66 protein-coding genes and 1 tRNA gene are annotated in these 83,349 nt (G+C 56.7%); 44 read left to right on the plus strand and 23 right to left on the minus strand.

Features of this window, described 5'->3' with window-relative positions; translation table 11 throughout:
• The first annotated feature begins 234 nt into the window (after window positions 1–234).
• Window positions 235–888 (plus strand): carbonic anhydrase, encoded by a 654-nt coding sequence (locus Q0J85_RS04465; protein WP_294478573.1) that lies wholly within the window; start codon window positions 235–237, stop codon window positions 886–888.
• 10 nt (window positions 889–898) lie between these two features.
• On the opposite strand, the gene Q0J85_RS04470 is transcribed toward Q0J85_RS04465, so the two are convergent.
• A complete protein-coding gene (locus Q0J85_RS04470) occupies window positions 899–2,155 on the minus strand; it encodes a hypothetical protein (RefSeq protein WP_294478577.1) in 1,257 nt (418 codons plus the stop codon).
• Window positions 2,156–2,369: 214 nt separating this feature from the next.
• Here Q0J85_RS04470 and Q0J85_RS04475 point away from each other — a divergent pair, with 214 nt between their 5' ends.
• Window positions 2,370–4,289, plus strand: a complete 1,920-nt coding sequence (locus Q0J85_RS04475) for a hypothetical protein (protein WP_294478579.1) — start codon at window positions 2,370–2,372, stop codon at window positions 4,287–4,289.
• Here Q0J85_RS04475 and Q0J85_RS04480 read toward each other — a convergent pair.
• The gene (locus Q0J85_RS04480; protein ID WP_294478581.1) at window positions 4,268–6,091 is read right to left on the minus strand and encodes a hypothetical protein; all 1,824 of its coding nucleotides are present in this window, start codon (window positions 6,089–6,091) and stop codon (window positions 4,268–4,270) included. The genes Q0J85_RS04475 and Q0J85_RS04480 overlap by 22 nt on opposite strands.
• A gap of 233 nt (window positions 6,092–6,324) precedes the next feature.
• On the opposite strand from Q0J85_RS04480, the gene Q0J85_RS04485 reads away from it, so the two are divergent.
• The 4 genes from Q0J85_RS04485 (at window position 6,325) to Q0J85_RS04500 (ending at window position 10,029) form a co-directional block, all read left to right on the plus strand.
• On the plus strand, window positions 6,325–7,209 hold the full coding sequence (locus tag Q0J85_RS04485; RefSeq protein WP_294478582.1) for a helix-turn-helix domain-containing protein: 885 nt from the start codon (window positions 6,325–6,327) through the stop codon (window positions 7,207–7,209).
• A 129-nt stretch (window positions 7,210–7,338) separates the two neighbouring features.
• Entirely contained in the window at window positions 7,339–7,797 is a 459-nt protein-coding gene (locus Q0J85_RS04490) for a MarR family transcriptional regulator (RefSeq protein ID WP_294478584.1), read from the plus strand.
• Entirely contained in the window at window positions 7,791–9,254 is a 1,464-nt protein-coding gene (locus Q0J85_RS04495) for an MATE family efflux transporter (protein ID WP_294478587.1), read from the plus strand. Before Q0J85_RS04490 ends, Q0J85_RS04495 begins: the two co-directional genes overlap by 7 nt.
• A gap of 28 nt (window positions 9,255–9,282) precedes the next feature.
• The gene (locus Q0J85_RS04500; RefSeq protein WP_294478589.1) at window positions 9,283–10,029 is read left to right on the plus strand and encodes an NAD-dependent protein deacylase; all 747 of its coding nucleotides are present in this window, start codon (window positions 9,283–9,285) and stop codon (window positions 10,027–10,029) included.
• Between the two features lie 14 nt (window positions 10,030–10,043).
• Here the strand turns inward: Q0J85_RS04500 and Q0J85_RS04505 are convergent, their stop codons facing one another.
• The 5 genes from Q0J85_RS04505 to Q0J85_RS04525 all read right to left on the minus strand — a co-directional run bounded on the left by Q0J85_RS04505 (window position 10,044) and on the right by Q0J85_RS04525 (window position 18,591).
• Entirely contained in the window at window positions 10,044–11,387 is a 1,344-nt protein-coding gene (locus Q0J85_RS04505) for a mechanosensitive ion channel family protein (protein ID WP_294478592.1), read from the minus strand.
• A gap of 101 nt (window positions 11,388–11,488) precedes the next feature.
• On the minus strand, window positions 11,489–14,536 hold the full coding sequence (locus Q0J85_RS04510) for a beta-galactosidase (protein WP_294478594.1): 3,048 nt from the start codon (window positions 14,534–14,536) through the stop codon (window positions 11,489–11,491).
• 12 nt (window positions 14,537–14,548) lie between these two features.
• Window positions 14,549–16,744, minus strand: a complete 2,196-nt coding sequence (locus Q0J85_RS04515) for a hypothetical protein (protein ID WP_294478599.1) — start codon at window positions 16,742–16,744, stop codon at window positions 14,549–14,551.
• 39 nt (window positions 16,745–16,783) lie between these two features.
• The gene (locus Q0J85_RS04520) at window positions 16,784–17,542 is read right to left on the minus strand and encodes a type II secretion system protein (protein WP_294478601.1); all 759 of its coding nucleotides are present in this window, start codon (window positions 17,540–17,542) and stop codon (window positions 16,784–16,786) included.
• Window positions 17,539–18,591 carry a LacI family DNA-binding transcriptional regulator gene (locus tag Q0J85_RS04525; protein ID WP_294478604.1) on the minus strand — a complete coding sequence of 351 codons (1,053 nt, stop codon included), beginning with the start codon at window positions 18,589–18,591 and terminating at the stop codon, window positions 17,539–17,541. Before Q0J85_RS04525 ends, Q0J85_RS04520 begins: the two co-directional genes overlap by 4 nt.
• Here Q0J85_RS04525 and Q0J85_RS04530 point away from each other — a divergent pair.
• From Q0J85_RS04530 to Q0J85_RS04550, 5 genes are all read left to right on the plus strand, one after another.
• Complete coding sequence (locus Q0J85_RS04530) at window positions 18,560–18,916, plus strand: hypothetical protein (RefSeq protein ID WP_294478606.1); 357 nt, start codon at window positions 18,560–18,562, stop codon at window positions 18,914–18,916. The genes Q0J85_RS04525 and Q0J85_RS04530 overlap by 32 nt on opposite strands.
• A 51-nt stretch (window positions 18,917–18,967) precedes the next feature.
• Window positions 18,968–19,300, plus strand: a complete 333-nt coding sequence (locus Q0J85_RS04535; protein WP_294478609.1) for a hypothetical protein — start codon at window positions 18,968–18,970, stop codon at window positions 19,298–19,300.
• A gap of 245 nt (window positions 19,301–19,545) precedes the next feature.
• On the plus strand, window positions 19,546–20,526 hold the full coding sequence (locus tag Q0J85_RS04540; RefSeq protein WP_294478612.1) for an SDR family oxidoreductase: 981 nt from the start codon (window positions 19,546–19,548) through the stop codon (window positions 20,524–20,526).
• Between the two features lie 189 nt (window positions 20,527–20,715).
• Entirely contained in the window at window positions 20,716–22,302 is a 1,587-nt protein-coding gene (locus Q0J85_RS04545; protein ID WP_294478614.1) for an NERD domain-containing protein, read from the plus strand.
• A 48-nt stretch (window positions 22,303–22,350) separates the two neighbouring features.
• Entirely contained in the window at window positions 22,351–22,587 is a 237-nt protein-coding gene (locus tag Q0J85_RS04550; RefSeq protein WP_294478616.1) for a hypothetical protein, read from the plus strand.
• Between the two features lie 300 nt (window positions 22,588–22,887).
• On the opposite strand, the gene Q0J85_RS04555 is transcribed toward Q0J85_RS04550, so the two are convergent.
• From Q0J85_RS04555 to Q0J85_RS04570, 4 genes are all read right to left on the minus strand, one after another.
• A tRNA-Ser gene (locus Q0J85_RS04555) sits at window positions 22,888–22,975 on the minus strand.
• 70 nt (window positions 22,976–23,045) lie between these two features.
• On the minus strand, window positions 23,046–23,669 hold the full coding sequence (pgsA, locus tag Q0J85_RS04560) for a CDP-diacylglycerol--glycerol-3-phosphate 3-phosphatidyltransferase (RefSeq protein WP_294478618.1): 624 nt from the start codon (window positions 23,667–23,669) through the stop codon (window positions 23,046–23,048).
• Between the two features lie 30 nt (window positions 23,670–23,699).
• Window positions 23,700–25,055, minus strand: coding sequence for a 30S ribosomal protein S12 methylthiotransferase RimO (gene rimO / locus Q0J85_RS04565; protein WP_294478620.1), 1,356 nt, complete (start codon window positions 25,053–25,055; stop codon window positions 23,700–23,702).
• The gene (locus Q0J85_RS04570) at window positions 25,052–25,906 is read right to left on the minus strand and encodes an inositol monophosphatase family protein (protein ID WP_294478624.1); all 855 of its coding nucleotides are present in this window, start codon (window positions 25,904–25,906) and stop codon (window positions 25,052–25,054) included. Before Q0J85_RS04570 ends, rimO begins: the two co-directional genes overlap by 4 nt.
• A 240-nt stretch (window positions 25,907–26,146) precedes the next feature.
• On the opposite strand from Q0J85_RS04570, the gene Q0J85_RS04575 reads away from it, so the two are divergent.
• Entirely contained in the window at window positions 26,147–28,096 is a 1,950-nt protein-coding gene (locus Q0J85_RS04575) for a sialate O-acetylesterase (protein WP_294478627.1), read from the plus strand.
• Window positions 28,097–28,387: 291 nt separating this feature from the next.
• Window positions 28,388–28,630, plus strand: a complete 243-nt coding sequence (locus Q0J85_RS04580; RefSeq protein WP_294478629.1) for a hypothetical protein — start codon at window positions 28,388–28,390, stop codon at window positions 28,628–28,630.
• Window positions 28,631–28,702: 72 nt separating this feature from the next.
• On the opposite strand, the gene Q0J85_RS04585 is transcribed toward Q0J85_RS04580, so the two are convergent.
• A complete protein-coding gene (locus tag Q0J85_RS04585) occupies window positions 28,703–29,233 on the minus strand; it encodes an epoxyqueuosine reductase QueH (RefSeq protein WP_294478632.1) in 531 nt (176 codons plus the stop codon).
• A gap of 69 nt (window positions 29,234–29,302) precedes the next feature.
• Here Q0J85_RS04585 and Q0J85_RS04590 point away from each other — a divergent pair, with 69 nt between their 5' ends.
• From Q0J85_RS04590 to Q0J85_RS04640, 11 genes are all read left to right on the plus strand, one after another.
• Window positions 29,303–30,529 (plus strand): ABC transporter permease, encoded by a 1,227-nt coding sequence (locus tag Q0J85_RS04590; RefSeq protein ID WP_294478633.1) that lies wholly within the window; start codon window positions 29,303–29,305, stop codon window positions 30,527–30,529.
• A 7-nt stretch (window positions 30,530–30,536) separates the two neighbouring features.
• Entirely contained in the window at window positions 30,537–31,751 is a 1,215-nt protein-coding gene (locus tag Q0J85_RS04595) for a chromate transporter (protein WP_294478634.1), read from the plus strand.
• 79 nt (window positions 31,752–31,830) lie between these two features.
• Window positions 31,831–34,083 (plus strand): U32 family peptidase, encoded by a 2,253-nt coding sequence (locus Q0J85_RS04600; RefSeq protein WP_294478635.1) that lies wholly within the window; start codon window positions 31,831–31,833, stop codon window positions 34,081–34,083.
• Window positions 34,084–34,113: 30 nt separating this feature from the next.
• The gene (locus Q0J85_RS04605) at window positions 34,114–35,049 is read left to right on the plus strand and encodes a MoxR family ATPase (protein WP_294478637.1); all 936 of its coding nucleotides are present in this window, start codon (window positions 34,114–34,116) and stop codon (window positions 35,047–35,049) included.
• A 32-nt stretch (window positions 35,050–35,081) separates the two neighbouring features.
• The gene (locus Q0J85_RS04610) at window positions 35,082–35,309 is read left to right on the plus strand and encodes a ferredoxin family protein (RefSeq protein ID WP_294478639.1); all 228 of its coding nucleotides are present in this window, start codon (window positions 35,082–35,084) and stop codon (window positions 35,307–35,309) included.
• Between the two features lie 5 nt (window positions 35,310–35,314).
• On the plus strand, window positions 35,315–36,379 hold the full coding sequence (gene vorB, locus Q0J85_RS04615; protein ID WP_294478641.1) for a 3-methyl-2-oxobutanoate dehydrogenase subunit VorB: 1,065 nt from the start codon (window positions 35,315–35,317) through the stop codon (window positions 36,377–36,379).
• 4 nt (window positions 36,380–36,383) lie between these two features.
• On the plus strand, window positions 36,384–37,862 hold the full coding sequence (locus Q0J85_RS04620; RefSeq protein ID WP_294478643.1) for a 2-oxoacid:acceptor oxidoreductase family protein: 1,479 nt from the start codon (window positions 36,384–36,386) through the stop codon (window positions 37,860–37,862).
• Window positions 37,863–37,898: 36 nt separating this feature from the next.
• A complete protein-coding gene (locus tag Q0J85_RS04625; protein WP_294478646.1) occupies window positions 37,899–38,228 on the plus strand; it encodes a hypothetical protein in 330 nt (109 codons plus the stop codon).
• A 24-nt stretch (window positions 38,229–38,252) separates the two neighbouring features.
• Window positions 38,253–38,582: a hypothetical protein gene (locus Q0J85_RS04630; protein WP_294478651.1), complete on the plus strand. Its 330-nt coding sequence runs from the start codon at window positions 38,253–38,255 to the stop codon at window positions 38,580–38,582.
• Between the two features lie 4 nt (window positions 38,583–38,586).
• On the plus strand, window positions 38,587–38,925 hold the full coding sequence (locus Q0J85_RS04635) for a hypothetical protein (RefSeq protein WP_294478653.1): 339 nt from the start codon (window positions 38,587–38,589) through the stop codon (window positions 38,923–38,925).
• Between the two features lie 89 nt (window positions 38,926–39,014).
• A complete protein-coding gene (locus tag Q0J85_RS04640) occupies window positions 39,015–40,088 on the plus strand; it encodes a Gfo/Idh/MocA family oxidoreductase (RefSeq protein ID WP_294478655.1) in 1,074 nt (357 codons plus the stop codon).
• A 248-nt stretch (window positions 40,089–40,336) separates the two neighbouring features.
• Here the strand turns inward: Q0J85_RS04640 and Q0J85_RS04645 are convergent, their stop codons facing one another.
• The 9 genes from Q0J85_RS04645 to Q0J85_RS04685 all read right to left on the minus strand — a co-directional run bounded on the left by Q0J85_RS04645 (window position 40,337) and on the right by Q0J85_RS04685 (window position 55,190).
• The gene (locus tag Q0J85_RS04645; protein ID WP_294478656.1) at window positions 40,337–42,664 is read right to left on the minus strand and encodes a hypothetical protein; all 2,328 of its coding nucleotides are present in this window, start codon (window positions 42,662–42,664) and stop codon (window positions 40,337–40,339) included.
• 366 nt (window positions 42,665–43,030) lie between these two features.
• Entirely contained in the window at window positions 43,031–43,861 is an 831-nt protein-coding gene (locus Q0J85_RS04650; protein WP_294478659.1) for a carbohydrate ABC transporter permease, read from the minus strand.
• Between the two features lie 10 nt (window positions 43,862–43,871).
• Window positions 43,872–44,774, minus strand: a complete 903-nt coding sequence (locus Q0J85_RS04655) for a carbohydrate ABC transporter permease (protein ID WP_294478661.1) — start codon at window positions 44,772–44,774, stop codon at window positions 43,872–43,874.
• On the minus strand, window positions 44,764–46,440 hold the full coding sequence (locus tag Q0J85_RS04660) for an ABC transporter substrate-binding protein (protein WP_294478662.1): 1,677 nt from the start codon (window positions 46,438–46,440) through the stop codon (window positions 44,764–44,766). The genes Q0J85_RS04655 and Q0J85_RS04660 overlap by 11 nt, the downstream gene beginning before the upstream one ends.
• Complete coding sequence (locus tag Q0J85_RS04665; RefSeq protein WP_294478665.1) at window positions 46,437–47,261, minus strand: hypothetical protein; 825 nt, start codon at window positions 47,259–47,261, stop codon at window positions 46,437–46,439. Before Q0J85_RS04665 ends, Q0J85_RS04660 begins: the two co-directional genes overlap by 4 nt.
• A 182-nt stretch (window positions 47,262–47,443) precedes the next feature.
• Window positions 47,444–49,672: a transglutaminase family protein gene (locus tag Q0J85_RS04670; RefSeq protein WP_294478668.1), complete on the minus strand. Its 2,229-nt coding sequence runs from the start codon at window positions 49,670–49,672 to the stop codon at window positions 47,444–47,446.
• Window positions 49,673–49,674: 2 nt separating this feature from the next.
• Window positions 49,675–51,015 carry a DUF58 domain-containing protein gene (locus Q0J85_RS04675; RefSeq protein WP_294478672.1) on the minus strand — a complete coding sequence of 447 codons (1,341 nt, stop codon included), beginning with the start codon at window positions 51,013–51,015 and terminating at the stop codon, window positions 49,675–49,677.
• Complete coding sequence (locus Q0J85_RS04680; protein WP_294478677.1) at window positions 51,016–54,315, minus strand: YdbH domain-containing protein; 3,300 nt, start codon at window positions 54,313–54,315, stop codon at window positions 51,016–51,018. It abuts the gene before it with no gap.
• Complete coding sequence (locus tag Q0J85_RS04685; RefSeq protein ID WP_294478680.1) at window positions 54,312–55,190, minus strand: hypothetical protein; 879 nt, start codon at window positions 55,188–55,190, stop codon at window positions 54,312–54,314. The genes Q0J85_RS04680 and Q0J85_RS04685 overlap by 4 nt, the downstream gene beginning before the upstream one ends.
• A 302-nt stretch (window positions 55,191–55,492) precedes the next feature.
• Between Q0J85_RS04685 and Q0J85_RS04690 the strand changes: the two genes are divergently transcribed.
• The 10 genes from Q0J85_RS04690 (at window position 55,493) to Q0J85_RS04735 (ending at window position 66,464) form a co-directional block, all read left to right on the plus strand.
• Window positions 55,493–56,149, plus strand: coding sequence for a hypothetical protein (locus Q0J85_RS04690; protein ID WP_294478682.1), 657 nt, complete (start codon window positions 55,493–55,495; stop codon window positions 56,147–56,149).
• An 11-nt stretch (window positions 56,150–56,160) separates the two neighbouring features.
• On the plus strand, window positions 56,161–57,126 hold the full coding sequence (locus tag Q0J85_RS04695) for an ABC transporter permease (protein ID WP_294478684.1): 966 nt from the start codon (window positions 56,161–56,163) through the stop codon (window positions 57,124–57,126).
• 117 nt (window positions 57,127–57,243) lie between these two features.
• Complete coding sequence (locus tag Q0J85_RS04700; RefSeq protein WP_294478688.1) at window positions 57,244–58,065, plus strand: biotin--[acetyl-CoA-carboxylase] ligase; 822 nt, start codon at window positions 57,244–57,246, stop codon at window positions 58,063–58,065.
• Complete coding sequence (locus Q0J85_RS04705) at window positions 58,062–58,298, plus strand: OadG family protein (RefSeq protein WP_294478691.1); 237 nt, start codon at window positions 58,062–58,064, stop codon at window positions 58,296–58,298. Before Q0J85_RS04700 ends, Q0J85_RS04705 begins: the two co-directional genes overlap by 4 nt.
• A 49-nt stretch (window positions 58,299–58,347) precedes the next feature.
• Complete coding sequence (locus Q0J85_RS04710) at window positions 58,348–60,180, plus strand: biotin/lipoyl-containing protein (RefSeq protein ID WP_294478692.1); 1,833 nt, start codon at window positions 58,348–58,350, stop codon at window positions 60,178–60,180.
• Between the two features lie 442 nt (window positions 60,181–60,622).
• Window positions 60,623–61,888, plus strand: a complete 1,266-nt coding sequence (locus tag Q0J85_RS04715; RefSeq protein ID WP_367274600.1) for a sodium ion-translocating decarboxylase subunit beta — start codon at window positions 60,623–60,625, stop codon at window positions 61,886–61,888.
• Between the two features lie 128 nt (window positions 61,889–62,016).
• Window positions 62,017–63,069, plus strand: coding sequence for a hypothetical protein (locus Q0J85_RS04720; RefSeq protein WP_294478696.1), 1,053 nt, complete (start codon window positions 62,017–62,019; stop codon window positions 63,067–63,069).
• Window positions 63,069–64,307 (plus strand): aminoacetone oxidase family FAD-binding enzyme, encoded by a 1,239-nt coding sequence (locus Q0J85_RS04725; RefSeq protein WP_294478698.1) that lies wholly within the window; start codon window positions 63,069–63,071, stop codon window positions 64,305–64,307. The genes Q0J85_RS04720 and Q0J85_RS04725 overlap by 1 nt, the downstream gene beginning before the upstream one ends.
• A gap of 60 nt (window positions 64,308–64,367) precedes the next feature.
• The gene (locus tag Q0J85_RS04730; protein WP_294478699.1) at window positions 64,368–64,994 is read left to right on the plus strand and encodes a hypothetical protein; all 627 of its coding nucleotides are present in this window, start codon (window positions 64,368–64,370) and stop codon (window positions 64,992–64,994) included.
• Between the two features lie 135 nt (window positions 64,995–65,129).
• A complete protein-coding gene (locus Q0J85_RS04735; RefSeq protein ID WP_294478702.1) occupies window positions 65,130–66,464 on the plus strand; it encodes an extracellular solute-binding protein in 1,335 nt (444 codons plus the stop codon).
• A 163-nt stretch (window positions 66,465–66,627) separates the two neighbouring features.
• Here Q0J85_RS04735 and Q0J85_RS04740 read toward each other — a convergent pair whose 3' ends face one another.
• The gene (locus tag Q0J85_RS04740; RefSeq protein WP_294478705.1) at window positions 66,628–68,859 is read right to left on the minus strand and encodes a family 78 glycoside hydrolase catalytic domain; all 2,232 of its coding nucleotides are present in this window, start codon (window positions 68,857–68,859) and stop codon (window positions 66,628–66,630) included.
• 337 nt (window positions 68,860–69,196) lie between these two features.
• Here Q0J85_RS04740 and Q0J85_RS04745 point away from each other — a divergent pair, with 337 nt between their 5' ends.
• The 10 genes from Q0J85_RS04745 (at window position 69,197) to Q0J85_RS04790 (ending at window position 81,511) form a co-directional block, all read left to right on the plus strand.
• Entirely contained in the window at window positions 69,197–70,276 is a 1,080-nt protein-coding gene (locus Q0J85_RS04745) for a LacI family DNA-binding transcriptional regulator (RefSeq protein ID WP_294478706.1), read from the plus strand.
• A 79-nt stretch (window positions 70,277–70,355) separates the two neighbouring features.
• Window positions 70,356–71,084, plus strand: coding sequence for a prepilin-type N-terminal cleavage/methylation domain-containing protein (locus Q0J85_RS04750; protein ID WP_294478708.1), 729 nt, complete (start codon window positions 70,356–70,358; stop codon window positions 71,082–71,084).
• Window positions 71,085–71,093: 9 nt separating this feature from the next.
• Complete coding sequence (locus tag Q0J85_RS04755; RefSeq protein WP_294478712.1) at window positions 71,094–72,620, plus strand: cellulase family glycosylhydrolase; 1,527 nt, start codon at window positions 71,094–71,096, stop codon at window positions 72,618–72,620.
• A gap of 223 nt (window positions 72,621–72,843) precedes the next feature.
• Complete coding sequence (locus Q0J85_RS04760; RefSeq protein ID WP_294478714.1) at window positions 72,844–73,881, plus strand: endonuclease/exonuclease/phosphatase family protein; 1,038 nt, start codon at window positions 72,844–72,846, stop codon at window positions 73,879–73,881.
• Window positions 73,882–73,892: 11 nt separating this feature from the next.
• Window positions 73,893–74,954: a metallophosphoesterase gene (locus tag Q0J85_RS04765; protein ID WP_294478716.1), complete on the plus strand. Its 1,062-nt coding sequence runs from the start codon at window positions 73,893–73,895 to the stop codon at window positions 74,952–74,954.
• 83 nt (window positions 74,955–75,037) lie between these two features.
• A complete protein-coding gene (locus Q0J85_RS04770) occupies window positions 75,038–75,985 on the plus strand; it encodes a DUF4434 domain-containing protein (protein ID WP_294478718.1) in 948 nt (315 codons plus the stop codon).
• 373 nt (window positions 75,986–76,358) lie between these two features.
• Window positions 76,359–77,399 carry a LacI family DNA-binding transcriptional regulator gene (locus tag Q0J85_RS04775; RefSeq protein ID WP_294478720.1) on the plus strand — a complete coding sequence of 347 codons (1,041 nt, stop codon included), beginning with the start codon at window positions 76,359–76,361 and terminating at the stop codon, window positions 77,397–77,399.
• Between the two features lie 14 nt (window positions 77,400–77,413).
• Entirely contained in the window at window positions 77,414–78,139 is a 726-nt protein-coding gene (locus Q0J85_RS04780) for a type II secretion system protein (protein WP_294478722.1), read from the plus strand.
• A gap of 185 nt (window positions 78,140–78,324) precedes the next feature.
• Window positions 78,325–80,802: a beta-galactosidase gene (locus tag Q0J85_RS04785; protein WP_294478724.1), complete on the plus strand. Its 2,478-nt coding sequence runs from the start codon at window positions 78,325–78,327 to the stop codon at window positions 80,800–80,802.
• Between the two features lie 382 nt (window positions 80,803–81,184).
• Complete coding sequence (locus tag Q0J85_RS04790; protein WP_294478726.1) at window positions 81,185–81,511, plus strand: hypothetical protein; 327 nt, start codon at window positions 81,185–81,187, stop codon at window positions 81,509–81,511.
• A gap of 53 nt (window positions 81,512–81,564) precedes the next feature.
• Here the strand turns inward: Q0J85_RS04790 and Q0J85_RS04795 are convergent, their stop codons facing one another.
• Complete coding sequence (locus Q0J85_RS04795; RefSeq protein ID WP_294478729.1) at window positions 81,565–83,118, minus strand: ATP-binding protein; 1,554 nt, start codon at window positions 83,116–83,118, stop codon at window positions 81,565–81,567.
• Window positions 83,119–83,349 lie beyond the last annotated feature (231 nt).

Below are 83,349 nucleotides of genomic sequence, written 5' to 3' on the forward strand. Positions count from 1 at the left end.
TTTTGCTGAAATATAAGTTGCATCCAGAACCATCATCTTTCAACTTTTTCTTTTCCTATGGGATGGCTGTGAAAATTCTTCTTTCTTTATTATAGACGCATTTCCGGGAAATACAATCGGTTGTTCTACATGGAAATTCTGCTGGAGATGAGGTTGGGAAGTTGAAAAGTCGCGCAAAGACGTGTATTGTTCCGCGATATTCCGGAACACGATCAACCAGAAAGGGGAGAACAGATGGATCCGGCCATCCAGAAAATGATTCACGGCTTCCGCCATTTCCGCAAAACCTATTTTTCCGACAGCACCGAGCTCTATTCGCGCCTCAGGCACGGCCAGATGCCCGCCGCACTCATGATCGCCTGCTGCGATTCGCGCGTCGACCCCGCCCATGTCACCCGAAGCAATCCCGGGGAGATGTTCGTGATCCGCAATGTCGCGAATCTCGTGCCGCCTTATCATCCGGACTCGACGTTTCACGGCGTGAGCTCCGCGATCGAATATGCCGTCTGTGTGCTCGAAGTCAAGCACATCATCGTGCTCGGCCACTCCGGCTGCGGCGGAATCCACACCCTCATGTCCGAGGAGTGGCACAATCATCCGTCGGAGTTCCTCACACGCTGGCTCACGCTCGCCGAACCGGCCCGCCACCGGGTCAAAGAGCGTCTCGGCGACAGGCCGGAGGAGCTCCAGCTGCGCGCCTGCGAGGAGAGTTCCATCCTGCTTTCCATGGAAAACCTCATGACTTTCCCGTGGATCCGCGAACGGGTCGAGGCCGGTAATCTTAATATCCACGGCTGGTACTTCAACCTGCACGAGGGCGAACTCTACGATTACGACTCCGAAAAAGAGGAGTTCCTCCCGCTCGCCGGAGAGTCCGATTTCCTCTGAACCGCGCTCCTCAGCAGGGGAGAATTTCCAAAAGCATCTCCCCCTCCGTCGGCGGAGTGACCGGACGCATCCAGAGCTCTTCGGAAACGTGCGGCTCCTCCCGCAGAAGTTCCGTCGTCACCGGGTCGTACCAGCGCAGCGTATACGTTCCGGCGGGCAGCGAAACGGCGAGCCCTTTCCCCGCCGTCTCCGCCGCATACGCGAGAAAGTGTTTTCCCCCGAGCGCCAGCGCCGCCGCCCGGCAGTCGGGCCGGAATACGTGGAACGCCGGACGCGCACGGGAGAAGTCGAATTTCCCCAGAAACTGCGCGAGCGCCGCCAGTTCGCGGTGAAAACCTTTCCCTCCGCCGTGCGTGCACCCGGCGGAACAGTGTTCCGCCCCGTCCGGCGTCTCGACCGTATAGGCCATATCCAGATTGCTGTACCCCGCCGCCCCCGCCAGCAGCGCGAGCCACGCCTCCTGCCGGTAGGGGCGGTTCGCAGAGCCGCAGAATCCGGTCTCATCATCGACGATCGGCAGATTTCTATGCCAGTTGGCGGGCGCGCACTCCGGGCGCATGTAATGGAAATTCAACACATCCGCAGCCGGAACATCGTCAAACGCGCAGGAAAAGGTATTGTCGACGTTCCACGCGACGGGTTTCCCGGGAGCGAGAGTTTTGACGAATTCCGCAAGTTCCTGCTGAAAACGGAGCACCGGCGCCGAATCGCGGACCATCCAGTACGGTTCGTTGACGAGTTCGATGATGACGTTGTCGAAATCGTTCAGCTGCTCGAGGACCAGGCGCACATAACGCTTCTTCTCCGGCGTCAGGGCGTTGAAGAACTCCCGGCGATCGACCGCCGGATCGTAAAACGGGGAATCCCGATAGTTGTTCTCGTTGTAAAAGACGCAAAACAGCGTGAACTCGACGACGATGCCCGCCGCGTCGGCAGTCGAAAGAATATCGCGCAGCCGTGCGACATATTCGGGATGCAGCCGTTCCCTCTCCGGCCCGGCGAAGAGCGGTACAAGCTGTCCGGCCCCCGGCGCAAGCGGATTCGAGTCGAAATTGAAATCGCTCGACCGCTCGAAGTAGCTGCCGCCGAACAGCCGGGTCTGATTGAAGCCGTTCTTTTTGAGCTCACGGAAATAGCGCTGGAAATCGAATGCGCGGTTGATCAGAGCGCCGTAATGCTCGGCGGAACTGATCAGCAGCCGAAGTTCGCCGTTGATCGTAAAATAATGCGGATTGACGCTCGAAACGCCGATCACCGTTTCAGACATGGCTCGCCTCCCGGTTCTGGATGATGAATCTATCAATCGCGGCATGAAAAATGCCCGGCCTATTTAGAAATAGCACATCGGAGCGTTTTTTTCAAATCCGGCAACGCAAAACATGTTCCCGGCTGTTCCGGGGAAAAAATACGGCTTTTCCGCCGGACCACTGGCAAAATTTCTCTCACCGGTGTATCTTAATGGAAAACCGGACGGGGAATCGATGCGCACACTCTTTCTGACACTCCTGCTGTTGACGGCGGCGGCCTGCTCCGCCGGAACTCTGCTGCTCACCGACTCCGTTCCGGTATTCGACCGGCCCGACCAGAATGCGAAAGTCCTGCGCATCCAGCCGCCGGGTCCCGTGGAATTTCAGGGGGAGCCGTTCACCGGGTTCTCGGCGCAGCACCCGCTCGCAACCGCCAACACATTCTACGCCCTGCCCGGCGGGGGCTTTCTCTCACCGGAACTTGTGAGCGAAACCGGCGTCGACGGGAAACGCGAGATCGTCCAGGTGCTGCCGCAGCCGATCGTGCGCATGCTCCTGACGGTCATATGCGCGGCTGCGATCGGAGTTCTGCTGATCGGTTATCTGCGGCGGCGGAAACCGCTCCCGGACAGGCCGCCGCTCAACTCCCGGCAGGAAGCGCTCATTTTCATCGCGCTCATCGTGCTGGTCCGGCTGCTGCTGCTGTCCGACACTCTGCTCACCTGGCAGAACGTCTTCGCCGCCGCGGCGGATGAGAACGGCTACTTTGAAACCGCCGCCGACATGGCCGCGGGCGAATTCTCCGGGCCGTGGAGCTTCACGATCGGAACGGGGCTGCTCTATCTGCCGTTTCTCTTCGCGACGGGTGCGGAGTGTTATTACGACATCGCGATTCCGTTCTCGTACTTCTCGGGATACGTGCTCGCCCCCGGAGCGCTCGTGCTCGGATTTCTGATTCTGCGCCGTCTCGGGTTATCGAATCTCAAGGCGGCGCTCCCGATGCTCGCCTGGGCGGCGTGGCCGTTCTTCCACTTCCACGTCGAACTCTGGAATCAGGGAGTCTTTCAATCCATTTTCGCAACTTCCGGCGGCAGTGCGTGGTTCTTCTACGGGACGCTCATCAATGCGGGATTCAACGCCATGAGCGATACGCCGAGTCTCTGCGCCGTCCTCGGCTCGATCGCGCTCGCGCTGTACATGCCGCCGAAACGGCGGTTCGTGCTGCTGCTCGGATTTCTCTTCGGCTTCAGCTGCCTGCTGCGGATCAACAACATCTTCTTCGCGCCGCTGCTCGCGTGGATCGCGGCGGGGAAGTTTCCGGACGCGCTGCGCCATCCGAAACAGCTCGGACTCCTCGTGCCGCTTGCGGCGGCGGGGTTCTTCGCGGCATTCGGCATCCAGCTATGGATCAACTTCCACCAGTTCGGCAACCCGATGACCTTCGGCTACGTGCTGCACTACCCCGATCTAGCGGACGGGCTGCGGCCGGTCAACGGTTTCACGCTCCGCACGTTTCTCGAGGGGCGCAACATCCGTTTCCTCGCAGGCGCAAACCACGCCGCGTGGACGCTCGGAATCACCGGCATGCTGCTGCTGCGCAATGCGAAACTGCGCAGCACGTTCGCGCTCTGGAGCGTACCGGTCATCTGGTTCTTTTTCGGGTACAGCCACACATTCTGCGACGCGCGCCGCTTCGTCTTCGGCGCATTTCCCGCCATGCTTGCGGCGTTTGCCGCACTCGAGTGCTGGAATGAGATCTCCCCCCGGGAACTCGCAGTCACGCTCTTCCTCGCAGGCGCCGCGACGCTGCTCGTGCTGCCGGCCGGTTCCGGCATCGCATTTCTCCCGTTCGGGCTGCCGCAGGAGCTCGGGCCCTGGCTCTATCTGATTCCGGCTGCGCTCGTTCTCTGCGGAATCCGTTTTCTGCTGCGGAAAAATATTCAGGCGGGAGCACTCTGCATCCTGCTGCCGCTGCTGCTGCTCTTCGGACACCCCTATCTCTACGCCGCACTCCTCGCAATCATTCTGCTGCGCGTGTTCTTCTCGCTGCGCGCCGCGACGATCCCGTGGGAAACCTCCTCATCCGTTTCCGAGAGAGCGGACGAGGAGTCTCCCTCCGGGAAACCGGACACTCAATCTCTTTCCAGGAAATAGAGGTTCGTCCCCGGAGCGTCGAATGAATCCGTGAAAGAGTCCGTATCCTGCGCGACGACCCGGTTGTCGAAGATCTCAATGACCCGTCTGGCCCGGAACGGAAGCCGGATCTCCCGGACGCCCCCGGTCCCGCAGTGAATCGACAGCAGCTCGGCGGACGCATGAAACGCCGCATCCTGCACGTAAATGTGCACTCCGGCCAGATTCGCCAGCCGGCGAATCTCCGTTTCCGTCAAATCGTTCGCCTCAGGGGCGTAGACCTCCGTCCAGTTCTCCTGTTTCCGAATGTGAATGCCGGGAAGTCCCTCCGGAAATCCGGTGAAACGCTCGACATTCTCCGGCGCATACGCCCCGTTGCGGATGATCCCCGCCTGATGGAGAAAGACCACCGTTCTTCCATCGCAGCAGAGCTTCTCCCGGAGCAAGGTTTCTTTCGCATCGTCCATCACGACCAGATTCTGGAAGATCACCAGCCGGTAACGGGAGAGGTCCACGTGTTTCAAATCCTCCCAGGTCGCCGTATCCGCCGGCAGTCCGGCCGCGGAAATGCGGTTTTCCAGCTCGCCGAAACGGCGTATCTGCGCCTCACTGTGCAGCTGATAATTGCTCTCCGGATCGATCACAAGCAGAATCTGGGCGGCGGAACCGGAGGAGCGGGCGGCGTACTCTTTCCACACCTCGACGGCACGGCGGATCATGGCGCGGGTCTCCTCTGCCCGATACATTCCGCCCCAGATATTGAAAAACCAGAATGAGAGCCGGTTGACCATGCACATGCCGAGTTCCCGCTTGAGTCCGGCGACATCCTCCTGCGGATTTTTCCAGCCGTTCCAGATTCCACCGGAAAGGGTGAAGTAATCCGTGAGCTTCAAATTGGCGTCACTGGTAATGCGGTCGCATTCAAACAGGAAATTGATCTTTCTGCGACGCAGCATCTCCGTCACGCCGATGTAACCGGAATTGCCGCCGATGGCGAACGGCCGGTTGCAGGCCGCACCGATCACGAAATCCGGCGGAGCGGTGTCGAGCACCCGTTCGCAGTCGAGCTGTCCATAAATTCCGCTGTTGCGGATATGTGAATAGAAGATGCCGATCCGTGCCTCCTCCCGGATCCGGGAGCGGGTTGCGGTGATGAATTCGATCGCCAGATCCGCCGTCGATGCGTTGACATACCGGAGCCACGCCGGGAAATTCGCCTCCGTATCCGGATCGTAGACCGCATCGTAACGGTGAGAGACGCCGGGATAGATCAAAGGCGGAAGATACTCTCGGGGCTCATATTTCTCACACCACTCCCGAAAATGGAGGACTTTCCAGGTCGTGAGTTTTTCATTCGCGTGTTCGATCCACTCCAAAGTGCGTCCGCAGGCGATCACATATCCTGCCACCCGCTCTTTCCAGCGGGATTCACAGTGATCGAGGAAAGCGTACAGATAATTCATTGTAAGTTCTTTCCACTGTTTGTGATAATGGCAGTCGCTCAGATTGTAGAACGAGTCCATCGAGAGTTCCCGCGTGAGCCAGAGCGGAGAATTCAAATCGACGGTCGTGATGAACCGCGCGGATGGATGATGAGAAAGAAGCTCTTCAAACTGCTGGTCGAGGAGGTCGAAATCATAAAGATGTTCCCGTTTCCAGATCAGCGGATAATCGGAATAAGGCTCCCCCAGCGAGTTGGCGGTGTTCATCGGGGAGATTTCGATCAGATCGATTCCCGCATCCCGCATGAATTCCAGCGTTTTCCACTCCGTGTGCAGAAATTTCCCGTAAGGAAGACGATAAAGCAGCATCGTGTTTTCCATTTTCACACTCCTCTAAATCCCTTTTTCTTTCCTCTCTGTTGTGGTTTGTCAGCCGTTTCCAATCCGGGAAACGACTCACAGGGTGACGTACTGTTTTCCCCGAAGCTCCTCCTGCGCTCCGTTGATCAATCTAAAATTCACGCTTGTCTTTTCTCTATTATATGCTATTTTCTACAAAAAGAGAACCGCACCTGCATTATAAAAGATTCAAAATACAGTCAAAAGGATTCAACATGCCGAATCTGTTGCAAAACCAGCACGGAGATCTGTACAGTCCGGGTTACTATCAGAGTATGAAAATGCAGTTTCATACCTGGCCGACTGCCGCAATGTCCGCCAGGAGTCTTTTTCTGAGAAGCGGCTTCGAGGTGGAACGCAACGGGTCGAGCTATTTTCAGCACAACCACAACCCCGACCTTGCCATCGAGCTGGTAACCGCCGGAGCGGTCGTCTACGAGGATGATCACTGCGCGGCGAAAGTTTTCCCGGGAGAAATCTATCTCGTTCATCACAATGCGGATACGATTATCCGAACCGACGAGGGGCGTTTTTACCGGAAAAAAGTCCTCTGTCTCACCGGCAGCCTGCTGGACGCCATCGTCGAATCGCTGAAACTGGTGGGAATGCGCCATTTGAAACCGGAGAACCCGGCGGAGTTCGAGTCGCGCATCGACTCCCTGCTCAAACAGCTCTGCTGCAAAGAACACGATTCCGAATCGCGCATTGCGGGGGATGTGTATGAGCTTCTCTTTCAGCTGGCGGAATGTTTCCACTCCAAACGCAGCGCCTTTCCCGCGCCGCTGCTTGCCGCATTGGACTTCATAAACAGTTCGTTTCAACACAAAATCTCGCTTGCGCAGATCGCGTATAACGCGGGAGTGAGCCAGTCTACCCTGGTTCGTCTGTTCCATCGTCATCTGGGGAAGCATCCGATGGCCTGGCTGATCGATCTCCGGCTGGAAATCGCCAAATCCATGGTCACAGCCACCGATCTTCCCATCAAGGAAATCAGCTGGCGGTGCGGTTACGCCTCCCCTTACTATTTTTCCACGGCGTTTCGCGGGAAATACGGCTGCTCCCCGCGGGAGTTCCGCACCACTTGCCTGCCTCCCGGTTGATTGCGAATCAGCCCCTGTCCTCTCCGCGTCCAGGAATCACCCAAAAAAAATCCGTGGCAGGATTGCATTTCCCCCAAAACAAGCTATATTATACTTCCAAAACAAAACTATTCCATTTTGGAAATGAATATGGATTTGACCTCATTCTGTCGGATGCACGGACTCGTCGAGGATCTGCGGCGAAAATGCGTGATTGAATACTGGGAACAGCGCAATGCCGACGATCCGCTCGCGCAGTTCGGGCCCCGGCTGCTGAATCACCTGAGCGCGATTCTGCGAAACGAACCGTGTTCGCTGCACGATGTCATGCGCCATACCGGACTGTCAGCGCCGGCGGCCTCGGCTTTTGTGGCGAAACTCGTGCGGGCGGGAATCCTGCGCCGTGAGGTCAATCCGCAGAACCGCCGCAGCGTGCTCATCACGGTGGAGCCGGAATTCCGCAGAAATCTCGCGGAAATCGACGCGAAATTCCAGGAGCACGTCGCAGAACTGTTCCGTTCGGCCACATCTGCGGAACTTGAAGCACTGGAGACCGTGGGAGATTTGCTCCGTCGTCTCCTCGAATCGAAAGAAAATCAATCATGCTGAAAAATGACGATGCCGTCTACACCCGGGGTTCCATTCAGGGAACCATGCTCAAAACCGGATTTGCGATGCTGGCCGGAACGCTCGCGATGTCCGGCTACAACATCGCCGACACCTACTTCGTCGGACAGCTCGGCAAGTCGCCGCTGGCCGCGATGGGGTTCACGTTTCCGGTCATCATGCTGATCGGGTGCCTCTTCCGCGGGCTGGCCTCGGGCGTGATGACGACCGCCGCCCAGGCGCTCGGAAGCGGCAGGAAGAATAAAGCGACGCGGCTTGTCACCTCCGGAATCCTGCTGATCTTCCTTGTCTCGATCGTGCTGGCGCTGCTCGGAATGGCCTCCTCGGAATGGATCTTTGAACAATTCGGGGCGACGGGTGAAACGCTCGAACTGGTCAAGGGGTATATGAACATCTGGTATTTCGGCTGCGCGACCGCGTCACTCTCGATGACCGGAAACGACCTGCTGATTGCGGCCGGAGACTCGAAAGTCGCCAGCGGCATGATGATCGTCGGTATGTTCATCAACGTGATTTTCGACCCGATCTTCATTTTCGGTTTCGGCCCGGTTCCGGCGATGGGAATCCGCGGTGCGGCACTCGCGACCATCGGCTCGCAGCTCGTCGCGACGGTGGTGGTGCTTTATGTTCTCTACAAGCGGCACGGGCTGCTCCGATTCGAGCGGATTCCGTGGCGGCAGCTCAAAAGCTCCTGGAAACTGGTCATCCGCTTCGCAGTTCCCGCCTCGCTCGGCATGCTTATGATGCCGATCGGGTCGACGATCATCACGCGGATCACGGCGGCGTTCGGCGACACGGCCGTAGCGGCGACGGCGGCGGCCGGACGGCTCGAAATGGTCGCGTTCATCTTCCCGATGGCGCTCGGCATTCCGCTGCTCTCGATGGTCGGGCAGAATTACGGCGCGCGACTCTACGACCGGATCCGGGCCTGCCGCAGATTTGCCATGCGGTTTGCATTCCTGTTCCTGCTGGGGATGGCGGTGATCTACTTTTTCGCGGCGCCGGTGCTCGTGCGGTTCTTCTCGCCGGATCAGGATGTCCAGCAGATCATGACACTGTGCATGTATATCATTCCGTGGGGGTTCGGCATGATTGAGATTCACCGTTATTCGGGATTCTTCTTCACCGGCTGCGGCAAACCGGCAGTGGCGGCGTGGCTGAATGCGCTGCGGATCATCGGGCTGATGATTCCGCTCTCACTGCTTGCGCTCTATTTGCATTCGCTCGTTGCGCTCTTCGCGGCACGGCTTGCGGCCGACGTGCTTGCCGGCGGCATCGGATATCTGCTTGCGCGGCACATGGTCAACCACCTGCCGGCAGACGGCGTTGCCCCGCAGCAGAGTGCCGCCCAGATGAAACCGGGACGCCAACTTGTGAACCGACTGCAGGTGGCCGCCACGGACCAGGCCGAACTCGACAGCGAAAGTGACACGCAATAACCAGCTCGCATACAAGGAGTTGTTCATTATGCACGACGAACTCAAACGATTTTTACGGGAGTCCCGCCACACCATCGCATTCACGGGAGCGGGAATCTCGACGCTCTCCGGAATCCGTGATTTCCGTGGAAAAAACGGCGTCTATCTTCAACCGTGGCACGGCCGGCAGGTGGAGGAAATTCTTTCGCTGGAGTGCTTTTATGAAGATCCCTCCCTCTTTTACCAATGGGCAAAGGAGTTCATCTACCGGCTCGACGATTTCCATCCCGCGGCCGTCCACCGGGTCCTCGCGAAACTCGAAGCGCGCGGCATGCTTTCGAGCATCTACACGCAGAACATCGACCTGCTGCACCAGAAAGCGGGCAGCAGAAACGTCTATGAACTGCACGGCAGCCCCGCGCATCACCACTGTCTGCGCTGCCGGAAGGAGTTCTCCTACGAAGAAATCGCTCCGAAAGTGCTCGCCGATGAGCTGCCGCGCTGTCCCTGTGGCGGCGTGATCAAGCCGGACATCGTCTTTTACGGCGAAAATCTTAATGAGTTGCTGCTCAATCAGGCGTTCAAGGAGATGGGCGAGGCGGATCTGCTGCTCGTGCTCGGCAGCAGCCTGACCGTACAGCCCGCCGCCTCGCTGCCGCTGGCGACCCACTACGGCGGCGGTAAAATCGTGATTGTGAACGCCCAGCCGACGCCGCTCGACCATTACGCCGCCGCACGGTACGACGACCTGCAGGAGGTGTTCGGCGACCTCGAAAGCCGGCTCGAAAATCAGTGAGCGCCCCCCCCGGATTACGACTGCGGACTCGCAGGAACGGACGGCGGCAAAAGCTGGACCGAGCCGGTGAGGTTGTTCGTCACAGTATTGAATGCGAACGAGAGTCCCGCCTCGTTGAACCGTTGCAGAATCGTGAGATTCACCTCGGTCCGGAGCTGCTCCTCCCGATCGAAGCTCGTGGTCTTGAGCCACATGATGACCCGGATGTTCAATGCGGATGCGCCGAACTCCTCGAAGAAGATCCGGGGGAAATACTGCGGCTGATCTTTTCCCTTGAAGTCGGTCGTAATTTCGCGCAGAATCGTCATCGCCTGCTGGAGCTGTTCGGCGGAGGTTGCGTAATCGAGTCCCAGAACCAGCGCGTAGCGGATCACGCCGCGGGTGCTGATGTTTTCGATCGGCTGTTCGGCGATGCGGCTGTTCGGGATGGAAAAAATACTTTCGTTCGCGGTGATCACGCGGGTGCTGCGCATGCCGACCGACTGCACGAGGCCGTTCACGTCGCCGATCTGCACGCGGTCGCCGATCCGGAACGGACGGTCGAGAATGATGACGAGCGTACCGAAGAAGTTCGACAGCGTCTCGCGCGAGGCGAATGCGACGGCCAGCCCGACCACACCGGCGCCGGCCAGCAAAGTCGTGATATTCAGTTGAAAGATGCTCTGCCCGATGAAGAGCACGGTCACGACTGCGAGGACGATCTTCAGGAGCTTCCGCGTGATGTCGACCATGAGCGAATCGAGACTGTTGTCGGGGCGCTTCGCGAATGCGCGCATCTTCACGTCGAGCAGCGTAATGAGCTGGAATCCGGCGCGGGCAGCGAGGAGCGTGATCCACGTGAAGAAGAGCCGTGCGTCGAGCGGATAAAGTTCCGGCAGCGAATGGAGCACCGGCAGCAGAAAGAGGAAGATGACGCCGGACACCGCCATCAGGATCACCGGTCCGGAAAGTGCCGCGACGAACTGCCAGCGCATTCTGCGGCATTCGGCGTCGCTGCGCGCGACGAGCCACCGGAGTCCGAATGCGAGCGCGGCACCCGCAAGAATCGCGATGCCGGAAGCGATGAGCAGAGTGAAAATCGCATCCTTTTCCCGAACAAACCAGTTTTCCGCCTCAGAGAAGCGGCGATCGACTTTTGCGGCGATCCGCTCCTCGTTCAGAACGGGAAGAGCCTGTTCGCCGGAGAGGATCCGGTCGAGTTCGGTATCCTCCTCCCGTTCTTTTGCCGGAGCGGGATTTTTCTTCTCCGAACTTGTTTCAGCGGCACTTTCCGGCAGCTCCGGCAGCGACAGCGCCTCCTCGGCCGGTGCAACAACCGCGGCCAGACAGAACATCAGAACCCATATCATACGCCTCATGACAAATCCCTCCAAATCCTTACAGTATCCCCGGAATTGAAGTTTGTCAAGAAAAAACGCCGCATCCGGTCGGGGATGCGGCGAAGAGCGGACTTTTCCGGTTATTTGAACGGGTGGCCGCTGATCTCGATCTCGTCGAGCATGCCGCCCCGGTCACTCGGGAATTCCAGCTCGATCCGGACGAACCTCGCCCGGATGTCATCGAGCTTCAGCACAAGTTCCCGACGCTCGTTCCACCGGGGATCTGAGACCCGCTCCAGCGTCCGGAACGTCTTCCCGTCGCCGACTGACAGCGCCACCGCCGACGGCAGAGGCTTTCCGCGATTGACCAGCGTCACAGTCGTAAGTTCGTAATCCCGCTTCAAGTCGAACTCCACGACAGATTTCTTCGTCAGAAATTCGACGCCCCAGTCCCAGTCGTTTCTCCGGTTCGTCAAACCGTTGCCGCTGCGGCCGGGCTCTTTGCGGTTTCGCGGATCTTTCACCGTGGAATCTCCGTTCAGATAACGGTATTCGGCCCCCGTCAGCAGCGTGAATTCCCGGAACGTGTTGTCCGCTCCCTCGTTGTCCGAGAGCAGCAGCTCGTACTTCGTCAGGTCAAGACCGATCGTGACGACCATGTTGTTGATCGCAATCCGTTTCCCTCCCCGCTCGTAAACGCTCACGAGCGGATAGGCCCGGTTCGGCTGGTAAAACCCGCTTTTCTCCGGAATCGTCACCAGAAATTCATACTCCAGGATCTCACCCGGCGCAATGTTCCCGACTTCGTAAGAAGCCGGTTCCACGTTCCAGTCGCTCAATACATTGAGCTTCAGCGTCCCGCCGGAAATCTCTTCCGAAGACGGATTCGCGATCTGGCTCTTCACACGGAAAGTGTTCCCCGGGATCAACTCGACGGTGTGGACGTCATGCTCGGCGTGAGCGGAGACGCCATCGACGTACTGACCCAGCAGAGGAGCATGATCCTCAAAGAGATAAAGCATTCCGGAAGTTGCGATTTCCGGCATCCGGAATACCCCGGTGTTACCGCGCATCTCGAATTCCACGGGCTCGAGTTTCGTCGACTCCGCCGGCGCCCAGAACGCCGTCCGGTACTCCCGGCCCGCCGGAAGATCGATCGAGAGTTCCCCCGCGGGAACCGGAAGATTCGTCACACCGGCGATCATGATTCCGATGTTCTTTTTTCCGTCGGTCAGCGGATATTCGACCCGCAGAAGTTCGCTCCGGTCTCCGAACCGGTATCCGGGCAAGACCTTTGCCGACGCCAGCCGATCCGCCAGCCACTCCGCGATGACCTTGTCCGAAACGCTCTCCGGGCGCAACGCTCCGAGCCGCGTGTTGAACCAGAGCGAAACCCCTTTTCCGAAATTGTTCCGGACGATCCATGCCCCTTTGAAATTCCGGAACACATCCTGTTCATTCTCAAGTTTTCCCGTCGTAAGATCCGCCACGATCCGGCCATCCCCGCGAATCACGTTTCCGTAGCGCGTGTTGTACCAGAGATCGTCCGGCGAGACTTCGATGCCGGTGTAGACGCCCAGGAACTTCACCCCGAGCACATCGGCCAGCCCCTCCGTTACCTCGTGGTGCTCATTGTAATGGCCCGACTGCATGTCGGCCAGCAGCACGCCGCCCCGCTTCACATAATCCGCGATCTGCCCGCACTCCTCGGCGGATAGATGTTCGGCATCGACCAGCAGCAACGCCTGATAACGCTTCATCGATTCCGGATTCAGCTTCCCGTAGGGAATCACGTCAACCCAGTACCCCATATCGCGCAGACGACGGAACACGTTCAACCGGTTATTGTTAGAATAATCCCACCAGCTCACGCCCGTATCCGCGGCCAGCAGGACTTCGCGTTTCGGCATCAGCATCGCCACGCGCGGCAGCCCCGGAACCGGGCGACTCTGCGCCATGAACGCTTCGGCCCGGTGCACCATCGACGCGAGACGCGAAAGGTAGAAGAAACGATCCCGCCGCGTCCCGTCCGGGTAGGTCATGCTGAAAGTCGCGTAATCCCGCGACGCCATGAACGATCCCATCACAAAGAAATCCGCCCCCTTGAACCCGTTCGCCATCAACCGCCAGAACGTCTGCGCGAACTGCCACCCAGGACCGGCATGATTGTTCGTCTCTGCCGAAAAGAGGCCGTAACGGTATTCGTCATCCTCCGGGTCGTCCGGCAGGATGCAGTTGTACAAGTAGTTCAGTTCGTAGGCGCTGCGGTCGCCGTGACCATACTGGTCGATGCCGTACCATCCCTGCCCGGAATCGCGGACCAGGTCTGCGAGCACCTCATGATCGAGCGCGCGGTTGCGAACGCACGCCTGCATCTCGATCGTACACTGCGTCGACTTCGAGATCACGGGCCGTTTTTTCGGGTCGGCATCGCGAATCGCCTTGAAATAATCCGCGATGAACTCCGCGTAGGCGCGGTCCTGAAACCGTCTCCAGTCGAGCCACGCGCCGGGACGTTCACGGCATTCCGACACCGCGGGGGGCATCGCCTCGGCAAAACTCCTGTAACTGCTGCCCCACGCCCGGTTCAGCCGATCGAGATCGCCGTCGTACACCTGTTCCAGATCCTTACGGAACGCGGCGAGCGCCTCAGGAGAGTAATCCGGCGGCAGTTCATATTCGTTGTCGATTCCCCAGAGCGTGATGTTGTCCGTGTCGCGTTCCAGCACGCTTTTCGCCGAAAACGCCGCCGCGTCGAGCACATATTTCCGCGTCTGCGGGTCGAAAATGGAGATCGTATGATTTCCATACGCAGTGCCGTCCGATTTCATCGCATTCTTCAGCTTTCCGTAATTCGCCGTATCACGCGAACTGTAAAGCGAATGCGCCGCCCAGAGGCAGTAGAAGTAAGTGCCTTTGTCGTCGCGGCTGTTTTTCTTGAGCTGACTCGGCTTCCCTGCGCGGAAATCGTAGCAGGTATAGATGTTCTCCGTGATATTCAGCCCGAGGAACGGGAGTTGCGAAAACGCCCGATCGCCAAGAATTCCCAGCGGAAAGAAGTTCTCCGTCCCGTGCAGTTCCGGCGTCACCTCGATCGAATAGGCGTCAATCTTCTCCATCGGGTCAAGCGCGGCGGCAGTCAGCCCGGCGACGAGTCCGGCGGCGGCAAGTAACCATTTTTTCCTCATGTATACTCCTGTTTATTGGATGTCAAGCCCGAGCACCATCAGCGGCGCACCGTCGAGCGTTAAAGTGACCTTGCCGTTTTTCGCCGGGATCGTTCTGGCGCGGCCGATCGGATCGATAACCGTGATCGACTCTCCGGAGACCGGAAACTTCACGTCATGTTTCACTTTCCAGGAGGAGACCCAGGGTTCGGGATGACCGAAATTCTTACTGTTTTTCGAGAGCGTGTATCCCTCCGTGCGGTCATAGAGAATTGCGAGTTTTCCGCGCGGCGTATCGAAAATCATGCCGCGAACCTTGCTCTTCTCCGGCTCATAATATTTCACGAACTTCGCCCCGTCGAGCGCCTCCGCGGCGGCGGCATAGGCCATGGCGGACGGCTTGAGTGAGTTATCCCGCATGAGCAATCCGTAATGATACTCGCCGTCCTTCTCGTTTACGCCGCCGATATCGTGCCAGACCCCGTCGTGCAGCTGGTAGAAGTGGATCGCCGCAACCCCCTCGGCCATGCCGAGCGCAAAAGTCAGAATCGTGTTCTCCGCCGCCTGGCGATAGGAGTCAAACCACCAGTCGTTCGGTTTGGTCTTGGCGTAAGCCTCGGTGATATAGAGCGGCTTCTCGCCGAATTCGCGCAGGAGTCGTTTCGTCTGCCGGAGGGGGCCGAGATAGTTCCAGCCGCCGGCGAGGTTGTCGGGCGTCCAGTTGCCACGCCCGAGGTGCAGACCGACGCCGTCGATCAGATCCCAACCGCCGTTCTGCTGCAGATACTTGTGCATCAAGCGGAGAAATGCGACATCATTGTTGACGATTCCCTGGGAGACGATCTTGAAATCAGCCCCTTTCCGGTCGCGGGCGCGCCGCAGATCGGCGGTCAATTCCGCATAGACGCGGGCACGCCGCTCACGTTCTTCGCCTTTCTGATTCATGTTCCACTCGTTGCCGAATTCAAAAGCGGGATTCCGGTTCGTCACGAGTTTGTCGATGAACTTGTCGCGCGCTTTCATCCAATCTTCGGTCGAGATGCGGGGACTGACGTTGCCGTGCCCGAACGCGACCATCCCGTACTGTTCGGCGATGCGGTTGTCTCCCTGGCGCAGATGGTAGACTCCGAGCCGCCGCATGAGTTCAAACACCTGCTTTCGGTCCGGAACATCGAAAAAGGCCGCGATTCCGAAAATTCCCTCCGCGCGATGCCGGAATTCAAATGGTGGCAACACTGCGACGTTCGTACGGGAGAAAACCTCTTTTCCGCCGGCTCTGGCGGCGGCTTCGACAAAAAAGAGATTCCGATCCGTCGCAGGAAGTTCAAATGCAAACTCCTGCGTCCGATAAGGTTCCGCCATGATCGGGAGTTTTTCATTGAGCAGCAGTTTCCCGTCGAAGTCGCGGGCCGTGACAGTGAGCGTTGCGCCAGGCAGCTTCGCCGCGGTCACATTGGTCACCGTCACCGTGAATTTCGCCGGGACGTCACCGGTCTCGAACAGATGGAATGGTTTTGCGCTCCCGAATTCGACCGAGACCGGGCGGTCGTGAAAATAAGCCGCAGCCGCCGCACCGGAAAATGTTTTCGGCGTCAGGAAGAAACAGGGTTCGGCAAACCGCTCCCGGCTTCCCTCTTTCTCCGGCCGGAAACTCAAATGCTGCATATTCGTATCCGACCATCCGTGGTGACCGGTCACAAGCATCCAGAGCGAAAACTCCCCCTTGCCGGGGAAAGCCCGGAAATAGCCGTCCCGCACTTCATACGGCACCCCGCCATGGGGATGGCGCGTCCAGAGCCCGGATTTGTACAGCTCGCCTTTTTTCGTGCCCGCCACCGGACGGACAGTCAGCTGTGTTCCGCCGACATCCATCGATTCCGGAGCAGAGAGCCGATACCGTGCCTTGAGAATCTTCGGGGTCGCCGTGTAAACCGCGGAAAAGTCAACCAGATGTTCCGGATCGTTTTCCGTCTTGTAGGTGACGGCGATTTGATTCTTTCCGTTTCTCCGGGCGGAAACCCCGTTCCCGGCCTGCGGGTTTCCCCAGGCGATCCGCAGCGTCCCGAGTTCGAGCATGGGGGTTCCGTCACAATCGGAGATGAGAGCTTTCCCGTCCTCAACCGAAAACCGGTAGGCGGGCTGTCGCACCTCGATCTCCGCAGCCGGGACGGCCACCGCCCCCGTCATCGTCAATGCCAGAAATTGAGACAAAAATTTCCACATCATCATTCTTTCCTCAAATGAATTACAGTCAAACCGGCCTGGATGCTAATTTGCGGATGGATACCAGAGTTCGCCGAACGTCCAGTTGCCTTTCTCATACCAGGAACGCAATGGATTGCTCCAGATGCCACGGGGATTTACGCCGAACTTGAGCGATTCGACATGCCCGTCCACCATCCCGAAATTGGTTTCCGTATTCTGGTGGTCGCGCAAGTATTTCGGATCTTTCCCGAACCGGCTCTGAGTCCAGTTGAATTTGTTGAGTCCGTCGACAAAAAACGGCCAGGCATATTCGAGAACGAGCATGGATTTGGTGGGAGAATCACATTTCGTGATCTTCCCCCGGATTCCCTGTTTGCCCCAAGATGAGACTTTGAGTAGATTAACATTCATAGAGTAATTGGTCGACTGGTCATCCATCTCCTTGTTTCCGAGAATCCAGCCGAGACCGGGCAAAAAGTTTTCCGCGGAATCATTGTCAGTCCGGCGATGATTGCCGCGACAGAGAAACACCTTGTCCCCCATTCCGTAATTGCTGCGCAAGTGCCACATCCACCAGGTGGATTGATACTTTTGACTTGAACTGTTTTCCACGGGCAGCGCATTGTGGGTGGGCAGCTGGTCGTTGTTGTCCGACGCATACATGATCAATCCGGAAACCAGGCTTTTCATATTTCCTTTGCAGGAGGCAACATATCCGCGGGCACGGGCCTTGTTCAACGCGGGGAGCAGCATCGACGCCAGAATCGCAATGATCGCAATCACCACGAGAAGCTCGATCAGTGTAAAATGTTGTTTCCTCATTCCTTTGTCCTTTCCTGGTCTGGGGTGGATTCCATTTTTCCGTTATTCAGCAGAGCATCCGGCGCGGTCAGCGTCATGGGGACAACGACCTGAATCGGGCTCTTCTCCACACATCTCACTTTCTCAAGCATCCGCCGCGCCGACCGGTATCCGAGCTGATACGGATCGCTGTGCATGCTCACAATCTCGCTCTTCTGGCCCGGATGATGGTCGAATGCCATGAGGCAGAGGTCTTCCGGAACCCGGATATTGTGAAGCCGCAAAACCGTCAGAACCGTCTGCGCCGCTTCGATATAGCTGACCACCAACGCTTCCGGCAGATCTTTCTCCGCGATCCAGTGGTGGATCGCCTCGATGTATCCGCTCAGATTCGTGTCGGGACGCAGCCGGAAATCCGATTCCCGCACCTGCAGTCCGTGACGCTGCAGTTCGATCTGAAACCCGGCATACCGCGGGAGGTTGTGCGGGTTGAGCAGAAATCCGATCCGTTTGAATCCATGATCCAGCAGCCAGCGGCAGCAGATCTCCCCGACCTCGAAATTGTTCACCGTAACCATATCTTCGGTGTCGGAGTAGATATCGCCCGAGGTTATGAGATAATCGATCCCGGCTTCACGCAGATTGCGCCGCAGCCCCTCCGACGGATATCCGACGAGGATCACGCTGTCGCGCTCCGCCTCGAACTCCGGCGGTTCTTCCGTCCCCGCCCGCAGCGTCCGGAGCTGGAACTTCACGTTTTCACCCGCCAACCCGTCCCGGACGCCATCGGCAAGAATGCTGAAATACTCCAGCGCAAACGGGTCGCGCTGCTCCGGCAGCGGACACATCAGAAGCGTCACGGAAAATTCATACTTTTCATGCTGCGGCTGAATCAAGCTGAGAATCTCGGATTTGTATCCGAGAATCCGCAACGCATCGAGCACGCTCTGCCGCGTCCGGCGGCTGATCCCCGGATGATTGTTGATGACCCGGGAAACCGTCGATTGCGACACTCCTGCACGCAGAGCAACATCGGTCATGTTGACCGTGTTCATCCGCCTGATCGTCATACTCTCCCCTTTCGATTTTCGTTCCGTCGTGATTATTATGACACAGTTTTATGCAAAAAACAACAGTTTTGGGATATTTCTGCAAAAAATTTTAATTTTCATGAATAATTTATGCAATCCCCGGATGGTTGAATCCCCCTTGCAAAACCGTTCCGGCCATGCTATGTTACATGTGGAACTCCATCTGGAAAGGGTTGACCATGAGATATTTCGTCCGGTTTCCCGCTGCGGTTTTCCAGCTCCTCCGCCTCGCGTGTCCGGCGGCGGAGACTCCGACTTCTGGTGGAGCACTCCATCTGAGCCACCGGAAACCGCAGGAGCATAATTTCAGAACAGGGCAGAAGAGAAATCCAATGCAGAGAAAGGAGGCGCTTCCATGAAAATCAACTCCCGGAATATCGCAAAAGTTCTCCTCTGGACGGTGATCGCCTATGCCTGGCTGACGGGGACGCTGATCATGTCCGCCCTCTATCTGGCACTCTCGACAATGCTGAATGACGGGCATCCGTGGCCATACAACCCTCTGTTGCTGTTCGGGTTGATTCCGCTCGTGATCGCCGGAGGGCTGGCGGGAGTGCTTCTCCTCGCCGCCCGGCTGGCTGCGGTCGATCTCCGGAAGCTGTTCCGCAGCTGGGAATTTTACACCGGACTCGGGATCTCGTTCGCGACCGCGGCCGGGCTGTTCGCGGCTGGCGCAATGTTCTCCTGAGCGCCCGGAATCTTGCGCGCCCGCTCGTCCCGCGTCCAATGCCGGACCATCCCCGCAGGGACCGCGCCGCGGCTTTTTCACCGGATTTCCGACCCGATTCCGGGGGGAGGAAGTTGAAAAGCCGTTGAAAAGTGCTACCTTATACAAGGATCGCCGAACTCCGCGGCATGACCGGGGAAACGGAAAACAGACGGAATCGTCCGTCCCCTCCGGAGCGCTCGGCGGGAAGCAACAGAAATCGTACCATGCGAAACGTGACAAACCGCAAAATACTGGTCACCGGCGGCGCCGGATTCATCGGATCGAATCTGGTGGAAATGCTGCTGAACCGAGGCAACGAAGTCGTCGTCCTCGACAACTTCATGACCGGCAGACCGGAGAACCTCGCGCCGTTCCACGGCAACCGGAACTTCCGGCTGATCGTCGGGGACATCCGCGACCTTGCCAAATGCCGTGAAGCGGTTTCCGGCGTGGATTTTGTGCTCCACGAAGCCGCCCTCGGCAGCGTGCCGCGTTCGATCAAAGACCCGATTACCACGACGGAGGTCAATATCAGCGGTTTCGTCAACATGCTGTTCGCCGCACAGGAGGCGCGGGTCAAACGGTTCGTCTACGCGGCGAGCAGTTCGACCTACGGCGACAGTCCGAACCTGCCGAAAGTCGAACACGAAATCGGCAGACCGCTGAGCCCCTACGCCATCACGAAATATGTGAACGAACTCTATGCCGAGAATTTCAGCAGATTGTACGGGATCGAGACGATCGGGCTGCGCTATTTCAACGTCTTCGGCCGCCGACAGGATCCCTCCGGCGCCTATGCGGCGGTGATCCCGAAATTCGTGCAGAGTCTGATGAAGCACGAGAGCCCGGTCATCAACGGGGACGGAAGCAACAGCCGCGACTTCACCTATATCGACAACGTTCTTCAGGCAAACGAGTTATCACTTCTCGCAGAAGATCCGGCCGCGGTCAACCAAGTCTACAACATCGCCTGCGGCGAACAAACAACGCTGAATGAGCTGTTCACTCTTCTGCGGGAATTTTTGTCCGCCTGCGATCCGGAGATCGGCAAAATCGAACCGATCCACGGCCCGGCCCGCACCGGAGACATCCCCCACAGCCTGGCCAGCATCGGCAAGGCGGCGTCCCTGCTCGGTTACGCCCCGGAATTCGACGTCAGACGGGGCTTGAAAGAAGCCGTAAACTGGTACGTCGAAAACCTGTGACAGCTGTTCCCGATCCGGAATGATATCCGGCCGTTTCAAAGACGTGGATTTGCAATCGAATTTTTTTGTGCTATCTTATTTTCGACGGAATATGGTGTGACGAAGCATCAGATTGATTTTCAGTTTATTAACGATAATTGGGCGACTCTGATACCAGAATAGATGATTCCCGGAAAACATTGGTGAATTATGGCCATAATGATCCCTGCGGAATGCGATCCGACCCGGCGGCCGATGTCGGAACAGATCGTATTTGAGGCAATCAGAAAAAATCTCTCCGATGACTGGAGCGTGTTTCACTCTTTCGACTACGTCACCCGTGACCAGAGATTGATACGGTGGGATGGAGAAATCGATTTTCTGCTCTACCATCCGGTCAAGGGTTTTCTGGTGCTCGAGGTAAAGGGCGGAGCGATCTCCTATCGCAACGGGCACTGGTATCAGGAGGATCGCGAGATCGACCCCGTCAACCAGGCAAAACGGAACAAATACGCCGTCCGTCAGCTGCTCGAGGAGAGGCTGAACCGGCCGATTCCGCTCAGATTCGCCCACGCGGTCTGTTTCCCCTCCTGCGGGTTTCAGGAGTGCTGGCCGGCGGAGGCAGAAGGCATCGTCCTGACCGGTGACGCCCTGCCTTATGTGGAGCAGTTCGCCTCAAGGGTGCTCGAGGAGACGCAGATTCCCAACCGATTGGGAGGAGCGGTATCCCCCGCCGATATCATGCAGGCGTTATCGCCCGTCTTTGAATACGGGACCCGGCTTTCCGAACGGATCGCCGGAGAGGAAAAGCAGTTTTTCCTGCTGACCGAACAGCAGTGCGCTCTGCTCGGAGCTCTGACTCAGTTCAAAAAACTGCAGATTCTCGGCTGTGCGGGTTCCGGAAAAACGGTCATGGCCCAGAAAAAAGCCGTCGCGCTCGCAGCTCAGGGGAAGAGCGTTCTGCTGTTGTGCTTCAATCAGTTGCTGGCAGGGCATCTGCAGAGATCGATGAAAGGATTTCCAAACGTCACCGTCGCGGCGTTCTTTGAATACTGCATCGAAATCATGAAACTTCCGGCGGAGCAGGTGGAGAAATATCGAAACGATCCCAGACTTTACAGTGACGTACTGCCCAAACTGCTGAAACAATATATCTTCCATAAATGTCTCTGTTACGACGCGGTCATTGTGGATGAGGGGCAGGATTTTTCACCGGAGGCATGGGAGGCGATTTCGCTTCTGCCGGAAGTGGATGGATATTTTTATATTTTTTATGATCCGGATCAGAATATCTACACGAAAGAGCTCAAATTGCCGGATTTCGGAATCCCTCCCGTTGTTTTGACGCAGAACTGCCGGAACACCAGAAAGATCTTCGAGCATCTGCGCCCTTATCAGAACCTCTCCGCAACCATCTCGGACCGGGCGCCGACGGGGGCTGACGTCCGCGTGTTGTACGGTGACTGCCGCGCCCATCTCGCAGCGGAACTGGAACGGCTCGTGATGGGAGAACGGATTCCCCTCCGGGACATCGTCATCCTCGGCGCGCACACATTGGAACACACCTCCATGGGAACGGATTCCACGGTGGGGAGATTCCATATCGTGAATCGCGAAGCAGCGCTCGGAAAACTGGAGGTATCCTATTACACCTATATGAAATTCAAGGGTTGCGAGCAGAAAGTCGTGATTTTGTATGATGTGACGGATGCTGATCCGCGCTGGCGCGACCCGCGCGGGCTCTACACGGCGATGAGCCGGGCCATTCACCAGCTGATCATCCTGAAAAAAAGTTGAAGCTGGCGGCATCGCGCGGCAGAGTCCGTCCAGATTCCCGGAAAAAACGTGCAAGTTGATCAAAGAGAGCAGCAAGGAGGGAAATTCACTGTGGACGAAAACAAACAAACCTTGTCGGAATATTTTAAGAGCAAAAAAATCAGAACGATATCGGAATATTTTAAGAGCCTCGAATGGAACGGCAAAACGATTTACGCCGACACCGAAGAAAACCTCAGGTTCGAGATAGAACGTCGTAAAAAAGCGAGGGAACGATTCGAGAAAGAAAAGGAAGCAGAGAAATAATCGGTACGAGAATTTTCAGCAGGCGAGGATTGTTTTCAATCATTGAATCCGAAGAAAATGAGGTTCTTCGACGGTTCTTGACAGAAGTGAACGTATTTTGAGAAAAACGCCGCGATGAAATGGAAAAAGGCCGACATCGCCCTTATTGTTTCTTGAGCAAAACAGCAATGAGGAGGTTGCGATGTCGGTTATTCTTTGCAATACACAGCTGATTCCCAGATTTCAACAGCAATCGGTCAAATAAAAAAAGACTTTATGAAACATCGGATTGCGAATGCTCATAAAGTCATCATTTGTAAATGGCGGAGAGAGAGGGATTCGAACCCTCGGTACCTTGCGGTACACCACATTTCCAATGTGGCGCCTTCGACCACTCAACCATCTCTCCGGTTCAGCGCTATTCAATATAACGCCGTTTTGCGTTTTTGCAAGCCGGTATCACCGGAATATGCGGAAAATCACGCCTTTTTCCCGGTTGCCTCCCCGAGATACAACGCACGGTAACGCACGAAATAGGCCGCACCGGACCCCACCGTCACCAGCACGATCCCGCACAAATAGGCGATCCACACATACCAGAGCCGGATCGCAAACCACTTCTCCTGCCGCAAATCGAACTCCCAGACCCACGACGCACCCGCGATCGCCAGCATCATCATCTGCAGCGCCGTCTTGATCTTCCCCCAGCGGTCCGCCGAAATCACCACCTGCTTCTTCGCCGCCAGCGTCCGCAGACCCGTCACCATGAATTCCCGGCAGAGCACCGCGATCGCGATCCACGCCGGCATCAGACGGCACTCCACCGCAATCAGCATCGTCGCCGTCACGAAAATCTTGTCCGCCAGCGGATCCATCAGCGCCCCGAAATCCGTCACCTGATTCCACCGCCGCGCAAGATACCCGTCCAGCAGATCCGTCGCCGCCGCAATGATCGCCAGAATGTACGCCCCGAGACGCACCCCGAAACGCAGCGACTCCGACGTAATCACCAGACGATCCGCCACCGACGCAAGCACCACGAAGATCAGAATGAAAATGATCCGGCTGATCGTCAGCAGATTCGGAAGATTCATCTGTTTCATGCCATGAAGTTCCTTTCCTTTCGATTCAAATCAAAGCAGTTCCGCACTGTATCCGTAACTGTCCGCATCCGTGATCCGGACCCGGCAGAATGTCCCCGGTTTTCTCCGCCCCGCGCGTTCGAGCACGATCCGGTTGTCGATCTCCGGCGCATCCATCATCGCGCGGCCGATCGCGCGGCCGTGATCGACTTCATCGATCAACATGCGGACTTCCCGACCGATCCAGCTCCGGTTCGCTCTCTTCATGATCCGCTTCTGGAGCGCCATGAGCTTCTTCGCGCGCGCTTCGGCAACCTCAAGCGGGACCTGATCCGCCATCTCCGCCGCAGGCGTCCGCGGCTCAGGCGAATACGGGAATACCCCGCAGCGTTCAAACTTCTGCTCTTTCACGAATTCCACGAGCTCCTCGAACTCCTCTTCCGTCTCACCGGGGAATCCTGTGATGAAAGTCGTCCGGATCGTCAAATCCGGTATCCGTTCACGCAATTCCGCAAGCAGAGCAACCGTTTCGGCTTTCGTCACATGACGCCGCATCGCCGTTAAAATACGGTCGTTGATGTGCTGCAGCGGAATGTCGAGATACGGCAGAACTTTCGTATCGGTCCGCGCCATGAAGTCGATGAACTTCCTCGTGTAGTGCGCCGGATGGGTGTAGAGCAGCCGGATCACGAAATCTCCCGGAATCGTGTTCAATTCCTCGAGCAGTCCAGCGATCTCCTCCCCCTCCCCCGGGCGGTCGGCGCCGAACGCCGTGATGTCCTGCGCAATGACGAGCAGCTCGCGCACACCGCCGGCAACCAGATTCTTCGCCTCCTCCACGACCGATGCGATGCTGCGGCTGCGCAGCGCACCGCGAATCCCCGGAATCGCACAGTAACTGCAGCGGTTGTTGCAGCCGTCGGCGATTTTGAGGTAAGCCATGTGCGGCACGGTCAGCAGCAGCCGCGGCGAGGTGTGGTCATAGAGCCAGACCGGCTCGCTCCGCCGCGGATCGGGTTCGGCTTTCCTGTCGAGCAGCGCCGCGATCGCGGCGAGATCGTTCACCCCGGTCCAGAGATCGACCTCCGGATACCGTTTCGGAAACTCCCCGGGTTTGTCCCATTCAGGCAGACAGCCCGCGACGACCACGCGCCGGCCGGGGCGCTCCGCTTTCCAGCCGAGCGCCTCCTCGATCGCCTCGACCGCCTCGGCACGCGCGGCGGGGATGAAAGCGCAGCTGTTGATGAGATAAAGATCCGCCTCCTCCGGGTCGAACGCGAGCAGATATCCCGCCGTAAGCAGACTCCCCGCGATGACTTCCGTATCGACCAGATTCTTCGAGCATCCGAGGCTGACCAGATAGACGGCAGAGCCCGACGGAGGCGTTTGTTCAAGTTTCTTCTTCATGATTTTGCCGGATTCCTGACGTTCACCTGACTCCAGATCGTCTCCACCCCCTGCCGGTCGGGAGCGATCACCACAAACCCTTTCTGCCGCCAGCGGCCGGGACCGGGGTCGAGCAGAAAGTTGCCGCCGGCGACCACGTCACACCCGAGTTCTCGACCGTCCTCGTAACGCGCCTCGAACCCCGCGAGTTTCAGCAACGGCAGCCCGCCGGCGAGATCCCACAATTTGCAATGCTGAATCGACCCGTATACGCCGCCGCGCAGCAGCGCGCCGTAGACCGCGACGCAGGCCGACCAGACAAACATCTGATTCGGGAATCGGAACTCCCAGTTGCGCGCCGCGCTCTGCGCCACGCAGATCGGGGCGGCCGGAGTGTAAACAGCTTTGTGCGGGATGAACGGTTCGACCACGGGATTCCCGCCAGTCACCCCGCGCGCATGAAAAATCGTGCCCCGGCAGCTCAGAAACGCCTCGTCGCGCGGCGGCAGACAGATGGCCCCCTCCTCGAGGACGCCGTTGCGCATGAATCCGACCGAGATTCCCCAGAGCGGAACGCCCGCGGCATACGGAGCGGTGCCGTCGACAGGGTCCAACACAAAACATTCGCCCTCGAGCGCAGACTTGATGTACTCCTCATCGCGCTGTTCGATACTCTCCTCGCCGATCAGGAAACTCCCGTTGCCGGGGCGGTCGAGCCGCGCGGCGAACAGCGCTTCGATCTCGCGGTCGGCGCGGGTGACAGCCGTGTGGTCGCTCTTGATTCCGACCTCCGGATTCTCCTGGAAACGGAGCGCCACCGCACCCGCCTCCCGGAACAGCTCCAGCAGCAGATCGATCTTCCAGCGATTCATATGTCTCCATGACTTCGGGCCGCATGCTTCGCCGGAAACCGGCACCGGGCGGAAGTCAGGCCTGTTTTTTTCTTCATTTCTTCTTCCGGCGATTTGTTTTTTCGCATGCGGCGTGCATTATTATATTATGATTACTATACGGCGAAACGGCGTTTTTTTCAAGCGCCGGGGTCGGAATTCAACTGAAATGTAACGCATTTCGGGCAAATCCGGAGTGCGGAATCAATCCGGGGTGTTTTTATGTTGAAACTTGCGGCAATATTTGGCGATAACGCGGTACTGCAACGGGACCGCGCAATTCCCGTCTGGGGCTGGTGCGCGCCGTACCGCCGGGTGCGCGCGACGCTCGGCACCGTGAAGTGTGAAACCCGTTCCGGCGCGGACGGGAAGTTTCTGTTCCGTTTTCCGCCGATGCAGCCGGCACGGAATCTCGAACTCAAAGTATTCGAGCCCGAGAGCGGCGAGAGCGTCGTCGCGGGAAATCTTGCGGTCGGTGAAGTGTGGCTCGCCTCCGGACAGTCGAATATGGAGTTTCTCACAACCGCGCTGGCCGACGGCGGCGCGGCGCTGCGGGAAGAGGCCGAAGCGGGACGTCTCGACCGGGTCCGCATGCTGACTGTCCGCCGCAACGCGCTTCTCACGCCGGAACAGGATGTGGATGCGCAGTGGCAGATTGCAAGCGCCGCGACGGTGGACGGCTGGAGTGCCGTCGCACTCTACTTTGCGCGCACCCTCGCCGAGAAGCTCAACGTAACCGTGGGAATCCTCTCGTCGAGCTGGGGCGGAACGATCGCGGAGGCGTGGACCAGCCGCGAAACGCTCGTGCGCAACCCGGACATCGCCCCGGATCTGGAGCAGTATGAACGCAGCATCAACCGTCCCGAATACTGGGAGCAGCTCCTGCCGGAACTGCTGCAGATCCCGACCGTCCAGCTGGAGCCGATCCAGTTCGACAAACTTCCTCCCGAACCACCGAACAGCGGCGTCGAACAGGGGTGGGCGCAAACCTCGTTCGACGACTCCGGCTGGGAACGCGCGGTCATGCCCGCCCAGTGGAAGGCGTTCGGAATCCATACCAACGGAACCGTCTGGTTCCGCCGCCGGGTTGAGATTCCGGAGGAGTGGGCCGGGCGCGATCTGACGCTTTCGCTCGGCGGGGTGGACAAGCACGACATCACCTATTTCGACGGCGTCGAGGTCGGACGGACCGGCACCGGATACGAGACCATACACTGGAACGTCTGCCGCGTCTACCGCATTCCGGGCAAACTCGTGAAACCGGGAATCCGGACGCTCGCCGTGCGCGACTATTCGTTCGTCTACGACGGCGGGTTGAACGGGCCGGCCGAAAAGATGACGCTGTGCCCGGCCGATGCGCCGCGCGACTTCATCCCGCTCTCCGGCGAGTGGCGTTTTCACATTGAGACCGATCTCGGACCGGCTCAGCCGCTGTCGACGGCTCCGGGACTCGGAAATCCGAACTCGTACTCGATCCTCTTCGACAGCATGATCCGTCCCCTGATCCCGACGGCGCTGCGGGGCGTCATCTGGTATCAGGGAGAATCGAACCAGATGCGCGCAAATCAGTATGAACGGCTCATGCGCGATTTGATCACGGACTGGAGATTTCACTTCAGCCAGGGGGAGATTCCGTTTCTGCAGGTGGTTCTCGCCGGCTATCGTTCCGTGACGGACTACGACCCCGACGCGAACTGGCCGCTCATCCGCGAGGCGCAGGTCCGGGCGGCGGAGGCGACCGGGAATCTCGTCGCCTCGGCGGTGGACGCGGGCGACGTGGAGGATATCCATCCGAAAGACAAGGAGACCGTCGGCCGACGACTCGCCGCCGCGGCGCTTGCGCAGATTTACGGCAGCGGGGAAGAGGGATCCGGTCCGCTGTTCCGATCCGTCACGCGGTCGGGAAATGCGCTGCTCGTCTCGTTCGACCACGCCGACGGGCTGAACGCGCGGGGCGGGAACGTGCTCGGCTTCCGGATCGCGGGCAGTGACGGGGAGTTCCACCCGGCCGAGGCGGTCATCGCCGGCGACAAGGTCGCGGTGTCGAGTCCGGAGGTCTCTGAGCCGGTCGCGGTCCGCTATGCGTGGTCGGACAATCCGGCCATGGCGAATCTTTACAACGCGGCGGGCTTTCCGGCCCTCCCGTTCCGCTCCGATCCGGAAGCCGAGTAAACGCTTCCGACGCGGGAAATCTGCCCGTCGATCGACAAAGACACGGCCGCCCCCGCCGACTCCCGGCCCGGGCGGCGGATCGAACGAACCGGGATTCATGCTTCCAAAAAAAAGCATATTTTTCCCGTATTCCGGAAAAAAATCTAAAAAAACTCCGCTTTTTCATTCATTTTTCATCCGGGAATTTGACTTTTCGGCAAAATGGTGTATACTTGAGACATCCGCCCAAACGGAACAGATGAAAAACCGTAAAAACCGGTCAGCAATCAAACAAAAAAGGAGAATTGCAGGATGGAACACAAGAAGGAAATTTTCGCGGACGGCATCGGTCAGATTCACTTCGCCGGCGGCATGGTCCGTTTTGATTTTGTCACGCTGCAGCCGAACGAGGACGGCTCGGCTCCGACTCCGGTGGTCAACGAGCGCATCATCATGCCGCCGCAGGGTTTCCTCGGCGCGTTCAACTCGATGCAGCAGCTCATCGACAAGCTGCTCGAAGCGGGCGTGCTTCAGAAGAACGAGCAGGCGAAGTAAGCCTTTCGGCCATCTGCGGCCCTCCGGTTTTCCGGGGGGCTTTTTCGTTTTCGGTGGGAGAAAAAGAAAAGTTCAGCGGACGGAAAACTCGCAGCCGCAGAAGTTCTGCAGATAGAATCCGTACTCCCTTGCGAGTTCACGACTCCGCTTGAATCCGTCTTTCTTTTTGAAGTCCCACGGCTCGAAGTGTTCGTAACGGCCGCCGACCTCAAAGATCACGCGGCTCGGCTTGTGGGGACTCACGGTGAGGGTCGTCGCGAAATGCGCGCCGAGCCGGGCGGCGCGCTCCGCCGTGCGGCCGAGCGACCAGCCGAAACAGAGCGGGCAGCGCAATCCGCGCTCGGGCTCCGCCTCGTAACCGGCGATCGACTGTTCCCAGTCCGCATGGCGATAGGGGTCGACTTCGAGTTTGAGGTCGAAAATCCCGGCGAGCTGTTCGACCGACGCGAGCCGCCGCTCAAACTCCTCACCGGTTGCGATGTTGCTGTTCGAGTAGTAGAGCCGGATCTCCCGCCCCGTCTCGAGCAGACGCTCCACGCAGCCCGCAGCGCACGGAGCGCAGCAGACATGCAGAAGCAGCGGGGTGTTTTCCAAATTTGTCATAACCATATTTTACAGCCGGAAAGCATTTTTTTCAATTGAAAAAAAGGGCATTCCGGGATATTTTATATCATGCTCAGTTTCATTGTCCGCAGAACATTTTATTCCGTGCTGATCCTGCTGGGCGTGGTATTCCTGACTTTCGTGCTGTTTCACGTTGCCGCAGGAGACCCCGCCGCCGCAGTGCTCGGCAAAAACGCCCGCGCCGACGAGATCGACGCACTGCGGCGCGACCTCGGAGCGGATCTGCCGCTCTTCTACGGACGCCGCTGCAAGACTGAGGCGTTCGCCTCCTACCGGGCGGGAGAACCGCTGCGCCCCGGCGTCACGGCGGTGAAACTCGAAAAGGTCGAGCCGCCGTTCAACGGAACCTATCTGCGCTTTGAACGGCAGTTTCCGATCCCGCGTTACGGTTGCCGCGTCGTGAAAAACGGCGAAACACACTATTTCGAGGACGACAACCCCTCGCCGATCTTCTTCGCAGAGGGGATCGAGGAGATTGAGTTCTACCGGCTGCAGGAGTCGCCGTGGAACTCGCAATTTCTGCGGGCACTCGGCGAGATCGTGAGCTTCCAGCGGGAGTTCCCGTACATCCGCGTCCTCAACTTCGGCAAGACGATCACCACGCGCGAACCGATCTCGAACATTCTGATCCGCGGAGTGTGGCCGTCGCTCTGCCTCATGATTCCGGTGTTTCTCGGAGAACTTGTGATCGGACTCGCGCTCGCGCTCGTGGCGGCGGCATTCAAGGATACGATCATCGACCGTGCGCTCGTGCTCATTTCGGTGGCGGGGATGAGTGTCTCGTATCTCGTGGTCATCATCTTCGCGCAATGGTTTCTCGGATACTACTACGACCTCTTCCCGGTCTGGGGGTACGAGGGGTTCAGCTATCTCTGTCTGCCGATCCTGGTCGGAATCCTCTGCGGCATCGGCGGCAACGTCAGATTCTACCGCACGGTCTTCGTAAACGAACTGCGGCGCGAATATCTGCGTACCGCGGCGGCGAAGGGAGTTTCCCCGTTCCAGATCTACGGCAAACATCTGCTGCGCAACGCGGCACTTCAGATCATCACCCGGGCGAGCGCGTCGCTGCCGTTTCTCTTCACGGGGAGTCTGCTGCTGGAGTCGTTCTTCGGCATCCCGGGGCTCGGCTTCACGGGGGTCGACGCGCTCTACAACTCCGACCTGCAGCTGCTCAAGGCGCTGGTCATCACGAGCGCGCTCTTGTTCGTCATCATGAATCTGCTCGCCGACCTTGCTTACGCCTGGGCCGATCCGCGCATCCGACTGGAGTGAAGTGGTCATGGAATCCGCGCTTAACGACGTCCCCTTTGCGAAGCGGCTCAGGCTGCTCTTCTGGAATTTCTTCAAGATCGCACTCTTCGTGGTCGGCGGCGGCTATGCGATCATCCTCGCGGCCGAGGAGATTTTCGTGCGCAAACTTCACTGGCTCAAGGACGGGGAACTGCTCGAGATGCTGACCGTCATCCAGGCGATTCCGGGACTCACGGCCGGCAACGCCGCGATCTACGTCGGGTATCGGACGGCCGGACAGTGGGGAGCGCTCATCGCGCTCGTGGCGGTCGCCCTCCCCTCATATCTCATCATCTGCCTCGTAGCGGTCGGATTCGGGGTGATTCCGATGGAAAATCTCTATGTGCAGGGGGCGTTCATCGGCGTGCGCACCGCGCTTTCGGCGCTGACGATCGTCGCGATCATCCGGCTCTGGCCGAAAGTCATCACCGGAAAATATTCGCTGGCAGCGGCGCTCTTCACGATCGAAGCGGTCTACTTTTACGGGACCAATCCGGCGATCATGCTCGGAGCGGGAATCGCAGTCGGACTCATCTGCGGCATCCGGACGCAGCTGCGGCAGAATCGGGCCGCACGCGCCGGAAACGCCGAGAGCGGCATGGCCGAACTGCTCACGCTGTTCCTGCTCTTCTGCTGGTTCGGACTGCTCTGTTTCGGCGGGGGCAGTGCGCTCATGCCGCTCTACATCCAGGAGCTCGTCGACGCGAGGCACTGGCTCACGCTGCATGAATTGAGCGACTTCGCCGCGATCTCGCAGGTGACGCCTGGGCCGATCGGGGTGAATCTCGCGACGTTCCTCGGTTTCCGGCGGGGGGGATATTTCGGAGCGCTCATCTGCACGATCGGGCTGCTGCTGCCGAGCTACATTCTCATGCAGATCGCGCTGCGTTCGCTCGCGCGCTGGGAGCAGAGTCCGATCGTGCGCGGCATCATGGCGGGGATCGGCCCGGTGACGGTCGGGCTCATGGCGGCGACCACGCTCATCTATCTCGAGCTGTCGCTTTTCACCAGCCAGCTGCCGTGGGGATATCTGGCCGAACTCGCGACCGGGCACTTGATGGCTTATGACGGTCCGTTCCGGCTCTGTTACGGATCGGTACCGGTCTTTCTGCTCTCGGGCTGGGCGCTTTACAAGAGCAAATGCAGCATCATGACCGCGATCTTCTGTTCGGCCGCGCTGGGGGCATTGCTGTGCCGAATTTGAAAGAATTTTACGGACGGAACATTGATTTTTGCGGAAGTTGCCATATAGTTTAGAGAATAATACGGAGTGATTTCAAAATATGAGCAGAGAAAAGAAAGCATCCGGCGTTCCTTTGCCGAATCCCGAATTGCTGGCCCCGGCGGGGAGTCCCGCCTGCGCCCTCGCGGCGTTCGAGGCGGGCGCGGATGCGATCTACGCCGGACTGGCGAAATTCAATGCGCGCGAACGCGGCGAAAACTTCACGCCGGAACGCATGGCGCAGATCATCGAGTACGCCCATAAACTCGGCCGCAAGGTCTACCTCACGCTGAATACGCTCGTGAAAGAGTCCGAGCTCCCGGAGGTGGCCGAGACGCTCGCGCTGCTCGAGGAGATCGGGCCGGACGCGCTGCTCGTGCAGGATCTCGGAATCATCCGCATGGCGCGGGAATATTTCCCGAAACTCGTGCTGCACGCCTCGACTCAAATGGGATTTCACAACTCCGCCGGTCTGGAAATTGCGGAGAAACTCGGCGTAAGCCGCGTGGTCCTCGAACGGCAGATGACGCTCGAGGAGATCGCCGCGGTACGGAAATCGACGAAGCTCGAGCTTGAAGTGTTCGTTCATGGTGCGCTCTGCGTCTCGCTCTCCGGAGCGTGTCTTTTTTCATCGTATCTCGGCGGTTACAGCGGCAACCGCGGCAAATGCAAGCAGCCGTGCCGACGCCGTTATTTCGGAAAGAACGGCAATGGATTTTTCTTTTCGCCCCAGGATCTCTGCACGATCGAACTGATTCCGAAGCTGCGTGAACTCGGCATCGAATCGCTGAAGATCGAGGGGCGGCTCAAGCAGCCGGATTATGTGAGACAGACGGTCGGTGCCTACCGCATGCTGCTCGATGCGCCGGAAGAGGAGTTCCGGAGCCGCCTCGGCGAAGCGCGGAACATGCTTTCCCGGGGATGCGGCCGCAAGTGGTCGCTCGGATTCTACACGAAAGAGTCCTCCGACACGCTCGTCTCGCACGATTCGCTCGGCGCAGCGGGGCTGCTGTGCGGAAATGTGAACGAACTGCGCGAAAACGGCTTTGGATTCACGACCACGAAGCGGCTCTTTCTCGGCGACCGGCTTCGCGTGCAGCCGCAATCCGGCGACGAGGGACCGGCGCTGACGGTCACGAAGATGTTCGTCGACGGCAAACCCGCGCGCAAGGCGCTGCCGGGTCAACAGCTGGTCATCCCGTGCGACAAACCGGTTGCGCCGGGCGGACTCGTGTTCAAGATCGGCGAGAGTTTCCCCGATTACACGAAAGAGCTCGCCGCGCTGCCGCCGCCGCGCGAAAAACTCGATGTCGACCTCAAACTCAGCGCCGACCGGATCACGGTGGAAGTCCGGAACGCACCGTTCGCACGATGGGAGAGACCCCTTTCGCTCGCTGCGGCCTCCTCGCACCCGGTCACGGCGGAGACGCTGGAAAAGGAGTTTGCCGCAGCCGACTCCAAAACTTTTGCGCTCGGAAGCTTCCGCTGCGAGATCGATGGGAATTACTTCTTCCCGGCCGCGGAACTCAAAGCGCTCCGGCGCGAATTCTGGAACGAAGTCAAACAGAATCTCGCACCCGGGAGCTGTTTCCGGGACTCGGCGGTCGGGCTGGAAAAATTCCGACGCGCCTATCTCGAACTTGCGCCTTATCGGGCGCTGCCGGAGCATCTGCGCGAAACCGTGGCGGTCAAGCCGAACGGCGCGGAACCGGGCAGCCGCAAAGCGCTCCGTGCCTGCAGCGTCTACGACGTCGGCAAACTCACGGACGAAGCGATTCTGCCGGAGTTCTGCCCGGAGGGGAAACTCGAATCCGTGCGCCGGGCGATCCGCAACGCACGGAATGCCGGTATCCGGAGATTCCGGGTCACGTCACTCTATGCGCTGGCGCTGCTCGAAGAGCACGGGGAACTCGAGATCATTGCCTCTCCGCCGCTGCCGGTCTGCAATTCGATGGCGGCGCTGGAGCTCACCCGTTTCGGGGTAACCCGGGTGACGGCCCATCTCGAGCTCGAAAAGAGTGACGTCGAGGCATTGCGGGACAAATCGGTTCTGCCGGTGGAACTCTACCGTTACGGGCGACCGGTGCTGCTCGTCACGCGGGCCAGGATTCCGGCGGAGGGGGAGATCCGCGACGCGCGCGGCAACGGCTTCTGCATCCGGTATGACCGGCGCGACGGACTGACCCGGCTTTATCCGAAGAAGATTCATTCGATCCCGCGGCTGCCCGGGGTCTATGATTATTACGACTTACAAAACGCTCACTGGAACAGTCAGGAGACCGGAACGTTCAATTTCGATTCCGGATGGTTCTGATTGAGAGCATCTGCCAGGAAAGAGGAGAACATGGCGACACCGATCGAAAAACTCGCAATCGTCGAATTTGAACTGAATCGGATCATCCGCGGCAAGGCCGATGTGATCCGCCATTTGCTGACCACGTTCGTGGCCGGCGGAAACGTGCTGCTTGACGATGTTCCTGGAGTAGGGAAAACCACGCTGGCCAAAGCACTTGCACGTCTTGTGGATGCGAAATTCAGCCGAATTCAGTTCACGCCGGACCTGCTGCCGGCGGACATCACCGGAACGTCGATCTACAATCCGGGCACGGGAAAATTCCAGTTCCGGCCGGGACCGGTGTTCACGAATATTCTGCTCGCGGACGAAATCAACCGGGCGTCGCCGCGCACTCAGTCGGCGCTGCTCGAGTGCATGTGCGAGCATCAGGTTTCGCCGGACGGCACCACCCGGCTTCTGGAGGCGCCGTTCATGGTCATTGCGACCCAGAATCCGATCGAGTATCAGGGGACTTATCCGCTGCCGGAGGCGCAGCTCGACCGTTTTGCGATGCGGCTGTCGCTCGGATATCCCGACGAAGAGGCCGAACGCGAGATGCTCTACGACCGCCGCCACATCGACCCGCTCGATTCCCTGAAACCCGAAATCAGCTGCGAAGAGGTGCTGGCTTTGCAGGCCGACATGAAGAAAGTCGGCATGGAGGCGTCGGTCTCTGCCTATCTGCTTGCGATTGTCCAGTCGACCCGGCGCGATGCGCGGCTCACGCTCGGAGCGAGTCCGCGCGCCGCAATCCGTCTGGCCGACTGTTCCCGGGCACTGGCGCTGATCTCCGGACGCGAATTCGTCCTGCCGGATGACGTCCGCGAACTGGCGCCGCTCGTGCTTTCTCACCGCATCGTCGTCGATGCGAAAACCCGCTACGCCGGAGTCTCGGCGCAGGAAATCATTGCGGAAACCATTCAGAACACGAAAATTCCGCTTTAAACGAGGATCTTTTCCGAAGGAGGAGATAGTTCATGAACAAAAAGAAATTCGAGGTGCGGATCGCCCCGGATGAGTGCAAGGGGTGCGAACGGTGCGTGATCGCCTGTCCGCGCAACGTCCTGAAACTCGGAACCGCGTTGAACAAACTCGGCTTCCCGTACGCAGTGCGGACGGGTCAGGAGTGCATCGGCTGCGGCGGCTGCTTTCTGACCTGCCCCGAGCCGGGAGCCATCACTGTCGTCCAGATTGAAAGCGAGTAGAATTTATGGAATATACGAATCGAATGCTCCTCAAAGGCAACGAAGCCGTCGTCTACGGCGCGCTGCTGGCGGGATGCGAATGCTTTTTCGGCTACCCGATCACTCCGGCCAGCGAGATCGCCCATACCGCGGCGCGCTGTTTCCCGAAGCTCGGGCGCACGTTTCTGCAGGCGGAATGTGAAATCGCCGCCATCAACATGGTCATGGGCGCCGCTGCCAACGGCCGGCGCGCGATGACCGCGAGCTCCGGGCTCGGGATCAGCCTCAAACAGGAGGGAATCAGCTATCTCTCCGGCAGCGAGCTGCCCGCGCTCGTGGTCGACATCATGCGCGGCGGCCCCGGACTCGGCAACATCGGGCCGGAACAGTCCGACTACAATCAGGTCGTCAAAGGCGGCGGACACGGCAGCTATCACTGCATTGTGCTGGCGCCCTCGTCGGCTCAGGAGATGTGTGATTTCCCCCGCCTTGCGTTTGAACTCGCGGAAAAGTACCGCATTGTCGTCTATCTGCTGACCGACGGCGTGATCGGCCAGACGATGGAAACCGTGACGCTGCCGGAACCGATTCCCGCACGGGTGAAAGTTCCCGAGTGGGCGCTTGACGTAAGCCGTCCGCGCACGAACATGATCAGTTCGATCTATCTCGAACACGACGATCTTGAGGCGCTGAACCGCAAGCTCCAGGCCAAATACGCCGCGATCCGGGCAGCCGAACAGCGCAGCGAGGAGTACCTCACCGACGATGCCGAAATCGTACTGGTCGGCTACGGAATTTCCGGACGGCTCTGCCGCTCGGCGGTCGACGAGCTGCGCGCGAAAGGAGTCAAAGCGGGGCTGCTGCGCCCGATCACGCTCTGGCCGTTCCCGGTCGACGCGATCCGCGCGCTCAAGCATGTCAAACAGTTTGTGGCGGTCGAAATGAGCGACGGCCAGATGATCGACGACGTGAAACTGGCCATCAACTGCGACCGCCCTGTTCACCTCGTAAACCGCATGGGCGGCAACATCGCGACCATCGACGAGATCGTGAATCGCACCATCGACGCCGTCGGCGCGCAGGAGGCATGAGATCATGGAGAAAGAGAAGATTCTTTACGGCCGTTCCAACGGCTTTTTCCCGAGTTTTGAGCGTCGGCCGGGGCCGATCAAGACCAATATGCACTACTGCCCCGGCTGCGGACACGGGATCCTTCACAAGCTCATTGCCGAGGCGATCGACGACTTTGGAATCAAGGACAAGACGATCATCATCGCCCCGGTCGGCTGCGCCGTGTTCAGCTACTACTATTTCGACTGCTTCGGCATTTCCGCGCCGCACGGGCGGGCGCCGGCGGTCGCGACCGGTCTCGCCCGGGCGAATCCCGAAAATCTTGTCATCTCCTATCAGGGGGACGGGGATCTCGCGTCGATCGGGTTCAACCACATTCTGCAGGCGGCGAACCGCGGCGAAAATCTCGCTGTATTCTTCGTGAACAACGCGATCTACGGCATGACCGGCGGCCAGATGGCGCCGACCACACTGCCGGGACAGAAAACCCAGACCTCTCCGCTCGGGCGCAGCGTCACAAGCGAGGGGTATCCGCTGAAAGTCTCCGAGACGGTCGCGGCACTCGACGCTCCGGTCTACGTCGAACGGTGCGCGCTCTCGACGGTGCAGAACATCCGCAAGGCGCGGCACGCGATCCGCAAGGCGTTGACCAACAGCATCGAACGCAAGGGCTTCTCTCTGGTCGAGCTGCTCTCGGGCTGTCCGGTCAATTTGAAGATGAATGCGCGGGACATGAACGAGTTCCTCGACAACCAGATGAGCCGCTACTTCCCGCTCGGCGTCTACAAGGACACGGCCGACAGCCGTGACCCGATCAGCCGTCCGACCGGCATCTACGAGCCGCAGGCGGTGCGGGAGCTGCTCTACCCGGTGCGAGTCGCGGACGGCGTGAGCGAATCGTTCCGCAATCCGTCCCGCATCTTCCAGTCGGAACGGCGGATCAAACTCTGCGGCTCCGGCGGTCAGGGCGTATTGAGCCTCGGCTACATGCTTGCGACGATGGGCAAGCTGCGCAACTTCAACGTCTCGTGGCTGCCGAGCTACGGGCCGGAAATGCGCGGCGGCACCGCAAACTGCTCGGTCGTGCTCAGCCGCGATTCGATCGGCTCGCCTCTGGTCAGCAAGGAGTGCAATCTGCTCATCGCCCTGAACGGTCCCTCTCTGGAGAAGTATCTGCCGACGCTGAAACGCAACGGAATTCTGCTCTACGACGAGTCGAACGGCTCCTGCCCGGACGAGGTGCTCGACCGTGTGATCTACACGCTGCCCGCCTCGGATCTGGCCAAACAGCTCGGAGACCTGAAGTATGCAAACTCCGTGCTGCTCGGCGCCGTCGCGGTCATGATGTGCGACCTCTTCCTCGATGAGGAGGACAAGGCCGACTTCGACCGGGTCTTCGAAGAGGCGATCATGGATTGCTTCCACGAAAAGGAGCACGTGGTCAAAAACAACATCAAGGCTTTTTACATCGGAAAAGCCAATGCAAGGCGGATCCGCAACTGAAGTGGGAAACCGGCAACCAACACAAGGAGAAACGGCATGGAAGCTCTGGAGACAATTCTGTCCGCAATTGTGGTACTGTTCCTTCAATGCGCGATCGGAGGCCTGACACTGCGTCTCGGGTCAAAAATCACCAGAGCCGAAGTGACCTGGCTTCAGGCGTTTCTGATTGCGCTGGGGGGAACACTGGTTGCTCTGGTTCCCTTCGTCGGCTGGATTGCGAGCTGGATCGTCATGTTGTGGCTGCTGAACAAGTGGTGCGACTGTGAACCATTCCCGAGCGGAGTGCTGCTGATTCTGGTCTCCCGCCTGCTCCAGATTGTTCTCGGCTTCAGCCTGAGGATTCTGTTGTCCTCTCAGACCGTTTAGCCGCATAAAGGAGAAAAACAAACTATGTCAACCGGAGTGTCAATCCTCGTTGCATTTCTGCTTTACGGGGTGTTCGGATTCCTCGTATTCTTTCTCGGATCCCGGCTTTCGAAGCCGGTGCTCTCGTGGAAAGCGTCGCTGCTGCTCGCCGCGGTTGTGACCGTTTGCGGAGTGGTCAACATCTTCGTTCCGCTCTGGGCGGTGCTGTTCGCGCTGATCGTATCGCTCACACTGCTCATTGCGGTATTCCGCTGCAAGGTGCTCGCAAGTCTGGCCATGACGGTGGTGAGTCTCTTTGTCCCGGCTCTGATCATCGCCTATTTGAATTTTGCGCTCGGAACACCGACGGCGTAGCAGCATGGCGTGGCTTGAAGCAAATCTGCAAATGCTCTTCTTCTTCGTCACACTCGGCGGACTGCCGTTTGCGGCGGGGACGCTTCTGCTGCGGTTCGGGGGGAAGTTCTTCGGCGTACGCATCCGCTGGTCGCAGGCTCTGGTACTCGCAGGAGTGATGGCGCAGGGATTTCTTGTGCCGTTCTTCGCCGGAACGGTCGGCGCGGTATTTCTCGCCGCGCTCCTCGTACAATGGTTCGGCATGAAATTCTGGCGGGGGGCGTTTCCGCTGACGGCTTCGGTCTGGATTGTGAACGCGCTTCTGCTGCTCGCGACCCGGCTTGTTTTCTTCCACCACCTCTGAGAGCTCCCGGGGCTTTTTCCGGTATTTCATTTGAATTTCCGGGGAAATGGATTTATTATAAGAAAACCACCTTATGAGGGAGAACAACCATGAGCAACGGCGACGGAATGAATTACGCACCGGTCGGAAAACCCGCACCGGTCGTGAAACCCGGAGAATTCACATTTGCGGCGATCGGCCTCGATCACGGCCACATCTACGGAATGACCAACGGCCTGAAAGAGGCGGGCGCGACCTTGAAATGGGTCTACGACCCCGATCCGGCCAAAGTCGAAGCCTACCGCAAGCAGCATCCGGAGGCTGTCGCCGCCGAATCCGAGGCACAGATCCTCGACGATCCCGCCGTGAAACTTGTCGCGGGGGCCTGCGTGCCGGGTGACCGGGCCGCGCTCGGAATCCGTGTGATGAAAGCCGGCAAAGACTATTTCACCGACAAGGCGCCGATGATCTCGCTCGAACAACTCGATGCGGCAAAAGCCGCCGTCCGTGAAACCAAACGCAAATACATGGTCTGCTACAGCGAACGGCTTCAATCCGAGAGTGCCGTCTACGCGGAACAGCTCATCAAACAGGGAGCCATCGGCCGGGTTCTGCAAACCATCGGGATGGGGCCGCATCGTCTGAACGCCCCCTCGCGTCCCGCCTGGTTCTTTGAACGTGCCCGCTACGGCGGGATTCTCTGCGATATCGGCAGCCATCAGATCGAACAGTTTCTGTTCTACACCGGAGCGACCGAAGCGCAGATCGTTTCGAGCAAGATCGCGAACTACAACCATCCGGAGTATCCGGAACTCGACGACTTCGGGGACGCCACTCTGATCGGCAACAACGGCGCAACCGGCTATTTCCGCGTCGACTGGTTCACGCCAGACGGTCTGCGCTCCTGGGGTGACGGCCGCACGTTCATCCTCGGAACCGCAGGATACATCGAACTGCGCAAATATCTGGATATCACCCATGAGAACGGAGGTGACCACGTCTTCTGGGTCGATGGCTCAGGTGAGCACTATTTCAACGCGACCGGGAAAACGGGCTTCCCCTATTTCGGGAAACTGATCCTCGACTGCCTCAACCGCACCGAAAACGCCATGACTCAGGAACATGCATTCAAGGCGGCTGAACTCTGCATCCGCGCCCAGATGCAGGCTGTCAAAGTCGAATAACCTCCTAACCGCGCACCAGAGAGCCGGATCTGCAGAAAGGGTTCTGCCGGGCCGGCTCTTTTTCTTCGTTCAGAGCAAAGTCCGCACGATTCCAGACCAAGGCACTCCCAACGCGGTCAACACATGCAACGCCAGGGCGGCATACTCGCCTTGATTTTCGGATCCCTGCAAGAGGAAAAAGAAAAGGAGCGCTGCAAAACCGTGAGATTCTGCAACGCTCCCTGGTATCTGGTCGAATCAGAAGCGGATTATTTCTTCTCTTCCTGCTTTGCGGCAACCTCTTTGACGGGCGCCTCCTCGAGATGTTCCATCGCTTCCTGATCGACCAGGGAAACCTGGCCGGAAACACGCCCGTCGTCGAGCGGGTTGTCAATGCGCGCTTCCAGATCCCGGAACAACTGAATCGTATCCTTTGTGCCGCCCCAGAAGAACCAGACCGTCGTAATGACACCCGCGATCGCCGGGATCAGGAGGGTCGTGATGTAGAAGTAGTAGCTCCACCACTCCAGCGGCCATGGATAGAAGAGATTCCAGATCACAACCAGAACGAAAGTGATGCCGAGCTGATAAACCAGCGAATACCCGAACACCGACCAGGCGATGATCCGATCACCGAGCGTATACTCCGGCGTGATGCCGATGAGTTTGTTCCAGACGTTCTTCCACGTCCACTTGGAATGAATTTTCTTCTCGACCCCGTCGAGGTTGTAGATGCCGCGATGCAGCAGCCGATCAAGGTTGTAGGGCCCCTTGTAAGTGACCAGCGAACCGATGACGTAAGCGGCAATACCGGCGAGCATCGCGATGAAGTAGATTTCAAATGAATTGATCGGGAACTTCTCCGGCGTCATTTCCCAGACGATGTAGGGTTCAAACGGTGAAGAGACCGTCGCCAGGAAACTCCCGACGGACTCATCCCACCCCTGCGCAACCAGAAACGGATAAATGTCCTGCGCCCAGTTGCTCTGCAGATAAATTCCGGCGATGGAAATTCCGGATCCCGCGAAAATCGCGGAAAAGGCCCCGGTCGTATTGCCGAACCGGCTGTAGAGACCGCCGATCATCACCGGACCGGCCCCGCCGAGCCAGATGGAACACATGATCGTCGTAAACATATTGATGTAGTCGATCTGTACAAACAGCAGACTGAACATCAGGAAGAACACCGCAACCCCCACCGAGCACAACCGGAGCCAGAGCAGATGCTGCTTCGGCGTGAACGGCTTCTTCTTGAACGGCATGATCACGTCCTGAAGAATCGTACTGGACGCATTGAAGATACGGGAGTCGTCGGTCGAAAGCACCAGCATGATCATCAGAAGTCCGAAAAGACCGAGCATACCGACCGGGAACGTCTTGCGCAGCGTGATGGTCATCATCATCTGCTGATAGATCGTGCGGAACTTCTGGAATGTGAAGTTTCCGTCCCCATCGCGCCCGACCGCATCCTGCACAGCGTTGAACACCGGAGTATCAAGATTGTCAACACGCGAAAGCGGCGCATCGACGCCGATCTTGTGGTGCTGTGCCGGAATCGCCTGGACAGCGGTCACGACTTTGGCGCGTTCTCCGGCATCCGGAATCGTCTCAAGGGAAACCTTGTCCGCAAGCGTATCACGGATGTCTTTCGCTCGATCCGCATAGGAATCATGGTTCATGATCGTAATGACCATGACCGCGATCACCATAAGCATCACATAGGCAAAACCGTTTCGCCAGGCGCCCAGAATGCCGGCCATCTTCTGCTCGTGCGGCGTACGGCCGGAGTTCGTAGTGTCGTTTCCGAACCAGCTTGCGCGGTTCAGAACGGTGGCGAAGAGGTTCACCACCAGAGCGAAAATATTGAAATCACGCAATTTGGAAACATCATACGGATTGAGGAAACTCTCCCCCGGCGCACGGTCCATCATGGTCGGAGCGATCGCGCCGTCCCACGAAACGTTCAAAAGAATGTAGCCGACAATGATCACAAACACCGGATAGCAGAGCAGCCCCTGAAACGTATCCGTAATCAACAGCGAAACCCGGCCGCCCGGCCAGATACAGACCATCGCCATCGTCATCAGGAGCACGAGAATGATTGTGAAGCATGGAATCGAAAGCCCGAAAATCGATATGCTGTGCGGCAGTCCGAGAAAGTAGATGAAAAAGTTCACCGCGATCGCCGGCCCGAGCGCATTTGTGATCATCTCGGAAATCGTGCGCAGCGCGGAGGCGAAAATTCGGAACGCCCGGTTGTAACGCATTTCAAGGAACTGGCCGAACGAGAGCGCCTTCGTCTCACGCCAGCGGTAGACGCAGTAACCGGTCAATGAAAAGATGACCCCGAGCGGAGCAACCAGCTTCCCCCAGAAATCAACTCCATAGCCAGTCTGGTATTTTGCTTCGCAAAGAGCAACCAGCGTGATCACACTCAATCCCGCCGTCAAATCTCCGACCGAGATCACGTAACGCCCCGCAACACGGCCGGCTGCGAGAAAATCCACTACGCCGCGGACATATTTGCCCGAGTAAATCGCCAATCCCAGAATCACGATCACGGGGATGATCATGATACACCAATCGATCCAATGCATTTCCCTTTAAATCCTCTTTTCATTCAGGTTGATCTGCGCTCTTTTTGCAGGGAATCCCCCCCTGCTCTGCAACTTCGGAACATGAATCTCTCTGTACTACCGCCCCCTTTTCAACCTGAATCGCGCGACATGGGGGTCCTCAATTCCACGTCTGCGCTCCATCGAAAATTTCACGCCAAAAAAAAGAAATGACCTTTCCCGTCCAGTCGCCCGAACGGTCAAAGTCGTAAATGTCGCTCCCCCAAGCTTCCGCTCCCGGGCATATTGGCGTAATATATCATGCAAATCTGGAAAATTCAAGTATATGCAAAAAAACCGGGCATCCTGTCGATTTCCGGATCGACGGATGCCCGGAATATAGAAGCCTCAGCCCTTGACCGCTCCCGATGAAAGCCCGCGGATGAACAGCTTCATGCAGAAAATGAAGAGCACCACCAGCGGAATCGATGCGATCGTGTACCCGGCCATAAGCTGCCCCCAGTTCTTCGTGTACTCTCCCTCCAGATGCAGCAGCGCCACCGAAATCGTCTGAAGATTCGTATCGCGCAGGTAGAGCAGCGGAGAGACGAAGTTGTTCCACTGGCCGATGATCGAAAGAATTCCGAGCGTGCCGATAATCGGCATCGACAACGGCACGACCACATGCCAGATCTGATAGAACATGTTCCCGCCGTCGATCTCAATCGCATCGAAGAGATCCTGCGGAATATCCTCAATGAAGTTCCTCAACACGAAGATGTTGAACGCCTGCCCTCCCGCAATCGCCGGAATGATCAGCGCAAAATGCGTGTTGTAGAGCCCGAGCGACGTGATGAGCTTGAACATCGGCACCATGTTCGCCACGGACGGATACATCATCAGAATGATGAAGATCCCGAAGAGGAACTTCGATCCCGGCATCTTGTAACGGGCGAAGAAAAACGCCCCGATGATCGCCACCACCAGCGTCAGCACCGTCGCGGTGATCGCGACGAACGCGGTGTTGAAGATCGTCCCTCCGAGGTGATTCCAGCTGAAGAGATAGTTCTCCCAGTGGAACGGCGCCTCCGGAAACCACGGATTGCGCGAGAACTGCATGTTGTCTTTCAACGAAATGTTGATCATGAGATACATCGGCACAAATGCGAAAAACAGCACCACCAGAATAAACAGATGTTTGAAAAATTCAACGGTTCTGGATCTAACTACACGGGCCATCGTCAAACTCCTACTTTCTAACCCGAACAAAACGGTTGTTGATCAATGTCAGGATGAGAGTGACCACAAAGATCACAAAACCGATCGCACAGCCGTAACCGAACAGTCCGCGCGCAAACGCTTCGCGGAAAATCATCAGCCCCGGAACCGTCGCAATGCCGCCCGGTCCGCCGTCCACGCCGAGGAACAAATAGATGTTCTCCCAACTCTGAATCGTACCGATGATCATCAGAATCAAATTGATTCTGACCTGCGTCATGATGAGCGGCAGCTCGATCTTGAAGAAGACCGTCAGCGGCCCGGCGCCGTCAATATCCGCGGCCTCGTAGATGTCCTCGCTGATCCCCTGAAGCCCCGCCAGATAGATCAGCACGCCGAACGCACCCACCCAGGGGAATCCCATGAACACCAGCGACGGAATCACGAGCCGCTCGTCCGAAAGCCACTGAATCGTGTCGGTCGGAGAGATGAAGCCGAAAATCCGCAGCAGATTGTTCAGAATTCCACTGTTCGGCTCGTAGAAATATTTCCAGATCAGGATGCCGACCATACCCGGGATAATCATCGGAATCACAAAGAGAATCCGGTAAAGGTATCCCATTTTGTCGCTGATTACGTGGTGCAGAACCACCGCGACTATGATCGGCAACGCCATCTTCACAATATTCGCCACAACAAAAATCGTCACCACGACAAAACTGTGCAGCAGCGACGAATCCCGCCACATGCGCACGATATTCTGAAATCCGACGAACTCCTCGACCGTATCGCCGTCCCAGCGGTAGAACATATGCCACATGCCGTTCACGATCGGATGATAGTTGAACACCAGCACCAGCAGCAGCGGAACCGCTATCAGGAGATAGGCCGGCCAGTAGTAACGCAGTTTTTTGAACGGAACCTCAATCGCCATTTTTGCCGTACTCCTTCAGCTTCCCGAGCTCTTCCATTAACTGTATATTGGCATCCACCGCCCGGTAACGGCTGACAATGCCTTCGAGGTTGATGTTCGCACGCAGCAGATACAAACCGATTTCAGAGGAGTCGGATTCCGAAAGAGCGACTCCGACCGCGAGCGCGGAACGGGTGCCGTCCATGCTCCAGAGATTCCGCTGCACGCCGTAAGTGGCCTCCCGCACCTCATCGATGATCTGCTCCCTGTCGTTGAGGAAGTCGTTCCAGAAAAACGCTTTCGGATCTTCCGGCTGATGAATGATGCTGTTTTCCAGCCGCTGCAGAGCGAGCCGGTTCGAGAGCGTTCCAATCGAGGTGAACGGCGAAGATATCGCCGTGTGGCTCGTATTGGTCACCGGCTCGAAATCTTTCATCACCCCCTCGTATTTCACCTCCTTGAGCGACGACATCCATTTGCAGTGCTCCACCATGACAAGCTGATTGATCTTCCAGCTCGTGAGGAACTGCAGGAAATCGAGCGCCAGCTCGAAATCACGGGTCTTTTTCGGGATGCCGAATCGCCCCTGGATTCCGCTGCCGAGCTCGGTGATCCGCCCGAACGACTTTGCTCCGAGCCGATGTTTCTTGTCCAGCACCGGAATCTGAATCACTCTCACCGGGAACGGCGCATTGTTGATCATGCTGTACGCATTCCAGGTTCCATCGATGAAGAACGCCACGTTCCCGGCGAAGAAGAGGTATTTCGTCTGTTCCAGGTCGATCGCGGGGAAGCCGTCGGCAAAATACTGCCCGATCTCCGTCACAACCTCGACCGGTTCGAGCAGCCGATCTTCGCTGAGTTCGCCGCTGTTGATCTGCCGGAACAGTTCCCCCTGCTGGACTCCGTATCCGTATTTGGACCCAGTGTCGGAAAGATCCGTTCCCAGCTGCGAATTGTAGGTGCTGAAAAGCTGTCCGATCGTCCCCTTGTCGAAACCGCGCACTCCGATCGGAATAATCGGCCGCTCCTGTGCCAGACCATACTCCTTGAGTTTCCGGCAGGCCTCGAGCCAGTCGGTCAAAGTATCGGGCAGTTCGGTCGTCCCGGTCGCCTCTTCGTAAAGTTTCATGTTCACATAGAGCCGGGTCGTGTGCATGAATGTGCAGACCGAGAAAAATTCGCTGTACGCCGTATCGAGAGCGCTCAGCATATCGTCCGCAAAACTTTCACGCCAGCTCATCTTCTCCAGCGGAGTCCCCTTGTTCCACGGATTCGGACTGCCGATGTACGGCGAGAGAGCCGTAAAATACTGATTCAAAATGTCCGAGCTGCCGGTCACCTCCAGCACATCAGCCGGACTGCCGCCGATGAGCTGCGTCAGATACCACTGCGGATATCCGCGCACCGGAATTGCGACCTGCCGGACTTTCACTTTCACGCCCTGTTCGGCTTTGGCTTTCTCGTACTCGGCGATCGCCGCGTCGATTCCCTCGCGGAAACCGTCCTCAAGCTGCCAGTGTGCGATGGTAATCACCCGCGTGTCCGGGGAAAAAACCACCGACATTCCGCCGTAATTCCGAATCACCATCACGACGGAAACCACATAAAACAGCACGGCCAGAATAATCCCGAGCTTCTGGAATCTTCCGGCGTTGTAGACTTCGTCTTTGTTCTTGTCGCTCATTTTCCGCCCTCGCCGAGTTCCTCAAGGAAACGCTGAGCGACAGCAGCCTGCCCTGAATACGGGTAACGCTCCAGATATTCCTTGTAATATTTGACCGCCAACGGTTTGTCGCCGATTTTCTTGTGGTAGAGAAACGCCAGACGAAAGAGTCCGCTGCGATTCTCGCTCGGATTTGCAAACCCGATTTCATACCCCTCCTGCAGATGGCGGGCAGCGGTTTTGTAGTCATTTTTCAGACGGATGTACTCGTATTCCGCCAGCAGATGAATCGGCGGCAGAAGTTTCGGGTCGCCGGAAAAATCACGGAGAAAGGTCTCAAGCTCCTCGAAAGCCGCCTCCTGTTGAGCGGGATCCTCGAGGCGTTCGCGAATCAGATAGAGAAATGCGTTGCGGGCGGCGGAACTGCCCGGCGCCATCGCCATAACCTTCCGGAAAATCTTCTCATGGTCGTATCGGTCACCGGCGTCGCCGTAAAGTTCCCGGCGCTCTTTCATAAGCTGGGCGGTCCGGGCGAGTGCAACGCCAGCCTCAAGCCGATAGTCGAGCGGCATTTTCTCGTTGTAGAAAAGTTCCGCCAGGGTCAACTGCCCGCGACCGATATCCTGCCGGCTGCGGTCATACAGATCGCAAAGCCCGGCGACCAACTGTCCCTCCGGCGTATCCGGAATCTGCCTGGCCAGCTTGCCGGCCAGCGTGTAATCCATGGCCGCATACGCCTTCAAAGCCTCGTGCGGCGTATTCCTGCCTGTTCCGGACCCCTCTGCTCCGACGACTCCCGCCCCCGCAAGAGCCACGGCCAGAACCCACAATGGTTTGACCATCGCACCTCCTTTGATCCCGCACCCGGCGGAACCGTTGTTTACACCAGTCCCCGGGGATCCCCCTCGCCCCGGACGATCTTGCTCAACATATTTTTAAACCATAGTACGACCTCGGCAAAATGTCAACGCCGTCCCCAGAAAAAAAACGATTTTTTCCGGATTCGGCGACGGGCCGACCCGTTTCAGTCATCAACGGCATATCGTTTGACTATATAATGTTTCAGGTAGCCGGTCAGTTCGACCCGGCGTGGCGGCGGCAGCGCCGGATGCTGTTCCACGATGGCAAGCAATTCGGCGGCCGTCGGAACTTCATCGCGCCCGATCAGTTTGCGACGGCGCAATCGGCGCAACAGTCGGCGGTACTCTTTCTGCAGTTTGCGCTTTTCCGGCGTCAGATGGTCGGATGGACGCCGCTTCCGATGATACAGCAGCATCCGCAGGACAAAACCGATTATGAATCCCGTCAATCCGCCCCAGAGCGGATGCGTCACCAGATAGACGGCCCAATCCCAGCTCAGCAGCAGAATCGCCATGGCGCCGTCGGCAAAATGCCCGCGCCGCAGACTGCTCAGAATCTCGAACCAGGAAAGCCGCAGATAATCGCCGCGGCTGGCGATCCTCTCCTGCCATGAATCCGGGCGGGGCGACGCCGCGGTCACCGAGGGCGGCGTCGTATCGACGATCACCCATTTCCGGTTCTGCCGGTCATATGCCTCCACCCAGGCATGGGCATCACCATAACGGGCGATGAAATACTTCCCGGACGGATGAGGCTCATTACAGATGAAGCCGCTCACATACCGGGCGGGGACTCCCGCACTGCGCAGCAGAAGCACGGTCGCGGACGCGAACAGCTCGCAATGGGCCCGACGCCGCTCCGTCAGGAAGAATTTGACCGGATCACTCGGTCGCCACCACTGGCGGAACCGGTTGCGTCCGCGCCTCTCAACAGCGCCCTCCGCCAGGCGTCCCGCAACCCGCATTCCCATTCGGACTCCGGGACGCCGTGCCACCCCCCGGTCCGCCCCCGGCGGGGGACGGCGAAGCGGCCGTCGCCGGGCGGATCTTTCGCGCACGGGTTCGGACTTCGGCCCCTGCCAGTCGAGTGAGTACTCGAAATTCTGATCGAAATACTCCTGAAGTTTCTGGAAACGCTCCGCATCGGTCGTGCACATTGCCAGGCCGAGCTCGTCGACAATCCCGTTCAATACGGGCTCGATTTCACGAGGGACTTCGAGAAACTCCCGACCGGGCCGGGCGGGCTGCTGCATGGCGGTCTCCCCCCCGGACGTTTCAGTGAAGACCGTGTATCCGCCCTCACGGACAAACTGCTCGACCTCAATGTGCCCGTCCCGGAATCGCAGCACGCGCGAAGCGATCAGCGACAGAGAAACCAGATCTCCGGGGACGGCCAGAACATTTCCCAGCAGCGAATCATCCGGGTAAATATCCCAGCGGTTGCCGGTTTTCTCCATGCGGATGACCGAATAGAGCTGCTCGGCGGAGAATGAGCCGTCCGAAATCGTCGTTGCCAGCGGAGTGCCAAGCACCTCCTCCAGACTGTGCCATACACCGCGCTCATAGCGGTGGAACGAGCGGCTGCGCAGATATCCCGGAGCCGTCTCCCCCACGGCCCGCAGCGCAACCCGGTCGGACATGGTGAAGAATTCCGGCGGCATCGCAAGCATGAGGTTCGGGGAAGCCCCCAGTTGCATGGCACTTCCTCCGGATTTGTAGAGCTGCCGGATGCCCACGCGCAGCAGGGCGTTTTCGAGACTGCGGAACATGTTCTCATTCCGCCGGTACTCTCTGAACTCCAGTACGATCAGTCCGCAGATTCCGGCGAGTGCGATCATCAACAGCCCGAACCGGCGCCAGTTGCCCCGCTTCGCCCCGGAACGGCTCGCAAACAACGTCGCCAGAATCGACGCCCCCATCGTCGCCCCGAAAAACCAGGGGAACAGAACCAGAAGCCGGGAGGCCTCACTCTCCCGTTCCGGAATGAGTCCGTCGAGCCGGATATCTCCGCCGAGACCGAACGAAACCATCGCCGCCGCCGCGGCGATGCCGATCACATGTCCCCGTCGCCGGAAACCGGCGGCGAGCGCCCCGAGATAGAGCACGAACGGCACCGACAGCGCCGGCCGTGAGAAAATCGCCATGAAACCGAACCGGTCCTGCTTCATCGGAGCGAGATAATTCCCGAACAGCGTGAGAGCCATCGCCAGCACCGTCAAATAGATGACGGAACGGTCGCTGATCCGCCAGCCTTTCGATTTCAACGACGAGAACACCAGCAAGATCACTGTGATGACAAAGACATGCGGCAACTCCGTGATCACACTGAAATAGAATGCCGCCGGCAGCAGAATCGCGGCCGCCCACAAAACGATTTTCCTGGATTGATCCATCGTTACAGCTCTCTCACCATTCCGGAACGGATCGCCTGCGGAGAAAGCGCAACCCATTCCGGTGGCAGCTCCGACGGCGAATCGGTAATCAGAAACACCCGCAGCGACACGTCGCTTTCACGCAATCGTTCGACAAATTTCCGACGTTCGGGGTCGTCCCCGATCAGCACGACCACCGCGCCTCCGACTTCGGACAGATCCCGGAACACATCCGGCTCGAGCTGGGGCAGCGCCGGCTCGGGCGACGGCTCGATCCCGCTCAAGATATCGCACACCGCCTCGAAACTCGTCGTGCCGCGCCCCGTTTCGAGATGATGCACCTCGAGTCCGACGGCGAACAGTTCGACGGCGGCCTCTCCCCGGGAAAAATATTCCGCGAGGGCTGCGGTAAGTTCCAGGGCAGCTTCGAGCTCTTCGGATTCCTTCGGCATTTTCCGGAGCCGCTGCCATAAGGTCGGCGGCGGAACGTATGTGTCTGTGACCAGCGCAATCCGCTTGAGTTCATCTTCCTCGAACTCCTTGACCACAAACGATCCGAGCCGGGCAGTACCGGGCCAGTCGATCCGGCGGATATCGTCGCCCTCGCGATAGTCGCGCACGCCCATGAGCTCCATCGATTCGCCGATTTTGGAATAACGTGCCATTCCCTCGGCCTGGTTCCGGGCTCCGAGAGGGAGTTTGAATTTCGTCAGAGAGGTAAACGCCGGATAAACGGACAGCATTCTCGCATCTTTCCGCCACCGGCAACTCCACTTGATCAAATTGAACGGGAAACGCGACTCGACCCGCGCCGTGTAAATCAAATGACGTCCGCGCCGTTTTGCATACACGATGCTTTCGAGTTTGACTTCGGCTTTCGGCGGCAGCTCCGCCAGCGCGGCATGCTGTTCAGTCGAAAGTCCCGGTCCGTAATGGAACGGGTCGGCCCAGATGTCCCACGCCGGCAACCGGCGGCGGTTGTGCAGAATGAATTGAACCTTGAAACGCGATTTCGCCCGGACCCGGTCCGGCATCAGGCGGACGATGTCGACCCGCGGCCGATACCAGAAACCGAGAATCAGCTCCACGAGGAACACCGCAAGAAAAATCAGAACCATCACCCGCATCGGGGAATCCATCGCCACGGAAGCATAGCCGGTCAACAACAGCGCCGCCGGCACCAGATAAAAACTGACCGGCGACAGGAAGAGACGCACCAGACCGACCGACCACGCGAACAGCGCGAGCGTGCTGGAACGGTACTTGTGCCGGCCGTCCCGCCGCAGCGCGCTTAATTGAAACGTCTCGGGGCCATCGAGAAAACGGCTCAGTTTGCGCTGAATGTAGGCATCGTAATCAAACATTTACGGTTTCTCCCCGTCTCCGTCCTCCGCGGGAATCCGGTAATCGATGGACAGCTCGATCTCACCGTCCAGCCCGAACGCAGCCGGATTCACGGAACGGATCAATCTCCGGTAATTGTCGTCCCGCACCTTGATCGTTCCGGCGGGCCGTCCCGTCGCGGAAACGCTCAGGAGCGCACTGCCGGCAGGCTCCCTTTCAAACCGCAGCCGAAGCGATCGACAGTGGAAATCCCGCAGCATCTCCAGATAAAAGCGCTGCCGCGCTCCTCCCCCGGAAGCCAGCACGAAAGGCTCAAGCGCCTGCAGATTCAGCCGTTCGCTGCCGGAGGAGGTCAATTCCGCAGAAACGAGCTCCGGCCGACGGCCGTCGAAGTAAAGACGCCAGAACAACATGCCGTCGGCCCGCCCGCCGATCGTCCCCCGCTCGACGCCAAGTTCCCGGAGCAATCCGCTCCATTCGAGGGAGCGGATCACGACGCCGACTTCGACGCTCTCTGTTCCGCTGCGCAGCGTAAACGGAGACGCGAGACGAACCCGGCCGCCCCAGATGTTCCCGGAACCGCTCAGGACATCGCACTCGTCCGGGCGCAGCAGCCGGAATGCCAGCATGCCGTTCCGCACCTGAAGCGCGCCGGCGGCGATCTCGCCGAACCGGAGCTCTCCACCGGGATTCCGCGTCCCGGAACCCGCACCGGGGAGTCGGATCGTCCCGTGGAGTTTTTTCAATACCATACCCGGCGCCTCAAGCGTGCCGTCGGCGGCGGTGAGTTCACAGCTCCAGTCACTTCCGGCTGCGGAAAATCCGAACGTGCCGCGACCGGAAACGCCGCCGGAAAATCGCATATCCGCCACCGTCGGACCGGGCAGAACCGCAGCCGCCGGCAGAGGTTTTTCGAGAACGACCTTGTCGAGCACATACTCTCCGGAGAGGCCCCATCCGGGCGTCCGGGAGCATTCGCCCGAGAAACGCAGCGCCTCCCCCTGCCAGAATTCGGAGGCGGCACACCCCTCGAACGAACACTCTCCTCCGGCGAGGCGGAGTTTTCCGGAAGCAGCCCGGATCACGTTTCCGGGCGAGACGACCCGGTTGCTCCGAAACGTGCCCTCCCCCTGCGCCCCGTCGGCGGTCCATGTCAGCGGCAGCGTGATCGCAATCTCATCCATGCCATGCTGCTGCTCGAAAATCGAGCCGCCCGAGAGTTCATAACTGCCATGAAACATCCCGTCATCTCCGCGTTTGAACGAGAGGGTCTGACGTTCCGCGCCCAGTTTCCAGACGGAGGAAACGTCGCCGAAACGCGACTCCAACGACTCCAGAACCGCCTGAAAACCCGAAAGCTCCGATCGCTCGAAGAGCGCATCACAGTGGAATGAGCGGAACGTTCCGGCGAGCTCATCGGTTTCGGCCGTTCCGGCGGGCATATCGAATTTCACATGCCAGCGGTCCGGCAGCAGACCGGATTCACGCAGCTCCCCGCTCCAGGAGAGCTGAGCGGCGGGCACCATGAGCGCCCCGCCGAAAGCGGAAAGGGTCGTTCCGCTCGAATCCATCCGGCCGATCAGATTGTCGCCCGGCTTGAGTGAGTTGCGGTCGAACTGCAAAGTGAACACCGGTTCAGCCGCGGATATCTCACACTCGGGATAGCGGAAGTTGCCGTTTTCCGCCCCGCCCGAGACCCGGATTCTGGCCACTTCCCATCCGGAGGAAAGCTCGGCGAAGCCGGACAGGTGCAGATCCTTGAGTTCACCTGAGCCGAACATCGAGCGAACCGGATTGACCCGGCGGATCTCGACCGCTCCCTCGATCCGCCGCAACGGGAAACCGCCGCCCCCATCCGGCGCAATCATCGTCGAAAAGTTTCCGGAAAAGCCCTCCATTTTCAGTTTCGGGACGCCCCCGCCATACAGATTGATGCCGGCGAGCTCCGGCTCGAGCACCAGAAGCGCCTCTTTCTCTCCCGCCTGCCGGGAAAACCGGAACGACGCGAGGGCGGAAGTCGCGCTCCAGGCGCTCTCGGGATTCGTCCAGTCGAGTCTCGAACTGCGCAGCAGACCCGAAAGTTCAAATCCGGAATTTTCCGGGTTGTCATAATCGAAACTCCAGCTTCCGGAGAGCGTTCCAGGCTGAGCTTCGAGCTCCTGCGGATTGCCGGGAGCACGGTATTTGAGCGTTTCAAACCCGAGGGAAAAGTCGATGCTGCCGCGGGAACGGGTTCCGCCACCTGAGATCTTCGGAGAGCGCCAGATGCAACTGAAAAATCCCGGCGGCAGCTCGCCGCTCCAGCGCACGGCCCGGTCGGAACTCTCCGACTGCCGGAACATCCAGTCCCCGCTCTCCCGGTTGTACTGCCCGTCGATGCGCATGACGCCGGAGAGTTCGCCGACCGGAGGAGAATTCACGATCGAAAAACGGATCTCCGGGTCTCGTTCTCCGCCCGATACGGTCAGCATCCCGAGCGGAAGTTCAAAGGGCAGCGTCAATGTGGTTTCAGGCAGCACCACCTCCCAGGAGCCGCCCGGACCGTGCCAGTGAAAATCCGCCCGCGTTCCCGGAGATATCGCCCAGACTCCGCCGGAAATCGCGGTTTCGTCGGCAAAGCGCAACTCCCCGCGGAACGAACGGACCGGTTTGAGCCCGTTCAGGTCAAGCTGAACCGCTCCCGCCGTCTCAATCGATCCGGAAAACAACAGTTCGGTCGGGGCTCGACTGCCGAAAAGCGCCAGCAGTTCCGGAGTAACGCGGCCGTGGAATTTCAATTCCGCCACCCGTTTCCCCGGATCGAGCGTGCCCGTCGCCTCGATTCCGGGATTCGGCATGGAGAACTCCAGCTGCAGCTGCTCCGCCGTCACCGGCTCCCAGCGAAGTGTGAACGGAAACGACCGCCCCTCCGGTCCGCTCCGGAACACCCCTTCCGCCGAAAATCGCGCAGGCAGTGTTTTCGCCACAGTCGAACCCGCGAGAATCGGCAGCAGAGATTCCATGCGGGCGATTTCAGCTCCGCGGATCCGGATGGCGACGGGGAGCCCGGCGGAATCGAGATCTAGCTCGACGGTTTCACACCCCGCGGCAAACGTTCCGTCGCTCCGGCAGACCAGCTTTTTCACCAGAAGCCTGCCCGGGGCTGTCTCCTCGATCTCCGCGGCCTCGAGTCCCTTCACTGAGGCGATCACAAGCTCCGCCGCGCGGACCGGCGAACGGCGCAGATACCAGTACGCGGCGGCAGCCACCGCGGCGAAGAACAGCGCCAGAATCAGCACGAAGCCGAGCGGGATTCGATAGATGTTGCGACTGCGGCTCATGCCAGAACGTTCCTCCCGTCTCTGCCGTACTCCACCGTCCGGCAGGGGAGCCACTGCTCCGCCTCCCGGAAATAAAGCCCGCCGTTCCGGTCACGGCCGAACCGGCCGGCGGCGAAATCCGCCACGACGCGCGGAAGCACAACATGGTCCCCCTCGATCTTGAGCCGCTCAAGATTCCGGGCGGCGACGTCGCGGAGTCTGTCCCGGTAAGGGGCATGCTGACGTGCCCCTCTGACCGCGGCAAGTGCGGCGACGGACTCCCCGTCCAGATCGACCGGGACGGGGGTTGAGACTCCGAGAACCGGACCGGAATCCATCTCCGCTTCCCCGTTCCCCTCGAACGGCTGAGCGAGAATCACGCTGCTGCGCAGTGAGGCATAACCGGCGAGAATCGCGGTTTCGACCGGACGGAAGTGGAGTCCGGCGAGAATGCGGCGACCGTTTTCCTCTACGGTCAGATCTCCCGGATGGACATTCAAACACGGCAGATCCGCGGTGATGTTGCAGAGCGGTACAAACCCGGCCAGAACGCCGAAGTCGATCGCATGCGGAGCGAGCAGAGAGCGGAGGCAATCGGTCCACTCCGCTCTGATTGCGCGCCTGCGTTCCGACACGAGCGAGATCGCCGTCTCACCGCGTGCGGCATAAAAAGCCCGGATGCCATGCTCCAGCAGAGGCACTCCCCAATCTGCGGAGAGGCGGCGGGCGCGACTCGTCTCCGGGGCGTCCGTGACGAGAAGTGTGACGCGGCAGCCGTTTTCCGGGTGTTCGGCACAATAACGCAGCAGGGCTTCGGCATTGGTTCCGGACCCGCTCATGAAAACGGCGATGCGGGCCGGACGGCCGGACGGAACGGAAAAAAAGTGATCGATCATCTGAAAATTACGATTCCAAACTGAAAAAAACGCTCAAACGACGTCCGCGCCCGATGCGGCCGGACTCAAAACAGAACAGGAAAACCGGAACGGGACACTTTATGAAAAGTGCAGTCGATTCCCTCTTCTTATATTAAAATGCAGTTTTTTTCGGAATCTTCAAGTAAAATAGCGTTTTTTTTTCAAGATCGGCCCGTTTTTTATTTGCTTGTCAGTCAAATTCTGTTATATTTTAACCAGACCGCTGGTTTTTTCGGAAAATGAACAGTCATCATACTGATGGGGCAACGGGAGATTTTGCAATGAGTATATCGAGGTTTTTGAAAGCCGGTCTCGTACTTCTGATTTTGAGTATCTGCACGACGGGAGTGTTCGCCGCGTCCTGGTTGACGAACGGCCCGAAACGGGACATCGTCACTCTGGTCGTCACCGGGAACTACAAAAGCCCGCGACTTATGGCGGAGCTGATTCTCAATGAGAGCCGCCAGCCTTATCTGCTGCTGCCGACTCCTCAGAGCAAAGTGCAGAAGATCATCTTCGTGCAGCCGAAAGGGCCGGCGCTCGAGATCGCCCCGAAAAATCTCCGTCAGTATCTGAGCTTCCTGAATCCGCGCCGAATCGTGGTTCTCGGAGACAAACGCTACGTTTCGGATCAGTTTGTGGACGAGTATCTCAAACAGCTCGAGGCCCCCATCCCGGTCGTGCGGGTCGAGGGGAGCGACTGGAATCGCATGGCGGAAGAGGTGACCTATCTTCTGAGCCTGAGCCATCTCGGTGACAACTTCCAGCGTCTGCAGCAGCAGATGGAGAACAACTACCGGGCAACCCGGCGTACCATGCAGCAGCAACAGCAGCTCGCAATTCCGGTTGAGAAACCGGAAGAGGCCCAGACCGACGTCGATGTCGTCGAAGAGGAAACCGTCGTTGAGGAAGAAGTTCCGGCGGCCAATGCGGAATAAAGATTTGGAATATGTTCAATTATTTCAAGATCACGATCAACACGTTCAAGGAGTCGGTCCGGGAGCCGATCTACTTTCTGATGCTGCTGGCGGGGCTCGTCCTGATCGGCAGCTACCCCTCGGCGGCGCTCTTCGTCTTTTCCGAGCAGTTGAAGCTTGTGGTTGACAGTTCGATGGCCACCGGCCTGATCTTCGGGCTGCTGATCGCCGTGCTGAGTGCATCCCATACCGTCACCCGGGAGATGCGCAACGGAACGGTTCTGCTGCTGCTCTCGAAGCCGGTCTACCGCTGGACGTTCATTCTCGGGAAAATCACGGGGATCGGGCTGGCGGTGACGCTCTTCACGCTGCTGTGCAATCTCGCGACGATCACGTCGGTCTACATGGCCACCGATCAGTTCCGGTTCGACATGACGATTTTCTACAGTTATTTCGGGGTGCTGGCGGCGGTCTGCCTCATCGGAATGCTCTTCAACTTCTGGCGCGGCAGTTCATTTCCGGAGATTGCGACCTATGCCGCGATGGTGTTGATTCCGATTCTGGCGATTTGCTGCATCGTGTCGCAGGAAGAGCCGACGGTTTCGCTCAAGGATCTCTGCTGCGCTCTGGTGCTGCTGAACTTCGCTGTGGTTGCGATGTCGACGATTTCGGTGGTGTTCGCCACGCGGCTCGACGCGGTTGCGAATCTTTCGATCTGCACACTGGTGTTTTTCCTCGGGCTCGTCTCGAGTTACCTGTTCCAGCGGGAGACGGATTCGGCGTTTCTCAACGCGGTCTTTTCGTTTTTCTATGCGGTTCTGCCGAACTGGCAGTTCTTCTGGCTGGCGGACGCAGTGGCGGTGAACCGCCCGATCCCGTTCAGCTATGTGGTGGACTGCGCGATCTACATTGTCCTCTATGTGGCGATCTGCTCGATGTGGGCGGTGGCGGTTTTCCAGAACAAGGAGATCGCCGGCGAGGGCGACGGCCGCGTATAGAGAGCACACCCCGACTGGGGAGAGGAGTTTCCTCGGCATCATTCCGCAATCCGGCGTCGGGCCAGTCGGGCGACGCCGGATTTGTCACATATACGCACGTTATCCCGGAGGTTATCCATGTCTCTTTCCGCCGTCCCTGAACTGCGAATTCTCGATGAAGCAGATTCCACCAACACCTATGCGAGGCATCATTTCGACGAACTGCCGGACGGGAGTCTCGTCGTCGCCCGACATCAAACTGCCGGACGCGGACGGCGCGGTCGGGTCTGGATCTCGCCGCCCGGCATGAACTTCGCCGGCACGGTGGTGCTGAAACGCCTGGAGGACGGTTTTCACGCGGGGTGTCTGCTCGGAATCGCGACCCTGTCGGTGCTGCGCGAACTAACTCCGGAAGTTCCGACCTACCTGAAATGGCCGAACGATATCTACGTCGAGGAGAAAAAACTCGCCGGAATTCTCAGCGAGAGCGCGCGCATGGAACGGGGACGGATCACGGGAGTCGTCTCCGGCGTCGGAGTGAATCTGAATCTGCCTCCGGAAGTGCTTGCGAAGATCGACCAGCCCGCCACATCGCTTTTTGCCGAAACCAATCGGGAATTTAATCTCGATTTTTTTGCAAAAAAACTGGCAGAAAGCGCAATTCGATACTATAGTAACTATTTAAAAAGCGCCGGAGCCATTTTGAGTGAGTGGAAGAGAGCGAATCTTCTGATTGGAGAGCCCCTTGAGGTTGTGGATTCGCGGGAAGTGACCCATGCCGGAATCTTCCGGGCGATACTGGATGACGGCAGCATGGCGTTTGAAGAGAACGGCACGACGATGACGTTCCAGTGCGGAGACGTGAAAATCCGCAGGGAATCGGTCGATTGGCGGAGATTGAATCAGAAATGTCTTGATTTCTCAGACAGTTTCAAACAAACCAAGGAGAAAGAGAAATGAGTTTGCTGTGGGACGGTGTAATGCTGATGGTCCTGGGCATGGGGATCGTGTACGTCTTCCTCGTGATCATGATCATTGCGATGAATCTTCTGAAGCGGGTGCTCGCACCGTTTGCGGGAATGCTCGAGCCGCCGCCGAAGGCTCCCGCGAAAAAGAAAGCGGCCGTCAACGGTGACGACGCCCAGCTCGCCGCGATCGCGGCGGCGGCGGTGGAAGCGGTTCGCACCCGGTAATCGAAATTCCATACTCACATATCAATCATAAACGGAGAATCGTAAGAAGATGAAGAAAATCAAATTCATGGATTGTTCGTTCCGTGACGGCTTTCAGTCCTGTCTCGGCGCCCGCGTCAAAACCGACGATTTCCTGCCTGCGCTCGACGCGGCGGTGAAAGCGGGAATCGACTACATCGAGATCGGTGGCGGCGCCCGTTTCCAGAGCCTCTACTTCTACTGCCAGGAAGATGCGTTCGAAATGATGGACCGCTGCCGCGAAGTGGTCGGTCCGAATGTGAATCTGCAGACCCTCGCCCGCGGCGTGAACGTGGTCGGTCTCTCCTCGCAGTCGAGCGACATTATCGAGCTCCATGCGAAACTTTTCAAGAAGCACGGCATTACGACGATCCGCAACTTCGATGCGCTCAACGACGTACGGAATCTGACCGCCTCCGGCAAATACATCACGAAATACGGTCTCAAGCACCAGGCGACCGTCACGATGATGGGACTCGCGCCGGGGCTCAACGAGCCTTATGCGCACACGCCGAAATTCTACATCGACCGGTTGAAAGAGATCCTCGAAAGCGGCATGGCATTCGACAGCCTTGCGTTCAAGGATGCGTCCGGCACCTCGACTCCGAAGACCGTCTATGAGACGATCAAGCAGGCGCGCGAGATTCTCGACGCCGAGTTCAAGGGCGACAACCGCAAGAGCATTTCGTTCCACACGCATGACACGGCCGGCATGGCGGTCAGCTGCAACATGGCGGCGATCGAAGCGGGCGCGGATGTGATTGACCTGGCGATGAGCCCGCTCTCGGGCGGCACCTGCGAAGCGGATATCCTCGTGATGTACCAGCGTCTGCGCGGAACGGACTACACGCTCGACATTGATCCGGAGAAGATCCTCTCCGCCGAAAAAGTGTTCGAGAAGTGCATGGACAAATATTTCATGCCGCCGGAGTCGATGCAGGTCTCTCCGAAGATCATCTTCTCCCCGATGCCGGGCGGCGCGCTCACGGCCAACACGCAGATGATGCGCGACAACAACTGCCTCGACAAGTATGACGACTGCATCGCTGAGATGCGCGAAGTCGTGGCGAAGGGCGGATTCGGCACTTCGGTCACGCCGGTCAGCCAGTTCTACTTCCAGCAGGCGTTCTCGAACGCGATGCAGGGTCGCTGGAAAGTGATCGACAAGAACGGTTACGGCAAGATGGTTCTCGGTTACTTCGGCAAGACCCCGGTCGCACCGGATCCGGAGATCGTCAAGATGGCCAGCGAGCAGCTCGGCCTTGAGCCGACCACGGAAGCGGTGGTCGACCTGAACAACCGCAACCCGAAACTCGGAGTGAAGTACAACACCGATCTGCTCATCGAAGCGGGGCTGCCGGTCACGGAAGAGAACATCTTCATCGTTGCGGCCTGCGGCGAAAAGGGTCTGAAATATCTGCAGGGCGACAAGCCGATGGGCATCCGCTACAAGGAAGCCGCCAAACCCGCGAAGAGCACGGCAAAGGGCGGCGCCTACACCGCCAACGTCGACGGCAAAAACGTCGCGGTCCAGCTGAATGCGGCGGGTGACGCCTACACCGCCACGGTGAACGGCAAGAGCTTCACCGTGAAGGTTTCCGAGGGCATCGCGAGTGCGGCTGCCGCTCCGGCCTCCTCCGGTGAGGGCAAACCGCTGCCGTCTCCGCTCCCGGGCACGATCGTGAAGATCCTGGTTGAGGTGGGAGAAGAGGTCGCCGCTGACGACGTCATTCTCGTCATCGAGGCAATGAAGATGGAAACCGAGATCAAGGCTCCGGCTGCGGGCGTCATTCGCGAAATCAACGTCACGCCTTCGCAGGTTGTGGCCGCAGGCGACACCCTTGTGACGATCGAGGAGAAGTAACAGAATGCAAAAGGTGAAACTTATTACCGCTGTCTGTCTCGCGCTGTTCGCCGGGGCTTTGATGGCCGCTCCGGAGCCGACGGTTCCGGCTCCCGCGGTCGATCAGGCGATCCAGGCAGGAGTGAAAACCGTCACGGAGAAGAAATCCGGGTTGGAGCTGCCGGCGACGGCGGTCCGGAATGCGATGTCCAGCGATGAACTGATCGGCTGGTATGTCGATCCCGCGACGCAGATGCGTTACATCGTTTACGAATGGGACAAACCGGCCGTGGTGAACTCGCTCACCATGGCGGCCAACCAGAAAGTGGTCCCCGGCCGGGAAATCATGATTCTGGTTCCGGAAGGTCGCAGCAAAGGCAAATTCAAAATCGACATTGCCGCAAAAGTCGTCAAGCTCGCGCCGGGCTTCAAGCCCTCCGCGGTGGTGGAGCCGGGTACGGTGATGGCGGTATTCCAGCCGATTGAAGTTGCACATGACTCGGTCAGCAACACGACCGTGGTCGGCGGCAGCCTGCCGAGCTGGGGTGAGGCTATGAAAGGCCTCTGGCAGAGCACCGGCATCTACGATATCATCAATCAGAGCAGCAGCGACTTCAAGTCGACCTGGATTCTCGGTCTCGGCCGTGTGCTGATGATGATTGTCGCGCTCGTGCTGATCTATCTTGCGATCGTGAAAGAGTTCGAGCCGCTGCTGCTGCTGCCGATCGGATTCGGCGCGCTGCTGGCGAATATCCCGCTGGCGGGCATCGCCGGGCCGGACGGGCTGCAGGGCATGGTGTTTGAGGTCGGCATCAACTCGGGTGTCTTCCCGCTGCTGATCTTCATGGGTGTCGGCGCGATGACCGACTTCGGTCCGCTGATCGCGAATCCGAAGACGGCGCTGCTCGGCGGCGCTGCCCAGTTCGGAATTTTCTCGGCGCTGATCGGCGCACTGCTGCTGACGCTCTGGATTCCGGCGATCAACTTCAGCATCCTCGATGCGGCCAGCATCGGCATCATCGGCGGTGCGGACGGCCCGACCTCGATCTACCTCACGAGCAAACTTTCTCCGAAGCTGCTCGGTGCGGTCGCGGTGGCGGCATACAGCTACATGGCTCTGGTGCCGATCATTCAGCCGCCGATCATGAAGCTGCTCACGACGAAAGAAGAGCGCAAGATCTCCATGAAACAGCTCCGCACGGTCGGCAAGCTTGAGAAGATCTGCTTCCCGCTGCTGATCACGCTGCTGTGCGCGTTCCTGCTGCCGGATGCGGCTCCGCTGATCGGTATGCTCATGCTCGGCAATCTGATGCGCGAGTGCGGCGTGGTGGAGCGTCTGAATCAGACCGCTCAGAATGCGCTCATCAACATCGTCACGATCTTCCTCGGAATCGCGGTCGGGTCGAAACTCTCGGCTGACCAGTTCCTGTCGATCCAGACGCTCGGCATTCTGCTGCTCGGCGCGATCGCGTTCGCGCTCGGTACTGCAGGCGGCGTGGTCTTCGCGAAGATCATGAACCTCTTCAGCAAAGACAAGATCAACCCGCTGATCGGCGCGGCCGGCGTCTCCGCCGTGCCGATGGCGGCGCGCGTGGCGAACAAGGTCGGCCTCGAAGCGAATCCGCAGAACTTCCTGCTGATGCACGCGATGGGACCGAACGTCTCGGGCGTGATCGGGTCGGCGGTTGCGGCGGGCGTGCTGCTGAACATGCTCAAGCACCTGGTCTGATCTGGATTATATCGATCCTGCGCCGCGGCGAATTCATTTCGCCGCGGCGTTTTTTATTTTATGCATTTGATTTCTTTTCAATGAGACGGTATATTCCTGCATCTGAATCGCTCAAACGGGAGGTTTCTATGTGGCGTTTTCTCTTCGGTTCTCTGTTCATGTGCCCGCTGGTTTTGTTGTCGGCAGCGCCGATACTGCTTTGCGATCCATCCACGGAAACGCTGCCGATCCATGTAAACAGGGGGAATGAACGTCGCCAGTCCGTTCTTCCGGGGAACGACCCCTCCGGGCAGGCGATGCTCCATGCGAAGTGGGACTGCTCGGCGGCGAACTATCTGGAATTCAACTTTCTCAAACCGATTCCGATGCCGGAATTCAAGACCGGCGAAGTCGCGATGGAAGTCGACATTCCGGAAAATGCGCCGATCCGGAAAGTCAATTTCCGTCTTATCGATTCACAGGGAGAAGTATTTCAATACATGTTCCCGGTCGATCAGCTCAAACCGGGACGCCGGATTCTGCGGGTGCAGTTGAGAAGCGCTCACAAAGAATCCTGGGGCGACAAGAAGAACGACAGAGTCGATTTCCCCGCGAGGATGCTCGGTGCCTCGATCGATTTCAACAGCAAGGAGGGGACGGGAGAACTCTGGATCGGCAAGGTAACGTTCACACCTGTGCCGCTCGAGCTCGGTGAAATGGTGGCCGATCTCGCGACAACGCCGGTCAGGATCTACCTTGCGGCGGAGAGAGGACAGACCGCCGCGGTGGAGGAGGCCGACGGACGGCCGGCGCTGCGGCTCAACTGGGACGCCGCCCGCGGGAAATGGCTTGAATTTGCGTTCACCGGACCGCAGCTGGTTGTCGGAGACTTTGAATCCGCCCGTTTCACGATTGAACTTCTGATTCCGGAGAATTTTGATGGCAAAACCGTCAATCTCCGGCTTGCGGACAAAAGCGGAGAGGTGTTTCAGTTTCCGCTGCCGACGCGGAATCTCAAACCCGGCTGGAACACCGTTTCGCTGCGGGTGGACAAGAGCGGGAAACCGAGCCGCGGCATCTGGGGCGGCGACGGAAACCGGACACTGGATTTTCCGGTGCGGCTCTCCGGATTTTCGGTCGATTATCCGGCCGGAAGCGGGGTCGGGTCGCTCGCAATCGGCAAGGTTTATGTGGCACGCTGATGCAGAATAAAACGATCTCCTGCGACTGCCTCGTGGTTGGCGGCGGACCGGCGGGACTCTCGGCGGCGATGGCGGCGGCGGGATCGGGGGCCGCTACCGTGCTCGCGGAATACCTCCCCTCCCCCGGCCGCAAACTGCTCGCTTCGGGTTCAGGGAAGTGCAATGTGACGAATCGACTTCCGCTCGAAGAGTTCGCGCGCCGTTATCTGTGCGGACTGCGTTTTGTGCGGCCGGCGCTCTATGCGTTTCCGCCAGAGACATGGTGCGGTTTTCTCTCCTCGAACGGAGTACCGGTAATTGCGCCGGACAACTTTCACTGTTTTCCGAAGTCGATGCGGGCGGGGGATGTGCTTGAACTGCTGCTCGGGCGCTGCCGGGCGCTCGGGGTCAGGATGCTGACCGATTGCCGGATTGAGACGCTGCACCTGCGGGGCGACGCGGTTTGCGGCGCCGACGACGGAAAAACCCGCATCGAGGCAAAGCGGATCATTCTCGCCTGCGGCGGCATGGGTTATCCCGCGCTCGGAGGACACGGCAGCGGATATGAACTCGCGCGCCAGGCCGGACACGCGGTCACGCCGCCGGTTCCGGCGCTGGTCGGGCTGAAATCGGCGGAAGCGTGGGCTGCGGAGTTGCCGGGAGTTCTTCTGCCCGACGCCACAACCCGATTCGGGAGGAAACTCAAAAGCCGCGGGGAACTCATCTTCACGCATACCGGCGTCTCCGGCCCGGCGGTTCTCGATCTCTCGGGCAGCGTTGCGCAGGAACTGGCCGACAGAGGTCGCGCCGTCCTCGAATGTTCCTGGGAGAGCCGGGAGGCGGAGGAGTATCGCGAACGCATCGCCTCCTGGCAGAGGAATTCCGGAACCCGGTCGCTGAAAGGACTGCTGGGAACGACGCTTCCCGCGGCGTTCGTCCGCGCCCTGCTCGATACGGCGGGAATTCCGGTCGAACGCTGTGCCGCTCAGCTCCGGGCGGAGGAGCGGGAACGTCTCGTCGCCGCGCTCTCGGGATATCCGCTGAAAATCTGCGGAACAGACGGCTGGAACAAGGCGATGGCGACCGCGGGCGGAATACCGATCGCGGAAATTCATGCCGGGACGCTCGCAAGCCGCATTGCGGCCGGACTCTATTTGGCGGGGGAGATGATCGACGTCGGCGCTCCCTGCGGCGGCTACAACATCCAGTGGGCAGTCAGTTCGGGACGACTCGCCGGGCTCTCCGCGGCGCGGAGGTGAAATTCGCCCCAAAAGTTGACATTCGCCTCCAGTATGAAAGCAACCACAAAGGAGGCCGACATGGACGACTACAACCCGAACGCCCTCCGGATCACCGGGGGGAACAACATTGAAATCGAAACTCTGCCGGACGGCTACCGGGTGCACGCGGCATCCAAGCCCTCCCCGGAATACCGGGGATTCTTTCAGGTACGCCCGTACCCGAGCTACCTGATCGATCACCCGTCGCTGACGGTGCAGGTTCTGAACGGGCTGCTGCCCTATGAGGAAGCGTTGACGAAACCGGCCGGTTATGTGCTGGTCGACCGGATCTACTGCACGCATGAGGAGAACAACGATCCCAAACTCACCTCCTGCCGTCGGCGGGTCAATGCGCAGGCCCAAGTCACGCTCTCTGTTGACCGAACTTCCGTGGTCTATCTGATCATCACGGCGTTCAACCATTCGAGCTCGTACAACTGCTACCCCGAGCTGGACGGCAGCAAGGTGACGTTTCGATGCGATTACAAGGTTCTGGACAAAGAACCGGAGAATGATCGGGGACGGCTCAACATCCCGCTGGCGCAGATCGATTTCGACAAGGAGACCGGGACGTTTTCGGTCACGCAGCTCAGCTGGGGAATTCCGACCGGGACGATTGCCGGATACGACGGCAGCCCGATCAAGAGCGATTCCGACCAGTCCTGACACTGTCAGAATACAGAATCTCTCCGTAAGATCGATTTGATTCCAATTTTTTTCTAAAAAAAAGCGGGAAGCTATTGACATTGTCAGATGAATTTGCTATAATTATAACAGGGATCAACATCACGGAGCTCGATCATGCCGGAGAAAAAAAGTTCAGCCCGCAATTACATTTTGCGGCAGCTCGAGGACGGGACGCTGAAAGCCGGAGAAAAACTTTCCGGTGCGCGCGAGATCGCCCGATTGACCGGGCGGCCGCTCCCGGCGGTTCAGAGCGAGATCGAGCTGCTCGCCCAGGAGGGGGTTCTCGAAACCGTTCCCCGGCGGGGAACGTTCGTAAGTCTGAAATGGGATTCGCGGATTCTGCGCCGGAATCTGAGTCTGTACCGGCCCGACCTGACCTGGTTCGACGACTTCCGGAAACAGCTGGAGGAGGAGATTCCGGAAATCTGGGTCACCGGGAAATTCGAGCGGAGCGTATTCGAGATCCAGACGACTCACTACGTCCAGTCCCACTATGACGAATATCTCGACCTCACGGATATTTTTGCAGAATGCTTTCCGGATACGGATGACTTTTTCATGGAGACATTCAACGCATTCCGGGTCGGGACGCGCCTCATGGGGGTTCCGATCATCTACTCTCCTCGCGTGATCTTCTACAATCCGCGGCTGCTCCGGGAGGCGGGCTGCCGGATTCCGGCGGCGGACTGGAGCATGGATGAGTTCCGGTACGACATTCGCAAACTCTGCGAGATTCTCCCGGCGGAAGACACATTCTGCTGGTATCCCAAGCAGTTCTACTGGTTCAATTTCGTTCTCCGCTGCGGAGGAACGCTCATCGATCCGAATGCGGAGGAGAGCGTCCGGATCGACAGCCCGGAAACCCGGGCGGGATTGAAACTCTTCCGCGACCTGCGGTATGACATGGGAATCCGCGACTATCATTATCCGGATGATTTTGAAACCAACTTTCTGACCGGGCGGGCAGGCATGCTGATCCAGCCGCGTGAATTTCTAAGTTACATCAAACAGGCGGGATTCGACGAGTGGGAGACAGTTCCGCTGCCGTCCGTCCCCGGAGGGGTCAACCTGAACGTGCAGGCGACGGACGTTTTCTGCGTGCGCCGGGATTGCGTCGACCTGAACCTGGCGGCCCGTCTCTTGCGGCTCCTGCTCTCCGAACGATTTCAGAGCTGTCTCGGCGACCAGAGTTACGGTCTGCCGATCCGTCGGTCGCTGACGGGAAAAAGTGTCGACTTCACCGATGCGCGCGACACGCTGTTTCTGAGCGAAATTCCGCATATGTATTCGCAATACAACCTCGACTCTGCCGAACTTTACAACCTCGTCTGCGACGGAGTTGCCGCCCTGCTCGCCGGCGACGAGGATATCGATACGGGAACCGCCGAGCTCGCGAGAATGACCCGGACGTTCCTGAAAATTCGCCGTCAATCCCAGCAAATCGCCTGAACTCAACCGTAAGGAGAACAGCATGAAACGATCTTTTACCCTGATCGAGCTGCTCGTGAATACTGCTTGTTAAATATACATTTATCGCTTAAGATATCTCATAATTACAGAGTTCATCAAGTACAAGAACACCAAGCAACTTTGTTATTTTTTCTCTTTCGGATCAACTATTAATTGGAAATATGTAGCGTTTTGTTCCTCCATACTGCCGAAAATTTTGTTTTGCAAAGGATAACTCTACTTCAATAGCTTGTGGAAGAGCTAACTCTATTTCCAATTGCCCATTCCGTTTTTCCCACCGAGATTTTACGACACCACGTTTAGTTCGACAATAAATCTGGAAAGAATCTAATGCGGAGGGAATGACTGGAGCAATCTGCAACGGTCCACCTTTAGCGAACTCTTGTGTGAACCGGACCCCTCCGAGATATTCAAACGCAAATGCGACGAAATCCCCGAACATAATGTGATTCCAAGATTGACTTCCTTCCCAGTTTTCAAGTAAAGTAGTTACTCCTGTGCTCAGCCAGTGCATCCAGCCAGGATAATTACGTTGAGTAAAAAAGCTCCATGCAATATCGATATAGCCATTGCGCGCTAAAGCCCGGGGCACATATTTGGCTCCCTGAATACCAAATTGTGCTAAACAGGAGTTTTTTTGCGCCAATTCTGCCAAGGTCGCTGCAGTTGAATTTCGCTCTGCGCCCTGAACCAATTCCATTTCGAGAACCATTCCAAGTTCAGTCATTCCTCCGTTACCCCAATTACCGGCAGCATGACGAAAATGATGGAACAATGCTGCTCGGATTCTGGAAGAACGTGTCCGCAAACTCCGAGCGGTCTCAAACTCTCCGAGCAGTTCTGCAATCTTTGCTGTGACATTAAGATCATAGAAATAGTATGCACTGGAGCAGAAATTACGATCGACTTTCCCTTTGATGCAATTAGGGGCGCACCAATCAGCTAGCCCGAAATCGAGCAACCCATCTTCCTCCTCGCGTTCACAACAGTAGTCAAGATACCGAAGCATGGCAGGAAAGAATTTTTTTAGGATATCTACTTCTCCGGTATGCAGATAGATCGACCATGGCAGCAATACGAGTACACTGTCCCAAGCCGGGCCGCTGCAACCGTTGAATCCCCAACCACTGGTTGGTGCAATGGCTGGCAGCTGCCCGCTTGGACGTTGACAGTCACAAAGAGTTTCAAGCCATTCTACGTAACACGAGCTCGTATCAAATAGAAACAATCCAGTTTCAGAAGCAAGCAGAGCGTCTCCGGTCCAGCCATTTTTCTCTCGATGCGGGCAATCAGTCGGGATGCCGGTAAAGTTGCAAAGGTATGAGCGAACAGCACATTGTGTAAGACGGTTGAAATCTTCATCCGATGAGTGATAGTTTCCGATTTGCTCAAAGGCAGAATATATAAATTGCGCCTCTATCGCACAAATTTCCGCAGTTTGTTCAGAACATTCGATAATGGCATACCGAAAACCATGATAGGTAAATCGAGGATGCCAAGTTTCCCCAGCAGGGTCTCCAGATGCGACATAACGATCGGTTTGAAAATCTCCTTCAAGAACATATTGGGCGAGTCGTTCCGCATGGGGTTGTAATGGGCTGTCGTCCAAAGTCAGCCGTTCGTAATATCGAATGGTAAAAAGTGTTCCGATTGAAGCTTGAACGGAAATTTGGCACCACCCGGTCAGGTTTACACCAAAATCCACAACGACTCGGTTTCCCGTACGTTCGATTCGAGTCGGAGCAAGCCGTTCCATAACTCGGCAGCACGGCGCATTCTGCTTGACCAAAATGCCGCCGGGAGGTGAAGTTATGACTGCCTGTTCCCAGTCAGAGTCGTCAAAATCCGGCAAGCGCCATCCTGTGGGTTCGAGACGCGCATCATAATATTCGCCGTTGCGAAGCCCGTCAAACAGCAAACCTCCGGTAGCAACCTTCCAAGAGCGATCGCTGACCAGAAGCAATTCTCCATCAATTTCCAATTCAAATCGGAATTTCGGATAGTCCCGCCATGAGGCCTTATCAAAGTGCCAAACCTCATGAGTATGGCAGTTATACCAACCATTTCCCAGTACGACGCTCCAAACGGAACGCTTTTCAGATGTCAGATATGAAGTTACATCTATTTCCAGAAAACGTACCCGGCGGTCGAAAACCGAAACCGTCGGAGCCAGTTCCTGCCAACCGACACGTTGCCCATCCAGTCGGAGGTCGAAATATCCCGGTGCGGCAATTCGAACCACCGCCCGGTTAAAAACAGCAGGACAATTGAACTCCCGTCTTAAGCAGGGCGCAGGAAGTACTTCACTCTGAAAAGTTAATCCCGGCAAATCCCGTGTAATCCACCGTGTCGGACATTCTGCAACGTGTTCCATGGTTTCAATTCCTCGAAGTAAACATGTAAAATTTAGAAAAAGATCAAATTCTATGAGGATTAACTATCGTTTTGCCATATTGCTCCGACAATCAAGATGGTTCGCTCTTATTCTCTGGTTTGACTTAATTTGTAGACAAATAACCTGAATTACCAAGAACATAATATAAACGCTAAAATGTTTAAATTACAAGCCGGGAACCAGAAAAAAGGCAAAATAGATCCGCTCCGGTTTAACAAAAAAAAAATGAAAAAAAGTGATTTAGCTCTTGCTTTTTCTGATGATTTGGGGTAAAATATAGACCGAAGTACAGCGCTTTACTAATGGGAGATTGGATATGCCGAAACCTAGAGTTACTATGCAGAACATAGCTGACAAGCTTGGTTTGTCATTGAAAGCCGTGTCGGATGGAATCAATGGTACAGGGCATCTTTCCCAGCTGACAAGGGAACGAATTCGAACGATGGCTCGCGAAATGGGCTATCGCCGTAACTCTGCCGCCAGATCTCTCGCCAGCAGTTCGAGCCAACTGCTCGGGGTATTGATGCCTTATGCAGACAGCAGCTTTTTCGGCAGCATCATTGCCGGTATTGAACGTCAAGTTCTTAACAGCGATTTCATGCTTCTCTTGGGTAATATCCGCGGGGGAAATGATGTACTGCAGGATCACATTCGCCGTTTTGCCGAACGCAACGTCGAGGGGATCATTGTTTATTCTAACCAAACCGTAAAAGATGTCGCCGATGATCTGTTGGCACTGGATGTTCCGATTGTTCAAGTCATGGAACCATACAGAAAACTGGGTGACGCAGTGGTTATGATTAATAATGAAGAGGCAGGTCGTCAGGCGGCCCGACATCTGCGGAAGTTGGGACATACACGAATCGGGTTACTCGCCCATAAACGGAACACTTGGGCACTTGATTCCCGTTGTAGAGGTTTTCAGGAAGAACTGGGTTATGAGATTCCGGAAGTGGAGTGTTTATTAGATATAGCAGACAGTCATCTTGCGGCGCAGAAATTATTCTCTGCGCATCCGGAATTGACCGCTGTTTTTGCAACCAGTGATTACGCTGCGATTGGTGCTCTTCAGGCTGGTTTGGAAATGGGGCGTAGAATCCCAGATGAATTGGCCGTCATAGGTTTTGACAATCTGGATATTGCTGCTCATCAACTTTTGTATCCACTAACCACGTTTGCACAGCCCAAAGAAAAAGTTGGCGAAGTTGCCGGAGAATTGTTGCTTGATCTGCTTCATGGTAAACCGAGTGTCACAAAAGTACTTGAAGCTCCGCTGGTCATTCGTGCGAGTACGCAGAACCTAACAAAAAAATGTTCTGAGAACTCTTCTGATTTTCTTAATAAAAATCAGGTCGAAGATATCCAGCAACTTGATAGCAGCAATATTGCAATATAGAAGGAGGTAAACTTAAAATCAGTCGGAACATTTGAGCAATTAGCGAAGAATCAGAATCTTACACAAGGAGAGATTTATTATGGGAAACTCCAGGGTCATCAGAAAGAAACAAATTACCCAAGATCGGCATTCATTCACATTAATTGAGCTTTTAGTTGTGATTGCGATCATCGCAATCCTTGCTGCAATGCTGCTTCCGGCGTTGAACAAGGCTCGAGACAGTGCCAAAGGAATTACTTGCGTCGGCGTCCTGAAACAGTATACACAAGCAGGAATTCAATACTCCATGAGTAACAACAACTACTGGGTTCCTGTAGCAAATCCAAGCTGGTTTCGGATTATTGAATGGCGGAGTATATTAGGCGGAACAACAGAAGCGGAAACTACCAATAGCAATGTTTCTGCAAATCAAACACTTCCAGCAGGTTTGCTCTGTCCTAATTCTGCAGCGGTACTTGCGCCGGACGATCATTGGACAAAGCATAATCCAAGTGCGTCTTACGGCATTACCTGCTATCCGGTCAGTGAGATGTCACAGGGGAAAGCGTGGCATCTTGCGAAATTAAAATCTCCTACAAAATCTGCCGCGTGGATGGATGCCATCGATTCGATGGTATATGAATTTGAAGGTTATACGGGGGAAGATCATAATCAAGTAGGTTCCGGAAATGCAGCTTATCGTCATGGCGACGGTTTGAATGCAGGATATTTTGACGGGCATGTTTCAAAAGTGCAAAGAGCAGACGTTCAACGTTATTGGTGGGATCGTGATGCGCTGTTTTCCTGGAACTTCTACGGTAATTACTGAGGGGGAAAAATGAAGCAAATACTACTTGTTCTGGCTGTTTTTTCGGCTTTGCTCTCTTGCGCTGTCGAAGAAGTCGTATTCCAGGCAGACTTCAATCGCAAGGATGCGTTGTCAAAATGGAGCAAAAATCCGGATATGACTTGGCAGCCCGATGGTGGAATCAATAATTCCGGCTGTTTGAAATTCCATAGTACGGATCCAAATGGAAATCATTTGACCTATATACCGCTTGATATTAACAAACTTCGAGGACGTGGCGTAGTGGTCGAAGGCTGGATGAAAGCAGATCAGGTCAAGAAATCATCACGTAGCTACCTGGGGCCCAAGTTGATGCTTTCCGTCACCCATGATGGAAAGACTTCCTATCCTGATCAGACCAAGAAACACGGGACCTACAACTGGGAGAAGTTCTCACGCTACTGGCATGTTCCGGCCACGGCAACGACGGCGTATCTGAATCTTGGTCTGCAGGGGACGACCGGCACTGTCTGGATTGATGAGGTACGGGTGTTTCTCGCACCGGCTTTGAAGGTTCCGGCACGGCTCGAAAAACAGTTGCCGCGGCAGAAGCGGACGCAATATCGCGGTGTCATGTCCGGCAATGATCTTTCCGAAGAAGCGATCCGGGAGTTGAAAGAAGTTTGGAATGCGAATCTGATCCGCTTCCAGATCGGCCAGAACAACGGATTGGATCACACGACTGAAGCAGGATTCCGCAAAATTGTCGAAAACAAACTCGTTGAATTGGACAAACTCATTCCGCTTGCCCGCAAATACGGGATCAAGATTCTGATCGACATGCACATCGGTCCCGGGACCAGTACAGATGTACTGTTGCGTAATCAGTTGAGCTGGGACCCGAAAGATCAGCAGCTTCTCGCTGACATCTGGCGGGAAATTGCGGCAAAATATGGCAAAGACCCGGTCATCTGGGGCTACGATCTGCTGAATGAACCACGAGATGAAAATTACGTCTACCAAACCGACGGTGGCCTCGACTGGAATCGACTCGCAGCCAAAATTGCAGCAGCAATCCGTGAAGTAGATCCCGAGACTCCCATTATTGTCGAATCGACCGACTGGGGCGGACCGGAAGGATTCCGGACGCTGGTGCCGATTAACCAGCCGAATATGATTTACAGCTTCCACTTCTATTATCCGAACACGTTCACGCATCAGGGAGTGGTGGGCAAACCGGATGGCGTTCTGTATCCCGGTCATATTGCTGGAGAGGAGTGGAACCGGGAGAAGCTCAAACAAATCATGCAGCCGGTTATCGACTTCCAGAACAAATATAATGTACCGATCTATGTTGGCGAATTTGGTGTCGCTCGCTGGGCGCCGAATGCGGAAAAGTGGCTTGAAGACGTTATTTCGATTTTTGAAGAAAACGGCTGGGATTGGACTTATCACGCTTATCGCGAATACAATGGTTGGGATGCTGAAATTGGTTCTGATAAAAATGACAGAACGCGAATCGGAGATACGCCCCGCAGACGCGTGCTGTTAAAATACATGCAGAAAAACGAAAAATAAAAAAACGAAAGTCGTTTTGGTATTATGTGATAACAAGAAGGAAGCATGCTTGGAACGTAGCTGTTACTGGTTTGAGCCGCTCTATTTGCGATGGGTGTGGGAGCCGGAAAATTTGGAAAGGAGTTGATTATCGGGTACAGCATGAAGATCGCGGAAGCGACCTTCATGCTGCGATCGAAAAAACGTTCCGAGAAAAGGCGGCAAGATAAAAAACGGATTATCCATGGTAAAAGTATTTTATGGGTTATCAATGCGAAAATTCTGGAGCATACTGCTGATGGTACAGATGCTTTCTGTTGGGGCAGAGACACTGCGCGTCATGCAATTGAATGTTTGGAACAGCGGCTACGGTGTACCCGGCGCTCGCGTAATGATTGGCGATGAGATCAAAAAACATCGCCCCGACATCGTTTTTCTCTGTGAATGCGTGAAAGATCGGATTGTTGACGATCTGCTCGCACAACTGAAAAGTGCAGACCTTCAATATTACGGCAGCCGCCTCGATGGGGCCAATCAGGTGATCTCACGCTTTCCAATTGTTCAGGAGGCATTGCTTCCATCCGCGTACAAAGCCGTGCTGAATCCTGACAATGGACAAAAAATCGTCGCTTACAGTGTTCATCTGAATTACCGCAACTACGCCTGTTATCTGCCGCGAGGATACAGCGGCGAAACTTGGAAAAAGTTGTCCGAACCGGTGACCGATCTGGAAAAAATTGTTGCGATGAACCTTGCTTCTGGTCGTCCGGAGGCGATCCGGGCGATTACAGCCGATGCCCGGGCACACATTGCGGCTGGAGACATAGTTGTGCTGGGAGGGGATTTCAATGAGCCTTCTTGGCGGGATTGGGGAGAGGAAACGAAGAACTTATATGACCACAATGGAACTGTAATCTCCTGGCATTCGACCGCTTTATTGGAAAAGAACGGTTTTCGTGATTCCTACCGGGAATTATATCCCAATCCCGTAACACACCCGGGATTTACCTATCCTTGTGACAACTCTGCGGTCAGTGCAGGCCGGCTTTCCTGGGCTCCGGAGGCAGATGAGCGCGATCGGATCGACTTTATTTTCTACCATCCCGGGAAGCTGAAGCTTGAACGTGTAATTCTGCTTGGGCCACAGGGAATGATCAAACATGGGGAACGGGACCTTACTCCAACCGCCGATCCGGTCTCAAGCCCGAAAGACGGGAGATGGCCCTCCGATCATCGCGGAAACCTCGCCGATTTTGTATATTCGGAAGCAGTGGTTGAATAATGGGAAACTATATGAATGAGTTCTGCAGCCGGGTACGAAAAAATACCGGAAATGACAACACGTTGCTGTTTGGTCTGATCGCCGATACCCACTTCGAAGAAAAGAACAACTTGGCCGAATATGGTGCGAATGCACTTGCGCATATGCATGCTTTTGCCGCGGCTGGGAAATTATGCAACGCACGGTTTCTGCTTCACGTCGGTGATATGAGCAATGGCAATCGCCCTAAAGTACAGAGTCGCCGCGAAGCTGCTCTGAGTGCGGAAGCATTGCGCAGTTCGGGACTCCCGGTGCTGTTCGTGATCGGCAATCACGATGACAATACCTATTACTGTCGAGACAATGCTCCGGATGGCAGTGAAGCAATTTCCGGCCAGGAATGGCAAAATCTTGTTCAACCGGACGGGTTGCCGGCAGGAGCAATTGCTGCTCCTGAAGTCAGCAATTGCTATTATTTGGATTTTCCGGACCAGAAAGTACGATTGTTGATTCTGAACGCCGTTGATCTTCCTCTCGAAACAGGTCCAAACGGAAAACTTAAATATTACAGCATCAACCACCATGGTTTTTCCGAGGCTCAACTTGAGTTCGTTGTCCATAAGGCACTTAACTTTTCAAACGTGCCGAATTCTGAACAGTGGGGCATATTGGCGGTCAGCCACATGGCGCTTGGTTTCATTTTAAATGGGCCGGCATTGATAAAGATTTTTCACGCATTTCAAACGGGAGGACGCTGTCGGACTGGAGCTGAGGATGTTTTGCCGGAAGCCTTTTTATTTGATCCGAATGATATGATTCATGAAATTGAGGCGGATTTTTCTCGCCAGGGACCTCGAGAACTAATCGCACTGCTCTGCGGGCATGAACATATCGATGCTGTTCATTCTGATCACGGCTATCCCGAGGTATCGTTCCTCTCCTCACTCTGTTACCGGAACAGTCCTGAAGCACCGGAACGTTGTTTCGGCACAGCCAGCGAACAGGCCTGGAATATGGTTGCACTCAATCGTACGGCCCGGTGTCTTAATGTGTTCCGCTATGGAGCCGGAAACGATTTTTCGGTTCCATATTGAACCAGTTTACACGAAATCGAATATACCGGAATTTGTGAAACATAGGATCATAAATTTAAACTTATCAACACAGAAAGACGAATATGAAAATAACTGGAACTTTTCTCGATGAAATTTCATACGATATCCCGCATCAGAATTGGGGCAGGACAGAGTGGGAGGCTGATTTTCAGCGGATGCATTCGATTGGAATCGACACGGTAATTCTGATCCGATGCGGTCTTCGCAGATGGATGACTTATCCATCGCAAGTGCTGGCCCGTGAGTGTCTGGGGTATTTGCCGCCTTTGGATCTGGTGGATCTTTTCCTGGAACTGGCGGAACGTTATGAGATGAAGTTTTTCATGGGAACGTACGATTCCGGATATTACTGGAAAAACGGCAACCCGTCCCGGGAACAGGAAATCAATCGTGCCGTCATCAATGAAGTTTGGGAGAAATACGGACACCGCAAAGCGTTTCAAGGCTGGTATCTGACCCAGGAAATCAGCCGAAAAATGCGTGGAACCGTTGACATTTATGCGCAGATCGGCAGACTGTGCAAGGAGCTCTCCAACAATTTGCCGGTGATGATTTCTCCTTACATTGACGGAATGAAATCAATCAGTGCTTTCAACAGTGATATTATCCGCAAGGATGGAAGCATTTCGGTTGAAGAACATGCCAGAGAGTGGAATGATATTCTTTCCGGAATTCAAGATGCGGTTGATATTCTTGCATTTCAGGATGGATATTGCGACTTTTCCGAGTTGAAAGATTTTCTGAGTGTCAATCGGGAGCTGGCAGATCTTCACGGGATGCAATGTTGGACCAATTGTGAATCTTTCGATCGTGACATGCCGATTAAATTCCTGCCGATCAAATGGGAGAAAATGTTGCTGAAGTTAAAGGCCGCTCAAGCTGCCGGAATTGCCAAAGCTGTTACTTTTGAATTTTCGCACTTTATGAGTCCGAATTCATGTTACCAGGCTGCCCGGCATTTGTTTAATCGTTATTGTGAACACTTTCACTTGCCGGAACTCAACCAATAACTTGGCAATCAGTCAAAAATAACAAGCATGTGCCCAACCTGATGAGGAGGAAATCAGTTCAGGTAATATCACCTGGCGACATTTCAGCAAAGAGTCTGATGTGGCATGTCGCTTTTTTCCCCAGGGGTCCTTTCAGACGGGTTCTGTTCTGCCAAGTTTCAAACGGAATAAAAGGGAGCAATACAACCGATTATGCCGGATTGAGACTTGACAGCACAGGGAACCTGGATATTTTCTCCAATTTTTTTTCTGAAGGACTTGACTTTCCGAAAAAATTGATTCATAATATATAGCACGAGCTATAACAGGAGGCCGGATGCGCGGATTATTTTTTTGAGAACGAATATAGCACGAGCTATAACAGGTATGTAAGATGGTGGAAACAACAGGACAGGGAGAAGCCGGGCGGCAGGTTACGGTGGCGATGCTTGCAAGATATGTGGGCGTTTCGCGTGTGGCGGTATATGCCGCTTTGAATCCGGATAAGAAGACGACGGTCGGCATCAGCGAAAAGACGAAAAACAAGATTCTTGCGGCTGCCGAGGAACTCGGTTATATTCCAAACGACTTGGCTCGTACACTGGTTTCCGGGCGCAGCCGCAACATCGGGCTGCTGCTGCCCTCGAATCGTTCCGCCATGTCTCAGGAGTTGATTTCCGCGTGCAGCAGGCTTTTCGTGGACAACGGTTATCTTGTGATTTCAGAGTCCTCGGAGGGGGATGAAAAGCGTGAGCGGGAGATTTTGAACCGTTTTTTAATCCGGCGGGTGGATTGCATCATCATCTCCTGGGTCGGCGAGGAGAGCAATGCGGATTTGCGTAAGCAGTTCTGCCGGTGCGGAATTCCGATCATCAACATCCGGAACCGTGAACCGGATTACGATTGCTCTGCCGCGGTCAGTTTTGACGAAGGACAGGTCATGCGGATGATCTGCGGGGTGTTGGGCAATTGCGGACTCCAAAGGCTCTGGTATGTGGGAAGTGGTGTTCCGGAAAGCAATTCCAGTTGCTGGCGGCGCACCCACCTGCAAAATGCCGTCACAGAACATCCTGGTATGCGGCTGGTCGGAATGACCAGCTTCCTCTCGGCAGAGGAGTGTCGCGTCTGGGTGCGGCGTCTGGCCGGTTTGGCGGAGCGTCCGGAGTCGTTCGTCTGCTACAATGATCGAATTGCCCAACTTGTTACCATCGAATTGCGGCTGGCCGGAATCAGAGTGCCGGAAGAGATTGCGGTGACCGGCGTTGATGGCTATTCTGACAAATTCGATCCAGTCTCTCCAACCACTGTCCGGCTGCCCGCAGAGGAGATGGCGACGGAGATTTTTCGGATTTTCTGTGAGGCCGACTATCGCCGACAGCTGATTCGTATCGCTCCGAAACTTATGGAAAGAGAAACCACACCACAACATCTGTAAGAAAGGAATCCCCCATGAAAAGAAGTTTTTTCACATTAATTGAATTGTTAGTAGTGATTGCAATCATTGCGATTCTGGCGGGGATGCTGCTTCCGGCGCTTCAGCGGGCGCGCAGTACCGCTCACAGGAGTTCCTGTTCCGGCAATCTCAAGCAGATCGCGTTCGGACACATCAGTTACAGTGACGAGTACAACGACTTCATCGCAGCCGGAATCCGGTGGCCGGGTAATATCGTATGGCCGACGACACTGGCTCCGTATCTCGGGAAAAACGCCACCGGGAAAATATTCTTCTGTCCCGCATCAACGGAGGAAAACAGCAAATCCATGAAGGACTTCGTCGCATTGCATGAAACATCCTTCAAGTTCGGGGAAGATGCCCGACTGAGTTACGGGCAGAACGTTAATCTTTCACAGCAGCGAACCACGCGGGAGTATCACAAACGGGGAAATTTCAAACATCCGTCGCGGACGGTTGTCATTCTTGACGGAAATATGCCGAAGGCGCCCGATGAGGGGGTAGTTGCCCATTATACCTACACGCAGACTCCTGCCGAAGTTTCCGGGGGGAAAGCATTTTTCGGGACGGAATACGGGCACTCCATAGGGATCAATCTTAATTTTCTCGACGGACACGTCGAATACATCAATTCGACCCTGATGTTGAGAGCCCGTGCAAACAAGGGTCACGCATATTGGGGTAAATTCGGCTTCAACTGGAGCGTTACGGATAACAATTGAGGGGATTGAAAGGATTTGTCATGCGTTTGCAATTCATTATTCGAATGGTTCTTGGATTTTTCTTTCCCCTTGTACCCGTGCTGGCGGAAACGATCTGGCTGGAGGGGGAAGAGGCGAGACAAACCAATTTCACGCCCGGGATTGCGGCTCTCTCCGATGGGGGGGCCGGAGGAGCTTCGTGTGGGATGTTTTTGAAGAATGAACGGCCCGAATCCTCCACCGGCGGCACGATCCGTTTTGCGGAATACGAATTTCATGTGAAGAAATCCGGCTCCTATCGACTCTGGATCGCTTCGACGCCGCTTGTGACCGGATGGGCTTCGACTTACTCGATCCGCTGGAATGACCAGGCGGGAAAGATCGATATGAGCGGCAGAAAATACCAAGGCGTTCCCTATGGAAAGGGAAAAAACGAACAGTTTTTTTTCTGGCATGACGCAGGGAAGCGAGATTTTGCCGCTCCCGGAGTCTACACTCTCAGAATCGAGGCTGGAAAAGGACGATCCGCCGATTCTAAAGTTGTTGTATTTCTGGATGCCCTTGTCCTTACCTCTGACGAGAACTATCGACCCGCCGGAAACCATCCCGCTTTTTCTCCGGGAGCCCAGCCGAACGCCCCGAAAGGAACCATGGTCTGGCGAGAGGCGGAACTGCCGGATGAGAGCAATATCGGAGTACGCGCCAATGTACCGTTCCTGAATGAGAAAGGCCAGGGGGCTTCCGGGGGAATGTATTTCAGCATCGACCGTAAAGTCGATCCTGAAGCGGCTCCCGACGGCTATTATGCGCAATACGAACTGAATGTTCCAGCTCCGGGAACTTACCATGTCTGGATTGCCGCAACGCCGTTTCATGTTGGCTGGGCTTCGCCCTGCTCGATCCGGTGGGATGGCGAGTTGCCGATTGACCTGGTCGGGCGTCGTCCTTATAGCCCAGCCTACGGTTTCCCCCATCCTCGGGCTTATTTTTTCTGGACGAAGGTGGGAGTAAAGGAATTTCGCTCCGCCGGTGTGCATACGTTTCGAATCACGGCGAGCCGTCCCAGGCCAGGGACGGATAACATCCGTCTCTTTCTGGATGCGATCGTCTTGACTGCTGATCCCGCTTGGGCGCCGCGCGGTAATCGCCCGCCGGGGTCGCCATGGAAAGGAATTCCGAACGGAGCTTCCCCGGAGGAACGAAAGACATTTTTTCGCGAAATGATCCACGATATTCAGATGCGAACCTATCCGGCCAAACTGGCTGAAACCAACGAAGAGTGGAATCCGGAGACCACAGCCGAAGTTCTGCGCAAGATGAAGTCACGTCCGCTTCCTGCGCCTTCTGCCATCCGATCCCGAAAGCGGATGCGTTTTGGCGTCCACGGAATAGAGAAACCGTTTGTCGAGGTCGGAGTGGATGAGGAACGAACCGCCGCTGCTCTTGAGCTGCTCGCCCGGGCAGGAGTGGAATTTCTCAGAACCGCTGAACCATGCTGGCACCGTCTTGGAGTGGAGCCAGGTAAATTCGACTTTCGCCAACTCGATTACGAAATATCTCTGGCCGGAAAACACGGGATGAAACTCATGTTGACCACGGGGTTCGCCCCCGCCCGTTACGGCAGGGGACACGGCAACAAACTCGCGGCCTGCAAACCGGAATATTACCCTCTTTATCGCGACTATCTTCGTAAACTTTTCGATCATGTCCCGGAGGATGTGATTCATTCCGTCGAGTTGGGGAACGAGGTCGATGCTTCCCATGTCTGGTGGGTCGGTGACAGCACGCCTGAAGACTATGTGGAGGAGGCAAAAATGACCCGCTTCGCGCTTGACCGCGCATATCCGAACCGCAAATTCCCGTTTCTCGGATTCGGAGCGACCTGGGCCAGCCTTGAGCGAGATCGGGTCGAAGGACGCGGACGTGCCTGGATTGAACGGGCGTTTGATGCCGGAGTGGACGAATGTTTCGATGCTTATTCGCTGCACTACACCTGGAGTGTTCCCAAGTGGGGATTTGCCGACTGGATGCGCGATGAACGCGCCAGACGCGGTTTTTCTTCCAAACAGCTTCATAACAGTGAGGAATCCTGTTACGGGCATCCCGGTGATCTGATGAAACTTTTCGCCCGCGACCTTTTTCTCCAGAATATGGAAAGTGTGACCTATTTTCTCGCCCGCGATTTTCAGGAAGCCGGAAATCTGCTTTACTCCGGATTGTTTGACCTGAATTGGCAGCCGAAGCTCAGATTGCTGGCCTATGCCGCTTCGACCGATGCAATGCGCGGCAGAAAATTGGTTGGAATGGCTGATCCCGCTTTGGGGCTGGAAGCATATATTCTCGAAAAGGAGTCAGAAGAAGCCGACGGCCCGCGTTACACCATCGTCTGTTGGGCGCTTGATCGTGTGGAGCAGGGAATACACTCGGCTCAGAAGCCGCATCGCATCTCCGTGTTTGGTTGGCGCGCTGTTAGCAAGATCGTGAGCTGGCGGCTCGATCCGGTGGCGTTGAATCCGGATGGATCGATCATCATTCCGAATGAACCTTTGGCTGTTTATGCCGATGAGCTCCCGGATTGGAAACTCCTGACACCGGAAGAGTGGCGTGCGCGAAAAGCCGCTGTGGCCGTTCAAGGACAGGATGCCGGTATCCTGCCGGGACAGACACTTCCCGACGGACGATGAGTGTAAGCGCCCAGCCCCCCCCATGGCGAGGGGGAGCTGGGGGAGATTTTTTGAAGGGAAGTAACAGTGAGCCCCATGATGAGGCGGATATCGCGGAGAGCGTTGGAAAAAATTGTTATTGTCCCAAATTTTGTGAAAACAACTTGTAGTTGCCAACCGTGACAACTACATTACCGACCATGTTCATCCTTTTCTGCCAGTAATTTTCCCATTCACTGGCGTTAGCAAACCGTTTCAATATAATTCTCGCAACTTTCGTTACGCCTTTATCATTCCAACCATAAGCGATTTTCTTAATTCGTAAGCGCCCAGCCAGCCCCATCTGGATTTGAGGTTACTTGCGTGCTATGTTTTTCCCAACCCCGAACGAAAGGAGGATGGCATGGGACGCGAAGGACGAGATTATTGGGTAGAACAACTGTCAGAGTATTGGGAGAGCGGTTTGACGATTCAAGGTATGCGCCCAGCGAGCCCCATGGTGAGGAGGAAGAGGGATTTTTTTGAGTGGGAATTTACCAAAAAGATGAATGCCGTCGGGCGGTTATCGTCGTCTGACGGCATTCATTTTGTGGCCATCTTCCCTTTCGAAAAAATCTTCCCTCGATCCACCATCACCATGGAGCTGGCTGGGCGCTTACATTTACAAGCTAGGTTATCTCCGCAGGAAATAGCAAGTAGTCTTCATTACCGAATCAATAAGCCCAGATAGTCCCGACTTGTTTGTCTGTCAAGTCGAAAATGCACAAATACAGGAACAATGAATTATGTTGCTTTGATTTCCCAGTCGGAGATTTGGCGGGCAGCTGTATCAAAATTCACACCAATGAGGGTAATACGCTTTCCCGAGTACTGGTATTTTTGGAAATACTCCTTCCCTTGGATTTGTTTTAATGCAATCTCTGCGGTTTGATTAAGTTTGAATTCAAAGATGTAGACCTGATCCCCATCGCAAATCACCGCGTCAATGCGTCCGTTGTTCGTACGGGATTCCGCTTCCACTCTTACCCCGATCAATAGGAATACCGAGTAGAATAGCAACTGAAAACGTCCTTCCGTGTCTGTTGCAACATCGTACTGCACTGCGGCGAAGAATGTTTTCAGCAATTCCATGAACAGATTGATATCGCGGGCTTTGATCGCCTTGACCATCTTAAATACGTTTGCGCCGACTGTTTCCTGCGGAATGGAGGCATAATCGCTGATCAGGTAGGTTTCAAATGCGCTTTTGACTTCCCGGTTGGGGAAATCGAGATAATACAACGTTTCTCCGAGATCTACGAACGAACTTTTTATGGTCAAGTATCCCGTCTGCAACAAAAGAGCCAGTGGATCAATTTTGTCTATTTCAAACGCATTGAAAGCCAATCCCATAACAGGCTCATTGAGTGTTTTTTCAAAATTGAAGTTCGCTTTTTTGATTAATCCCATCAGAAACGATGGTGTTCCTGTGGAAAACCAGTAGTTGTTGAATTCGGCATCGTTCGTAAAAAACTGAGCCAATGAAACCGGATTGTAAACAGATTCAGCTTTCGCATGAAATCTGTATCCGTCATACCACGCTTTGATTTCCTGAAGCAGCTTTTCCCGTGACATATCCAGCTGCTTACAGGCTGAATCAATGCGGTCAACAAAATAAGTTTCGAATTCCTCCTGAGTATAGCCGAACATCGTTGCATAATCACGATTCATCGTGATGTCGGTCAGGTTATTGAGATCGGAGAACAACGAGACGTGGCAGAACTTCGTTGCACCTGTAACGAATACAAAGCGTTCCCTGCTTTCGCATTTTTTGATAGAAGAATAGAACCCCTTCAAAACGTCCCGGCACGCCATAGCCTCCGGGGCGGTCAAAGTATTCAGGATTGGTTTGTCATATTCGTCAAGAAGAATGACAACAGGATTTTTCTTTGCAATATCTTCAATTAAAAATTCAAAACGCGTGGCATTGGATTGCCCGCGCAATTGCATATTATGCTCTTCTGCCAGGGAAGTGAGTGTGTCGAATAAGAAGTTGTTCAACTCCTCTGGAGTCTTTGCCTGACAATTCCCCATATCCAGATGAATCACGGGATAGGGCTTCCAATCATAAGGCTTGTCATAAATAGCCAGCCCCTTGAAGAGTTCTTTTTTGCCCTGAAAAACCGCTTTGAGGGTGGAGACGGTCAGCGACTTGCCGAAGCGGCGCGGACGGGACAGGAAATACATAGCCTTTCCCTGACTGATAAGCGACCAGATGAATTCTGTCTTATCGACATAAAGGAACTCATCCTTAATGATATCTTCAAAAGTGTAAACACTGCTTGTAATTTTCTTCATATAACCATAACCTCCCGCCGAAATTCAATATACTCTGTCAACGCCGAAATTCAAGGAGACGGAAGAAATCCTCTTCCATTCGTGTTCCGTTACAACGGGGCATTTCATGGCGTCCAGGAGGATGCTTTTTGCGTTTTATCCTGTATCTCGCAAATTTCATGTATGCGTTTTGTTGCGTAATATCGCGTAATTTTGCATATCAGAAACAGCATTTACAAAATTACGCAACAA

Origin of the sequence: uncultured Victivallis sp., from assembly GCA_944389935.1 — a bacterium.
Lineage (GTDB): Bacteria > Verrucomicrobiota > Lentisphaeria > Victivallales > Victivallaceae > Victivallis.

What these genes read in the sequence shown, in the direction of transcription:
- Q0J85_RS04545 (WP_294478614.1), top strand. Translation starts at nt 20,716, where the DNA reads ATGGCCATAATGATCCCTGCGGAATGCGATCCGACCCGGCGGCCGATG.
- Q0J85_RS04760 (WP_294478714.1), top strand. Translation starts at nt 72,844, where the DNA reads ATGGTAAAAGTATTTTATGGGTTATCAATGCGAAAATTCTGGAGCATA.
- Q0J85_RS04775 (WP_294478720.1), top strand. Translation starts at nt 76,359, where the DNA reads ATGGTGGAAACAACAGGACAGGGAGAAGCCGGGCGGCAGGTTACGGTG.
- Q0J85_RS04645 (WP_294478656.1), bottom strand. Translation starts at nt 42,664, where the DNA reads ATGCATTGGATCGATTGGTGTATCATGATCATCCCCGTGATCGTGATT.
- Q0J85_RS04635 (WP_294478653.1), top strand. Translation starts at nt 38,587, where the DNA reads ATGGCGTGGCTTGAAGCAAATCTGCAAATGCTCTTCTTCTTCGTCACA.
- Q0J85_RS04520 (WP_294478601.1), bottom strand. Translation starts at nt 17,542, where the DNA reads ATGAGGAAACAACATTTTACACTGATCGAGCTTCTCGTGGTGATTGCG.
- Q0J85_RS04655 (WP_294478661.1), bottom strand. Translation starts at nt 44,774, where the DNA reads ATGGCGATTGAGGTTCCGTTCAAAAAACTGCGTTACTACTGGCCGGCC.
- Q0J85_RS04585 (WP_294478632.1), bottom strand. Translation starts at nt 29,233, where the DNA reads ATGACAAATTTGGAAAACACCCCGCTGCTTCTGCATGTCTGCTGCGCT.
- Q0J85_RS04730 (WP_294478699.1), top strand. Translation starts at nt 64,368, where the DNA reads ATGGACGACTACAACCCGAACGCCCTCCGGATCACCGGGGGGAACAAC.
- Q0J85_RS04725 (WP_294478698.1), top strand. Translation starts at nt 63,069, where the DNA reads ATGCAGAATAAAACGATCTCCTGCGACTGCCTCGTGGTTGGCGGCGGA.
- Q0J85_RS04660 (WP_294478662.1), bottom strand. Translation starts at nt 46,440, where the DNA reads ATGAGCGACAAGAACAAAGACGAAGTCTACAACGCCGGAAGATTCCAG.
- Q0J85_RS04675 (WP_294478672.1), bottom strand. Translation starts at nt 51,015, where the DNA reads ATGTTTGATTACGATGCCTACATTCAGCGCAAACTGAGCCGTTTTCTC.
- Q0J85_RS04745 (WP_294478706.1), top strand. Translation starts at nt 69,197, where the DNA reads ATGCCGAAACCTAGAGTTACTATGCAGAACATAGCTGACAAGCTTGGT.
- Q0J85_RS04530 (WP_294478606.1), top strand. Translation starts at nt 18,560, where the DNA reads ATGTTGACCGTGTTCATCCGCCTGATCGTCATACTCTCCCCTTTCGAT.
- Q0J85_RS04780 (WP_294478722.1), top strand. Translation starts at nt 77,414, where the DNA reads ATGAAAAGAAGTTTTTTCACATTAATTGAATTGTTAGTAGTGATTGCA.
- Q0J85_RS04495 (WP_294478587.1), top strand. Translation starts at nt 7,791, where the DNA reads ATGCTGAAAAATGACGATGCCGTCTACACCCGGGGTTCCATTCAGGGA.
- Q0J85_RS04720 (WP_294478696.1), top strand. Translation starts at nt 62,017, where the DNA reads ATGTGGCGTTTTCTCTTCGGTTCTCTGTTCATGTGCCCGCTGGTTTTG.
- Q0J85_RS04685 (WP_294478680.1), bottom strand. Translation starts at nt 55,190, where the DNA reads ATGATCGATCACTTTTTTTCCGTTCCGTCCGGCCGTCCGGCCCGCATC.
- Q0J85_RS04605 (WP_294478637.1), top strand. Translation starts at nt 34,114, where the DNA reads ATGGCGACACCGATCGAAAAACTCGCAATCGTCGAATTTGAACTGAAT.
- Q0J85_RS04535 (WP_294478609.1), top strand. Translation starts at nt 18,968, where the DNA reads ATGAAAATCAACTCCCGGAATATCGCAAAAGTTCTCCTCTGGACGGTG.
- vorB (WP_294478641.1), top strand. Translation starts at nt 35,315, where the DNA reads ATGGAATATACGAATCGAATGCTCCTCAAAGGCAACGAAGCCGTCGTC.
- Q0J85_RS04640 (WP_294478655.1), top strand. Translation starts at nt 39,015, where the DNA reads ATGAGCAACGGCGACGGAATGAATTACGCACCGGTCGGAAAACCCGCA.
- Q0J85_RS04665 (WP_294478665.1), bottom strand. Translation starts at nt 47,261, where the DNA reads ATGGTCAAACCATTGTGGGTTCTGGCCGTGGCTCTTGCGGGGGCGGGA.
- rimO (WP_294478620.1), bottom strand. Translation starts at nt 25,055, where the DNA reads ATGAAGAAGAAACTTGAACAAACGCCTCCGTCGGGCTCTGCCGTCTAT.
- Q0J85_RS04475 (WP_294478579.1), top strand. Translation starts at nt 2,370, where the DNA reads ATGCGCACACTCTTTCTGACACTCCTGCTGTTGACGGCGGCGGCCTGC.
- Q0J85_RS04485 (WP_294478582.1), top strand. Translation starts at nt 6,325, where the DNA reads ATGCCGAATCTGTTGCAAAACCAGCACGGAGATCTGTACAGTCCGGGT.
- Q0J85_RS04740 (WP_294478705.1), bottom strand. Translation starts at nt 68,859, where the DNA reads ATGGAACACGTTGCAGAATGTCCGACACGGTGGATTACACGGGATTTG.
- Q0J85_RS04465 (WP_294478573.1), top strand. Translation starts at nt 235, where the DNA reads ATGGATCCGGCCATCCAGAAAATGATTCACGGCTTCCGCCATTTCCGC.
- Q0J85_RS04575 (WP_294478627.1), top strand. Translation starts at nt 26,147, where the DNA reads ATGTTGAAACTTGCGGCAATATTTGGCGATAACGCGGTACTGCAACGG.
- Q0J85_RS04670 (WP_294478668.1), bottom strand. Translation starts at nt 49,672, where the DNA reads ATGGATCAATCCAGGAAAATCGTTTTGTGGGCGGCCGCGATTCTGCTG.
- Q0J85_RS04795 (WP_294478729.1), bottom strand. Translation starts at nt 83,118, where the DNA reads ATGAAGAAAATTACAAGCAGTGTTTACACTTTTGAAGATATCATTAAG.
- Q0J85_RS04490 (WP_294478584.1), top strand. Translation starts at nt 7,339, where the DNA reads ATGGATTTGACCTCATTCTGTCGGATGCACGGACTCGTCGAGGATCTG.
- Q0J85_RS04700 (WP_294478688.1), top strand. Translation starts at nt 57,244, where the DNA reads ATGTCTCTTTCCGCCGTCCCTGAACTGCGAATTCTCGATGAAGCAGAT.
- Q0J85_RS04735 (WP_294478702.1), top strand. Translation starts at nt 65,130, where the DNA reads ATGCCGGAGAAAAAAAGTTCAGCCCGCAATTACATTTTGCGGCAGCTC.
- Q0J85_RS04680 (WP_294478677.1), bottom strand. Translation starts at nt 54,315, where the DNA reads ATGAGCCGCAGTCGCAACATCTATCGAATCCCGCTCGGCTTCGTGCTG.
- Q0J85_RS04480 (WP_294478581.1), bottom strand. Translation starts at nt 6,091, where the DNA reads ATGGAAAACACGATGCTGCTTTATCGTCTTCCTTACGGGAAATTTCTG.
- Q0J85_RS04595 (WP_294478634.1), top strand. Translation starts at nt 30,537, where the DNA reads ATGGAATCCGCGCTTAACGACGTCCCCTTTGCGAAGCGGCTCAGGCTG.
- Q0J85_RS04600 (WP_294478635.1), top strand. Translation starts at nt 31,831, where the DNA reads ATGAGCAGAGAAAAGAAAGCATCCGGCGTTCCTTTGCCGAATCCCGAA.
- Q0J85_RS04695 (WP_294478684.1), top strand. Translation starts at nt 56,161, where the DNA reads ATGTTCAATTATTTCAAGATCACGATCAACACGTTCAAGGAGTCGGTC.
- Q0J85_RS04705 (WP_294478691.1), top strand. Translation starts at nt 58,062, where the DNA reads ATGAGTTTGCTGTGGGACGGTGTAATGCTGATGGTCCTGGGCATGGGG.
- Q0J85_RS04690 (WP_294478682.1), top strand. Translation starts at nt 55,493, where the DNA reads ATGAGTATATCGAGGTTTTTGAAAGCCGGTCTCGTACTTCTGATTTTG.
- Q0J85_RS04765 (WP_294478716.1), top strand. Translation starts at nt 73,893, where the DNA reads ATGAATGAGTTCTGCAGCCGGGTACGAAAAAATACCGGAAATGACAAC.
- Q0J85_RS04650 (WP_294478659.1), bottom strand. Translation starts at nt 43,861, where the DNA reads ATGGCCCGTGTAGTTAGATCCAGAACCGTTGAATTTTTCAAACATCTG.
- Q0J85_RS04710 (WP_294478692.1), top strand. Translation starts at nt 58,348, where the DNA reads ATGAAGAAAATCAAATTCATGGATTGTTCGTTCCGTGACGGCTTTCAG.
- Q0J85_RS04610 (WP_294478639.1), top strand. Translation starts at nt 35,082, where the DNA reads ATGAACAAAAAGAAATTCGAGGTGCGGATCGCCCCGGATGAGTGCAAG.
- Q0J85_RS04500 (WP_294478589.1), top strand. Translation starts at nt 9,283, where the DNA reads ATGCACGACGAACTCAAACGATTTTTACGGGAGTCCCGCCACACCATC.
- Q0J85_RS04625 (WP_294478646.1), top strand. Translation starts at nt 37,899, where the DNA reads ATGGAAGCTCTGGAGACAATTCTGTCCGCAATTGTGGTACTGTTCCTT.
- Q0J85_RS04790 (WP_294478726.1), top strand. Translation starts at nt 81,185, where the DNA reads ATGGGACGCGAAGGACGAGATTATTGGGTAGAACAACTGTCAGAGTAT.
- Q0J85_RS04570 (WP_294478624.1), bottom strand. Translation starts at nt 25,906, where the DNA reads ATGAATCGCTGGAAGATCGATCTGCTGCTGGAGCTGTTCCGGGAGGCG.
- Q0J85_RS04510 (WP_294478594.1), bottom strand. Translation starts at nt 14,536, where the DNA reads ATGAGGAAAAAATGGTTACTTGCCGCCGCCGGACTCGTCGCCGGGCTG.
- Q0J85_RS04770 (WP_294478718.1), top strand. Translation starts at nt 75,038, where the DNA reads ATGAAAATAACTGGAACTTTTCTCGATGAAATTTCATACGATATCCCG.
- Q0J85_RS04715 (WP_367274600.1), top strand. Translation starts at nt 60,623, where the DNA reads ATGGCGGTATTCCAGCCGATTGAAGTTGCACATGACTCGGTCAGCAAC.
- Q0J85_RS04755 (WP_294478712.1), top strand. Translation starts at nt 71,094, where the DNA reads ATGAAGCAAATACTACTTGTTCTGGCTGTTTTTTCGGCTTTGCTCTCT.
- Q0J85_RS04505 (WP_294478592.1), bottom strand. Translation starts at nt 11,387, where the DNA reads ATGAGGCGTATGATATGGGTTCTGATGTTCTGTCTGGCCGCGGTTGTT.
- Q0J85_RS04590 (WP_294478633.1), top strand. Translation starts at nt 29,303, where the DNA reads ATGCTCAGTTTCATTGTCCGCAGAACATTTTATTCCGTGCTGATCCTG.
- Q0J85_RS04620 (WP_294478643.1), top strand. Translation starts at nt 36,384, where the DNA reads ATGGAGAAAGAGAAGATTCTTTACGGCCGTTCCAACGGCTTTTTCCCG.
- Q0J85_RS04515 (WP_294478599.1), bottom strand. Translation starts at nt 16,744, where the DNA reads ATGATGATGTGGAAATTTTTGTCTCAATTTCTGGCATTGACGATGACG.
- Q0J85_RS04540 (WP_294478612.1), top strand. Translation starts at nt 19,546, where the DNA reads ATGCGAAACGTGACAAACCGCAAAATACTGGTCACCGGCGGCGCCGGA.
- Q0J85_RS04630 (WP_294478651.1), top strand. Translation starts at nt 38,253, where the DNA reads ATGTCAACCGGAGTGTCAATCCTCGTTGCATTTCTGCTTTACGGGGTG.
- Q0J85_RS04580 (WP_294478629.1), top strand. Translation starts at nt 28,388, where the DNA reads ATGGAACACAAGAAGGAAATTTTCGCGGACGGCATCGGTCAGATTCAC.
- Q0J85_RS04470 (WP_294478577.1), bottom strand. Translation starts at nt 2,155, where the DNA reads ATGTCTGAAACGGTGATCGGCGTTTCGAGCGTCAATCCGCATTATTTT.
- pgsA (WP_294478618.1), bottom strand. Translation starts at nt 23,669, where the DNA reads ATGAAACAGATGAATCTTCCGAATCTGCTGACGATCAGCCGGATCATT.
- Q0J85_RS04750 (WP_294478708.1), top strand. Translation starts at nt 70,356, where the DNA reads ATGGGAAACTCCAGGGTCATCAGAAAGAAACAAATTACCCAAGATCGG.
- Q0J85_RS04525 (WP_294478604.1), bottom strand. Translation starts at nt 18,591, where the DNA reads ATGACGATCAGGCGGATGAACACGGTCAACATGACCGATGTTGCTCTG.
- Q0J85_RS04785 (WP_294478724.1), top strand. Translation starts at nt 78,325, where the DNA reads ATGTTTTTGAAGAATGAACGGCCCGAATCCTCCACCGGCGGCACGATC.